Here is an 88924-nt window from a genome sequence, read left to right on the forward strand (position 1 = left end):
CCGCCGGCTTGAGCCGGGTCTGAACGGCCGTGCTCACCCGCGGTTCACATCGCCGTCGCCTTCCGAACGCTATCGCGTCGCGCAGGTCAGGCCGCCCGCACCTCTTCGTCGTCCTCGACCAGCGCGCGCAGCGCGGCCCGGCCGCCGCCGACCTGGTTCATGACCTGGGCGAGGGCTGCGAAATCGATCGGCTTGTTCAGATAGGCGTCCGCCCCGGCGTCGAGACCCGCCGCGTGATCCTCGGTGCGGGCCGAGGCCGACAGGACCACGATGGGCGTCTCCGCATTGGCGCCGCCTCCGGCCCGGATGCCGCGGGTCGCGGTCAGACCGTCCATGACGGGCATGTTCACGTCCATCACGATCAGGTCGAAGGGCTGGCCGGCCGCCATGTCCAGCGCGATCTGGCCGTTCTCCGCCGTCGAAGAGGTATGGCCGGCCGAACTCATCCACGCCTCCAGGATCATCCGGTTGACCGGATGGTCCTCGACGACGAGCACGTTCAGCGAGCGACCGTCCTCGATCTCGGCGTCGATCGGCGCGGCGGCCTCCTCGCGGGTCCACTGGACCACTTCGGCCTCGACACTGAAGGTGAAGGTCGAGCCTTCGCCGACGGTCGACACCACAGAGATGTCGCCGCCCATGATGTTGGCCATGCGCCGCGAGATGGTCAGGCCCAGCCCCGTGCCGCCGAAACGGCGCGTCGACGAGGCGTCGACCTGGGTGAACGGCTGGAACAGGCGCGCCAGATCCTCGGGCGAAATGCCGGCGCCGGAATCCTTCACGGCGAAGTCGAAGCGCACCCGGTCGTCGGCGACCCGCTCGGAGCGGACGGTGTAGGAGACCTCGCCCGAGTCGGTGAATTTGACGGCGTTGGAAAGCAGGTTGTGGATCACCTGGCAGACGCGCAGGGGGTCGCCGCGCACGACCGCGGGGGCCTCGCCCTCGAAACGGGCCGAGAAGGTCAGGCCCTTGGCCTCGGCCTGGGCCTGGAACGGGCCGGTGACGCGCTTGTGCAGTTCATCGACCGCCACGTCGACGATCTCGAACGTCATCTTGCCCGCCTCGATCTTGGTCATGTCGAGGATGTCGTTGAGCAGGCTCAGCAGGTTGTCGCCGGAGTTGCGGATGATAGACAGATACTCCCGCTGGGTCGGCTCGAGCCGGGTCGCGCCCAGCAGCTGGGCCGCGCCGAGCACGCCATTCATCGGGGTCCGCAGTTCGTGTGAGATGACGCCCAGGAAGCTGGACTTGGCCTCGCTGGCCGCATTGGCGCGGTCGCGGGCGGACTCCAGTTCCTCGATCAGATGGGCCTGGTGCTCCTGGAAGGCGCGAATCCGCTCCTCGCGAAGCATGGTCATCAGCACCAGCACGACCAGGCCGGCGGCCGTGAACGGCACCACCCCCATGAAGGCCCAGAACAGATCGGTGCCCCACAGCGAGGCGGCGATCACGGCGGCCGAAACCCCATAGGGCGACGAGATCACCACGGCCTGCTTCGGCGAGCTGCGCAACTGGGCGAACACCAGCACATAGCCCGAGACAAGCAGGGTCATGGCCAGCGGCTGCCCGAACGGGTGGCCCGAGAACCACGCCATCAGCGGCGCGGTGGCCCAGGCGGCGGTGGTGGCCGTGGCGACGGCCGGGAAGATCAGGCCCCAGCCGGCGCCGACCCGCTCGCTGATGCGCTTCTCCACCGCGCCGCGCAGGGCGCCGGCGGCGATCGTGCCGAAGAACCACAGGGCCGAGGCGACCGGCCCGACCACCGCCAGAAGGCCGACGGCCCAGCTCGAAATGATCAGATAGCGCAGATACTGGGTCTGCAGGATGGCGCGCAGGGCCTGGGCCGCTTCGCCGGAACCCGGTTCGCCGTTGGCTGGCTTGCTGATTCCGTCGGATTCGACCATTGCGCGCCCCAGCTTCCGAACATTCCCGCCGCGAACGCTATGGCCAACGTTCTAAGACGAGATGAACGCTGAGATTTCGCCCACAACCGATCGCTGAACGGAGTCAGGCCGCACCCGCCTCGTCCGGCGTCAGGGCCCGGATCGACAAGGCATGGACCGGCCCCGCCAATTCGTCGCGCAGCAGGTCGTTCACGGCCCGCTGGCGCTGCACACGGCCCTGCCCCGCAAAGGCGGCGGCCACCACCGTCACATTGAAGTGGCTCTCGCCGCCGGCGCGGCCGTCGACGCCGCCTTCGTGATGATGGCCGGCGTGCCGCCCGCTGTCGTCCTCGATTTCCAGACGGACCGGCGACAGCCCCGCCGTGAGTTTTTCGCGAATAATCGTCGCGATCGGGCCTTCCGGCATGCGCTTGTCCTTGTTGGTGACCAATTCGCCCCTACACTTCGTGCGATGTCATCCGCCTTTCAATACAAGCCGCGCTTCAAGGACATGCGGGTCAAGCCGCCCCGCCCCGAAGAGGAGGCGGCGGAGGCCGACGTCCTGCACCTGAAGCCGGGCGAGAAGCCGTGCCAGTGGCCGGACTGCCGCCAGGCCGCGACGGCGCGCGCGCCCAAGTCGCGCGAGCGGCTGAATGACTTTTACGACTTCTGCCAGCGACACGCCGGCGAGTACAACAAGGGCTGGAATTTCTACGCCGGCATGACCGAGGGCGAGGTTCGCGCGGCCCAGGAAAACGAGGCCATGACCGGCGGCCGCCCGACCTGGGAGATGAAGGCCGGCAAATTCACCCGCGAGGCCGCCGCCTTCGCCTCGAAGCTCGGCACGTCCAACACCACGGGCGCGGGCAGCTGGCGCGACAGCTTCGGCCTGTTCGGCCGGCGCACCAGGGAACAGGTCGGCCCCGACGGCCAGGACGACCTGCGCCTCGGCAAGCTGGAGCGGGCCGCGCTCGCCGACCTCGACCTCGGTGTCCGAACCGACAGGAAGGCCATCAAGGCCCGCTATCACGAGCTCCTGAAACGCTTCCACCCCGACCTCAACAAGGGGGATCGCGGCGCAGAGGCCAAGCTCCAGAACGTCATCAAGGCCTACAAGACGCTGAAGAAGGCCGGCCTGGCCTAGCTTCCGCGCCGGCGGCGCCTAGGTATGGCTCCCCTCGAAGGAGCCTTGCCATGGAAGTCCTCTACCGCGCCCACGCCACCGCCAGCGGAGGCGGCCGCGACGAAGGCCGCTCGGCCACCGACGACGGCAAGATCGACGTCCGCCTGTCCGTTCCCACCGAGATGGGCGGCAAGGGCGGCGACGGGACCAATCCCGAACAGCTGTTCGCCACCGGCTACGCGGCCTGCTACCTCGGCGCCCTGCGTCTGGTCAGCGGCAAGGCCGGAACGCCCGTCGGCCCCGACACCAGGGTCGCCGCCGGGATCGGCTTCGGCAAGAACACCCGCGGCGAGGGCTTCAACCTCGATGTCGAACTGACCGTCAGCGACCACGGCCTGGAAAGGTCGGTCATCGACGACCTGATCCAGAAGGCCCACCAGGTCTGCCCCTACTCCAACGCCACGCGCGGCAATGTGGATGTGAAGCTGACGGCGGTTTAGTCCAGCGTCGTCCGGTAGCGCAGCATCGCCAGCGCCCCGACGACCAGCACGAACAGGCCGAGCGCGAACAGGCTGGGCCCGGCGTTCTCCAGCCCCACGCCCTTGAGCAGCGATCCCCGCACCACCCGCAGGAAATGGGTGACGGGGATCGCCGTGCCGATGGCCTGGGCCCAGTCCGGCATGCCGCGGAACGGGAACATGAAGCCCGACAGCAGGATCGACGGCAGCATGTAGAAGAAGCTCATCTGCATGGCCTGCAGCTGGGTCTTCGCCACCGTCGAGATCAGGAAGCCCAGCGCCAGCGAGCCGACGATGAACAGCATCAGCCCGGCGCCCAGCGCGACCCAGCCGCCGCTCATGGGCACGTCGAACAGCACCCGGGCCATCACCAGGATGACCACCGCCTGCAGCACTCCGACCAGCACATAGGGCGCCAGCTTGCCGACCATGACCTCCAGCGGCCGCACCGGCGTCGACAGCAGGCTCTCCATCGTGCCCCGCTCGCGCTCCCGCGCCATGCCCAGCGAGGTCATCATCACCAGCGTCATCGACAGGATCACGCCCAGCAGGCCGGGCACGATATTCCAGGCGGTGATGGCCTCGGGATTGTAGCGCCGGTGCACCACCACCTCGAACGGCGCCGCGCCGGGCGCCCGCGCCGCCAGCGGTCCGGTCAGGTCCCGCGCCAGCGCCTGCGTCGGCAGGCTGGCCAGCGCCGCCACCGCGCCGGAGGTCGCCGACGGATCGGTCGCGTCCGCCTCGACCAGGATCTGGGCCGCATCGCCGCGCACCACCCGCCGGGTGAAGTCGGCCGGGATCACCACCGCGAACTGCACCTCGCCCCGCTCCAGCGCCCGGTCCAGCTCCCGCTGGCTGCGCGCCTGCACGCTGATGTCGAAATAGCCGCTGTTGTTCATCGCCGTCAGGAGCGAGCGCGAGAAGCCGCCGTTGTCCTGAACCAGCACCGCCGTCGGCAGGTGCCGCGGATCGTCGTTGATCGCATAGCCGAACAGCAGCAGCTGCACGATCGGCAACGCCAGGATCATGGCGTAGGTCAGCCGGTCGCGCGTCAGCTGCACGAACTCCTTGGCCATCACGGCCCAGGTCCGGGTCAGGGACAGCATCTCAGGCCGCCCTCCCCTTCCCGGCCTCGATGTCGTGGATCAGCTGGATGAACACATCCTCCAGCGTCGGCCGCGTCTCGGTCCATTTCAGCGGCGGCTTGCGGTAAGGCCGGATCGCCGCCTCCAGCGCCGCGCGGTCGCGACCCGACACGTGCAGCACCGTCCCGAACGGCGCCGCCATCTCCACGCCTGCCAGGCCGCGCAGCTCGCGCGCCAGCCGATCCGCGCCCGCGCCCTCCGCGTGGAAGGTGACCAGCCCGGAGGCGTCGATCACCTCGTCCGCCGTGCCGCGCGCCAGCGTCCGTCCGCCGGCGATATAGGCGATCTCGTGACAGCGCTCGGCCTCGTCCATGTAGTGGGTCGAGACCAGCACGGTCATGCCGTCCGCCGCCAGCGCGTGGATCTCGTCCCAGAAGGTGCGCCGCGCTTCCGGATCGACCCCGGCCGTCGGCTCGTCGAGCAGCAGCAGGTCCGGCCCGTGCAGGGTCGCCGCCGCCAGCGCCAGCCGCTGCTTCCAGCCGCCGGACAGATTGCCGGCCAGCTGCGCCCGCCGCGCCGTCAGCCCCAGCCGGTCCAGCGCCGCCTGCACCCGCTCGCGCCGCCGGTCCAGCTCGTGCACCCGCGCCGTGAACATCAGGTTCTGCTCGATCGACAGGTCTTCGTAGAGCGAGAATTTCTGCGTCATATAGCCGACGCGCCGCTTGATGGCCTGCGACTGGCGCATCACGTCAAAGCCCAGCACCGTGCCCTCGCCACTGTCCGGCGTCAGCAGGCCGCACAGCATCCGCAGCGTCGTGGTCTTGCCCGCCCCGTTCGGCCCCAGGAAGCCGCAGATGCGCCCCCGGTTCACGGTGATGCCGAAGTCCCTGACCGCATGCAGCGACCCGAACGACTTGTTCAGCCCGCGCACGTCGATGACCTTTTCTGAGCCCTCCCCCTCGAGGGGGGAGGGTTGGGAGGGGGTGGAGGCAGGATGCTTCTCGGCGAGTCCGGATGGGCCCAGGCCGTCCTTCGACGACGCCTCTCGCGCCCCCTCCTTCAACGGACTGCCGCCACCCCTACCCCCAACCCCTTCCCCCTCGAGGGGAAGGGGAGTCGATTTGCGCCCCCCACTCATGGGTTTGGTCCGATCGGATCCACATCCACCGGCAGGCCCGGGTTCAGCGTCGCCGCCCCCTCCGGCCGCGCCTCGACGCGATAGACCAGCCGGTCGCGGCTGCCCCGGCTGTACAGCACCGGCGGGGTGAACTCCGGCCGCGGGCTGACCCAGCTGATCCGCGCCCGCCCCGCTTCCGCGCAGCCGTCGCAGCGGAAGGTCACCGTCCGCCCCGGCCGGTAGCGCGCCATCTCCGCCTCGGGCACGAAGAACACCAGCTTGACCTCGCTGTCCGGCAGCAGGGCCAGCACCGGCGTATTGGCCGCCGCCCATTCGCCGGGCCGGTAGAATATCTCCTCGACCCGCGCCGCCGCGGGCGCCGTGGGCGCCAGCTGCCCCAGCCGCGCCTCGGCCTCGTTCAGCCCACCCGCCGCCTGCCGCGCCTGCTGTTCGGCCTGCGCCACCGCGTCCTGCCGGGCGCCCAGCGTCGCAACCTCGCGTCGCCGCCGCACCGCCGCCGTCTGGGCCCGGGCCGCGTCGCGCGCCGCCCTTGCCTGGTCCAGCCGCGCCGGGGCGTAGATGCCGCGCCGCACCAGCGGCTCGATCCGCCCGTACTCCGCCTCCGCCTCACGCTCGGCCGCCAGCGCAGCCTGCAGCTCGGCGTCGAACACCGACAGTTCCTCGGCCCGCTGGCCCTTTCTCAGGTCCTCGGCCCGGGCCTCGGCCGCCCCCACCGCCGCAGCCGCGCTGTCGGCCTGGGCGCGCTGCACCCGCGGGTCGATCAGAAAGGTCCGGCCGCCCGCCGCCACCCGCTGGCCCTCGCGCACATACAGCGCCGCCACCGCGCCCGAGACCGGCGCGGCCAGATAGACCCGCTCGCCTTCTACATAGCCGGTCAGGGTCCGCGCCTCGTCCCCGCGCAGGAACAGCTGCCAGCCCAGCAGCGCCAGCAGTGCGATGGCCCCGAGCGCCACGAACGGCCTGGGGCTCAGCTTCGGACGCGTCATGGCCTCATCCCCTTCAGGACCGTATCCAGATGCTGCCGGGCCAGCGCCGGCACGTCGATGGGCCGCGCGCCGACCGGCTCGAATGTCTCGCGCCACACCATCGACAGGACCATCGGGCCCATCAGGCCAAAGGCGAACAGGCGCGGATCACCCGCCCTCACCTCGCCCCGCGCCTGCGCCGCGGCGATCAGCCCGCTGATCAGCTCCACCCCCGGCTCGACCACCGTCTCGTGCCAGATGGTCGCCAGCTCGGGGTGGTTGCGGCTCTCGGCGATGACCAGCTTGACGACGCCGGTGATGCGCCGGTCCGTGACGACCTTGCCGGCCAGCATGCCCACGCCCGTCCGCACCGCCTCCTCGAACGGCACGGGGGCCGAGGCCAGCCCCTTCACATGCGCGATGTTCGGCGAGATGGCGTCCGTCACGACCGCCCGGAACAGGTCGGCCTTGGTCTCGAAATACAGGTACAGCGCGCCCTTCGACACGCCGGCCCGTTTCGCCACCTCCTCCAGCCGCGCCGCCTGGAAGCCGCGCTCGGCGAACACCTCCAGCGCGGCCGACAGGATTTCAGCCGGCCGGTCGGCTGGTCGGCGGCGGAATTTGGGCTGACCGGCGGGAAGCATCACATCTCTCTGACTGACCAGTCAGTTATTACGACGCCGAAGCCCGGCTGTAAAGCGCCGTTATTTCACCCGCGCCCTCGCCTCCGCTGGACCCCGCCTCGCTGGAATTCTAAGGGAGGCCCCATGACCTCCCCGCTCGACGCCACCCCCGATCCCCTGCTGACGCTGGAGCCGACCCGCCACGCCACCGTGCGCGAGGTCTTCGGCATCGACTCGGACATGACCGTGCCCCTGTTCGCCGGGCGCGACAGCCATGTCCCGGACATCGACGAGGCCTACCGCTTCGACCCGCAAACGACGCTGGCCATCTGCGCCGGCTTCGCCTTCGACCGCCGCGTCATGGTCCAGGGCTATCACGGCACCGGCAAGTCGACCCACATCGAGCAGGTCGCCGCCCGCCTCAATTGGCCGATGGTCCGCGTCAACCTAGACGCCCACGTCAGCCGCATCGATCTGGTCGGCAAGGACGCCATCGTCCTCAAGGACGGCAAACAGGTCACCGAATTCCGTGAGGGCATGCTGCCCTGGGCCATCCAGCGCCCCATCGCCCTCGTCTTCGACGAATACGACGCCGGCCGCCCCGACGTGATGTTCGTCATCCAGCGCGTGCTCGAGGCCCAGGGCCGCCTGACCCTGCTTGATCAGAACCGCGTCATCCGCCCGAACAAATTCTTCCGCCTGTTCGCCACCACCAACACCATCGGCCTCGGCGACACCTCGGGCCTCTATCACGGCACCCAGCAGATCAATCAGGGCCAGATGGACCGCTGGAACATCGTCACCACGCTCAACTACCTCGACCACGACGTCGAGGCCGAGATCGTCGCCGCCAAGGTGCCGGAGTGGTCCGACGCCGAGGGCAGGCGCCGCATCGCCGCCATGGTCCGCGTCGCCGACATGACGAGGAACGCCTTCATGAACGGCGACATCTCGACGGTGATGAGCCCGCGCACCGTGATCACCTGGGCCCAGAACGCGATCATCTTCGCGGGGGACGTCGGCCTGGCCTTCCGCCTGACCTTCCTGAACAAGTGCGACGAGTTGGAGCGCCCGACAATCGCGGAGTTCTACCAGCGCGCGTTCGGGGAGGATCTCCCCGAGGCGGCGACGCGGGTGAAGGTGGGTTAGAATACCAAATTCCGCTCATCCCGGCGAATGCCGGGACCCAGATCACAAATCGCATCCTTGGAAGCGGAACACGCAACCTTTACTTGTCCACGCCACTCGCGCCAGTTCATCTGGGTCCCGGCATTCGCCGGGATGAGCGGTGGAGGGGGCTGTGCGCGACGGGCCGACGGGGTTCTGGGTGTACATTATGGCCAACCGGCGCAACGGGGCCATCTACACAGGCCACACGGACAGCCTCGGTCGCCGTGTCGAGCAGCACCGGAACGGGACTTTCGGCGGCTTCACCAGCCAATATGGCTGCAAGACCTTGGTCTGGGCGGAATGGCACGAGACCCGCACCGGAGCCTTCCGTCGCGAGCGCCGCATCAAAGAATGGCGCCGATCCTGGAAACTGCTCCTGATCGAGGAGCGCAATCCGACCTGGCGGGACATGCTTGAGGACTACCTCCGCTGATCACCCCGCCCCATTCCGCCAAGCCCCCTCCGCCATCTCCCGCGCCGTCTCCCGCACTCCCTCCGGCCAGCCCTCCACCGCCGCGTCGAACGCCGTCCAGTCCCCCGCGAACAGCATCCGCGTCGCCTCCTCGTAGTTCGGCAGATCTCCCGCCATCGCCGTCATGAAGCGGTAGGCCCGCTCCTTCGCCCGGCGCGCCCGCTCCGGCCCCTCGCCGGCCTTCATCTGCGCCTCGACCAGTTTGCGCAGCGCCACCGAAATCCCGCCCGGCTGGGCCGCCAGCCAGTCCCAGTGGCGCGGCAGCAGGGTCACCTCGCGCGCCGTGACCCCAAGCTTCGGCCGCCCCGGCCCGCGCGTCTCGGTCGGGGCCAGCGCCGGACCCAGCCGGGCCCGCGCCTCCCCCACCCCGCCGCGCAGATCGAGGTCGACCACCCGCCCGTCGGCCAGGCTGAACACCAGCGGCCCCTTCCCCGCCGCGGCGGCGGCGTGGAGGGCCGGCAGCGCCCGGTGCAGCGGCCGGGGAGCGACGATCCGGTCCGCGCCGACGAAGGCGACCACGGGCAGGTCTGACGGAACGGACATGAAGAATAGCTCCAGGCGGCGATCATGCGACCGCGTTTGACGTAGCGGGCCTCCATACTCTCGCTCGCGAGATCGGGGGCGGAGATGGAGATGCGGAATTCAGGTGGACTCGATAGACTCTGCACACCGTGTTTTCCGGTTTCTACCCGGGTAGAACCCGTTGGATCCCGCAGACTCTGCAGACTCCGCCCACGGCATTTCCCGGGTTTTACCCGGGTAAAACCTGCCCGTCAATATTACCCGGGTAAAACTATCTGCGCGCCGCTGTCGCAGGCCCGGAACTCCCGTCACGGCCATGCGCTAAGCGGGCGACCCTCCCCCATCCGCATCGAAGGAGCTCCCCATGACCGACCAGCGTATCGAAGGCGCCGCAACCCGGGCCGAGGCCCAGGTCCAGAACGGCCTCGGCCGCATGACCGGGGACAGCAAGCTGCAGCTCGACGGCAAGCTGAACGAGGTGAAGGGCAAGGCACTGGACGCCTACGGCCGGGTCATCGACGGCCTCGACGGACTCGTCGCCAAGGCGCCGGCCCAGTACCAGGGCCGCGCCCGCCAGGGCCTCGACTTCGCCCGCCGCAAGCCGCTGCTGACCACCGGCATCGTCGCCGGCCTGGCCGTGCTGCTCAGCGGCATGGGTCGCCGCCGCCGCTAGGCCGCCCCCGACCTGGCAGGAAAAAGGCCCGGGCGTCCTCGCCCGGGCCTTCTTTCGTTTGCGCGAGACAGCGGCCGCTAGTCGACCACCTGGTCCTCCGCCCGCGCCGCCTTCACCTGGGCCCCGGTGGAAGGCGTGATGTCGAAGGCGATCTTCCCGTCCTTCAGCTCGACCTTCACATGCCCGCCGCGGGTCAGACGCCCGAACAGGATGTCGTCGGCCAGCGGCTTCTTGATGGTCTCCTGGATGACCCGGGCCAGAGGCCGCGCGCCATACAGTTCGTCGAAGCCGTTCTTGGCCAGCCAGTCGTTGGCCTCGTCGGTCAGCTCGATGGTGATGTTGCGGTCCGCCAGCTGGGCTTCCAGCTGCAGGATGAACTTGGTCACCACCGACCGGATCGTCTCGGCGTCCAGCGCCTTGAACGCCACGATGGCGTCGAGGCGGTTGCGGAACTCCGGCGCGAACAGCCGCTGGATGGCCTTTTCGTCCTCGCCCTCGACCTTGCCGCGGCCGAAGCCGATGGCCGCCCGCGCGTTGTCCGCCGCCCCGGCGTTGGTGGTCATGATCAGCACCACGTTGCGGAAGTCGACCTTCTTGCCGATGGCGTCGGTCAGCTGGCCGTTGTCCATCACCTGCAGCAGGATGTTGTAGACGTCCGGGTGGGCCTTCTCGATCTCGTCCAGCAGGACGACGGCGTGGGGGTGCTGGTCGACGGCGTCGGTCAGCAGGCCGCCCTGGTCATGGCCGACATAGCCCGGAGGCGCGCCGATCAGACGGCTGACGGTGTGCCGCTCCATGTATTCCGACATGTCGAAGCGCAGCATCTCGATACCCAGCGTGGACGCCAGCTGTTTGGCCACCTCCGTCTTGCCGACCCCGGTGGGGCCGCTGAACAGGAAGGCGCCGATCGGCTTCTGCGGATCGCGCAGACCGGCCCGGGCCAGCTTCATGGCCGCCGAGACTTGCTCGATCGCCGCCGACTGGCCGAACACGACCCGGTTCAGGTCGCGTTCCAGCTCGCGCAGCCCCTCGGTGTCGGACTTGGAGACCGACTTCGGCGGGATGCGGGCCATGCGGGCGATGACGGCCTCGACCTCCTTCTGGCCGATGACCTTCTTGCGCTTCGATTCCGGCAGCAGCATCTGCGACGCCCCCGCCTCGTCGATGACGTCGATGGCCTTGTCCGGCAGCTTGCGGTCCGTCATGTACCGCGCCGACAGTTCCACCGCCGTGCGGATCGCGGCGTCGGTGTAGCGCAGCTTGTGGTGGCCTTCGTAGGAGGTCTTCAGCCCCTTCAGGATCTTGATCGTGTCGTCGACCGTGGGTTCGTTGACGTCGATCTTCTGGAAGCGGCGGGCCAGCGCCCGGTCCTTCTCGAAATGCTGGCGGTACTCCTTGTAGGTCGTCGAGCCCATGCAGCGCAGGCTGCCCGAGGCCAGCGCCGGCTTCAGCAGGTTGGACGCATCCATGGCCCCGCCCGAGGTCGCCCCCGCCCCGATCACCGTATGGATCTCGTCGATGAACAGGATGGCGTTGTCGTGCGTCTCCAGTTCCTTGACGACCTGCTTCAGCCGCTCCTCGAAGTCGCCGCGATAGCGGGTGCCGGCCAGCAGCGCCCCCATGTCGAGGCTGTAGATGGTCGCGCCTTCCAGCACGTCCGGCACCTCGTGGTTGACGATCTTGCGGGCCAGGCCCTCGGCGATGGCGGTCTTGCCGACGCCCGGGTCGCCGACCAGCAGCGGATTGTTCTTCGTCCGCCGGCACAGGATCTGGATGGCGCGGTCGACCTCGGCCTGACGGCCGATCAGCGGGTCGATCTTGCCGTTGCGCGACTTCTCGTTGAGGTCGACGCAATAGGCCTCCAGCGCCTCGCCGCCGGTCTTGGCGGCGGCCGCGTCCTCGGCATCCTCCGGGCTGGCGCCGGCGCGGGCGGGTCGCGTCTCGCCGCCGGCCTTCTTGGCGATGCCGTGGGCGATGAAGTTGACCGCGTCGTAGCGGGTCATGTCCTGCTCCTGCAGGAAGTAGGCGGCGTGGCTCTCGCGCTCGCTGAAGATGGCGACCAGCACATTGGCGCCCGTGACCTCCTCGCGGCCCGAGCTCTGGACGTGGATGACCGCGCGCTGGATCACGCGCTGGAAGCCTGCCGTCGGCTTGGCGTCCTCGCCGTCGGAGGTGGCCAGGGCCGCCAGGTCGGTGTCGACATACAGGGTCAGCGCCGTCTTCAGGCTGACCAGGTCGACGTTGCAGGCGGTCATGACATTGGCCGCATCCGGGTCGTCGACCAGGGCGAGCAGCAGGTGTTCGAGAGTGGCGTACTCGTGCCGGCGCTCGTTCGCATAGTGGACGGCGCGGTGCAGTGTCTCTTCGAGAGGACGCGAAAATGAGGGCATTGGAAGGTTCCTCTCAGTCCTTTTCCATCGTGCATTGCAGCGGGTGCTGGTGACGGCGCGCCGTCTCGACCACCTGGGCGACCTTGGTTTCGGCCACTTCGTAGGTGAAGACGCCGCAGACCCCCACGCCATGCTGGTGCACATGCAGCATGATGCGGGTCGCGTCCTCGCGGCTCTTCTGGAAGAACCGCTCCAGCACGTAGACGACGAATTCCATCGGCGTGTAGTCGTCGTTCAGGATCAGCACCCGGTACAGCGAGGGCTTCTGAAGCTTCGGCTTTGTTTCGGTGACGGTGGCGGCCCCGAGGCCCCCTTCCTGATCACCGGCCTTACGTGACGGCGGCATTCGTTGTCCGTGTTTGGGGAGTCGATGGACAGATAGGGAATGATGGCCTGATTTGAAGCGGCGTCCAGTCACACGTTGCGTGACAGGCGCGCCTCACCTCGGGCGCGCCCGAAAGATGAAATGCGAAAAGGCCCCGGCGTTCCCGCCGGGGCCTTCGCAGGCTTACTGATACGCTTACTGAGGAGGCAGGTCGCCTTAGCGGGCGGCCTGGAACTTCTCGACCGAGGCGGTGACGCGCTCGTTGATCGGCTTGAAGCTGTCCTTGACCGAGGCGGTGAACACGTCGGTCATGCGGGTCACTTCGGCCAGATAGGCTTCGGCGGCCGACTTGGCCCAGTTGGTCTGCAGCTCGAGGGCTTCCTGGATCGAACGCGCCTGGGCCAGCGACTGGGCGGCGGCGACGCCGTCTTCCCAGGACTTCTTGCCGTAGGCGACGGTCTGGGCCGACAGGGCCTCGACGCCCTTCTGGGCGGCGGTGGCCGAGGCGACGACCGCCTCGAGGTTCTTCTTGCCCTCGGCGTTCAGCTCGGTCAGGCCGGCGACCGACTTGTCGGCGGCTTCACGGAAAGCCTGAGCGCCGGCGGCCTGGATCTTCTCGGCCTGGGCCTGGGCCTTCTCGGCCGAAGCCTTGACCTGGGCGGTGGCGGTTTCGACGGTCTTCTTGACGTTCACGGTTTCGGCGCTGTCGGCCATGGTATCTCTCCTGAACCTGTCGCGGCCCTGCCGCTTGTGATGATTTTCGCGGCAGGATCCCACCGCGATGGACAGCTATATGGTGCAACTGCGAACAAACGTCAAGAAGATTTTGTGCGCTGCACAATGGCAGCTCCGCGCCTCGCGTGCGCCTGACAGGAGAGGCCGCTTCACAATTCCGTTGACCGCTTGTTTACCCTCACGAAACCCCGATGACGCATGTTAGCCTTTCGTCAGCGTCGCGTGGTGGGGCCGCCGTCGCGCTTAATGTATGAGGCCTGCGCTTGCCGATCTTCGCCCTGATCCGCCGTGGTTTGCTGTCGCTGGTGCTGGTGGTTTCGCTGCTCGTGGTCCCCACCACGCCGCCAGCGGTCGCCCTGCCGGCCGACAATCCCCGCTACGCGGCCATCGTGGTCGATGCGGAAACCGGCGAGGTCCTGTTCGCCCGCCACGCCGACAGCCGGCGCTATCCGGCGTCGATCACCAAGGTGATGACGCTCTACCTTAGCTTCGAGGCGCTCGCCGAGGGCAAGGTGAAGCTGGACGACGTCATCACCGTCTCCCCCCGCGCCGCCAGCCAGCCGCCCTCCAAGCTGGGCCTTGCGGCGGGCCAGACCATCACGCTCGACGACGCGATGAAGGCCACCGCGGTGCGCAGCGCCAACGACATGGCCATGGCCATCGCCGAGCACGTCGGCGGTTCGCAGGACCGGTTCGCCGCCCAGATGACGCTGAAGGCCCGCGAACTGGGCATGACCCAGACCCGCTACGTCAACCCGAACGGCCTCCCCGACGCCCGCCAGATCACCTCGGCCCGAGACCTGGCCATCCTCGCCCGCGCCGTGATGCGGGATTACCCGCAGTACTACCGCTATTTCGGGCTGCACGACTGGACCTATCAGGGCCGTCTGTACCGGAACACCAACGGTCTGCTCGCCCAGGGCGGCGGCTACGACGGAATGAAGACCGGCTACATCCGGGCCTCGGGCTTCAATCTCATGGCCTCGGCGGTGCGCGACGGACGCCGGCTGATCACCATCGTCCTCGGCGGCCAGAAGGTGGCCAGCCGCAACGCCCACGTCGCCGAGCTGATGGACACCGGGTTTGAGGTCGAGCGCCTGCGCCGCTCCGGCCAGCCCATCCAGGTCGCCCAGACCTTCTTCGAGCAACGTGGCTTCGGCATCGGCTCGGACAACTCCGGCCCCGTGGAATACGCATCCGCCGCCGATGACAGTGACGAAGAGGGCGGGACCGCCGTCAGCTACGCCTCCCTGCCGGCGCCGCCTCCCCAGCCATCGCGGGTGACGCCGGCCCCGTCCGAAGGCCGCACCGTCGCTTCGCTCATGCGCGCCGAAGGGCCGTCGGACGTCACCGCCTCCCTCAACGGCGCCCCTACGGCGCGGACCGCGCCCTCCCGCCCGCCGGCGCGCGAGACCGCACGCGAGGCCGCGGGGCGCTGGGCCGTCCAGGTCGGCGCCTTCCGCGACGAGACCGTGGCCCGAAACTGGCTGACCGAGGTCAACCGCCGCTTCCGAAGCCAGTTCAGCTCGGCCGAACGCACGGTCCAGAACGCCGAAGGCTGGTACCGCTCGCGCTTCACCGGCATGAGCGAACAGGCCGCCCAGGCCGCCTGCGCCGCCCTCGCTGAACGCCGCGTCACGTGCATGGTCGTCAGGCCGCAGTAGACGTCGCCTTCCAGCCTTGCCCGCCGGCCCCTTTTCCCCTATACGCGCCGCCTTTCCAGGGCTTCGGTCCTGACGCGGAGTTCCAAAGGGTTCGGGAAGTCATTCCGGCCGCCGCTTCAGGATCCATCGTGGGAGAGGACTTACCCGGTCCCCTCGCGCCGACGCCCTACAAGGGAGAACACCGCATGGCTCTTTACGAGCACACGGTCATGTCGCGCCAGGACATCAGCGCGCAACAGGCCGAAGCGCTGAACGACACCATCAAGGGCTTGATCGAGCAAGGCGGCGGTTCCGTCGCCAAGATCGAGTACTGGGGTCTGCGCAACCTGACCTACCGGGTCAAGAAGAACCGCAAGGCGCACTATTCGCTGCTCGCCGTCGACTGCCCGCCCGCCGCCATGGCCGAGGTCGAGCGTCAGCTGTCGATCAACGAGGACGTGCTGCGCTGGCTGACCGTCCGCGTCGAGGAACTCGACCTGGAGCTGTCGCCGCTGCTGGCCCGCCGCGAGCGTGAACGCGAACGTGAGCGCGAGCGCACGCCGCGCGAAGACGCCGTCGAAGCCGAATAAGGAAACCGGAACATGACCGACACCACCGCTCCCTCGCCGGGCGCGCCGGCCGGCTCCGGCCCGGCCCGCCGTCCCTTCTATCGCCGCCGCAAGGTGTGCCCGTTCTCCGGCGCCAACGCCCCGAAGATCGACTACAAGGACGTCAAGCTCCTGCAGCGCTACATCTCCGAGCGCGGCAAGATCGTTCCTTCGCGCATCACGGCCGTCTCCCAGAAGAAGCAGCGTGAACTGGCCAAGGCCATCAAGCGCGCCCGCTATCTGGCCCTCCTGCCCTATGTGGTGAAGTAAGATGAAGGTCGTTCTGCTTGAACGCGTCGAGAATCTCGGCGCCATCGGCGACGTCGTGTCCGTCAAGGACGGCTTCGCCCGTAACTTCCTTCTGCCGCGCGACAAGGCCCGTCGGGCCACGTCGGCGAACCTGAAGGCCTTCGAACTCGACCGCGCCGCCATCGAGGCCCGCAACGAGAAGAACAAGGCCGAAGCGCAGAAGGTCGCCGACAAGATCGACGGCCAGACCTATGTCATGATCCGCCAGGCGGGTGAGACGGGTCAGCTGTACGGATCGGTCGCCGGTCGCGACGTCGCCGAGGCCGTCCAGGCCGAAGGCGGCAAGGTCGAGCGCTCGCAGGTCGTGCTCAACACCGCGATCAAGACCCTGGGTGTCCACGAAGTGCTGGTCCGCCTGCACGCCGAGGTCACCGCCACGGTCAAGATCAACGTGGCCCGTTCGGCCGACGAGGCCGAGCGCCAGGCCAAGGGCGAGGACGTGATCAAGTCCGCCTACGACCAGGACCGCGCGGAAGCGATGGAAGCGGCCCAGGACATGATCGCCGGCGGCGCCGGCCAGCAGGAAGGCCTCGGTTCGGAAGCCTGAACCCGGTCAGCTCGCTGAACAGCGATGAAGGGCGCGTCCTGCCGGGCGCGCCCTTTTTCCATTCCGGAGCGACGACCGTTGCCATGAGGCCGCTCCCGACCTAACTGGGCGCCGGAGGCCCATGACGATGATCCGATCCGCCCTCGCCCTTGCCCTGGTCATGGCGCTGAGCCCGATCGCCGCCTCCGCCCTGGCGCAGACCCGGCCCATGACCGTGCGTGAATTCCTCGCCACCGCCAACCAGCTGCCTCAGAACGCCACGGCCGTGCTCCGGCCCGAAGGCCGCCGCCTGGTCGATGAAGTCAGCCGGGCCGTACACGCGGTGCGGAACGAGCAGACCGCCGCAGTCGCCGCCGGTCGCCGCCCGGCCTACTGCATTCCGGCCCGCGGGACGGGCATCACCCCCGAGGGTCTGCTGGCCCGGTTCAAGGCGCTTCCGGCGCGCCGCCAGGACATCAGCGTGACCCAGGCGATCCGCGAGTGGATGGTCGAGCGACATCCCTGCCCCGCCTGATCCACCGCTGATCTGTCAGGCCTTTTCGGCCCATCCACAGGGGTGTCCCCGTTCATCTGACGGGCAGGCGACTTTTCCGTCCGATTCCGACGTATCGGGAGGTTATGCCTTCGCCGATGAACGCCCTCGCCCCCGTCTCCTTCCCCTCGCCGATGGACCCGTCGTCCATCCCGTCCCTGCCCCACAACCTCGAGGCGGAACAGGCGCTGCTGGGCAGCCTGATGTTCGACAATGCGGTGTTCGAGCGCCTGTCGGACCGGCTGCGCGGCAGCCATTTCTACGAGCCCTTCCACCAGCGCCTCTACGACGCCATCGAGGATCACGTCCGCCAGGGCCTGCTGGCCGAGCCGACCATCCTGATGGAGCGGTTCAAGCAGGATCCGGCCTTCCAGGAGTTCGGCGGCCTTCGCTACCTCGCCGACCTCGTCGACCGCGCCCCTCCCGGCGCCAACGCCCCCGACTACGCCCGCGTCGTCTATGACCTGGCCCTGCGCCGCGACCTGATCCGCATCGGCGGCGAGATCATCAAGGAGGCGCCACAGCCGGAAACGGCCGCCATCGACCAGATCGAGAGCGCCGAACAGCAGCTCTACAACCTGGCGGAAACCGGCAAGCCGTCGTCCGGCTTCGTCAGCTTCTCGACCGCCCTGTCCGGCGCCGTGCAGATGGCGGCCGAGGCCTATCAGCGCGACGGCAAGCTGGCCGGCCTGGCCACCAATCTGGACGACCTCGACCAGAAGCTTGGCGGCCTGCACCCGTCGGACCTCCTGATCCTCGCGGGCCGCCCCTCGATGGGCAAGACCGCGCTGGCCACCAACATCGCCTTCAACGTCGCCCGCAACTACCGCTGGGAGCCGACGCCCGAGGGCCGCAAGACCGTCTCCGGTGGCGTGGTCGCCTTCTACTCGCTGGAAATGTCGGCCGAGCAGCTGGCCATGCGTATCCTCGCCGACGCCTCGGGCGTCTCGTCGGACAAGCTGCGCAAGGGCGAGATCGACGCCGCCGACTTCGGCAAGATTCGCGACGCAGCCGTCGAGATCGGCGAGAGTCCGCTGTTCATCGACGCCACCGGCGGCCTGTCGATGTCCAAGCTGGCGGCCCGCGCCCGGCGGCTGAAGCGGATGGAACACGGCCTCGACCTGATCGTCGTCGACTACCTGCAGCTGATCACGACCGGAGAGTCCAACAGCCAGAAGAACCGCGTGCAGGAGGTGTCCGAGATCACCGGCGGGCTCAAGGCTCTGGCCAAGGAGCTCAGCGTGCCGATCATCGCCCTGTCGCAGCTCTCGCGTCAGGTCGAACAGCGCGAGGACAAACGGCCCCAGCTGTCCGATCTGCGGGAATCCGGCTCGATCGAGCAGGACGCCGACTGCGTCATGTTCGTCTACCGCGAGAGCTACTACCTCGGTCGCGCCGAACCGCGCGAGGGCACCGAAGAGCACCTCAAATGGCAGGAGGACATGGACCGCCTCAAACACCAGGCCGAGGTCGTCATCGGCAAGCAGCGCCACGGCCCGATCGGGATCGTCAAACTGTCCTTCGACGCCGACACGACCCGCTTCGGCAATCTGGCTCACGACGGGCGCTATCCCCAGTCATACGACTGAGGCCACACAGCGTCAGGTTGACTCTCCGGCCAATTCGGGCGGAATGAGCAGGGATCTGCCGCCCCGCCCGGGCGGCCGTTGGGGGGAATCCATGCGTAAAACTGCAATCTGCGCGCTCGCCGCGCTGTCTCTGGGCGCGTGCGTCTCGTACCAGCCGGTCCCGAACGCCCGGCCGCTGAACGCGCAGCACATCGAGGCCATGGGCCCGACCCCCGTCGTCCTGGCCGAGAACAACAGCGGCGTGATGAAGAGCTGGGTCCGGCAGGACTCCTCCGCTGCGGCGGCCTCGCAGGGAATACTGGGGGTGCTGGTCGGCGCCGCCATGGACGGCATCATGAACTACGCCCCGTCGCGCCGCGCCCGTCGCGCCGCCGACGAACTGGCCGAGGTGATGCCGGCCCGGACCCTGACCGATTCCCTGGTCCGGCATTTCAACGGCCAGCTCACCTCTGGCGAGCCTGGCGCCGGCGTGACCGTGTCGGAAGTCCGCACGGTCCAGAAGCTGACATCGCCCGGCGTCGCCGACGACGCCCTCGAGGTGGCGACCGCCTATCTGCTGTCCGAGGACGCCACCACCCTGCAGGTATCCGCGACCCTGACCTACCAGAACGCCGGCATCCCCTATGTCACGCCCTACACCTTCGAGGGCGAGCCGCCGGCGGGCGAGCTCACCGGGCCGCTGTACCGGAACAGCTTCACCTACAGCTCGCGCCAGCTGCCGGTGCCGGTGCTGACGCCCGAGCTGCGCCAGCGCCTGATCGCCTCCATCGAGGACAACCACCGCGACGAGGCGGGGGTCCTTCCCGCGGAAGGAACCGACGGCTTCAAGTCGATGACCCGCGAGTTGGCCGAGGCCCGGGACGACCGGCTGACCAAGGGCGAGATCGCGATCTTCCTGGCGCGCGAGTGGACCCGGGATGACGGCGCCCTGCTCCGCGCCGAGATCGACAACGCCCACGCCTTCATCGCCAAGTACGCGGTGCTCGACATCAACCGCACGGCGATCCCCAGCCTGACCGGCGTCGACGAATTAGTGGAGACCCTGCCCGACGGCCGCACGGTCCGCCGCGGCGGGCCCGGGATCACGGCCGGCTCCTATGTGTCCCTGCCCGGCGAGGTGTCGGACTTCGTCACCTACGGCAATGCGGCGGCGATCGCCGAGGTCAACGAGACCCGCACCCGGAACATCCAGGAAGCGGCGCGGGCCGCCGCCCGTAGCGGACGGTGAGACTCGCGCGCCTCAGCCTCGCCGCGCTCGGCCTGACGCTCCTCGCCGGATGCGTCAGCGACCCGGGCTACGCCCCCATCGATCCGGCGGCGAGGCGCTATTTCGGCTATGCCGACACGCCCAATGGCGCGGGCGGCTACACCATCCGCGTGGTGCTGCCCGAGGGCGTCGAGGATCCGAAATCGGCCTTCGCCCATTGGGAGCGGCGGGCGGCGGAGCTGTGCGGTCCCGCCGGCTATCGCAAGCAGCTGCACACCGCCAGGCGCAACATGATGATGATGCCCGGCTACACGCCGACCGGCTACAGCTACGAGGTGCTGGGCGACGCGTGGTGCAGCGATCCGGCGATGGCCCCGGCCGAACCCGCTGCGGTTCCGACCGCCCCGGCCGCATAGGCCTCGGCTAGCGCAACTCCACCCGGCGCGCGCCCGACGGGATCGCCAGCTCCGATCCGTTCCAGCGCGCGTCCCGTCCGTCGATCCGCACCCGCCCCGGCGGCGCCTCGCCCGCCGGCCACTGCAGCACGAAGCCGCCCGGCGGCGTCGCCCGCCCGTCCAGCGTCAGCACATAGCCGTCCCCGTCCCCGTCCGCGCGCAAATTGTAGGTCAGCGGCCCATAGGGCGTGCGCAGGTTCGTCACCCCGACCCCCTCGCCTTCCAGCCAGGTCAGCGGCGCCCCCGCCGCCAGCACCAGGGCATGGTCCCGGTCGCGTTCGTAGGCCAGCAGGTCCAGGGCCGAGCGGATGTAGTCCGAACTGACCCAGGCGTGGGGCATGTCGCCGATGAAGCGCGGCTCGCGCCTGTCGCGACCGACCACCTCGGCCCAGCCATTCCAGGCCCGCGGCCGCACGTCGGCGAAGTAGAAGTCGAGCGCCCGCAACGCCTCGTCGCGCCGCCCCAGCCGCACCAGCGCCCCGACGTTGCGCAGTTCGTAGGGCGTATAGTCCCGCCACGTCTGCCGGTTCTCCTGCCGGGCCGTGAAATTCTCCCACCATTTGTCGAAGGTGCCCTGCAGAAGGTCCGGCGGCAGGTCATCGGTCAGCCCGGCCGGTGACAGGCCGATGGTCGTGGAGGTGGCGTCGAAATCGCCCCGGTCCGCGGCGCCGGCGATCCAGTCGATGCCGTGCACCCGCGCCGTCGCCGCGATCGAGGCCATGACGTCGGCCTTGAACTCGGCCTCCGACGCCCGGAACCGCGCCGCCGCCGCCTCCTCGCCCAGGGTCTCGGCGATGAACACGGCGTCGCGGTAGCCCAGCAGCCCCCAGAAGTCGTCCCAGTAGGAGTAGGCGGGCCTGTCGGAATAGCCCTCGTGACTGATCGTCGGCGGCAGCAGGCCGAACAGGTGCCGTTTGTCCGACGCCTGGAACTCCGCCGTCCGGGTCGAGGCGCGCAGCTCGTCCATGTAGCGGATCGCGCCCTGCACCTGTGGCCAGACCTCGCGCAGCAGGGCCTCGTCGCCCGTGTACCGATACGTTTCCGCGGCGAGGAAGATGAACTCGCCGTGGCTGTCGTTCTCGGGCACCGGATCGGCGCCCCGGCCGTCAGCGCAGCACGGCACCTTGCCGTTGTCGAACACCAGCGGCGCGAACCAGCGCAGATAGTCCGCCGACAGGCCGGCGTGCCCCAGCCGGTTCAGCCCCTCGGCCATCATCGCGCCGTCGCGAATCCAGCTGCGGTTATAGCTGCGCGTGCCCGGCTGCAGGATCGGCCCCTGCCGCGACATCAGCATGTGCGCCAGCGAGCTGCGCATCACATCCTCGATCCGCTGCTGGCTATCGGGCAGTGTCAGGTCGAACCGGTCCAGCTTCTCTCGCCACGACAGCGCCACCGCCGACTGCACCTCGTCGAGCATGCCCTCGACGGTCCCGGCCTCCCCAGGCAGGGGAGCCAGGGCGCCGCTCATCGGCGCGACCCATGCGACCTGCCGCGTCTGTCCGGGCTGAAGCTCGATCTCGTAGATCAGCGCACCCGCCGCCAACCCGGCGTCGGACACGACGAGACGCTGGCCCGGCGGACGCCGACGCGCCGCATCCGCCAGCAGGCTGTGCGGGTCGGCGCCGGTCGCGAAGGTGGAGGCGGCCACGGCGTCCACAGGCATCAGGGAGCGGATGCGAATGGCGTCGTTGAGCACCAGCTCCTGTCCCGTCCAGTCGACCTGCCGGATCGGTCCCACCCCGCCGGGCGTCGTCAGGAACTGCACGGGCCCGTTGACCTGGAACGGCCGCGCCATCAGGCCCAGGGTGATGACCCTGCGCTCGCCGGTCAGATTGGTCAGGTAGTAGCGGCCGAACAGCCGCGGGTTCTCCGGCGTGCCCTCGGCGAAGGTCTCGATCTTCAGGCTCCAGCCATCGCCGGTCCAGGTGACCTCCGGCATCGGCAGGTCGTCGCCCAGCAGGCCCTGGGTGATGTTCACGTCCGCCCAGGTCACCACCCGCCCGTTGTCGACGACGAACGGTTCGACCGAGGGCCCGCCCCTGCGCAGCTCGATCGCGCCGTCCTCGCCCATCAGGGCGCTCTCGCCACCGCCGTCGACGCCGACCAGGGTCCAGTAGGGCTGCTCGCCGTGGAAGCCGCGCGGATACAGCCCGCGCCGGCTCTCGGCCGCCACCGCCAGCATGAAGCTGGTCGCCGTCTCGCCGAACGACAGGGGCTCGATCTCGAGGGCGTTCAGCGCATAGGCGTTCGCCGCCGCCTGTCCCAGCCGCTGCCCGGCCCCCGCCTGCCCGACCACGCCGCCCTCGTCGCGCGGGGTCAGCAGGTCCAGCCGCAGCCAGCGCGCCGAGGCCTCGGGCGTGCGCAGCCAGTCGACGCCGCCATTGCCCCCGCTCACCGCCGTCAGTTCGCGCCACTCCCGTCCATCCGGCGAGGCCATCAGCCGGTAGTCCGAAGCCGCCATCCGCTCTGCCCAGCGCAGCGTCACGCCGCCGAACTCGCGTTCGTAGCCGAGGTCCAGCGTCAGGCTCTGCGCGCCGCCGCCGGTCGTGCGCCATGCGGTCGCAGGATCGTCGTCGACCGCCCGGGCCGCGACGTTCAGCCCATCCTCGCTTGTCGCGCTCGCCAGCGGCCGGGGCGGCACGCCGGGTTCGGGGGGCAGAGCGCGCAGCTCCAGCTGGTCGACTTCGATCCAGCCCTTGCCGCCCTCCCCGGCCGTGACCACGAATTCGATCCGCTCCGCGCCGCGGAAGGTCCGGTCCGGATTCGGTCCCCACGCCCAGGCGATCTGGCGCTTCTTGATGGTGTAGCGAGTCCACTCCGCATTGGCCCTGAAGCCGCGGATCTGGCGCCAGTGGACGTTGTCGCCCGAGGCGTCGACGAATTTGATCTCCAGCGTGTTCGGCTGCATCTCGCCGCGCAGCCAGAAGCTGATCTCGTAGTTGTCGGGAACCTGCAGGTCGATCGCCCGCGTCGCGAAGGCGTAGCCGGAGACGCCGTTGAAGTCGTAGTCCAGCCGCATCGCCTTGCCCTCGCGGCCGGCCACGGAACTGATCTCCGACGACACGTCCGTCGACGCGTCGGCCGACCACGGCGCCAGCGTCTCGAACGGATCGAGCACGCGCGGTGCCTGGGCGTGAGCCGGGGCTCCGAACACCAGGACGGCGGCGGCTGCGAAGGCGGCGATGATGCGCCGGAGCGGGCTCATCCCTTCACACTGCCCGCGAGCATGCCGCGGATGTAGTAGCGCTGCAGGGCGAGGAAGAGGATCAGCACCGGCGCGACGGTGATCACCGCCCCGGCCATCATCATCTCGATGTCCTGCACGTGCTCGCGCGACAGCGCCGCCAGCGCCACCGGCAGCGTATAGTTCGACTGGTCGGTCAGGATGATCAGCGGCCACAGGAAGTCGTTCCAGCTGCCGAGGAAGACGAACAGCGCCAGGGTCACGATGATCGGCTGCAGCGTCGGCAGCACCACACGACGGAAGATCTGCCCCTCGCTTGCGCCGTCGATCCGCGCCGCCTCCAGCATCTCGTCCGGGATCGACAGCGAATACTGCCGGACCAGGAACAGGCCGAAGATCGAGGCCAGCCACGGCACCAGCGCCCCGGCATAGGTGTTCACCAGCCCCATGCCCTTCAGCATGAGGAACAGCGGCAGGGTGCCGATCTGCGCCGGCACCACCAGCGCCGCCACCAGCAGCTGGAACACCCGCTCCCGGCCCTTGAAGCGCAGCTTGGCGAAGGCGTAGCCCGCCGGAACGGTGAACAGCAGCGCCAGTCCCGTCGCCAGCGTCGCCAGGGCGAAGCTGTTCCACAGATACCGCCCCATGCCCTGGGTCACGAACAGGTCGCGGTAGTGCTCCAGCGTCCACGTCCTCGGCAGCAGTGGCGGCGGGAAGGTCGCCGCCTCCCCCGTCGACATGAAGCTGACCGACAGCATCCACAGCAGCGGGAACAGCACCACCAGCGCAATGAAGGCAACGGCGGCGTTCAGCAGCAGGGCGCGGATGCGGCGGGCGCTCATTCGTAGGCTCCCATCCGCTTCGCCACCGCTAGCTGCACCAGCGTCACCGCCAGGATGCAGACGAACAGGATGAAGGCCACGGCGCTGGCGGAGCCGAGATTCCACCATTTGAAGCCCTCTTCGTACATGAAGTAGAGCACCGTCACGGTCGACTGGGCCGGCCCGCCCTGGGTCATCACATAGGGCTCGGCGAACAGCTGGAAGAAGCCGGCGACCGAGATGATCGACACCAGCAGCAGGGTGGGCGCGATGGCCGGCAGGGTGACGTGCACGAACCGCTTCCACGCCCCCGCCCCGTCGATGCGCGCCGCCTCGTACAGGTCGTCCGGCACGGTCTGCAGGACGGCGAGGAAGATCAGCATGTTGTAGCCGAAGATCTTCCACACCACGAACATCAGAATGGCCGGTATCGAGGTCTCCGGCTGGCCCAGCCAGTCGACTGGCGGCAGGCCGACGCTGGAGATGGCCCAGTTGATCACGCCGTAGCGGGTGTGCAGCAGGTAGTTCCACAGCACCGCCGTGGCCACCAGCGTGGTCACATAGGGGGCGAAGAACATCACCCGCCACAGCGGCCGCCACTTCACCACCCGGGCGTTGAGGATCACCGCCGCCGCCAGCGATGCGGCGATCGACAGCGGCACGCCCAGCACGGCGAACAGGCCCGTGTTCTTCATCGCGCCCCAGAACAGCGGATTGGCGAACAGCCGCTCGTAGTTCTGCAGGCCGACGAAGCGGACGTTGCCGAGGTCGGCCAGGGCGTAGATATCGAAGTCGGTCAGGCTCAGCAGCAGGGCCGCGAACACCGGAATGGCGAAGAACACGCCGATGGCGATCAGCGCCGGCGCCACGAAGCCCCAGGCCGCCCGTTCGCGGGCGCGCGCACCCCCCGGACGACGGCGCGGCAGGGCGGCCGCCTCGGCCTCGGCCTTGGCCATGTTCAGCCGGACGTCGGTCATGCCCGGCCCCGTTCCATCATCCAGCGGCGCTTTTCCAGCAGCCGGTCGGCGCGGCGGTCGATTTCAGCGCCGGCGGCCTCGGGAGTGTATTCGCCGCGCACCATCCGCTCGGCGACGATCTGCATCTCGGTGACGATCCGCTCCCACTCCGGCACCTTGGGCACGGCCTCGGCGCGCGACAGCTGGCCCTTGAAGGCGGCGATGTACGGATCGTTGGCGACCGACGGCGTGGCCCAGGCGCTCTCCCGCGCCGGCAGGTCGCCGGTGATGACGTTGAACCGGGCCTGCACCGCCGGATCGGACAGGTAGCGGACCAGCTTCCACGCCGCCTCCTGGCGCGGCGACGAGCGATAGACCACCAGCGACGACCCGCCCGGCGCCGAGGCGCCCGGCCCGTTCGGCCCCGGCACGCCCGCGGTCATCCAGCGGGTCTCCGGCTTCAGCCGGTTCCTGAACTCGCCGATGGTCCACGGCCCGGAGAAATAGAAGCTGAACCAGCCGCGCTCGAACTCGGTCCAGACGTTGGAGATCTGCGCCGCCGACGCCACAGGCGCGAGGCCCTCGTCGAACAGGCTCTTGTAGAAGGCCAGGGCCGCGACGAACGACGGGCTGGAGAAATTGCCGCGCGTATCCTCTTCGCGCAGCAGCGGCGCCTCGCCCTGCAGGCCGAAGCTCAACAGCTGTTCGAACTCGTTGAGCGGCAGAAGCACCGCATATTTGTCCTCGCCCACGAGCCGCTTGACCGCATGCATGGCCTGTTTCCAGCCAGCCCAGGTCGGCGGCACGGCGCCGTAGCCTGCCCGCTCCAGCAGGTCCGAGCGGTAGAAGACCAGCCGGGTGTCGACATACCAGGGCGTGGCCACCGGCCTCCCGCCGATGCGGTTGGTCTCGAGCACCGCCGGAAATTGATCCGTCAGCAGCTCGGCCGCGAACGCCGGCAGCGGCGAGATGGCGCCGATGGCCGCCATCTCGGCCACCCAGGTATTGCCCACCTGACTGAGGTCCGGCAGCGAGTCCCCGGCGTAGGCGGTCAGCAGCTTCTGGTGCGCCGCCGTCCACGGCAGGGCCTGCACATCGACCTTGATCCCGGGGTTGAGGCGCTCGAACTCGGGCAGGATCTGCGGGACGTTGGTCGCCTCGTTGCCCATCGCCCAGAAGCTCAGTCGGGTGACCCCGTCCTCGCGCCGCCCGCAGCCGGCCAGAGCCCCTGCCGAACCCAGGGCCGCCGCCCCCGCCAGAAGGCCGAGCGCCGCCCGTCGATCCGGCTGCGGCTGCCTCATGCCCGGTCCAGCCAGCCGCCGGCGAATCCGGCCCGCTTCAGGCCGCGCACGAGATTGGGCTCTTCGCGCATCCGCCGCCACACGGAGTCGGACCGGGTGTTCTCGATCATGATCACGATCGGTCCCTGGTCGATGCCCAGATAGTCGCCGTCCACCCAGCCCACGCCCGGCACGATCCGCCCGTGCTGCAGCCGCCTCTGCCGCTCGACGAGCGTCGGGTTGAAGGAGTCGAGGAAGCCGAACTCCGTATAGATCCCTGACCCGTAGCGGGCCTTCATCGCCTTCAGGCAGGCGGTCACCTCGGCGGGCGCGAACGGCATCGAGCCCATGGCCGCCGTCGGCGCGATGGTGCCGTCGTCGCGGTCGCCTGGTCCCCGCGCCGAATAGCTGAAGAACTGGCGTTCCCGCCCGCCGATGGACTGCCTGAAGTCACCGGGACCGTCGCAGGCGGTCAGGCCCCAGACATCGGCCGAATAGCCTGCCCAGCCCATCGGATTGTCGATGGCGTATTTCCGCTGGGCCTCGACCGCGCGGACGCTGTTCTGGAAGTAGTCGAACGGCCCGATCTCGGCGGATCTGGCGCGCATGAACGGGTCGCGGATGCCGCGGAAGTCCACGAACATGTGGCTGTACTGGTGCCCGAACAGCGGGGCGAACGCCAGGTGCGCCGGCCCCCAGTGATCGGTCCAGCTCCGGTCATAGACGCTGCACCACTCGTCCCACACCGCGGCCGGAACCGGATGGGTCGGGCTTCCGATGGCCAGCAGCAGGACCAGCATGCCCTCGTTGTAGATGTGCCAGTCGGCCTCGATGAAGCCGGTCTCAGGATGCCAGCCCATCGAGATGCGGTTGGGCCGCACCACCGCCCAGTCCCACTCGACCCGCTCGTAGACCGCCTGGACCAGCCTCCGGATCTCCGCCTCGTCGGCATGGTCGCCATCGAACCACTGCGCCGCGAACAGCATGCCGCCCAGCAGCAGGGTGGTGTCGACGGTCGACAACTCGGTCCGGCCGAAACGGTGGCCGGTCTCCATGTCGAGGAAGTGGTAGAAGAAGCCCTTGTAGCCGGTCACGCCCGTCGCCTCGGGCCCCTGCGGCGCGTCGTGGAAGAAGCGCACTGTGTTCAGGGTGCGCGCGCGCGCCTCCTCCCGGCTCATCCAGCCGCGCTCGACCCCGATCGGCCAGCAGGTCAGGGCGAAGCCCACCGCCGCCACCGAACAGAAGGATTTGGTCGGCCACCGGTCCGGCGTCAGGCCCGTTTCGCGCGGCGTCACATGGGTGAACCAGTCGAAGGTCCGCTTCTGCAGTTCATCGATCTCGGGATCGATCCGCGGGGGCGGCGAACTCAGGTGGTTCCGGCCCTGTTTGATCGCGCAGCCAGACAGCCCCAGCGCCCCGACCCCGGCGACCGTGGAACCCATCAGAAACCGGCGGCGATCCATGGGCTCCATCCTCATACTCAATACGCGTACTCGTCAAAGAAATCGGCCGCCCCCGCGTGAGGCGGGAGGCGGCCGTCAGGGTCAGGAGATCAGAAGCTGTAGCGCACGCCCAGCTGGAAGGTCCGGGTCGGGAACAGCACCGTCGAGGGACGCTCGAAGTTCGGGTTCGGGTTCGTCGCCGAGCCCGTCCCGCCGTCGAAGCCGGAGAAGTTGTCGAAGTTGAAGACGTTGATGGCGTCGACGAACACCGACAGCTCCTGGCCGCCGAAGACCTCGAAATTCTTGGTCAGGCGGAGGTCCAGGTTCCGATAGGCGAACGAGTTCGGAAGGATGAAGTTGAACTGCTGCGGACGGCCATGGTTCGGGCGGTAGACGAAGTTCGGCCCACGCCCGTCGAACACGTCGAACGGCGTGCCCGATCCCAGCGTCAGGATGCCCGACAGCTGGAAGTCGAACGGCAGGTCGACGATGCCGTTGGCCACGATGCGGTGACGCTCGTCATTGCTGGTCGGGCGGACGGGCGAGCTTTCGATGCTGAAGCAGTCGAAGCAGAAGTTGTCATTGCCGCCGTTCTGTTCCGCCTGCGACCAGGTATAGGCCAGGTTGAAGCCCCAGCCCGAGTCGGCCGTGTAGTTCTTGTCCAGCTTGAGGTAGAGGGCCCGGAACTCGCGGCTCTTGTTGTGATCCGAAACCAGGTAGCTGCGGTAGGGGTTGGCGGCGCCCGGCGAGCAGAAGCCGCCGTTGTCGCCAAAGCCGCCGCCGTCGTTGCCGCGCGTGGGTTCGCGGCAGCGGTTCAGATAGGCCCAGGTGAACTCGTTTTCGGTCTTGCCGTAGGCGAGGGTGAGCTCGGTTTGCCAGTCGCCGAAGCGCTGACGGACGCCGAGGTTGACCTGGTCGGTCCGGGGCGGCTCGAAATCGTTGGCCAGCAGGAAGGCTTCACCCTTGCCCGGGATGGTCGCAAGGACCGGGTCCAGACCCGCGGCCGTGGCGTACGAGGGATCCCACAGGATCGGATCGCCGGCTTCGCCCGGCAGATCGACGCCCGGACCCGGATCGCGATCCTCGCCCACCGGCCGGCCGGTGGTGCTGAAGAAGGCGTTCTTGCGGATGTCGAACGGCTTGACGAGCTCGTCGTACGAGAAGTTGAAGTTGACCCGGTCGTAGTAGCGCCCGGCGCCGCCGAAGATCACCGTCCGGCGATCACCGAAGACATCGTACGAGAAGCCGATCCGGGGCTGGAAGGCGCCCGCGAACGGGTCGCGGTTGTCGCCCGTGGAGATGTAGTCGTCGCGGTCGAACCAGCTCGGCGCGTAACCGGCCGGCTTGCCGCCGTCGGTGGAGGCGATCCACTGGTCCAGGCCCGCGATGACGCTGGCCGGGGTCACGTAGTCGTTGTTGTTGGCGTTGGTCTCATAGTCCCAGCGGATGCCGAGGTTCAGCTCCAGCTGGTCCGTGATCTGCCAGTCGTCCTGCACGTACAGGCCGATGACGGTGTTATCGAGGTCGACCTCGGGGAAGGCCTGGCCCAGTTCGACGCGGTACGGCACCGTGGTGCTGCCGCTCAGCTCGGGCCGGCCGTCGACGTCGTAGTAGAAGTTCGGGTTGCGGCCGAACTGCTTGGTCACCTCATAGTTCTGGAGCGACACCTTGGCGCCCAGCTTGATGGTGTGGACCCCGTTCATCTCCCAGTCGTTGAAGGTCAGGTCGTCGCGGAAGGTGATGGCGTTGTCGTGGATGTCCTGGGTGCTGTCGCGACCGCCCAGATTGAGAATGGCCGCACCGCCGAAGTAGTCCGGCTGGAAGCCCGGCAGGCCCGGATTGGTGTCGTTCTCGAACAGGCGGTAGGTCGCGCCTGCGTCCGTGAAGTTCGCCGCGCCCGGATTGAAGTTGTAGTCGCGGTAGTCGACGGCGAAATCGTTCAGGAACAGGTCCGACTGCCACTGGTAGCGAAGGTTGCCCCTCAGGGTCGTCTGCTGAAGGTCGTTGGCGCGCTCGAACGAGTCGGCGCCGCCAAAGTCACGCAGTTCCGATTCGTCGCGGTAGGTGGCGCTCAACTCGATCAGATGACCCTCGGCCGGCTGCCAGCTGAGCTTGCCGAACATCAGGTCTTCCTCGAACGGCGAGGCGAAGGTGCCGATGTAGGGGGCGAACTGGGTGAGGAAGCGCGGCTCCTGACGGCCCAGGTTGACCACGCTGGCGCGGTTTTCCTGCTTGTGCTCGTAGGTGGCGAAGAAGTGCAGCGTGTCCTGGATGATCGGACCGCCGAGGGCGAAGCCGTATTGCTGGACCTCGAGCGGGACCTTCTCGTCGCCGCGCTGCTCGGCGAAGGTGTCCTGGGTGATGAAGTCCTGGTCGCGATAGACGCCGAACACCTCGCCGTGGAACTCGTTGGTGCCCGAACGGGTGACCGCGGTGATGATCGCCGACGAGGCCTGTTCGTACTCGGCCTTGAAGTTCTGGCTGACGACCCGGAACTCCTGGATGCCGGCCTGGGGGAACGGGTTCCCGCGGCTGTCGTCCTGGCCGATGATGCCGCCGGCGATGATGTTCGACTTCATGCTGGCGCCGTCGATGAAGGCGTTCACCGATTCCGCGCGCTGGCCGCCGGCGGTGATCTGCTGCTCCCTTTCGTCCAGCCCGACCCGCACCCCGGGCGCCAGGGCCGCGAAGTTGAGGAAGTTGCGGTTGATCTGCGGCAGGGTGTTGATCTGCTGCGTCGTGACGTTGGTGGCGTTCTCGGGCGTGCGGACCTCGGCGAGGCGACGGCCGGTGACGATCACGTCTCCCACATTGGTGACGGAGGTTTCGGACACGACGGTCCCGCCGACCGTCAGGTCGACCTCGCCGACCTGGCCGACGCCGATGGTGACGACGTCAGACGTGGTCTGGCCGCTGGCCGTGGTGACGGTGATCTCATAGGTGCCCGGGCGCAGGCCGGACAGCACATAGCCGCCGTCGGCATTGGCGGTGGTGCGGCTGGTGAAGCCTGAGGCCACGTCGCGCGCGACGATGACGGCGCCCGCTTCCGCCTGGGCGTTCTGGGTCACCGAACCACGGATCGTGGAGGTGGTGACCTGGGCGTATGCGCCACCGGCCGCGGCCAGCGAGATGGCGACGGCGAGGGCCGATGCGGCCCCCAGATAGTGCTTGGACTTGCGGGTCATTGTGGGTTCTCCCCCTCCAGAGGTGATGTGCTGACGGCTTCGCGGGCGCGATCGCCGGTGATGGTTCGGGTCTGTGTCGCCGGATTGCTTGATGGGCGAACGACCAGTTCGGGCCGCACGACCTCGCAAGCGGTGTCGGCGACAGCTTCGCCCGCTGCGTTGATCAGGCGGACGAGGCGCTCCAGCGCGCTCCGCCCGGTCTCTGCGATATTGATCCTCAGGGTGGTCAGGGCCGGACGCATGAGGCCGGCGATCGGCACGTCGTCGAAGCCGACCAGGGCCACGTCCTCGGGCACGGCGACGCCTGCCTCCTGCAGCGCCAGCATGGCGCCGACGGCCATCATGTCGTTGCCGGCGAAGATCGCGTCCGGCCGCTCGGCCCGCTCGGCCAGCTCGGCGCCGGCGCGATGTCCCGAGGCCTGGTCGAACGCGCCCTCGACCACCGTCGTCGGCAGGTGCGCCCGGGCCATGGCCTCGAGATAGCCGGCCAGTCGCGCCTCGGCCTCGAGGTTGCCGGTCGGGCCGGAGATGTGGGCGATGCGTCGCCGGCCGGTGGCGATCAGGTGCTCGACCGCCTGGACCGCGCCGCCGTGGTTGTCGACGACGACCGACGGCCGCCCCGCCCCCGCCCCGCCGTTCATCAGCAGGATCGGCAGCCGCCCGGCGAGGCTCGTGGCCAGGTTGGCCGCGTCGAGATGCGGCGACAGCACGATCAGGCCGTCGACCCGGCCGCGCATCGAGCGGATCGCGGCCGAGGCCTCCTCCGCATCGTCGTGCGAGCTCGAGACGATCAGATGATAGCCGAGGGCCCGCGCCCCGAGGTCCATGCCCCGGATCAGTTCGGAGAAGAACTCGCCATACAGGTCCGGCAGGATGACGCCGATCGTCTGCGTCTTGCTGGTCGACAGGCTGCGCGCACCGGAATGCGGCACATACTGCAGCGCCTCGACCGCCTCCATGACCTTCTTGCGGGTGGCTTCGGTCACGGGACCGGCGCCCGTCAGCACGCGGGAGACCGAGGCGACGGACACGTCCGCCCGTTCGGCCACGTCACGGATGGTGGCGGCCTTCATGCCGCCCGCTCCGCGCGGGTTTCCGGGATCGCTCCAGGCGCCAAAGTCGTCCTCCCTGACCGGTTCGCGATCCCGGCCCGCTTGGCGCGGGTCCGTCCGACAATTCCGTGTAACCGATTACATGACACACTAGCAATGAACCCCGCAAGTGCCCTAGTTTGGTCACAAGCAGGTTGTGTCCACGGCGCTACACGCGTACCGCGGGGCCGCTCCCGCCCTCTCAAGTTGATCCACTCGCGTCTTTACGAGCCTTACACATGACCACGGAAACCCCCGGCAAGTATCTGTTTCCCGACGGTTTCCTCTGGGGCGCGGCGACCGCCGCCTATCAGATCGAAGGCTCGTCCATGGCCGACGGGGCCGGCCCATCGATCTGGGACCGATTCAGCCACACGCCGGGCAATATGAAGGACGGCGACACCGGCGACGTAGCCTGCGACCACTACAACCGGTGGCGGGAAGACATCCAGTTGATGAAGCGGCTGAACCTGCAGGCCTACCGATTCTCGGTCAGCTGGAGCCGGGTCATGCCGGAGGGCCGCGGGGCCATCAACGACAAGGGCCTGGCCTTCTACGACCGTCTGGTCGACGGTCTGCTCGAAGCCGGGATCGAACCGCTTTGCACCCTTTACCACTGGGATCTGCCCGCGGCCCTCGATGACCGCGGCGGCTGGCTCAACCCCGACATCGCCGACTGGTTCGCCGACTACGGCCAGGTGCTGTTCGAAAAGTTCAAGGGCCGCATCAAGACCTGGGGCACCATCAACGAGCCGTGGGTCATCGTCGACGGCGGCTATCTGCACGGCGCCCTGGCGCCTGGCCACCGCTCGGCCTTCGAGGCCATGATCGCCGGCCATAACGTCCTGCGGGCCCATGGGGCCGCGGTGAAGCGTTTCCGCGAGGTCGGCGAGGGCCAGATCGGAATCGTCCTCAACATCGAGCCGAAATACCCGGCGTCGGACAAGCCCGAGGACGAAGCCGCGCGCAAACGCGCCGAGGCCCAGATGAACCGCTGGTTCCTCGACCCGCTGATGGGCCGCGGCTATCCGGAGGAACTGAAGGACGTCTACGGCGAGGCCTACCGCGAGTTCCCGCAGGAGGACTTCGACCTGATCGCCCAGCCGACCGACTGGATGGGGCTCAACTGGTACACCCGCTCGGTGCCCGAGAACGCGCCCGACGCCTGGCCCGTCCGCGCCCGGCCGGTGAAGCAGGTCCAGCACGCCCACACCGAGACCGGCTGGGAGGTCTATCCCCCCGCGCTGACCGACACCCTCGTCTGGCTGCACGAGCAGACCAACGGCCTGCCGCTGATGATCACCGAGAACGGCTCGGCCTGGTACGACCCGCCCCACGCCATCGAGGGCCGCATCCATGATCCGATGCGGGTCGACTATCTGAAGAACCACCTCAAGGCCCTGCACGACGCCATCGGCAAGGGCGTCGACGTGCGCGGCTACATGGCCTGGTCGCTGCTCGACAATCTCGAATGGTCGCTGGGCTACTCCAAGCGCTTCGGCATCACCCACGTCAACTTCCAGACCCAGGAGCGGACCATCAAGGACTCCGGCCTGCTCTACGCCGAGGTGATCAGGTCGAACGGCGGGGTGCTCTGAACCTCAGCGCACCCGCGCGTAATAGGCCTCGATCAGGTCCAGCCGGTCGCCGAACGGGACCGTCCTGGCCACCGGCCCGTCGTTGGTGAACTCCAGCAGTCGGTCCGGCTCGGCCCCGAACTCCGGCCACGCCGGCCGCTCGCCCCCGTTCGGATTTCCCTTTGCCGCGAAGGTCGTCCAGTAGGCGGCTATGGCGTCCGCCTGCCGCTGGTCCATCGCCGTCGTCGGCCACGGCGAAGCCGTAAGGTTGTCGAAGACGTACTGCCGCTCCGACGCATGGGTCGCTCCCGCGTGCGGCTCCGGCATCGCCGCCGAGACCACGTCGAACCGATACAGATACGTCGGATGGCCGTTGCCCGCGTGCAGCCGCGCCAGATGACGCGCCGGCTCGTTGAACACCAGGTCGCTGAGCACGAACTGGTCGTAACCCTCCTGCCCGCCATAGGCCGCGAGAAACGCCGCCCGCTCCGCCTCCGTCATCGCATCGTCGATGGCTCCGTACGGGCTCAGGTCGGACGGCTTCATCCACCAGAACTCCGCGCTGTTGGCGCCGATGATCAGCGGCACGGGCGCCTCCCGCCCGGCGGCGAAGGCGGCCTCGACATCATCGGCGACGTACAGTCCGTCCTTCACCAGCAGGTCGCCGCCGTAGAAATTCGGCGCCGGTTGGAGAAAGGTCTCCGCGGGAACGGCGCGCAGCTGCTCCGCCGTGGCGGCCCCGTGGGCGGCGGCGAAGGCCTCTCCCCTCGTCCGCATCGACGGTCCGCCGTCCCGTCGCGGGCCGTCCAGCGGCGTGCCCTCGTCGCGGCCGAGGCCCGACTGCACCACCGCCCGGTGAAACAGCCCCCGCCCGGCGTCCGAGATCATCAACCGCGTCACCAGCGCCCCGCCGGCCGACTCGCCGAAGACGGTGACATTGTCCGGATCGCCGCCAAACGCCGCCGCATTCTCCCGCACCCAGCGCAGGGCCGCGATGACATCCATCAGGCCATAGTTCGCCGCCGGCGCTCCCGGAGCCCGCTCCGCCGCCAGCGCCGGATGATCGAAGAACCCCAGCCGGCCGAGGCGGTAGTTGACCGTCACCACCACCACGCCGCGCTTCGCCAGCCGGGTCCCGTCGTACAGCGCCGCCGTGCCCGAGCCGTTGTTCAGCCCGCCGCCGTGAATCCAGAACATCACCGGGAGCGGACCCTCGCTCTGCGCCGGCGCCCAGACGTTCAGCGTCAGGCAGTCCTCGCTCATCGGCAGGGGGCCCACGCCATTGTCGCCGTTGCCGGGTGGCTGGACGCAGATGGGGCCGACCTGTCCCGCGTCCCGCTCCCCCCAAGGCCCCGCCGGCTGCGGCGGTCGCCAGCGCAGACCGCCGACCGGAGGCCGTGCATAAGGCACGCCCTTGAAGCTGCGCACCCCGTCCGCCTCGCGGCCGATCAGCGTCCCCTGCTCCACCGCCGCGCGGGGCATGGGGTCCGTGGGGCCAGCCAGTGAGATCATCAGAAGCGCCGCAGCCAGAAACGAAACCATCGACATGAGGTCAGACTAGCGGCGCCCGCCGTTCACACCCAAATGCAAATCGACATGGCGGCGATTTTGATGAAACCGATTTGCGCCCAATGCGTTACAGCGACCGGGCACGGTGGGGACGGGTTTGAAGGAACTGGTGAAATCGGGCGGCCTGACGGTCGATCTGGCGAGCGCGTTCGACGCCTCGCCCAATCCCTATGTGCTGCTCACGCCCGATCTCCGCATCGCCGGCGCCAACCAGGCCTATTTCGACGTCACCAACAGCACCCGCGACGCGATCATCGGCCGCCCCCTGTTCTCGGCCTTTGACTCCGGCCCCGGCTCCGAAGCGCCCGAGAACGTCCGCCAGGTCCAGGCCTCGCTGGAGCGCGCCCGCGACACCCGCCAGCGCGATCACCTGCCGCTGGTGAAATTCTCGATGGCGAAGCGGCTCGACGACGGCAGCCAGGCCTTCGAGGATCGCTACTGGAGCGCCACCCATACGCCGATGCTCGACGAGGCCGGAGAGGTCGTCTTCATCCTCCAGCACACCACCGACATCACCGAGCTGCAGAGGCTGAGGGAGGGCCGGGTCCTGTCCGAGCGGGCCAGCGCCCTCGACATCATGCTGGGCGGGGCGGTCCTCGGCCGCGCCGAACAGGTGCAGGAAGACAACCGCCGCCTCGAGGGTGAGCGCAACCGCCTGATCGACATGTTCATGCAGGCCCCCGGCTTCGTCGCCGTCCTCACCGGGCCGGACCATGTCTTTCAGATGCACAACGCCGCCTATGCGCAGCTGATCGGCCACCGCGACATCACCGGAAAACCGATCCGCGAAGCCCTGCCCGAGGTGGTCGGCCAGGGCTATTACGAGTTCCTGGACAGCGTCTACGCGACGGGCGAACCCCACGAGGGCCGGGCCAGCCTGGTCCAGCTGCAGCGCTCCCCCGGCGCCCTGCTGGAGACCGTCTATCTCAACTTCATCTACCAGCCGATCCGCGACGCCTCGGGCGCCGTCGTCGGCATCTTCGTCCAGGGTCACGACGTCACCGACGCCGTCCGCTCCACCGAGCGGCAGAAGCTGATGATCGACGAGCTGAACCATCGCGTGAAGAACACCCTGGCCACGGTCCAGTCGATCGCCATGCAGACGGCCCGGTCGCACGCCGATCCCCTGACCTTCGCCGAAGGCTTCCAGGCCCGGCTGCTGGCCCTGTCGCACACCCACGACCTGCTGACCCGCAGCCACTGGGAGGGCGCCGATCTGGGCGACATCCTGCAGCACGAGACCGAGGCGCACGGCAGCCATCGCGTTTCGGTCAACGGCCCGCGCGTCGGCCTCGCCCCGGCGGCCGCCCTGTCGCTGGGCATGATCTTCCACGAGCTGGCCACCAACGCCGCCAAATACGGAGCCCTCTCGGCCCCCGACGGCCGCGTCCTCGTCGACTGGAGCCTTGCCGACCAGACGCGTCCGCGGCTCCAGCTGGTCTGGCGCGAGATCGGCGGACCCGCCGTGAGCCAGCCCGTCCGAAAGGGATTCGGCAGCCGCCTGATCGAGCGCAGCGTGCGGCACGATCTGGCCGGAGAGGTCGAACTCCATTACGCAGGCGACGGATTCGCCGCGACATTCTCAATTCCGTTGGACAGGGAGCAGGGTTCATGAGCCAGGCGTTTGCGGGCCGCCGCGTGCTGATCGTCGAAGATGAATCCCTGGTGGCCATGCTGCTGGAGACCATACTCGAGGACATGGGTTGCATCCCGGTCGGGCCGGCCGCCACCGTCGACGAGGGTCTGCAGATGGCCAGCGGCGGCGAACCCGTCGACGCCGCCCTGCTCGACGTCAACGTCGCCGGCCGCCAGGTCTTCCCGGTCGCCCAGGCGCTGAAGGACCGCGGCGTCCCCTTCATCTTCTCGACCGGCTATGGCGAAGGCGGCCTGCCCGACGAATGGCGCGGGCAGCCGACCCTGCAGAAGCCCTTCACCGAAGCCGCCGTCCGCGACGCCCTGATGAAGGCCATGGGGCTGGCGGACGTCTGAAGGACAGGCAGTAGGGAATAGGCAGTAGGCAGTAGCGCGACCGCGCCCCCGTCGCGTCAGCCCACGAACCTTCCCCTCCCGCCTCCCGCCTACTGCCTACTGCCTACTGCCTACTGCCTGCCTTCCCAGATCCCTCACCACCGCCCTTGCCGCATTGTGACCCGGCGCGCCGGTCACCCCGCCGCCGGGGTGCGCCCCCGATCCGCACAGGTAGAGCCCCGGAACCGGCATCCGGTGATCCGCGTGCCCCAGGACGGGTCTCGCGCTGAACAACTGATCCAGCGTCAGCCTCCCGTGGAAGATGTCGCCGCCGACCAGGCCGAAGCGCCGCTCCAGGTCGCGCGGCCCCAGCGCCAGCCGCCCGACCACCGACGCCCTGAAGCCCGGCGCATGCGCCTCGACCGTCTCGATCATCAGGTCCGCCACCGTCTCGCGATGCTCGTCGCCCAGCGCCGGATCGACGTGCTGGCAGAACAGGCTGGCGACGTGCTGTCCCGGCGGCGCCAGGCTGTCGTCCAGGGTCGAGGGGATCAGCATCTCCACGATCGGCTTCGACGACCAGCCGTTCAGCCGCGCCTCGGCATGGGCCCGGTCCATATAGGCCAGCGACGGGGCCATGATGATGCCCGCCGTCAGGTGATCGCCCTGCCCCGGCAGGGCCGTGAAATTCGGCAGCTCAGACAGCGCCACGTTCATCCGGAAGGTGCCCGACCCCGACTGATAGTTCCCGATCCGCTCGCGGAAGTCGGCCGGCACGACCGCGTCGTCCACCAGCCTCTCGAACAGCAGCCGCGGATGCAGGTTGGACACCACCGCCCGGGCCCGCACCACGTCACCCGCCTCGGTCACCGCCCCCACGGCCCGGCCCTTCTCCGTCAGCACCTCGGCGACCGGCGCCTCCAGCCGCACCTCGACGCCCTGTTCCGCGCAGGCAGCGGCCATCGCCTGGGTGATCGCCCCCATGCCGCCCAGCGCGTGGCCCCAGACGCCCTTGCGCCCGTTCACCTCGCCGAACACATGGTGCAGCAGCACATAGGCCGAGCCGGGGGTGTACGGACTGGCGTAGTTGCCGACCACGCTGTCAAAGCCGAACAGGGCCTTGATCGGATCGCTCTCGAACCAGCCGTCCAGCCAGTCGCCCGCCGACTTGGCGAACAGATCAAGCAGGTCGCGCCGCCCCTGCGTATCCAGCCCCGCCGCCCGCCGCCCCAGCCCCCCGGCCTTCAGCAGCTCCGGCAGCATGGCCATCCAGCCGCCTTCGACCATGTTCGGCGGCGCCTTCAGGATCCAGTCGCGCAGCACCCCCGCCACCACCTCCAGCCGCCGCTCATACTCCGGCAGCCGCTCCGCATCCCGCGTCGAGAATTTCGCCACCTCGCCCCGCGTCCGTCCCTCGCCCGCCAGCAGATGGCGGCCATCGTCCAGCGGCAGGAAGTTGGAGACCTTGCGCTCGACTACCGTCAGCCCGTGCCGGGCCAGCGCCATGTCGGCGATCACCTTCGGATTCAGCAGGCTGACGGTGTAGCTGGCGGTCGAGTTGCGGAAGCCGGGATGGAACTCCTCCGTCACCGCCGCCCCGCCGACCACGTGCCGCCGCTCCAGCACGGTCACCTTCAGCCCGGCCCTCGCCAGATAGAAGGCGCAGACGAGCCCGTTATGGCCCCCGCCGAGGATGACGACGTCGGTCGTGGTGGTTGTCATGCGGCCCTCCGTGAATCCCCTCTAAGCTATCGTCATCCTCCGGCAAGGCGCTTCAGCGCCGCGACCGGGGGACCCAGCGGCGCGCGAGAGCGCGACACTGTCGATGCGTCGCTATTCACGACAGCCTGCCTGAACAGATCGCCTTCGGCGCCGCTGGATCCCCCGGTCTCGCTGCGCTCGCCGCAGGATGACGAAAACTATTGAGCTTGCGGCTCTTCCTCCGGCCGATGCACCAGCGATACCAGCACCACGCTGATCATCATCAGCAGGAACCAGCTGCCCAGCTTGGCGAGCGACACCGGCTCCCAGCCGTCGTCCTGCCCCGGATAGATCCATGCATTGGCCCAGGTCCCCAAATTCTCCGCGAACCAGATGAACAGCGCCACCAGCAGGAACCCCAACAGGAACGGCATCGAGCGCCGCCGCCGGTCCGGGGTGAAATAGAACCACCCCCGCCCGAACAGCACCGCCGTCAGGGCGAACAGCCCCAGCCGCACGTCCGGCAGCCAGTGATGGGCGAAGAAGTTCACATAGATGGCCGCCGCGAGCACCCAGGTCGTCCACAGCGGCGGATAGCAACGGAACCGGATGTCGAAGATGCGCCAGATGCGTGCGATGTAGCTGCCCACCGCCGCGTACATGAAGCCCGAGAACAGCGGCACCTCGCCGATCCTCAGCAGCGAAGGTTCGGGATAGATCCACGACCCGGCCGCCGTCTTGAACAGCTCCATGATCGTCCCGACCAGGTGGAAGACGAGGATCACCCTCGCCTCCTCCCAGCTCTCCAGCTTGAGCCCCAGCATCGCCGCCTGGATCGTCACCGCCCCCAGCACGAGAAAGTCGTAGCGCGCGATCGGCGCCTGCTCGGGGAACCAGAAATGGGTGCCCAGCAGCAGCGCCAGCATGGCTCCGCCGAACAGGCAGGCCCAGCCCTGCTTGATCCCGAACATCAGGAACTCGAATCCGAACCGGCTCCAGGCCCGCCGGTCCGACCACCTCTGCAGCCGCTCCAGCCAATGCCGGCCCCAGATCTCGAGTGGAAGTCGGCGCGGTTCGGTCATTCGGTCAGGCTAGCGCCGGGACCCGCGGCTGTCCTGAGCCGCTGGTGAGGAATCAGTGAGACCGCGACCAACAAGACGATCAGCGTTCCGTCGCCCGCATGTCGCGCGCGTCGATCACCCGGACTGGGCGCATCTGGCCGGGGCGATCGGGTGCGAGCGCGCAGACCAGCCAATCGCCGCTTACGTTTGTCGAGAACGCGTCTCCCCGGCTCTTCAGGGCCGCCATCGCCTCGGCTGGCAGAACGTCCGGCCCCTCGTCGCCAGACGGCGAGGTCACGCCCAGAACTCGCCCCGTCGCCAGAAAGATGCGCACCCCCGGTGAGCCGTTCGTCGCGGTCAGTCGCCCCCTCTGCCAGAAGCAGTCCGCGTTGTCCTCCGGGGCCGCGATCAGCCAGTCCAGGAACGCCCCGAACAGCGCCCTGTCCCGCGTCCAGCTCTCCTCGCTCGTCAACAGCCAGGCGGTATAGATGGCCTTGGGCGTATCGGCCTCCTCCTGGCCAACGCCATCCCATCGACCGGCCGCGGCCTCAACGTCGATCAGGATGCGGCCATCCGGCTCGCGGCTCACGCAGGCTCGGGACTCCAGCCCCCGGATTGCAAATGGCCGTCCGTCCGCGCCGCGATTGAACCGGTCGTCCTGCCGACACGACCGATCCGCCCCCCTGACGGCGTCCAGCGTCGGCTCGAACGCCGGGTTCCAGGACGCGCGAACGCCATAGGACGACCCCGCCGCTTCCACATGTTGGCCGAGACAGTCGAAGCGCTCGAGGCCGACGCGGGTAAAATAGCCCCGCACCGCATCGCCGCTGAACACAGGACAGACCCCGGCGCCGGCCGGGAAGGTCGCAACGATGCCGAAGTCCTCCTCGGTAAAGGCGGCGGCCGTCGCGATACGTCCCGCCTCGCCGCGACAGTCTTCGCTGTCTGGATCGCAGGCCGCGGCTCGGGTCGGCTCGCCACCCTCTGCGGGGGCATGAATCCGGTCGCAACCAGCAAGAAGGGCGGCGCCCAGCGCCAGGATGGCCGCCCCCCGCATGGCTTCTAACCCCGCCCGCGGTACGTCGGCACACCCTGGTCCGGCAGCCACAGCCCCTCGGGCGCCGGTCCGGTCTGCCAGAACACGTCGATCGGAATGCCCCCGCGCGGATACCAGTAGCCGCCGATGCGCAGCCATTTCGGCGCCAGCAGATCCACCAGCCGCTTGCCGATGGCCACGGTGCAATCCTCGTGGAAGGCGCCGTGGTTGCGGAAGCTGGTCAGGTACAGCTTCAGGCTCTTGCTCTCGACCAGCCACTCGCCCGGCGCATAGTCGATGACGATGTGGGCGAAGTCGGGCTGGCCGGTCACCGGGCACAGGCTCGTGAACTCCGGCGCCGTGAACCGGGTCAGGTACAGCGTCCCCGCGTGCGGGTTGGGCACCCGCTCCAGCACGGCGGTCTCCGGGCTGGTCGGCGCGGCGGTCATCTGGCCGAGCTGGTGCAGGCCGGAAGTGTCGGTAGTCATGACAGCTGTTTTCAACTTGCGGACGCGCGGGCGGCCGGGGCATGAATGGGATCGTAGAGGGGGACATACGGCGATGCGGAAGCCATTTCAAAGCCTGAGGCTCGCCCTCGGCGCTTCCGTCGCCGCCGCCGGCCTTGCCGGGGCCTTGCCGGCCGTGGCGCAGCAGGCGCCGCCGGTCGCGGTCCCGCCGCCCCTCCCCATCCCTCCTACGCAACGCGAGGACCGGATCGTGACCCGGCCGCCGGACATCATCGGCCCGCCGGTCGTCGTCCGGCCCGGTGGATCGCCGCCGCCACGCCCGTCGATGATCACCAATCCGGCCTGGGTGCGGTCGCCCGCTCCGGAATACCCCCGGCCGGCCATCGCCGCCGGCGTGGAGTCCGGGCGTGTCACCCTGTCCTGCATCGTCCTGCCGAATGGCCGCCTGAACGACTGCGTCGTCCGCAATGAATCGCCACCGGGCCTCGGCTTCGCGGAATCGGCCCTGGCCGCGACGATCCAGGCCCGCGTCTCGCCCCGCACCGTCGACGGCGCCGCCGAGAACGCCCGGGTGACCTTTACCGTCCGCTACATGCTGCCGCCCGAGCCCGAGCCTCTCCCCCCGCCGCCCCTGCCGCCCCCGCCGCCGCGGCGCTGAGTTCCATTTGCCTTCCGCCGCGACACCCCGCTATCCGTAGCGAAAGACAACGGGGAAGCATCTCATGGCCATTCCGGCATCGCTGCAAAAGGGACTGACGCTGCCGGTGATCGCCGCGCCGATGTTCCTCGTCTCCGGCCCGGATCTGGTGGTCGAGTGCTGCAATGCCGGCGTCATCGGCACCTTCCCGTCCCTGAACCAGCGCACCACCGAGGGCTATCGGGAGTGGCTGCACGACATCAAAGGCCGGCTGAACCCCGACGCCGCCGCCTTCGGCGTCAACCACATCGTCCACCCGACCAACCCGCGCCTGATGGCCGACATGATGGTCTCCGTGGAGGAGAAGGTGCCGCTGATCATCACCTCGCTCGGCGCCGTGCGCGACGTGGTCGAGGCGGTGCACGGCTACGGCGGCGTGGTCTTCCACGACATCGCCAACGTCCGCCACGCCCGCAAGGCGGCCCAGGCTGGAGTCGACGGCCTGATCCTCGTCGCCAACGGGGCCGGCGGTCACGCGGGCGTGGTCAATCCCTTCGCCCTGGTCGAGGAGGTGCGGACCTTCTTCGACGGGACCATCATCCTGTCCGGCTGCCTGTCGACCGGCCGCGACGTCGCCGCCGCGACCATGATGGGCGCCGACTTCGCCTATATGGGCACCCGCTTCATCGCCACGACCGAGAGCCAGGCCCAGACCCACTACAAGGAGATGATCGTAGAGGCCGGCTCGGCCGACATCACCTACACCCCGGCGGTCTCGGGCATCCCGGCCAACTTCCTCACCCCGTCGCTGGTCGAGAACGGCATCGACCCCAAGACCTTGCCCGAACACAAGCTCGACATGGCCGACGAGGCCAAGGCCTGGAAGACCGTCTGGTCGGCCGGTCAGGGCGCCGGGGCTGTCCACGATATCCTTCCGACGGCGGACCTTGTCCGCCGGCTGCGGGACGAATATGCGGAGGCCTGCGCCGTTTTCGACAAGAAGCGGTTCTAGACCCGCCCGACACCGGGCCCTGGCCAGATCGAAGCGACCACCGATGATCCGCACCCTGACGACCGCCGCCGTCCCTTCCCTGCTGGCCGGCGCCCTGCTGGCGTGCGCCGCGCCCGCCGCGGCCCAGGATGTTCCGGCCTCGGGCTCGTGGTCGTTCGTGGTCGGCGCCGCGACCGATAACCGCTCCAAGGACGCCTCCAAGTCCGACGGCGATCCCTTCGTCTGGGGCGAGGCGGAGTGGGAAAGCGCCTCCGGCCTGTTCTACGCCGGTCCGGCCTTCGAGACGGTCAGGAGCTCGACCGGCTCGGAACTGGAGCTGCAGGCGACCGCCGGCGTCCGCCCGGAACTCGCGGGCTTCGATTTCGACTTCAGCGCGGCGTACAAATACCAGGTCGACGCCGACCCCGGCGCCGACGAGGACGCCTGGGAGTTCACGGCCGACATGAAGCGGTCGATCGGCCCCGCCAGCGCCCGCCTCCGCCTGCAGTATTCGCCCGACACCATCGGCGCCGGCGAGGCCTGGACCTGGACCGAGGCGCAGGTCGGCTGGGACTTCACCGGCAAGCTCTACGCCTCCGCCGCCATTGGCCGGCGCGAGCAGGAAACCGGCGTCGACTACACCGGCTACAATATCGGCCTGAACTACGCCCTCACCCGCAATCTCGAGGCCGAGCTGCGCTGGTACGGTACGGACGCCGACGTTCCGGGCGAGCAATACGCCGATAGTCTGGTCGCCGGCCTCAGCTTCGCCTTCTGAGGCTCGCAATCGGCGCCCGTCGTGCCTACCTAGGGGCATGACTCACAGACCGACCACGCTCGAACGCGCCTATGAACTCGCCCGCGAGGGCCGCTGCCGCACCGTCAGCGATATCAAGCAGGCCCTTTCGGCCGAAGGCTTCGACCGCATCCAGGATTCCCTGTACGGCCCGACCCTGAGCGCGGCCCTGCGCAAGCTGTGTCAGGAACACTACGTCGCGCCGGCGGACCAGACGGTCGAGGACGAGACCGCCGGCTGAGCCTTCGCCTTGCTTTCGACGCGGGGACAGTCCACAAACGCCTCGTCGATCTCTTTCTGCGAAACGCCATCCCTCTGCTTTCGCACTGAGGTCTAGCCGCTCCTTTTAGACCCGACAGGCCTCCAGGGGCTCTTCCCTGAGGCCAACGCCAAACGGAGGTCTAAACATGGCTACCGGCACTGTGAAATGGTTCAACGGCACCAAGGGCTACGGCTTCATCCAGCCTGACGACGGCGGCAAGGACGTGTTCGTCCACATCTCGGCCGTCGAACAGGCGGGCCTGCGCGGCCTGGATGAAAACCAGAAGGTTTCCTACGAAATCGAGCGCGACAAGCGTTCGGGCAAGGAATCCGCTGGCCAGCTGAAGACCGAGGGCTGACTTCAGGCGCCAGTCTCCGGCGCATGATTTCGAACGGCGGCGGGTGCGAAAGCGTCCGCCGCCGTTCTGCTGTCCGGCGCGCGCCTACGCTCCGGAGACCCATCTGGATCGCGGGTGTGGCCAGTGGCCGCGGCGGTGATCCGCCGCCGCCGCTCCGTCGTCTTTCTCTCCGAGCCGCAACGACGGCCGCTCAGGAGAGACAACAATGACCTTCATCGCCACCCGCACCGCCCTTGTCGCCGGCGTCGCCGCCTGCGCCGTCCTCGCGGGCGCCTGTTCGCCAGCCGAAACCGAAGCCGCGCCGGCGCCCGCGCCCGCCGAAGCCGCGGCCCAGGATGTCCCGATGGTCGGCGGGGCTGCGATGTATCCGAACCGGACCATCGTCGAGAACGCCGCCAATTCCGCTGATCACACGACCCTGGTCGCCGCCGTGACGGCCGCCGGCCTGGGCGAGACCCTCTCGGGCCCCGGCCCGTTCACGGTCTTCGCCCCGACGAACGCCGCCTTCGCCAAACTGCCGGCCGGCACGGTCGAAAGCCTCGTCGAGCCGGCCAGCAAGGCGACCCTGACCAAGATCCTGACCTATCACGTCGTGCCGGGTCGGGTCGCCGCGGCCGACCTGATCCAGCAGATCCAGGACGGCGGCGGAAGCGCCCGCCTGACTACCGTGGAGGGTGGTGTCCTGACCGCCTCCCTGCGCGGAAACGCGGTCATCCTGACCGACGAAAAGGGTGGCGAGGCCACCGTCACCCAGGCCGACGTATTCCAGTCCAACGGCGTCATCCATGTCACCGACACGGTCTCCATGCCCGACTAGCGGAGACCGGCCCGGGCCGCTGTCCTCCTTCCCGGCGGCCCGGGCGTTTTCCATCGCCCTTGCTATTGGCGGGGAAAGGGCCCACCTGAGGCCTCGTCGATCTCTTGCGAAACGCTGCTGCCCCTTTGCATCGCGCACCGAGGTCCAAAGCCGATCCCATTCAGACCCGACAGGCCGACCCGGAACCTCTTCCGGCGGTCAACTGCTAGCGGAGGTCCTGAAAATGGCTACCGGCACTGTGAAATGGTACAATCCCACCAAGGGCTATGGCTTCATCGCCCCTGAAGACGGCGGCAAGGACGTGTTCGTCCACGCCTCGGCCGTCGAGGTCTCGGACCTGGGCTCGCTCAACGAAAACCAGAAGGTCTCCTACGAGATCGAGCGCGACTCGCGCTCGGGCAAGGAATCGGCCGGTCGCCTGAAGGCCGCCGAATAGTTTCCGACTGACGGAAGGGCCGGCCGCCGATTCCGGCGCCGGCCCGACCACCCTTTCCCGCCCTCAGGAGCCCGCCATGACCCCGCTCGCCGACATGATCCCCGCCATGAGCGATCCCGACCTCAAGGCCCTGCGCGCCAACGCGGCCCGGCTGTCGGAGACCGGCTCCGCGGTCCAGATGAACACCGCCGCCGAGATCCTCCCCCTGATCGACGCCGAGACCGCCCGCCGCGCCGCCGCGCCGGCCACCGCCGTCAAGAAGCCCCGCGCCCCGGCGAAGAAGAAGGTCGTCCCCGCCACCGGCCACCAGACGGCGCTGCCGAGCAAGGCGGCCTGAGCTCCGACCGCGCGCCCCGCGCAAGCGGGGACGCGCCGGTCCGCTGATCACCCCAGCGCCTGATCCAGGTCCGCGATCAGATCCTCCACATCCTCGACGCCCACCGACAGCCGGATCAGGCTGTCCGTCACCCCACCGGCCTCGCGCAGTTCCTTCGGCACCGAGGCGTGGGTCATGATGGCCGGGTGGTTGACCAGGCTTTCCACCCCGCCCAGCGACTCCGCCAGGGTGAAGACCTGCACCCGTTCCAGCACCTGTTTCGTGCGCGACAGGTCGCCGTCGATGAGGGCGGTGACCATGCCCCCGAAGCGGCCGTTCATCTGCCGCGCCGCCAGCTCGTGCTGCGGATGGGTGATCAGGCCCGGATAGATCACCCTGGCGATCCCCTTTCGCTCCTCCAGCCAGCGGGCCACCGCCAGGGCGTTTTCGTTGTGCGCCTTCATGCGCAGGCCCAGCGTCTTCAGGCCCCGGTTGGCCAGGAAGGCGTCGAACGGCCCCATCACCCCGCCCACGGAGTTCTGGAGAAACTTGATCTCCTTCGCCAGCTCCGGATCACCCGTCACCAGCGCCCCGCCGATGATGTCGGAGTGGCCGTTCAGGTATTTTGTCGCCGAGTGCATGACGATGTCGGCGCCCAGCTTCAACGGCTGCTGGCTCCACGGCGTGGCGAAGGTGTTGTCGACCACCAGCTTCAGCCCGTGCGCCTTCGCGATCTTCGACAGGCCCGCGATGTCGGCCAGCTTCATCAGCGGATTGGTCGGGGTCTCGGCCCAGATCATCCGCGTCTTCGGCGTGATCGCCGCCTCGACCGCCGCCAGATCGGCCATGTTCACATAGCTGAAGTCCAGCCCCATCGAGCGTCGCCGCACCCGCTCGAACAGCCGCCACGAACCGCCGTACAGATCGTCGCCCGTCACGATGTGCGAGCCGGCGTCCAGCAGTTCCAGCGCCGTCGCCGTCGCGGCCATGCCGCTGGCGAAGCCGAAGCCCTGGACCCCGCCCTCGAGATCGGCCAGGCAGGCCTCGAACGCCTCCCGCGTCGGGTTCTTGCCCCGGGCGTATTCATAGCCCTTGTTCACGCCCGGGCTTTCCTGGGCGTAGGTCGAGGTGGCGTAGATCGGCGTCATCACCGCGCCCGTCGTCGGGTCCGGCCTCTGGCCGGCGTGGATGGCGCGGGTCGAGAAACCCTGGCTGTTCTTCAGCGAACTCATGCGGTGTCCTGATCGATGCGGCCGATGTTGCCGGCGTAGAAGTCGGCCGAGCGCGCGAACACCTCGGCCCATTCGGGGGGTGTGAACAGATGGCCGGCGCCGGCGATCACTTCAACCCGCACATTGATGTCGTGCTCCCGCAGGAAGTCGACCCAGGCCGCCGTGTTGCGCGGCAGCACATGGGTGTCGTTCTCCGCCCGGATGACCAGGACCGGAATCCTCCGGCGGGGCGCGCGCGGCGTATAGACGTCGGTTCCGCCCGCCAGCCCGATGGCCGCCGCCGCCCGGCTGTTGCCCAGGGCTCCGTCCACCGCCACGTACGAACCCAGCGAATAGCCGAACATCGCCGTCCGCCGCCGGTCCACGCCCCCCTCGATGAACCAGTCGATGGCGTGCTCGCCGACGTCTCGCCAAGCCTCCATCATCCGTTCCGGCCGCACGCCGTCGTCCGGCCAGGCGTCGGTGTATAGCGGCGTCAACACCTGGTAGCCGTCCCCCGCGAACCGCATGGCCAGCTCATGCCACGGCCCCGAATTGCGGATGCGCCCGCCCGAGCCGTGCATCATCACGATCGCCGCCCGCCGGTCCTCGCCCCCCGGCCGGTAATGGATGGCCCGGATCGGCTTGCCGTGGCTCTGGAAGGTCAGGCCCTCGTAGCTCGGCCCGGGCGCCGCCTCCTGGGCCCGGACGGATCGGGCCAGCCCCGCCGCCGCCACGCCTCCGGCCAGCAGGCTACGCCGGTCCATCGCCCGTCTCCGCCCCTTCGAGGAACCGCCGCGTGCGGGCGAACACGTCGCACCATGTCGCCAGGTCGTACTGATGGCCGCTGAACGCCAGCTCCCCCACCTCCACCGCCGCCCCGGCGTCGCGCAGGTCACCGGCCAGCCGCAGCGTCGCCCGCACGGGAACCGCCTCGTCGCGCCGGGCATGCAGCAGAAGCACCGACAGGTCCGGCCCGGCCAGGGTCCCGTCGACCGACCCGGCGCCCGCCACCAGCACCGCCCGGCGCACCCCGCTCCCCTCGACCGTGCTGGCGTCGAGGCCCACCCCGGCCCCGCGCGAATAGCCCCAAAGCGCCACCCCCTCGGCCGGAACCCCCCGGCTCGTCAGCTGTCCTGCGGCGTCCAGCGCCGCCTGCCGCCACGCCCGCCCGGTCACCGTCGGCCGGCTCCGATCGGGCTCGGCGGCGTCGAAATAGGCCGGCAGGATCACCCGGTAGCCGCGCGAGGCCAGCTGGATGGCGTGGGCGTCGAACAGGATCGAGTTCCTCTCGAACCCGGTTCCCCCGTGCAGCAGCACGACCCCGAGGCCGTTGGCCTCACCCCGGGGGGTGTAGAGATGGGCCCGGATCAGCCGGCCCCGGCTCTCGAAGGTGACCGGCTCCCGCGACGCCCGAACCGGCACGTCGTCCGCGCAGCCGGGAACTCCCACCCGCGGCGGGACGCGCGGCGTCTGCGCCACGACGGCCCCGCCCGCCAGCATTGCGACCAGCCCGATCAGCGTCATGAATGCGAACCGGGCCGGTGGGCTCATCGATTGAGGCTCAGATGGTTGATCAGGTCGCTGCGGGTGATCAGGCCGACGAATTTCTCGCCGTCCAGGACGATGGCCACCCGGTCGCGGTCGAACAGGGGGATCAGCGCGTCCAGCGGCTCGCCCACCTGAACCGTGTCCAGATCGCGCGTCATGGCCGACGACACCGGCTTGGCGAAACGCTCCTGGCGGGTGATCTCGTCGGTGTTCATCACATGGACCAGGTCGCTCTCGTCGAGGATGCCGACCAGCCGCCCGTCCTGGATGATCGGCAGCTGCGACACGTCCGCCCCCTTCATCCGCTTGAAGGCCGTGTCCAGGGTGTCGTCGGGCCCGGCCACCACGACATCGCCCTTCTCGTATTTGCGGGTGATCAGGTCGGACAGGTCGCCGTGCAGTTCGCGCTCGCCCAGGCCCTGGTCGGCCAGCCAGGCGTCGTTGTAGACCTTGGACAGGTATTTGGCCCCGGTGTCGCAGACGAAGGTCACCACCCGTTTCGGCTCCGTCTGCTCGCGGCACCAGCGCAGGGCGGCGGCGATCAGCGTCCCCGACGACGATCCCGCCAGCACCCCCTCCTTCAGCAGCAGTTCGCGCACGGTGGCGATCGCCTCGGCGTCCGGGATCGAATAGGCGCGGTCGATCAGGGTGATGTCGGCGGTGTCCGGCACGAAATTCTGTCCGATGCCTTCGACGGTGTAGCTGCCCTCCGGCCCGGGCACGCCCTCGTTGACGATGCCGGCCAGGGTCGAGCCGACGGGGTCGGCGAGGATCACCTTCGCGTCCGAGCCGACGCTTTTCAGATAGCGGGCGATGCCCGTGATCGTCCCGCCCGAGCCTATCCCGGCGACGAAGGCGTCGACGTCGTGGTCCATCTGCTCCCAGATTTCCGGCCCGGTGGTCCGGAAGTGCGCTTCGGAATTGGCGTCGTTGGCGAACTGGTTGACGTAGAAGCCGCCCGGGATCTGCTGCGCCAGCCGCTCGGCCATGTCGGTGTAATATTCAGGATGCCCATGCGGCACGTCCGAACGCGTCAGGCGAACATCCGCGCCCATCGCTCTGAGATGCTGGATTTTTTCCTTCGACATCTTGTCCGGAATGACCAGCAGCACCTTATAGCCCTTGGCCTGACCCACCAGGGTCAGCGCCAGCCCCGTATTGCCGGCCGTCGCCTCGACGATGGTGCCGCCGGGCTTCAGGAAGCCCTCCCGCTCGGCCGCCGCGATCATCGACAGGGCGATGCGGTCCTTGATCGACCCGCCCGGGTTCTGCGACTCCAGTTTCAGGAACAGCCGGCAGGGCCCGGTATCGATCTTCGTCACCTCCACCATGGGCGTCTTGCCGATCAGGTCCAGCAGCGAACCGGTGGGACCGGTCAGGACCGGGGTGGGGGCGAGCGACATTCAACAACTCCGGGGGCTTCGCGCGGGAAGCTAGGCGCGGCGCGCCGACGGGACAACCCGGCTGGCGCAAGCCGCAATTTATGGCTATATTTCTGGCCAGAACAGGAGGGCGGCCGATGGCCACCTACGGCGTCGCGGAAGCGAAGAACAAATTCACCCACCTGCTCGACCGGGTCGAGAAGGGCGAGAGCATCACCATCACCCGTCACGGCAAGCCGGTCGCCGAGTTGCACGCCCCGGCGCGTCCGATCCCCAGGCACAAGGGCCCGGAATGGCAGGCATGGTACGACGAGTTCGTCAAACGACGCGACGCACGTCCGCCGCTCGGCATGTCCGCCGCGGAATTGGTACGGGCCATGCGTGACGGCGATCCCGAGTGATCTTCTACATCGACGCCAGCGCCGTCGTGGCGGTTGTCGGAAGCGAGGCGGCCAGCCCGGCCGTCGATCGAGTGATCCGCGACCCGGACTCCCTCGTCCTGATCAGCGATCTGGTTGTTGCGGAAAGTTCGGCCGCCCTGGCTCGCAATGGTCGCGTGAAGCGATTGACGCCTCCGGAGATGGAACAGGTGTTTCGTGAACTCGATGGCTGGGCCGCCGGCTCGGCGCAGGCGGCCAGGATCGCCTCGAGCGACATCACTGACGCCGACGCCTTCGTCCGCCTGCCTGGTCTCGCTCTGCGCGCGCCCGACGCCATCCATATCGCTGCGGCCCGCCGCCTCGACGCCGCCCTTCTCACGCTTGACCACGGCATGGCCCTCGCCGCCGCCCTGCTCGGCGTCTCCTGCATCAACCCCGCCGAGACTTCGGCGTTGTGAAAGACTGAATGACAAAATCCCCCAAGAGGCCGGCCGCCGGCCTCCCCGATAAAGACACCCTCCTCGCCTATCTCCGCGAAGCCGGATCGGCCGAGAAGACCGACATAGCGCGCCACTTCGGCCTCAAGGGCGGCGACCGCCGCGCCCTGCGCGAAATGATCCGCGAGCTCGAGGCCGAGGGCAAACTCGGCAAGCGTGGCCGCAAGGGCTTCACCGAAGCCGGCGCCCTGCCCCCGGTCGGCGTCGCCGACGTGGTCGAGCGCGACGTCGACGGCGAATTCTACGTCCGCCTCGTCGAGGCCTCGCCCGACGCGCCGCGCGCCATCCTCGTTCCTGACAACACCGGCAAGACCGGCGCCGCCCCGGGCCTCGGGGTCCGCGTCCTGGCCAAATTCTCGCGCGGCGAGGACGGCTGGGAAGCCCGCGTCATCAAGGTGCTCGACACCGACACCAACCGCGTCCTCGGCGTCATCCGCAAGTCCAACAGGGAGGTCCGGGTCGAACCCGTCGACCGCCGCTCGAAGGATGTCCTGCTGGTCCCACACGCCCAGGCCGGCGAGCTGCGCGACGGCGACCTCGTGCTCGCCGCCATCGAGAAGGGCGAGCAGCGCTACGGCCCCAAACGCGGCAAGATTCTCGAGACCATCGGCCGCGAGGACGATCCCCGGGCCGCCTCCCTGATCGCCATCGCCGCCCACAATGTTCCGATGGGCTTCTCGGACAAGGTCCTGCAGGAGGCCCGGGACCAGGAGCTGCCGTCCCTCAAGGGCCGCGAGGACCTGCGCGACCTTCCCCTCATCACCATCGACCCCGCCGACGCCCGCGACCACGACGACGCCGTCTTCGCCCAGCGCGACGGGGATCCGAAGAACGAGGGCGGCTGGATCGTCTGGGTCGCCATCGCCGACGTCGCCGCCTATGTCCGCCCCGGCACGGCCCTCGACCGCGAAGCGCGCGAGAAGGGCAACTCGACCTACTTCCCCGATCGCGTCGAGCCGATGCTGCCCGAGGTCCTGTCCAACGGCCTGTGCAGCCTCAAGCACGGCGAGAACCGCGCCTGCCTCGCCGTGCGCATGGTGTTCGACAAGGCCGGGCGGAAGATCGGGCACAAATTCGTCCGCGGCCTGATGCGCTCCCACGCCAGCCTCAGCTACGAACAGGCCCAGGCCGCCATCGACGGTCCGGAAGGCGGCGGCGGGACCGACGAGATCACCGGCCCGATCATGGAGGCCATCCTCTATCCGCTCTGGAACGCCTACCGCTGCATGCTCAAGGGCCGGGAGAAGCGCAGCCCGCTCGCCATCGAGAGCCCCGAACGCAAGGTGCTGATGGACCCCGGCGGCGGCATCGGCGCCATCATCCCCCGCAAGTCTCTGGAGGCGCACCGCCTGATCGAGGAGATGATGATCCAGGCCAACGTCTGCGCCGCCGAGACGCTGGAGCAGAAGCGCGTCCCCCTGCTCTACCGCGTCCACGACGCCCCCAGTCAGGAGAAGCTGTTCAACCTCGGCGACTTCCTCCAGACCATCGGCAAGCCGTGGAACAAGGGCGAGCCCGCCACCACCAGACGGTTCAACAAGCTGCTCGACGAGACCCGCGACAGCGAGCACGCCGAGGTCGTCAACGAGGTCGTCCTGCGCACCCAGATGCAGGCCATCTACAGCCCCGAGAACGTCGGCCATTTCGGCCTCAACCTCGACCGCTACGCCCACTTCACCTCGCCGATCCGGCGCTATTCCGACCTGATCGTCCACCGCGGCCTGATCCGCGGCCTCGGCCTCGGCAAGGACGGCCTCACCGACCGCGAGATCGCCGAACTGCCGGCCATCGCCGAACAGGTGACCATGACCGAGCGCCGCTCCATGGCCGCCGAGCGCGCCGCCATGGACCGCTACATGGCCTCCTTCCTCGCCGAACGGGTCGGCGCGACCTTCTCCGGCCGCATCACCGGCGTGACCCGCTTCGGCCTGTTCATCCGGCTCGACGAGACCGGCGCCGACGGCCTCGTGCCCGTCTCCTCGCTGGGCGGCGAGTATTTCCACCACGACGACCGCACCCACGCCCTCGTCGGCGAGCGCTCGGGACAGCGCTGGACGCTGGGCCGCACCGTCGAGGTCCGGCTGGTCGAGGCCACCCCCGTCACCGGCGGCCTCGTCTTCGAGATGCTCTCCGACCCCGCCCCGCGCGACCCCAACGCCCCCTCGCCCCGTCTCGGAGTCCGCAGTCGCGGCGGCGACGGCTTCCCCAAGCGCGGCGGCGGCCGACCGGGCGGCCCCAAACCCCCGCGCGGCGGCAAACCCTCCGGCGGCCTGAAAGGGGTCCGCAAGGGCAGGCGGCGGTGAGCCAACCATTCGACGCCGCCCGGGACCTCGCCGACGCGCCGCGCACCGGCGGCCGCCAGCGCCCCAGGGACGCCGCCACCCTGATCCTGACGCGTCTCCGCAAGGGCGCGCCCGAGGTGCTGATGGGCCGCCGCGCGCCCGGCCACGTCTTCATGGCCTCCAAATGGGTCTTCCCCGGCGGCCGGGTCGAGCGGTCCGACCCCTCCGCCGCCTTCGCCACCGACCTCGCGCACGCCGACGCCATCCGCCTCGCCCGCGAGGTGCCCCCCCGCCGCGCCCGCGCCCTCGCCCTGGCCGCCGTGCGCGAGACCTTCGAGGAGACCGGCCTGCTCCTCGCCGAACCCGCCCCGCCCGCCTCCGTCGCCGGGCCATGGCGCGAGTTCCGCGCCGCCGGCGCCCTGCCCGACCTCGCCACCCTCAGCTACGTCGCCCGCGCCATCACCCCGCCGGGCCGCACCCGCCGCTTCGACGCGCGCTTCTTCATGGCCGACGCCGCCGCCCTGCTGCATCCCGAGCCCACCGCCGGCTCCGGCGAGCTGGACGAGATCGCCTGGCTGCCGCTCGATGACGCCCGCGCCGTCGACCTCCCGGCCATCACCCGTTTCGTCCTCGCCGAGGTGTCCGAGCGGCTGTCACATCCGAACCGCCCCCTGCCCTTCGTGCGCATGGTCCGCGGCCGCCACGTCGTCGAGCATCAGGACTGAGACCCCGCGCCCGCCGCCCACCGCAGCGCCGGATGGAGCTCCACGGCCCGGACACGGGTCATCGACGCCCTCGCTCCGGCGCCCCGGCTGAATGCGTCTCCGGCGTGGTTGACTTCCGGACGCGCCTGAGTATGTTCCGCGCCTCTCATTTCAGCGGCTTCCGCCGTCCGCAAGGGTAATTGTCCGATGGCCAAGCCGGCTTCCATCAAGATCCGCCTGAACTCGACCGCCGACACCGGCTTCTTCTACGTCACCAAGAAGAACGCCCGCACCATGACCGAGAAGATGGTCGTCAAGAAATACGACCCGGTCGTGCGCAAGCACGTCGAGTTCAAGGAAGGCAAGATCAAGTAAGGCTCGCGCCTGCTGCGATTTCAGGGCGCCCGGTCAGCGATGGCCGGGCGTTTTTCGTTGCCCGGAAGGGTGGCGAGGGTCACGCCGCCCGCTGACGGTCCGCATCCTCGACCGCGGCCGTCAGCCGCTCCAGCAGAACCCTGGCGGCTTCCACCGTATAGGCGGCGTTGACCAGGCTGCCGCTGATCACGACCTCGCCGCCACAGGCGGTGACCGAGGGAGCTTCGTCGAAGGCGTCGAGGGGGGATCTGTCTGTAGCCATGCAGTTCAATACGGCGTCTCGCCTGAACTGGATGCCCCGCCTCCGTTTAGCTCCTGTTCAGAAGTCCTGGGCCGTGCGCGCCGGAGGTGACTTCAGGCGATACCCCACCTCTGACAGGAGGCTTTCACCGTCATAGACGCGGGCGCAGGTGAAGGTCTGGCTCTGCGACAGCCGGCTGGCCGCGAGGGCCGAAGCCTCGCGCGCGTCCGGGGCCGCCATCTGTTCTGTTCTCAGGGGCGTCGCGCCCTCGGCGTACAGGCGAACGGTGAAGATCTTCATCATACTCTCCTGCGAGAGCAATACGGGCGCCCGCGGCAGGGTTCCTGTGTCGGCAAGCCCACACGGGGCCGCTCCCGCCGCCCCCTCAGGCCGCCCGCGAAATCACCTGGTTCCGGCCGCGGCTCTTCGCCTCGTACACCCCCTCGTCGCCCCGCTTGAGCAGGGCTTCGGGCGTATCCCCCGGCACGCTGGACGCCACGCCGATCGAGACGGTGATGGTCAGGCCTTCCGACCCGCCCATGATCGGAAACGGCTGGGCCTCGATGTCGCGGCGGATGCGGTCGGCCACCCGGGCGGCGTCCTCCAGGCTCGCGCCCGGCATCACCACCACGAACTCCTCGCCGCCCAGACGGCACGGCAGGTCGATGGCGCGCACATTGGTCGCCAGCCGGACCGCGAACTCACGCAGCACCTCGTCGCCGGCGTCGTGGCCGAAGCCGTCGTTGACCGCCTTGAAGTGGTCGATGTCCATGACCAGCACCGCGACCGGATCGCCGCCCTGGGCCGCCCGCCCCACCATCGCCTGCAGCTGGCCGGCCATGTAGCGCCGGTTGTGCAGTCCGGTCAGGGCGTCGGTGACCGCCATCTCCAGGCTGTAGTCCAGCTTTTCCTTGAGGAAGTCGGCGTAGCGCTTGCGCTTTATCTGGGTCCGCGCCCGCGCCATCAGCTCCTCGGAATCGACCGGGCGCGGCAGGATGTCGTTGACCCCCAGTTCCAGCGCCTTGAGCAGCCGCGGCCGGTCCGCCGGGTCCACCACCGCCAGGATCGGCGTCCGCCGCGAGGCCTCGCTGGACCGCACCTGGGCCACGAACCGCAGGCCGTCGAAGCCGCTGCTCGCCACATTGACGATCATCAGGTCGATCGGGCCTCGCGCCGCGATCAGGGCCGCCGCCGGGTCGGGCTCGGCCACCGGCCGGTGCTCCCGGGCCAGGTGGGTGACCATCTTCTCGCGCTGGAGTTCGTTGTCGTCGACGATCAGCACACGGCCGCCCGAGCCGCGCAGCCGCCCTGCCCCGTCGGTGTCGACCCCCATGCGCCGACCGCTCTCCTCGCGTTCGCGCAGCTCGTCCATCACCGCCTTCAGCCGCACCAGCGACTTGACGCGGGCGAACAGGACGACGTCGTCGATCGGCTTGGTGACGAAGTCGTCGGCCCCGACCTCCAGCCCCTTGATCTTGTCCTCGCGTCCGTCCAGCGCGGTGACCAGCACCACCGGGATGTGCCGCGTCACCGGATCGGCCTTCAGCCGCCTGCAGGTCTCGAACCCGTCCATGCCGGGCATCATCACGTCCAGCAGGATGATGTCGGGCCGCTCGGCCGCCGCGATCTCCAGCGCCGTGGCGCCGTCCATCGCGGTCAGCACCTCATAGTATTCGATCGTCAGCTTGGCCTCGAGCAGGCGGACGTTCGGCTCGACGTCATCGACGACCAGGATACGCGCGGTCATGGGACGAGCGCCTCCACCGGCCCCAGGTGCTTGCGCACCACGTCGAGGAAATGCACCACCGAGATCGGCTTGGAGATATAGGCCTCGCAGCCGCCCTGGCGGATCCGCTCCTCGTCGCCCTTCATGGCGAAGGCCGTGACGGCGACGACCGGGATGTGGCTCAGCTCCTCGTCGTCCTTCAGCCATTTGGTGACTTCCAGGCCGCTGATTTCGGGCAGCTGGATATCCATCAGGATCAGGTCGGGCCGGTGCTGGCGCGCCAGGGCGAGCGCCTGCAGCCCCTCGCGGGTCTGCAGGGTGCGGTAGCCCTGGGACTCGAGCAGATCATGAAAGAGCTTCATGTTCAGCTCGTTATCCTCGACGATGAGGACCGTCTTCGACATCATCACCCGGCCTGTATCGCTTCCGTGGAAGCGCGGTTGCACGGAGGCTTGTGCGCCTTCTTCCGGGGCAGTTGTGCGCCTCTTCTCTTAAGTTGGCGTGAAGCCACCCTCGCCCCCTCTCCCGATGGGAGAGGGCTTGAGCGCACGAGAGCGCAGCGATCGTCCTTGCGCGAAAGGGTGTGGGTCGACCGTCCCGGGGCGGCTTCGCCGCTTCCGCAAGCCGACCCACATCCGACGGGGCTCCGCCCCACCTTCTCCCATCGGGAGAAGGAAACGCTCCCCAGCGCCCCCGCCGTCAGGCACACTCCACCCCGATGAAATCCATCTGCCGCGACTGCCTCCGCACCGACGACCGCAAGGTCGAGCGCTGCCCCGCGTGCGATTCGCGCCGCATCGTCGCTCACGACGAACTCGCGACCCTCTCCATCGCCCACCTCGACTGCGACGCCTTCTACGCTTCGGTCGAAAAGCGCGACCGGCCCGAGTTGCGCGACGTCCCGGTTATCGTCGGCGGCGGCAAGCGCGGCGTGGTCACCACCGCCTGCTACATCGCGCGCCTGTACGGCGTCGGCTCCGCCCAGCCGATGTTCAAGGCGCTCAAGGCCTGCCCCGACGCCGTGGTCATCAAGCCCGACTTCGCCAAATACAAGGCCGCCAGCGCCCAGATCTTCGGGGCGGTGCGCGAGCTGACGCCGCTGGTCCAGACCCTCTCGCTCGACGAGGCGTGGATCGACCTCGCCGGCACCGAACGTCTCAACGGCGGTCCCCCCGCCTTCCAGCTGGTCCGTCTGCAGAAGCGCATAGAGGAGGAGACCGGCCTGACCGTCTCCATCGGCCTGGCGTCGAACCGCTTCCTCGCCAAGATCGCCTCCGAGCTCGACAAGCCCCGCGGCTTCTCCGTCATCGGCTCCGAGGCCCAGGCCCTGCTGGCTCCGAAACCCGTCGGCGTCCTGCCCGGCGTCGGCCCGGTGTTCCGCAAGACCTTGCAGAGCGACGGCTACGCCACCGTCGGCGACCTCGCCGCCGCCGACCCGCGCGACCTGATCAAACGCTACGGCGAGACCGGCCTGCGCCTGCACGACCTCGCCCACGGCCGCGACGCCCGCAGGGTCAATCCCGAGGCCGACCGCAAGGGCATGAGCGCCGAAACCACCTTCAACGAGGACCTGACCCGCGCCGAAGACCTCGAGGCCGAGCTCTGGCCCCTGTGCGAGAAGCTGGCCTCCAAGGCCCGCCGCGACGGCGTCGCCAGCCGCGTCATCGTGCTCAAGCTGCGCCGCACCGACTTCAGAATCGTCACCCGCCGGGTCACCGTGCCCGAGCCGGTCCAGACCGCCCGCGCCCTGTTCGCCGCCGCCCGCGAGCTGATGGCCCCCGAGCTCGGCCGCCCCTATCGGCTGATCGGCATCGGCATGGGCGATGTCCAGGACGCCGTCGAAGGCCCCTCCGCCCTGTTCGACACCCCCGAGACCAAGGCCCTCAAGACCGAGACCGCCATCGACCGGCTCAGGGCCAAATTCGGCGCCGGGGCGGTGGTCGCGGGGAGAGCGCTGAAATAACCCTCTCCCACTGGGAGAGGGCTTGAGCGCACGACGGCGTCTGCCGTCGTCCTTGCGCGAAAGGGTGTGGGTCGCCTTCGGCATTCGGCGCAAGCCGCGTCGCCGTCCGGAGCGGCAGCTCACGCCGCCTGACACACCCGACCCACATCCGACGGGGCTCCGCCCCGCCACCTTCTCCTATCGGGAGAAGGACGCATCTGATCCATGACGCTGTGCTGGCAATCCGCGAAAATATAGTCGGATTGTGGAGACGTTCCGTCGCCTTTTCAGCCGCTTGGCCGAAACCAAAACCGATCTTCCATCCGGATAGGCCGGCGGGCGCATAATGCGTCTTTCAGCTCGCCGGTCTTTGACAATCGAACCCACGCCGCGCCGTCCAGGCGCGCAGCCAGTCCTTCCCGACCCCGATCTGGACTCTGCCGACTCTGCCACCCCGTATTTCCCGAATGCCGACTCTGCCGACTCCGCCCCCCGTGTTTTTCAGTCGGCCCGCACAACGCCGGGCCGCATCGACGCCGCCCTTCCGCCGCGCTAAACCGCCCCCAATTCCCAATCAGGAGCTTGCCATGACTGTCGCCGCCCGCCTCGCCGAACTCGGCATCCAGCTGCCGGAACCCGCCAGCGCGGTGGCCAACTACGTGCCCTTCGTCCAGACCGGGAACCTGCTCCACATCTCCGGCCAGCTCTCCAACGACGCCTCGGGCGGCATCAAGGGCACCGTCGGCGCCGATGTCTCTCCCGAGCAGGCGAAGGACGCCGCCCGCCTGTGCGGGATCAACCTGCTGGCCCAGATGTCGGCCGCGCTGGGCGGCGACCTCGAGCGCGTCGTCCGCGTCGTCAAACTGGGCGGCTTCGTCCAGGCCGCCGGGGATTTCGAGGCCATCCCCGCCGTCATCAACGGCTGCTCCGACCTGATGGTCGAGGCCTTCGGCGACAAGGGCCGCCACGCCCGCTCCGCCGTCGGCGTCTACAAACTCCCCCTCGGCTTCGCCGTCGAGGTCGACGCCATCGTCGAGGTGCGGTGACCTTCACCCTCCGCGTTCACGACCGGGTCGCCGACATCGGCCGAGAGGCCTGGGACGCCTGCGCGTCTCCTGCCGGCGACCCGTTCGTCTCCTTCGACTTCCTCGACGCCTGCGAGGCCTCCGGCAGCGCCGTCCCGCGCGAAGGCTGGGCCGGCCGCCACCTGTCCCTTCAGGACGAGACCGGCCGCGTCCTCGGCGTCATGCCCCTCTGGCTCAAGGGCCACAGCCAGGGCGAATACGTCTTCGACCACAGCTGGGCCGACGCGTATGAGCGGGCCGGCGGCCGCTACTATCCCAAGCTGCTGGGCGCGGTCCCCTTTACCCCGGTCAGCGGCCCCCGCTTCCTCGCCCACCCCGACGCCGACGCCGCGACGGTGCGGGAGGCCCTGCTGCAGGGCGCCCTGGCTCTGACCGAACGGCTCGGCGTCTCCTCCCTGCACGTCAACTTCCCCACCCGCGACGACTGGAAGGCCATGGGCGAGGCCGGCCTGCTCCGGCGTCAGGACATGCAGTACGTCTGGCGCAACGGCGGCTACCGCACCTTCGACGATTTCCTCGCCGCCCTGTCCTCGAACCGCCGCAAGACCATCCGCCGCGAACGCCGCGAGGCCCAGGCCGGCCTCGACATCCGCACCCTCACCGGCGCCGCCATCGAGGAGACCCACTGGGACGCCTTCTTCGCCTTCTACATGGACACCGGTTCGCGCAAATGGGGCCGGCCCTATCTGACCCGCGACTTCTTCAGCCGCCTCGGCGCGACCATGGCCGACCGCACCGCCCTGGTCATGGCCTTCCGCGACGGCGTCCCGATCGCCGGGGCCCTGAACCTGATCGGCCGCGACGCCCTCTACGGCCGCCAGTGGGGCGCGCTGGAGGAGGTCCCCTTCCTCCATTTCGAGCTCTGCTACTACCGGGCCATCGACTTCGCCATCGAGCGCGGCCTGTCCCGCGTCGAGGCCGGGGCCCAGGGCGAGCACAAGATCGCCCGCGGCTACCTGCCCTCGCCGGTCTACTCGGCCCACTGGATCGCCGACCCGGCCCTGCGTGCGCCGGTGGCGGACTACCTCGCGCGCGAACGCCCCGCCGTCGAGGCCGAAATCGGCGCGATGACGGAAGAACTGTCGCCCTTCCGCAAGGACCTGTCGTGACTCAGTCGGCGCGGCGCTCGCCGCCGATGAACCAGCCGGCGATCCAGCTGACCACGCCGGTCACGATGGCCGCCCCGATCCCGGCCCAGAGGCCGTCGACCACGAACCCGCCCAGCAGGGCCGCGACCAGACCGATCGTCGCCGCATTCACCACCAGCAGGAACAGGCCGAAGGTGAGGATCGTCAGCGGGAAGGTCAGGAAGGTCAGCACCGGCCGCACGATGGCGTTGGCGATCCCCAGCAGCACCGCCGCCAGCAGCAGGGTCGGCGTGTCGCTGAACGCCACCCCGGGAACGATCTGCGCCGCCAGCCACAGGGCCAGGCAGGTGACGAGAAACTGGACGATGAACCGCAGCATGGCCGACTCCTTCTGGACCTTGACCATAACACCCCAACGCCGCCGGGGCTCCCCTCGTCCCGCGGCCGTTGCTAGCCTCGCCTGCACCAGCCGGAGCGCGCCATGACCCTTCAAGCCCCCTACGATCCCGACAACATCTTCGCCAGGATCCTGCGCGGCGAGATTCCGGCCGTGAAGGTCTGGGAGGACGACCACGTCCTCGCCTTCATGGACGTCTTCCCCCAGTCCGAGGGCCACGTCCTGATCGTGTCGAAGACCTCCACGGCCCGCACCCTGCTCGACATCGAGCCCGAGGCGCTGGCCCGGCTGATAGAAGCGACCCGGCGAACCGCCCGCGCCGTGGTCAAGGCGCTCGCCCCCGAAGGCTTCCAGATCATGCAGTTCAACGGCGAGGCGGGCGGCCAGACCGTCTTCCATCTGCATTTCCACATCGTCCCGCGCTGGTCCGGTCGGCCGGTGAAGGGGCATGGCCACGCCCCGATGGCGGAGCCGGAAACGCTCCGCGCCCTCGCCGACCGGATCGCCGCCGCCCTCGATTGACCAAGGCCCGGTCGCCCAGCATAAGGGCCGCCGTCACCACGGACGCCGGTTTAGCTCAGCTGGTAGAGCAGCGGTTTTGTAAACCGAAGGTCGCGGGTTCGATTCCTGCAACCGGCACCAGTCCCCCGTCAGCCCCCGCCCAGCGCGACGGCGATCCGGTAGGTGACCAGCGCCGCCAGATAGGCGAGGCCGAACATGTAGGCCACCATGATCCACATCCACTTCCAGGAGTTCGTCTCGCGCTTGACCACGCCGAGCGTCGCCACGCACTGCGGCGCGAAGATGTACCAGGCAAGGAAGGCCAGGCCCGTCGCCAGCGACCATTGCCCGGCCAAGGTGGTCGCCAGCACGGCGGTGGCGCTTTCGGGATCGGCCACGGCATAGACCGTGCCGAGGGCGGCCACCGCCACCTCCCGGGCCGCCATGCCCGGGATCAGGGCGATCACCATCTGCCAGTTGAAGCCGATGGGTGCGAAGATCGGCTCCAGCGCCTTCCCGATCATCCCGGCGAAGCTGTAGTCGATGGCCGGCTGGGTCGCCCCCTCCGGCGGATAGGGGAAGGTCGAAAGCGCCCAGATCAGCACCATCAGCGGCAGGATGATCCGCCCCGCCCGCTCCAGGAAGATCCTCGCCCGGAGCCACAGGTTGAACGCCACGCTGCGCAGATCCGGCGTCTTGTAGGCTGGCAGTTCCATCATGAAGGGCTCGACCGCCCCGCGCCAGAAGATGCGCCGGATCACGAACGACACCGCCAGCGCGCTGAGAATTCCCGTGGCGTAGAGGCCGAACATCACCAGTCCCTGCTGGTTGGCGAAGCCCCATACCGTCCGGTTCGGGATGAAGGCGGCGATGATCAGGGTGTAGACCGGGATGCGCGCCGAACAGGTCATCAGCGGCGCCACCATGATGGTGGTCAGCCGGTCCCGCTTCGAGTCGATCACCCGGGCGGCCATGATCCCCGGAATGGCGCAGGCGAAGCTGGACAGCAGGGGAATGAAGGCGCGGCCGTGCAGCCCCGCCCCGCCCATGACCCGGTCCATCAGGAAGGCGGCCCGGGCCATGTAGCCGAAGTCCTCGAGCACGATGATGAACAGGAACAGGATCAGGATTTGCGGCAGGAAGACCAGCACGCTGCCGACGCCGGAGATGAGGCCGTCGACGATCAGGCTCTGGAAGACGCCGTCGGGGATGACCGTCGCCGCCCAGGCGCCCACGACGCCGAGCACGCCCTCGATGCCGTCCATCAGCGGCGTGGCCCAGGTGAAGACGGCCTGGAACATGACGAACAGCAGGGCCAGCAGGATCACCAGGCCGCCGACCGGATGCAGCAGGACGGAGTCGACCCGCGCCGTCAGCGTGTCCGGGCGCTCGGGCGGCTGAACGCAGGCCTTCATGATCCGCTCGGCCTCCCGGGCCGCGCCTCGCAGGGCCGCCGCGTCCGGCGCGGTCCAGCTCATCTCGGCCCCGGGCGACCAGCGCGCCGCCGCGGCCTCGATGGCGACAACCAGATCGTCGATACCCCGCCGCCGGGTGGCCACGGTGGTCACGATCGGCAGCCCCAGTTCCGCCGACAGCTTCTCCAGATCGATCCTCAGGCCCTGGCGCTGCGCGATGTCGTACATGTTCAGGGCCAGCACCATCGGCCGCCCGACCGCCTTCAGCTCCAGCACCAGCCGCAGCACCAGCCGCAGGTTTGTGGCGTCGGCCACGCAGACGATGACGTCCGGCGGCGTCTCGCCGGCCAGCCGCCCCAGCACCGCGTCGCGGGTCACTTCCTCGTCCGGACTGCGGGCGCGCAGCGAATAGGTGCCGGGCAGGTCCAGCACGGACAGGGCCCGCCCGTCGCCGCCGCGAACGAAGCCTTCCTTGCGCTCGACGGTGACGCCGGCGTAGTTCGCCACCTTCTGGTGCGCGCCGGTCAGGGCGTTGAACAGCGCCGTCTTGCCGCTATTGGGATTGCCGACGAGCGCGACCCGCGCGCTTCGAACCGCCATGTCCATCAGGCGGTAACCCGTACCGCCATGGCGGGCGCCACGGCCGTGGCGGTCGCCGACTCCATGCGGACGGTCAGCCCGGCGGCCTCGTGCCGGCGCAGCGCAACACGCATATCGTCCACCTTCATGGCGATGGGGTCGCGGCCCAGCAATCCTTCGTGCAGCAGTTCAACCCGCGCACCCTCGACGAAGCCCAGCTCCAGCAGACGGCGCTCGAGCTCCAGCGCATGCTCGTCATGGTGACAATGGTCGCCGACCTGAACGATGACGCCGCGATCCCCGCGGCGGGCCTGGCTGAGTCGGATGGTGTCGGACATGACGCTCACGCAACGGCGCGACCAATGCGCCTGTTTGACAGTGATTATCAGGTGCGAGAGCAATCCGTCCACCCTGTCGAAGCGTCGCAGGCGTTGTTGTCCGCCCATGTTGCGCTATTCACTGAGCCTGTACGGAGAGCCCCGATGAATCGTTCAGCCCTGATCGTCCTCGCCGCCCTGGGCCTCGCATCCTGCGGCCAGGGCGAGGAGAGCGGCGCCGCCGCCTCGACCGCGCCGCCGCGTCCGGCTCCCACACCGGCGGAGAAAGCAGCGCTGCTGGCGGCCCTGCCCGCGCCATACGATCAGGCGGACCTCGACAACGGCCGGCGCGTCTTCGCCCGCTGCCGGTCGTGCCACACCATCACCGAGGGCGGGCCGAACATGACCGGTCCCAACCTCCACGGCGTCTTCGGCCGGCAGGCCGGCACGCTGCCGGGCTACAACTATTCGACCGCCGTCAAAGAAGCCGGCTTCGTCTGGGACGCCGGGCGGCTTGATCATTGGCTGGAGAACCCGCGCACCTTCCTGAAGGGCACGAAGATGAGCTTCGCCGGCATCCCCGACCCCACCGACCGCCGCGACGTCATAGCCTTCCTCAAGGTCGAGACGGGCTATACGCCGCCCGCCCGTCCCTGACCTATTCGGCGGCGGCGGGCACGGCGTCGTTGGCCGTCGTCTCCTGGGCTTCCCACTCCTCGATCTTGCGGGCGGTGTACTCCGGAGACCTGGTGAAGCGCGCCAGCACGCCATAGATCACCGGCACCACGAACAGGGTCAGCAGGGTCGCGAACATGGCCCCGGCGAAGATGACCACGCCGATGGTCTGACGGCTGCCCGCCCCTGCCCCCTGCCACAGCACCAGCGGCAGGGCGCCGAAGGCGGTGGCGATCGAGGTCATGATGATCGGGCGCAGTCGCAGGGTCGACGACTCGATGATGGCCTCGTGGATCGATCGTCCCTGGTCGCGCAGCTGATTGGCGAATTCGACGATGAGGATGCCGTTCTTGGCCGCCACGCCGATCAGGATGATCAGGCCGATCTGGCTGTAGATGTTCAGGCTCGAGCCCGCCATCACCAGTCCGAACAGCCCGCCGGCCGCCGCCAGCGGAACCGTCAGCATGATCACCGCCGGTGTGATCCAGCTTTCGAACTGCGCCGCCAGCACCAGGAAGACCAGCAACAGGGCCAGGCCAAAGGCCGCCGCCACCGCGCCGCCCGCCTCCTTCTGGTCCCGCGCCGCGCCGCCCCACTGGGTCGTGACCACGCCCTGGGGCTGCTCGTTGGCCACCCGGGTCAGGAAGTCGGTCGCGTCGACGAGGGTCATTCCCGGGTTCAGGTCGGCGCTGAGGGAGATGGCCCGCTGCCGGTCGAGCCGGCGGCGGTCGGGCGTGTCGCCGGAGGTCTGGGTCGTGACGACCGCCGACAGGGGCACGAGTTGGCCCGATCCGGTCTCGACATACAGGGCCTCCAGATCGCCGACGTTGCGCCGGTTGGCCCGTTCGGTCTGCAGGATGACGTCGTATTCCTGACCGCCGCGCAGGTAGGTGGTGGCCCGCCGGGAGCCGAACATGGTCTCCAGGGTCCGCCCGATGGCCTGCGACGACACGCCCAGCGCCGCCGCCTTCTCGGGATCGACGTCGACCAGCAGGCGCGGAGCGTTCGGCTCGTAGTTCAGCCGGGGACGCGAGAAGCCGGGGTTCTCCAGCGAGGCGGCCAGCACGGGCTGCAGCCACTGATAGATGTCCTCGTACTCGGCCCCCGTGACGACCATCTCGACCGAGTTGGAGTTGCCGCCGCCGCGCTGGAAGGCGCCCGGCACGGAAGCGTTGACCTGTGCATCGGTCTGGCTGCGTAGCTTGCCGTTCAGGTCCTGGGCGATCTCGTCGGCCGACCGGTCGCGTTCCGACCAGTCCTTGAGCGTCAGGACGGCATTGCCCGAGTTGAAGCTGCCGCCGCCGAAGCCGGGAGCCGAGATCAGATAGCTGTCGACTTCGCCCGCCTGCCGGTAGTCCTCGAGGATCGGCTCGAGACCCAGCATGATCTTGCGCGTGTAGTCGAAGCCGGCGCCTTCGGGCCCCTGCACTCTGACCGTGACTCGCCCGCGGTCCTCGTCGGGCACCAATTCGTTGGGCAGGGTCATGAACATCACCGCCGCGCCGCCGGCCACGAACAGGATCAGGGCGCCCACGCCAATGACGGCGCTCCGCCGCCCGAGCATCGCCTGAAGCGAGTTCCTGTACGAGTTCTTCAGCGCCTCCATGGCCGCGTCGACCTTGCGCGCCACCCAGCCGCCGCCGGAGGCCGGCCGCAGGATCTTGGACGCGAGCATGGGCGACAGGGTCAGGGCGAGGAAGGCCGAGAAGGCCACGGCCGCTGCGATCGCCGCCGCCAATTCCACGAAAAGCCGCCCGACATAGCCGGGCAGGAACAGCAAGGGTGCGAATACGGACAGCAGCACCACCGTCGTCGCCACCACCGCGAAGAACACCTGACGGGCGCCTCGCTCGGCCGCCACCAGCGGCGGTTCGCCATGATCGAGGCGGCGCTGGATGTTCTCGGTCACCACGATGGCGTCGTCGACGACCAGGCCGATGGCGAGCACCAGGGCCAGCAGCGTCAGCAGGTTCAGCGAAAATCCGAGCGGAGCCAGCACGATGAAGGTCGACAGCAGGCAGATCGGAGCCACGATCGACGGGATGAAGGCCGCCCTCAGCGTGCCGAGGAAGACGAAATTCACCAGCGCCACCAGCGCAAGCGAGATGCCGATGGTGATCCACACCTCGTCGATGGCATGGGCGGTGAAGACAGAGTTGTCCGAACCGACGACCAATTCCACGCCGGGCGGCAGGCTGGGCCGGATGTTCTCCAGCATGTCGGTGACGCCGTCGGAGATGGCGAGGTCGTTCGACTGGGCCTGGCGCGTGATGGCGAGGCCGATCTGATCGAGGCCGTTGCCGCGGAACAGCCGGCGATCCTCCTGCGGCGCCTCCTCGACCCGGGCGATGTCGCCCAGCCGGGTGACATAGGCGGCCGCGCCCTGGATGGCGCCCGTCGCGCCGCTCGGCAGCGCCGTCGCGCTCGACGACTGGCCGGATCCCGTGGTCGCCGAGGCGGAGCCGCCCGTGCCGATCGGCAGCTGGCGGAAATCCTCGGCCCGCGCATAGGTGCGCGCCACCCGGACCGTATAGTCCTTCTGTCCCGACTCCAGCGTGCCCGCCGGGAGTTCGACATTCTGGCTGGTCAGGGCGCTCTCGACGTCGCTGACGGTCAGGCCGCGCGCGGCCAGCGACGCCGGGTCGAGCCAGATGCGCATCGAGTAGCGCTGTTCGCCATAGATCTGCACCTGCGCCACGCCCGGCACGGTGGCCAGACGGTCGATCAGATAACGGTCGGCGTAGTCCGTCAGCGCCAGTCGATCCATCGACCTGGAGCGAAGGAACAGGATCATGATCGGCTGGCTGTCGGTGTCGGCCTTCGCCACCGTCGGCGGATCCGCCTGGTCCGGCAGACGGCCGACGACCCGTGACACACGATCCCTCACGTCGTTGGCGGCGGCGTCGATGTCGCGGTCCAGCGAAAACTCGATCGACACGTTGGAGCGGCCGTCACGGCTGGTCGAGTTGATCCGTTCGACGCCCTGGATGCCGGCGATCTGCTGCTCGATCGGCTCGGTGATCCGGCTCTCGATGACCTCGGCCGACGCGCCCGCGTAGGAGGTGCTGATCGACACGATCGGGGGGTCGACGTCGGGAAGCTCCCGCACCGGCAGGAAGAAGAAGGCGGCCGCCCCGATCACGCACAGCACGATCGCCGCCACCGCCGCGAAGACGGGGCGCCGGACGGCGACGTCGGACAGCATCATGACCGCGCGCCCTTGGCCGGAGCGACTGCCCGCGCGCCGGCGACGCTCACCGGCGCTCCGGGCTGGATGCGATTCAGGCCGGAGCCGACCACGCGATCGCCCGCCTCGAGGCCTGACAGGATTTCGACGAAGCCGCCTTCGACGGCGCCGGTCTCGACCTCGACGCGCTGGGCCGTCGTGCCGCGCTCGCCGCGCGCGATCCGGTACACGAAGGCGCCGTCGCCTTCGTACTGGACGGCCGCTTCCGGCACCGCCGGCGCGGTGCGCACGCCCTGCTGGACAGCGACCCGAACCAGCATGCCCGGGCGGATGCGGCCTCCCGGGTTGGGGATTTCAGCCCGCGCCGTGGCGGAGCGGGTCTGCTCGTTGACCCGGGTGTCGATCAGGGCGATGCGCCCGCCGAAGCCTTGTTCGCCAAACGCGTCGGCCGTGGCGGTGATCGGCGTTCCCTGGCGCAGCACCCCGAGATAGCGTTCCGGCACGGGGAAATCGACGCGGATCACATCGATGTCGTCCAGGGTGGCGATCACGGCGCCCGGATTGACCAGCGTCCCGGCTGTCACCGTGCTCAGGCCCAGCACGCCCGCGAAGGGCGCCCGGATGACCCGGTCGCCGCGCCGGGCCTGCGCCGCCGTCAACGATGCGCGGGCGGTCTGCAGCTCAGACAGGTATTGCTCGGCCGTGGCGCGGGGCGCGATGCCGCGATCGGCCAGTTCCTTGTAGCGGTCGTACTGGCGCTCGGCCTGGTCCACGCGGGCCCGGGCCTCGATGATGCCGGCATCCTCCTCGCGCGCCTGCAACTCGACCAGCGGCGTGCCCGCGGCGACCCGCTGTCCGTCGGTGAACAGGACGCGGGTGATCAACTCCGTGGTCGAGGAGGTGATGTTGACCGAGCGCCGGCCCCGCGCCACGCCGAGGACCCGGATCTCGTCGCTGAATTGACGCGGCGTGGCCACGGCCTCGGAGACGGTCTGGCCCCGCCCCCCGCCGGGTCCGCCGCGGCCGCCCGGGCCGCCGCCCTTCTCCTCGCCGGCGAAGGCGATACGCATGATCACGGCCACGACCATCAGGCCGAGCAAGACGGCGGCGGCGGCGAGGAAGAAGTGGCGTTTGATCACGCGGCGCAGGCTCCGGGCGAGGGACGAGCCGACTTAGCGGCTCCCGCCGTCGACGCAACTAAAGTCTCTGCAACGTCCGGTGTTTCGAAATCCGTCGGCGCCGCCGCGCATGAAAATCCGCCGCACGAACGAAATGGGCCCCGCCGTCGCCGGCGGGGCCCTGCAGGGTCGGAAGCCCGACTTCAGTGCATGCCGCGGCCGACGGGCGCCAGCAGCGCCACCGGCACCTGCACGACCAGCTCGGCGTTGGACGGCGAGTCGCAGTTCTTGCCGTTGTAGATCGTCATCAGATGTTCGCGGCGGCGTTCGGCGATCTCCATGGCGTCGCGGGCCGAGAAATAGTTGCCCACGGCGGCGGGCCAGAAGAACAGGACGGCGCCGACGTTGGCGGCGTTCACGCCCTGGTCGCTCTGACCATCGCGGCGGATTTCATCCAGCTTGACGAACTGCTCACGCAGCTGGGTGCAGGTCATCGCCTGGTCGCCCGGCTGCGTAACGCTGACGCGCTCCGTCGTGGTGCAGGCGCCAAGCGCCACCGTCGCGGCAAGCGCGATTGCGATCTTCTTCATAGGAAATCTCCCCCGCGCCCCTCCGGCGCACGGACGGGATAGCGGAAAAATTCAACCGCCGTCTAGACCACGCCAAATTTTCCCGGTGCGCTAGAACCGCTTCCAGAGGGCGAGGGTCACGCCGCTGGATTGCGGCGTTTCCCGCCCGGCGATCGCCTGTCGCCAGCCGGCCTGCACGCTCCAGTCGCCGAAATTGCGTACGACCGAAGTTTCCACCGACAGCCAGCGAGGGCCTCCCTCGTCCGCCACTCCGCCAAAGGCCTGGTTCAATAGCAGCCAGTCTTCGCCCAGATGAACGCCGTGGGTGAAATCGATGCGGGTCTCGTCTGGCAGGCCCTGCCGCATTCGCCGGGCCGCCTGCAGTTCGATGAAGGTCCGCCGGCGCCCCTGGATCGTCCCGTCGGAGAAGCTGCGGCCGATCGAGGCCCGCACCTCCCAGTCCTGCTCGCCCTCGCCCGGAGGGGCGTAGCCGGCGTTGCGGCCCTCGCCGCCGAGGGCATAGCCCGCGTAGAGACTGACGGCGGTCGTGTCGTTCCTCCACGCCTGCCAGGTGACGCCGACCTCGATCGGCCCCCGGCCCTCGAAGTCGACGAAGGCGTCCTCGCCCGACTGCCAGTCGCCCTTGAACTGTAGCGTCAGCCGCTCGGTCAGGCCGTATTCCGCGAACACGCCAAGCGTCGTGTCCCGCCGCTCCGCCGGCAGGTCGGCCAGGGCGCCGTCGGGGTCGAAGCCTCGGTCGGCCTCCATGTGCTCGAATTTGAGGATGACCTGGGCCTTGCCCTTGGCCTTGGTCCAGGCGCCGGCGGCGGCCGGCGTGGCGAGGGCCGCGACCGCCAGTCCGATCAGCAGCCCCCCGGCGCGGTTCACACGTCGTAGCCCGGCGACCTTCGATCCAGCATTCGCAGCGCCCCCGGCCACGCCAGCGCCGAAACGAACGCTATGCCCTTGCCCTGTTCGCGCGTCTCGGCCTGGGCTGCTTCGGGAGCCATCAGCGCGTGCTCGCGCCCGCCCGACAGAGCGGCGACCTGCTGGGCGCATGCCCGTTCAAGGAAGAACATGCCGATCCATGCCGCAGCCGCCGTCTGACCAACCGCCAGCGTGCCGTGGTTACGCAGCAGCATCAGCGGCTTGTCGCCGAGGTCCGCCACCAGCCGCTCACGCTCGTCATGGTTCAGCGCGAGCCCCTCGTAGCCATGATAGGCCACCTGGTGCTGCAGCAGGCAGGCGTTCTGGCCGAGTGGCAGCAGCCCCTCCTGCTGCGCCGCCACGCCGACGCCGGCGACGGTGTGCAGGTGGATGACGAAATGAGCGTCCTCGCGCGCCGCATGGATCGCCGAATGGATGGTGAAGCCCGCCGGATTGATGAAACTGGTCGTCTCCTGAACGATGTTGCCGTCCAGATCGACCTTCACCAGGCACGAGGCGGTCATCTCCTCGAAGTAGTACCCGTACGGATTGATCAGGAAATGCTTCTCCGGCCCCGGCACACGCGCCGAGATATGGGTGAAGATCATGTCGTCCCAGCCGTGCAACGCCACCAGGCGGTACAGCGCTGCCAGTTCGACACGGGCGTTCCACTCGGCCTCAGAGACGCGCGATTTCAGGGAGGCGGTCGTTCCGTCGGCCATGGTCCGGGTCCTCATGGTTGTGTGCGGCGGCGCACGCTCGCGCCGTGCCGGCCCGCCGTCAAGATTCAGTTTCCGTTAACCCTGCCTTAGCGGCCTGACGCTACGCTTTCATGAGCCGAATCGTCGGCGCGCCGGAGACGCCCTTGACCGTCGCTCAGTTCCGCTCTCCTCCCATGAGCTCGCCGCCCGCCTATCCGGACCTGCTGGCCCTGGCGCGCAGTTCGAGCCCGGACTCGCGCGAGCGGCTTCTACTCGGCGTGGTGGCCCTGTGCGATGCCCGTCCGCCGACCGGCGAACTGTCGCCGGTTCTGGGCGAAATCTTCCTGACGCTGGCACGGCAGGCCGAGCGCGACGTCCGCAAGGTCCTGTCCGAACGGCTGGCCCGGGCCGACTGGGCTCCTCCCGCGCTGATCAACGTTCTGGCCCTAGACGAGATCGAGATCGCGCGCCCCATCCTCGCGGCGAGCCCGATCCTCCAGGACGACGACCTGCTACGCGTCCTGGTCGAGGCCACTCTCGAACATCAGATCGAGATCGCGCGTCGGCCCCAACTCGGCGGCCGGGTCGCTGACGCCATCATCGAACGCGGCGAGCCGGCGACCCTGACCGCCCTCGCCTTCAACCGGACGGCCGAAATCAGCCTCGAGGGCATTCGCCGGCTGGTCGAGCATTCGCGCAGGGTGGCCGCCCTCCGCGGCCCGTTGACCCGTCACCCGCGGTTGACGGCGCAATTGGCCGAACAGATGTACGAATGGGTGGGCGAAGCCCTGCGCCAGTCGATCAGCGCCCGTTTCGAGATCGACGAGCGAAAGCTGGCCCCCGTCATCCAGCAGGCGGTTTACGACGCCCGTTCACAGACCTTGGTCCCGGCGCCCGCCGACGATCCGGATCGGGACGAGATGGAGCGAAGGCTCGTCGCCAAGCTGCAGGCGGCCGGACAACTGCGGGCGGGCTATCTGATACGGGCGGTGCGGGAGCGCCGCCTGGGTCTGTTCGTGCACGCCCTCGCCACCCTCGGTGGTTTCACTATCGCGGAGATTCGCGAGGCGATGGCCGCCAGAAGCCCTGAGGCGCTGTTCTACGCCTGCGCCTCGGTGGGGGTGGACCGCGCGGTCTATCCGGCCCTGCTGACCGAAATCCGCCTGCTCAATGACGGCTTTCCCGGCGACGCGGGCGAGCGGGTCTGGCTGCGCGGCGCTCTCTCGACCACCTCGGCGGCCCGATCCTTCCGGGCGCTGGTGAAGGGTGAAGTGGCGACCGTTTGACTTCGCTTTCCCGCTCGGCTTGCGTAGGCGCGTGACCCAGCCCCCGCTTCGCATCGCCTTCGCCGCTTCGGACCGCCCCGAGGCCATGGCCGCACGCGAGCGGCTGGTGAGCCTGTACGGATCGGCGGATCCGGCGTCGGCGGACGTGATCGTCGCCCTTGGCGGCGACGGCTTCATGCTCGAGACCCTGCACGCCAATCTGCAGCGCCGCACTCCCGTCTTCGGCATGAACCGGGGCTCCGTCGGCTTCCTGATGAACGACTACAATGAAGAGGGCTTGCCGGAACGGCTCGCGACAGCCGGCCGGGCAGTCATTCACCCGCTTGAAATGGAGGCCTGGACAGCGGCGGGAGCCGTACGGAACGGGCTGGCGATCAATGAGGTCTCCCTGCTGCGCCAGACGCGGCAGAGCGCCAAGCTGCGGATCACCGTCGATGACCGCGTCCGGCTGGAGGAGTTATCCTGCGACGGCTGCCTGGTCGCGACGGCCGCCGGATCGACCGCCTACAACCTGTCGGCGCACGGCCCGATCATTCCGCTCGACGCCCGGGTTCTGGCCCTGACGCCGATCAGCGCCTTCCGGCCGCGGCGCTGGCGCGGGGCCCTGCTGCCTCATACGGCCAAGGTCTGTTTCGAGGTGCTCGAGCCCGACAAGCGGCCGGTCAGCGCCACCGCCGACAGCTTCGAGGTGCGGGAAGTCACCCGGGTCGAGGTCCGCGAGCGGCGCGACATCGCCCTCACCATGCTGTTCGACGCCGGCCGGTCGTTCGAGGAACGCGTCCTGGCCGAGCAGTTCGCCTCCTGAAGAACGTGCACCGGTTCTTAAGTGTGTCCCGTCACCATAGGGGCGGTTCGTCTTCAGGAGCTCGCCCGTGAGCAATTCCGCCCAGGTCATCCGCCCGCCCAACACGCTGCGTCTCAAGGTCGGCGGCGCCTTTGGCGGCATCGACGCGAGCGCCATCGCCAAGGCCGAAGAGGCCCTGAAGGCCATGTCCTCCCAGTTCGGCCAATGGCTTCAGGACGAGATCGTCAAGCTGGACAAGGCCCAGGCGGACATCCGCAACCAGGGCTATGACGCCCAGACGGCCGAGGCCCTGTATTTCCGCGCCCACGACCTGAAGGGTCTGGGCGCGACCTACCAATATCCGCTGGTCACCCGCCTCGCCGGGTCGCTGTGCAAGATGATGGACGATCCCGCCAAGCGGATGGCCGCACCGCGGGTGCTGATCGACGCCCATGTCGACGCCATCAAGGCCGTGGTCCGCGACCAGATCCAGACCGACGAGCATCCGATCGGCCGCGCCCTCGCCGAGAGCCTCGAAGCCGGCGTGGCCGACCACCTGGGCTGAAGCAAACGCCAGACCCACCGAAACGCCCGCCCCAAGGCGGGCGTTTCAAATTGCCTCAGGCCGCCGCGCCGATCGCCGCGCGGGCGGGCGCGGGCTCCTGATCCAGTCGTTCCATCAGATAGGCGAGGTCTTCACGCGGCGCGTTTGGCCGCTGGGTCAGGAACCGCTGCAGCATCTGCTGGCGGAACGCGTCGCCGGCGGTGTCCACGCCCTCGGCCTGCAAGGTGCGCCAGGTGTCGACGCCGGCCCTGAACGCCTGGAACAGGCGCGGCGGCAGGCCGGCGCGGTCATAGATCGCCTTCAGCCCCAAGGGGCCGGCGTCGTGAATCATCAGCCACGCGCGCGGATGGGGCGTGCCGGCCAGTTCGGCGAGGCCGTATTCGAATAGCGCCATCTGCCCCCTCGCGAGAGCCCTCAGCAGGAGCGAGCCGGTGAGGGCGCGGCGGGCGTTGAGACCAGCCGTGAAGGCGGCCAGGTCGGCGTGGCCAGACGCCTGATCGACCAGATCGACCGTCGCCCGCTCACGGGCGAAGGCGGCCAGGCGAATGGCCGTCTCGGGGGCCACAGCGTGGCGGGTGACCAGATGCTCGCGCACCGCGTCCGAGGCCAGTTCGACCAGCCGCTCCGTCACCGAAAGCGGCAGCACCTGGCGGTAGGCGATGGCGGCGACGACCTCCGGCGACGCGCCGAAGCGGTCGACGCATCGACCCAGCGCAGCCTCGGCTATGTCGGCGTTGTCGTTGGCGGCCAGCGTCCGGACCGCCTGCTCGCAGCCGAGTTCCGCCACAGCGGTGGCCACGTCGCGCCCGACCGTCGGTCGGCCGGCGACGGCGACCTGACGCAGCGCCGATCCCGCCTGGACGATCTCGATCAGGTCCTCGTCGGTGAAGGCGGGCGAGAAATTGATCAGCGGCAGGGCCACGCTGTCGACGTCGGCGGCCAGTCGACGCGCCACGTCCCGGGGGATCAGGTCGGACGTCTTCAGCGTCACGGCCATCGCCCGCCGCACCAGCTCGGCCGCGTCATGAGCCAGCATCCGCAGTATCTTCTGCGCCGCCTCGCGCTCCTCGCCGGTCAGCTCCGCCTTTTCCATGTTGCGGCACAGCTTGTGCGCGGCCGCGGCGCGCTCGTCCTCGTCCGTCGCCTTGATCAGGCGGCGGATGTCGGTCTCGGTCAGACGGGCGCGGTAGGCGGTCATGGTCGGGCGCTCTGGATCAGGCTTTGCCGCTCAGCTTTGAACGGTCATCCCTAACGGGCCGTTTACCATCGCCGGATTCGCGATCAGACGCCCGAACTGCCTTCCGGAGCGAAGGCGCCGCCGAATCCGCCGCCCTTTCCGTCTCCGTCCTGTCCGAGCAGGAGCGCGAGCAGGCTTTGATCCTGCTTCAGTCGGTCCAGACGGGCGGCCAGCATCTGGTCGCGCTCCGAAAGTGCGGGAGCTGTGGGAACGGAGCCGGCTGTAGCCGCCGGCGCGCCCGCGCCCGCCGTGCGTTGCAGGTTGGCATGCACCTCCGCCACCGTCGCCGGCCGGCCGTCTCGGAAGAAGATCGAACGATTGGCCGACGCCGCTTCCGGAAAGATTGAGGCCGCGCTCATGCCCGGTCTCCGTTCCATGGCGTCCATCAGCTTCGCCGCGCCGGCAGGGCCGAGGAAATGCGCCGCATAAAGATCCCCCGCCCCTGGCTCCCGGCCGGTGCGGCCCCGCAGATAGGCGGCATTCGAGGCTGTCAGCTCCGCCGCCATGGTCGAGGCGGCCTGGGCGTCGAAACGCAGGTCCAGCACGACGTTACGCGCCGAGCCGTCGACCCGCCACCGGCCATCCGAGCCCCGATGGATCAGGTCCGCGTACTGGCCGTAGCCATGCTTGGCTCCATGGGCTTTGACGGTGCCAAGCCAGGTTTGTTCGATGAACTGGAACAGGCCGGCGGCCGAGGATGTCCGCGCCCGGGCCGACGGGTTCAAGGCGCTTTCGCGCCGCGCCGTCTTGAGCAGAAAGTCCGCGTCCACGCCCGTCGCGTTCGAGGCGCGCCGGATGGCCGCCTCGACTCCGCCAGACGATGGAATCGCTCCGATGGTCATGCTCATGAGGCTGCGGGTTCGTGGTTAATCAAATCCTAACGTCGGCGGCGCTGTCCACAGACCCTTAACCTTTGCCGCAGGCGGTACGGGCGTGTCGGTTTCATGGCGACGCTCGCCCAAAACTTGCCCCAAGGGAAGCGCTCAACTTGGCCGTGGGACGCTGCGGGGGCGGCGAACGACAGGGATGGACGGCCATGATGATCAGAACCGCGGGCGGACCCGGACTGGTGAGCCCCTTCGACTACAACGAGCGCAAGACGCCGCGTTTCACCCGAACCACATGGATCGCCGTGGCGGTGGTGGCGGCCGGTCACGTGGGCCTCGGCGCTGCAATGTACTATCAGCGGTTCGAGTTGGCCCCTCCGGTTCAGGACGAGGGCCCGATCACGATCCTCGAGATGGTCAGGCCGATCCCCAAGCCGCCTGAGCCCGTGGTGGCGCCCGAGCGGCCACAACCGCCGAACACCAAGGTCAATGAGTTGCCTGCGAAGCCGGCAACGCCCGACGTCGTGGCGGTGACACAGGGGCAGACGGTCAACCCGGGCACGACGATCACCCTCGATCACGATGTGCCGAAGCCAGTCGAGAATACCCCGCCGGCGGTCGCGACCCCGGAACCCCCGGCCGTGATCACCAGCCCTCGCTGGGTGCGTCAGCCCTCGGCCGAGCAGTTGATGCGGGCCTATCCGGACCGCGCCCTGAGGGCCGAGGTCGGCGGGCTGGTGACGCTGAACTGCCTGGTCCAGCCCAACGGACGCGTCGCCGACTGCAACGTGGCCGGCGAAACGCCGGGGAACTACGGCTTCGGGCGGGCGGCGGAAGGCCTGACGCGGTATTTCCAGATCGCGCCGCGCACCGTCAACGGGGCGGCGGAGGGATCGCGCGTCAATATCGCCATCCGCTTCAACCCTCCGGCGGACTGATCAGGCGAACCTGAGCGGATCGAGGGCGGCGGCGTCAGGCCCGGGCGCCCTGCCCTCGATACCGTCCGCGACGATGGCGGCGACGAGCGGGCCCAGCAGCCAGCCGTTGCGGAACGGCGCGAGCGCAAGGTGCAGGCCCGGCTCCTCGGCGGCGCCGGCCAAGGGAAGGCCGTCCGGCGTCGCCCCCCGAATGCCAACACGCGGCGGCCCGGCCTCGCCTTCGGCGCCGAGCAGGGCCAGGCCGGCCGCGACGCGGGCGGCGGCCTCCTCCATATCCGGCACGATGTCGCGGCGGCCCCGTTCCATGGTGGCGCCCATGACGACACCGCCCGCCGCCGGCACGACATAGAGGCCGGACGTACGCAGGGCGCGCGGCGGCGGGGGGGCGCTGACAGGGCTGAGCTGACCGCGCCACGGCTCGATCGCGCCGACCACGGCCGCGACCCGGTCCGGCAGCCCGGAAATCGGGGCGGCGACGCCGGTGGCGAGCACGACCGAGGCCGCGAACCATGTGCGTCCGTCCGAGCTCTCGACCCGCCACCGGCGAGCGTCGGCGGAAAGGCGCGCCACCGAAGAGCGGATGACGGTCACCCCGGGAGCCCGGGCGAGCGCCTTGAGGCCGGCCGCCACCTCGACACGCCAATCTTCCGGCGAGGTCAGGCCTGCACGTGTCGCTCTGGCCTCGAATCCCATGGCGGCGAGGCGAGCGATGGCCGCCGGGATGTCGGAGCCGCGCCAGTCGACGCCGTCGCGATGCAGGGTCAGGCCGTGGGCCTCGGCGAAGGTCGGCCACAGATCGCGGGCGCGCTTCAGCAAGGCGGCCCGCTCGGGGGTGGAGTCGTCCGAGAGGCACTCCAGCGCCGGCGCCAGCATGCCGGCGGCGGCCGAGCTGGCGTTCGGTCCGCCGGGGTCGATCACGGTCACCGCGTGCCCCCGGCCCGCCAGTTCGGCGGCGGAGCACAGGCCGAGCACGCCGGCGCCGATGACGATCACATCCGGGGAAGAGGTCACGGGCGATCAGATCGACCGCCCGGGGCTCTTTTGCAAGCGCGCTCTCGCTACTCCGCGGCGATGGCGGCGGCGCGGCTCTCCTCGATCCGGGCGGTCAGGGCGGCGTGCTGTTCCCAGAGAGCCTGGGGCAGGCGGTCGCCGAACATGCGGTAGAAGTCCGGGATCAGGGCCGCCTCCTCGGCCCAGATGGCGGCGTCGACGTCCAGCAGGGTCGAAAGGTCGGCATCGGACAGGTTCAGGCCGGACAGGTCGAGCGACTCCGGCGTCGGGACACGACCGACGGGCGTGTCGATCGCTCCGGCCTCACCATCGAGGCGTTCGGCGATCCACTTGAGGACGCGGGCGTTGTCGCCGAACCCGGGCCAGACGAACTTGCCGTCCTCGTTCTTGCGGAACCAGTTGACGAAGTAGAGGCGCGGCAGTTGCCCGGCGTCGGTCCGGTCCTTCATCGACAGCCAGTGGGCGAAATAGTCGCCCATGTTGTAGCCGCAGAACGGCAGCATGGCGAAGGGATCGCGGCGCAGCTCGCCGACCTTGTTCTCGGCCGCGGCGGTGCCTTCCGAGGCCACCGACGAGCCCATGAAGACGCCGTGCTCCCAGTCGAAGGCTTCGGTGACCAGCGGAACGGCCGAGGCGCGGCGGCCGCCGAACAGGATGGCGTCGATCGGCACGCCCCTGGGGTCTTCCCACTCGGGCGCGATGGCCGGGCACTGGCCGGCCGGGGCGGCGAAGCGGGCGTTCGGATGGGCGGCGGGCTCGCCCGAGGCGGGATCGTGCGGCTGGCCCTTCCAGTTGGTCAGACCTTCGGGCGCTTCCTTCGTCAGACCTTCCCACCAGACGTCGCCATCGGCGGTCAGGGCCGTGTTGGTGAAGACGGTGTTGGTGGCGAGCGTGGCGAGGGCGTTGCCGTTGGTGTTGCGGCTGGTGCCCGGGGCGACGCCGAAGAAGCCGGCTTCCGGGTTGACGGCGTAGAGGCGGCCGTCGTCTCCGAGGCGCATCCAGGCGATGTCGTCGCCGATGGTCTCGGCCTTCCAGCCAGGCAGGCTGGGTTGAAGCATGGCCAGGTTGGTCTTGCCGCAGGCCGAGGGGAAGGCCGCGGCGACGTATTTGGCGCGGCCCTTCGGATCGGTCAGCTTGAGGATCAGCATGTGCTCGGCCAGCCAGCCCTCGTCGCGGGCCATGACCGAGGCGATGCGCAGGGCGTAGCATTTCTTGCCCAGCAGGGCGTTGCCGCCGTAGCCAGAGCCGTAGGACCAGATCTCGCGCGTCTCGGGGAAATGGACGATCCACTTCTCCTCATTACAGGGCCACGGCACGTCGGCCTGGCCCTCGGCCAGGGGCGCGCCCAGGGTGTGGACGGCGGGCACGAAGACGCCGTCGGAGCCGAGCACATCCAGCGCCGGCTTGCCCATGCGGGTCATGATTCCCATCGACACGGCGACGTAGCCGCTGTCGGTGATCTCGACGCCAAGGGCGCTGATCTTCGAGCCGAGCGGGCCCATCGAGAAGGGCACGACATACATGGTGCGGCCGGCCATGCAGCCGTCGAACAGGTTGTCCAGGCGGGTCCGCATCTCCACCGGATCGGCCCAGTTGTTGGTCGGTCCGGCGTCGGCCTCGTCGGCCGGGCAGATGAAGGTCCGGCTCTCGACGCGGGCCACGTCCCTGGGGTCCGAGGCTGCGTAGTAGCAGCCGGGGCGCTTCGTCTGATCCAGTTCCTTGAGCGTGCCCTTGCCGATCAGGTCCGCGACGATAGCCGACCTCTCGGCCTCGGATCCGTCGCACCAGTGGACGCGCGCCGGCTTCGTCAGGGCGGCGATCTGCTCGACCCAGGCGACGAGGCCTGCGTGATCGGTCGGGGCCGGATGAAGGCCGGGGATGGCGGATGCGGTCACGCGAACTCTCCTGAACGTCTGCCCGGCGATCTGACGCCGCCGTGGCGCTCCCATGCGTGGATCACGCAATGTTTCAGCCGAGATGGCATTGAAGGCGACGCAAGGTCAACCGCTGCAAGTTTCAACCTCTTGCGAGCGGCGCCCGACCTCCGGGCTGCATAATTCCGGTCGCGGCGGACGGCGGGGCGGGGTATCGGAGCCGCCATGCAGACCATGGACGCGATCAGCGCGACTCCCGCGGGCGCCCTCGCCTCCCCCGCGGCGGCCCGGAACGCGGGGCCGATTCTGGAGGTGCTGAAGGCGCATCTGCCGGCGCGCGGCGCGGTGCTGGAGATCGCGGCCGGCTCGGGCGAGCACGCCGTGGCTTTCGCGGCCGCCCTGCCGGGGCTCGAGTGGACGCCGAGCGATCCGTCGGCGGAGGCGCGGGCGAGCATCGTGGTGTGGGCGGAGGCGGCGGGGCTGCCCAACCTGCGCTCGCCGGCGGCGCTGGACGTCACGGAGGAAGCCAGCTGGCCGGAGGGGCCTTTCAATGCGGTGGTCTGCATCAACATGATCCACATCAGCCCGTGGGCGGCGACCGAGGGGCTGATGCGGCTGGCCCGGCGGGTGCTGCCGGTCGGAGGGCTGCTGGCGACCTATGGGCCATATCGCGAGGCTGGCGTCCCGCTGGCGCCCTCGAACGCGGCCTTCGACGAGAGCCTCAAGGCGCGCGATCCGGCCTGGGGGCTGCGCGACCGGGACGCGGTGGCGGCGGCGGCGAAGGCCGAGGGGCTGGCGCTGACGCGGCGGGTCGAGATGCCGGCCAACAACCTGATGCTGCTGTTCCGGCGCGTCGCATGAGCCTGTCCCGGACCTACAACGGCGACGAACCCGTCCGGCTGAACAAGTTCATGGGCCAGTCGGGCATCTGCTCGCGGCGGGAGGCCGACGCCCTGATCGCGGAGGGGCTGGTCTCGGTCGACGGCGAGGTGGTCACCGACGCGGGGCGCAAGCTCCAGCCGGGGCAGACGCTGACCCTCAACGAGCGGGCGACGGCGGCCCTGGCGGAGGGCGTCACCATCGTGATGCACAAGCCGATGGGCTTCGTCTCGGGCCAGCCGGAGCCAGGCAAAATCCCGGCGGTGCGGCTGCTGACCGAGGCCAATCGCGTCGGCGAGGGCGCCGTCCCGTCGGCGGACGCCTCCCTGCCCCCGATCGGGCGGCTGGACGAGGATTCGCGCGGCCTGCTGCTGCTGTCGTCGGACGGGGTGGTGGCCAAGGCGGTGATCGGGCCGGAGTCGGACCTCGACAAGGAGTATCTGGTCCGGGTGACCGGCGACGTCACCGAGAAGAAGCTGAAGATCCTGCGCCACGGCCTGATGCTGGACGGCCGCCAATTGCGCCCGGCCTATGTCAGCCGGATGGAGTCCTTCCGGCTCAAATTCATCCTGCGCGAGGGCCGCAACCGGCAGATCCGGCGGATGTGCGAAATGGTCGATCTGGAGGTCGTCGACCTGATCCGGGTGCGCATCGGGCCGCTGAAGCTGGACAATCTGCCGGAGGGGAAGTGGCGGCTGCTGACGGCGGAGGAGCGGGCGGCGCTGGTCGGGGGCGCCGACTCAAAAAATTGAGGGGGCAGAGTCGGCAGAGTCGGCAGGGCTGGCTCGAAAATCGGGGGGCAGAGTCGGCAGAGTCGGCAGGAGCCCCTTCGGCGGACGTGAGATTCGAATGTCAAAGACCAGACGGCGCACCGTAGCAGGCCGGTGCGTCAGAATCGGTCGTATGGGCAATCCATGCCGTCAGGCGGGCACATAGGTCAGCCGGATCGCCTCCCCGCCGATCCGGTCATGGGCGACGAGGCGCAGCGGCGGCGTCGGGCCGGGGAAGAACGGAGCGCCCTGCCCCAGCACGACCGGGTGGACGTACAGACGATACTCGTCGATCAGGCCGGCTTCGGTCAGGCCCTGGGCCAGGGCCGGGCCGCCGACGTGGATTTCGCCGTCCAGGTCAGCCTTCAGCCGGCGGATCATGCCCTCCATATCGCTCGAGACCAGGGCGGCGTTGGGACCGACCTCGGTCAGGGAGCGCGACACCACCCATTTGCGTTCGGCCCGCCACGCCGCCGCGAACTCGCGCAGATCGGAGGTCCAGTCGGGGTCGTCCTCCTCCCAGTAGCGCATGATCTCGTACAGGCGGCGGCCGTAGACGCTGCCGGTCGCGCCGCGCACCTGCTCGATCCAGTGACGAAAGAGCACCGGATCGGGCGCGAACCTGTCGTGGTCGACGTAGCCGTCGAGCGAGACGTTCATTGCGAAGACGAGCCGGGCCATGCCGCAAACCTCCAGTCCAGGGACGTCAGGCGACCCGACCCGCGGCCAGTTCCGGACGCGCCGCCTCCGCCGCCCTGAACGGCTTCATCTGATCCGCGAGCGCCCGCTTGAAGGCCGGGCGGGCCTCGGCGCGGGCGACATAGTCGGCGAGCGCCGGAAAGTCGGCGAGGATGGCCGTGTGGCGCAGGTCGCGCAGCACATGGGTCATCAGGATGTCGGCGGCGCTGAAGCGGTCGCCGGCGAACCAGTTGCGGTCGCCCAGCGCCGTCTGCAGATCGGCGAGCCGCTTGCGCAGAAACGCCTCGACCTCTGGCCGGCGCTGCTTCGCCCATTCCTTGTCAGCGTTGAACAGGTCGATGGTCGCCAGTTCGGCGACGAAGGGCTCGACGCTGTTCATGGCCGCGAACAGCCAGGTCATGACCATGGCGCGGCCGGCGTCATCGGCCGGCATCAGGGCGTCGGAGTTCTGGGCGATCCACAAAACGATGGCGCCGCTTTCGAACATCTCCACTTCGCCGTCGCGATAGGCCGGCACCTGGCCGAACGGCTGCAGGGCGCGGTATTCGGGCGTCGCCTGGTCCTCGAACCCGATCAGGCGGTCGTCGTAGCCGAGACCGGCTTCTTCGAGAGCCCAGCGGACGCGGATGTCGCGGACGGAGCCCTGGGCGAAGGGCGGCACCCATTTGAAGGCGGTGACCTGAATCATCGGCAGTCTCCTGATCGCGGCTTTCGGGCGCCGTCCGCGGCCCTGTCGTTGACGAAAAGGTTGATATCAACGTATCACAGGGCATGTCAAACGTCCCGGCCGCGTTCGCCGCCACCATGCACATCCGCGATCACTGCCTGTGCCTGCACGCCCAGCGGGCGGCGCGGGCGCTGTCGCGGCGGTTCGACGTGGCGTTCCGGCCGCTGGGGATCACCAGCGGCCAGTTCTCGCTGCTCAACGCCCTGAACCGGCCGAAGCCGCCGACCATCGGCGCCGTCGCCGAGGTGCTGGCCATGGACCGGACCACCGTGACGGCCAATCTGAAGCCGCTGGAGCGGATGGGCGCGGTGACGGTGTCGGTGGACCCGGAGGACCGGCGCGGCCGCCGCGCCGCCCTCACCGACGCCGGACGGGCCCTGCTGGCGCGGGCGACGCCGGTGTGGATCGAGGAGCACGCCCGCGTCGAGGCGGGCCTGGACAGCGCCGCCGACGCGCTGCGGGCGGGGCTGCGCAGCATCGCCTAGACTCACGCCCGCCCTCACCCGTGCGGCGGCCCGAGATCGCGCATGTCAGCGTCGGCATTGCCGCCGAAGCGGGGGTCGAGGCGTTCGGCCCAGCTCAGCGGCCAGGCCTCGGTGACCGGCCCGTCGCCGCGCGCGTCCCACTCCAGATAGACCACCCAGACTTCGCCCTCGACCGGCAAGGGGAGGACTCGGGGGCATTCGGTCCGCTCCTCGTGCCACAGCCGCAGCCGCCCGCCCTGCGGATAGCCGTCGACGACCCGGTCAACGCGGAATTCAGCGGTGAAGGCGCGGTTGGGCCGCTCGGCAGCCTGCGACTCCACGGCCACGACCGTGGCCGTGGCGACGGTGATCCAGCGCCCTTCCGTCATCCGCTCGCCCGGCCCGGCGATCGGCCGCATGCAGGCATGAGCGGCGGGGGCGGCGAGCGACAAGGCAATGGCGACGAGCAAGGGGCGGAACATGGCGAGGTCTCCCGGGCCCAGGAGACCACGACCGCGGCGCCGGCGCAGCCCCTCCGGCGCCGATCATCAGACAACGTCAGTGCATGGCCACCATCCACACGGCCATGGCGATCATCATCAGGTTCTCGGTCAGGGAAACGAAGCCGAGCGGCACATTCGACGAGCCGCCGACGCAGGCGCATTTCAGTTCGCGTTTGTCGACGTAGACGGCCTTGAACACCGACACCGCGCCGACGCCGCCGATGAACAGGGCCACCGGGGCCGACAGCCAGGTCAGGGCCCCGGCCAGCATCAGCACGCCCGCGCCCAGTTCGGCGAAGGGGTAGATGTAGCCATAGGCCGGCCAGCGCCGGGCCAGCAGGTCGTAGTTGAGGAACATGGTCGAGAATTTCTCGACGTCCTGCAGCTTCAGCATCGCCAGCAGACACATGGCCACGGCGATGAAATTGGGCAGGACCATGGTGGTGATCGCGCCCATCGCCAGCCAGTCGATGGCCAAGGCGATCAGGGCGGCGACGGCGAACACGGCCAGCACCGGGGTGTAGCTGGTCGAGCCGGGCTCGGGGACCTTCTCGCCGAAGAAGCGGCGCAGGTCGTCGTGGCCGCCGATGCGGACGCCGTCGATGAAGGTCTGGGGCGTGGTCCTGACGCCGTGCAGGGCCTTGAAGGCGTCGGTCTCCTCGCGGGTCTTCAGGTGATGGTCCTGGACGACATAGCCCTTGCGGCGCAGCAGCCACAGCGACTTGCGGCCATAGGGGCAGACGTGGTCGGGCATGACCATGCGGTGCAGAACGGCGGTCTTTTGAGGTGCGGACATTGGGGGCTTTCTCCTGTTGCCGATAACGGTCCGCGCCCCATGTAGGGTCCGTAGCATGGTACGGAGTCAAGAGATGGTCGGGATGACGATCGCACGGCTGGCGGCGGCGGGCGGCGTGGGCGTGGAGACGGTGCGCTACTACCAGCGGCGCGGGCTGCTGGAGACGCCGACGCGGCCCGAGGGATCGGGGCTGGGCGGCGGGGTGCGGCGCTACGGGGCGGAGGACGTGCGGCGGCTGAAATTCATCCGCTCGGCCCAGGCGGCGGGGTTCACCCTCGAGCAGATCGGCGAACTGCTGGCGCTGGACGCGGGCGAGGACCGGTCGCGGGCCCTCGCGCTGGCCGAGGGGCGGCTGGTCGAGCTGGACGCGCGGATCGCCGAGCTGGAGACGGCCCGGGCGGCGCTGCGGCGGCTGGCGGGGGCGTGCGCGGGGGGCGGGAAAGGCCCGTGCCCGATCCTGGAGGCGTTCGAGGGGTGAGCCCTTCTCCCCTTGCGTGAGAAGGACGGGCTAGGCGATGTCGCCGATGTCCACGCCCATCCGTTCGGCGGTCAGTTCGCGCGCCCTTCGCCGGGCCGGACGGGCGAAGGCGCGAGCGTAGAAGGCGCGGACGTTGGGATAGCCGTCCATCAGATCGGTCTCGCGAATCTCGCGCAGAATGTCCGCCAGGGTGATGTCGGCGATGGTGAAATCGTCACCCGTGATCCAGTCACGCCCCTCCAGCTGGCGCTCGAGACCGGCCAGCCAGCGCGTGGCGATGCCGACGAGGAACTCGCGCGCCGCGGGGTCCTTGCCCATGAAGCCGGCGTCGACCATGGCGATCATCGACAGCGGCGGCGCGACGGTGGCGACGGCCGCGAAACACCACTGGATCACCCTGAGGCGGCCGGCCTCGTCGGCGGGCATCAGACGGCCCGACTTTTCGGCCAGATGGATCAGGATGGCGCAGGACTCGGCGATGACCAGACCATCGTCCTCCAGCACCGGGATCTGGTTGAACGGGCTGATCGCGGAGAACCCGGGGCTCTCGGCCTCGCCGCCGAGATAGTCGAGGGCCTTGACCTCGTACGGCAGCCCCATCTCCTCCAGGGCCCACTGGATGCGGATGTCCTTGGTCTCGCCGATCCCGCCGGGGAACATGTTGGCGAAGGCGTGGAGGGTGATCATGAGGCGTCTCCGGCGCTAGTCGATCGCCGTGCGGTCGGCGCCCAGCCGTTCGGCGTACAGGTCGAGGGTGCGCCGCCACGCCGGTCGGGCCATGGCGCGATCGTAGAAGGCCTTCACGTTGGGATAGCCGTCCATCAGCTCGGTGTGGCGCAGCTGGCGCAGGACCGCGGCGAGCAGCAGGTCGGCGATGGTGAAGTCGTCGGTGGCGATCCAGTCGCGGCCCTCGAGCTTGCGGTTCACCCCGCCGAGCACGCGGTGGGTCCAGCCGGTCAGGAAGTCACGTACGTCCCCCGGTTCGCCCATGGCCCCCATGTCCATCAGCTTGAGCGGCTGGATCGGGCCTTCGACGGTGGACAGGGCGGCGAGGGTCCACTGGATGACGTGGGCGCGGTCCTCGGCGTCGGCGGGGATCAGCTGGCCGGATGTCTCCGCCAGATGGATCAGGATGGCGCCGGTCTCGGACAGCGTCAGATCGCCGTCGGTCAGGACGGGAATCTGGTTGAACGGGCTGATGGCCGAGAACTCGGGACCGGTGGTCTCGCCGCCGGTGTGGTCCCAGCCGCGCACCGTGTAGGGCAGCCCCATCTCCTCCAGCGCCCACTGGACGCGCAGGTCGCGGGTCTCGCCATGGACGAAGGGATGGACGCGGCCGAAGGCGTGGAGGGTGATCATGGGGGCAGCCTATTCCCTTCAACCGCCGAGTGAGAAGACCTCCTTGTCATCCCGGCCGGAGCGAAGCGGAGAGCCGGGACGGGAGGTGAACGCACAAGTCCCTCCCGGACGGCCCGTCAGGGTCGATCCGGGAGACCGCCGGACGCAAGCAGGTCGCCATACAGGTCGGCCCAACGAGGATTGCACTCCTCGATCAGCGCAAATTTCCACGGCCGGAGCCAGCGCTTGATGCGCTTTTCGCGCAGGATCGCCTGATCGACGTACAGGTGCGGTTCGTACCAGACCAACTGGTCGGTTCCACGTTCGCGGCTGTAGCCGTCGATCTGCCCATGCTTGTGCTCGTCTATGCGCCGGATGAGGTCGTTGGTCATGCCGACGTAGAGCCAGCCGCAGGGTCCGCTGGCGACGATGTAGACCCAGTAGTGGTGGTCGCGCATGGCGATCCCTCCAGCCCCTCGTTCTGGAACATACCGGGAACGTCTATTCTTGTCATCCCCGACGACACGAAGCGGAGATCGGGGACGGTGACGCGACGAACATTTCCTCCCGGACAGCCCGCCGGGCTGAGCCGGGAGGCGGCCTGCCGGTGCCGGGACGATGAAGTCTAAGGCCGCAGGGGCGCTCGGCCCGTGTCCCGGATAACCGCTACGCGCTTTCCGGGAGGAAGCGATTTGGGCCCGCCCCGTCCCGGCTCTTCGCTTCGCTTCGGCCGGGATGACAATGCGGGCCGTCTACTTAGAGTGGGGAAGATGCGGCCCCACCTTCTTCTCCAGCAAGGCCACCAGCTCGGGCTGCATGCGTCGGGGATATCGAGGCTGACGACGCGCTTGCCCTTCAGGTGTTTGCCGAAACGGCGCTGGAGTTTGGCGCGGTGGGCGCGCTCCATGACGAAGATCAGGTCGGCCTGGTCGAGGTGGTCGGGCGTGACCGGCTCCTCCGCATCGGGCGCCAGGCCGGCGGATGCGGTCTCGACGCCGGGGCGCGAGGCGAAGACCCGCTCGGCCGTGGGGGAGCGGAGGCGGTTGCGGGCGCAGAGGAAGAGGAGGTGGGTCAGCCGGATCCTACAGCGGAATATTATCGTGCTTCTTCCACGGGTTCTCGGCCTGCTTGTTCTTCAGCGTCCGTAGCGCCCGGATCAGGCGGCGGCGGGTGCCGTGGGGCATGATCACGTCGTCGATGTAGCCCAGCCCGGCGGCCACGAACGGGTTGGCGAAGCGGGCCTTGTATTCGGCCTCGCGGGCGGCGAGGGCTTCCGGGTCGCCGGCCTCCTTGCGGAAGATGATCTCGACCGCGCCCTTGGCCCCCATGACGGCGATCTCGGCGGAGGGCCAGGCGTAGTTGACGTCGCCGCGCAGGTGTTTGGAGCTCATCACGTCATAGGCGCCGCCGTAGGCCTTGCGGGTGATGACGGTTAGCTTGGGCACGGTGGCCTCGGCATAGGCGAACAGCAGCTTGGCGCCGTGCTTGATCAGGCCGCCGTACTCCTGACGGGTGCCGGGCATGAAGCCGGGCACGTCGACGAAGGTGACCAGCGGGATGTCGAAGGCGTCGCAGAAGCGCACGAAGCGGGCGGCCTTGCGGCTGGAGTCGATGTCGAGGACGCCGGCGAGGACCTGGGGCTGGTTGGCGACGACGCCGACGGTCTGGCCGTCGAGGCGGCCGAAGCCGGTGACGATATTCTTCGCGAAGTCGGGGCCGATCTCGAAGAATTCGGCCTCGTCGACCGTCTTCAGGATCAGCTCCTTGATGTCGTAGGGCTGGTTCGGATTGGCCGGGACCAGGGTGTCGAGGCTGGGCTCATCGCGCTCGGGGTCGTCGTAGGAGTCGCGGACCGGCGGCTTCTCGCGGTTCGACAGGGGCAGGAAGCCGATCAGGCGGCGGACCTCGCTGAGGGCCTCCAGATCGTTCTCGAAGGCGCCGTCGGCGACTCCTGACTTGCCGGCGTGGACCCGGGCGCCGCCGAGGTCCTCGTGGGTGACCACCTCGTTGGTGACGGTCTTCACCACGTCGGGGCCGGTGACGTACATGTAGGAGGTGTCCTTCACCATGAAGATGAAGTCGGTCATGGCGGGGGAGTAGACGTCGCCCCCGGCGCAGGGTCCCATGATTACGCTGATCTGCGGGATGACGCCGGAGGCGAGCACGTTCCTCTGGAAGACTTCGGCATAGCCGGCGAGGCTGGCGACGCCTTCCTGGATGCGGGCGCCTCCGCTGTCGTTGAGGCCGATGAGCGGTGCGCCGACCTTCATCGCCATGTCCATGACCTTGCAGATCTTCTGCGCGTGGCGCTCGGACAGCGAGCCGCCGAACACGGTGAAATCCTGCGCGAAGACGTAGACGAGGCGGCCGTTGATCGTCCCGGATCCGGTGACGACGCCGTCTCCGGGGATGCGCTGCGCCTCCATTCCGAAGTC

The 88924-nt window shown here is 69.1% G+C and carries 92 protein-coding genes and 1 tRNA gene; 43 read left to right on the forward strand and 50 right to left on the reverse strand.

The genetic code is table 11. The annotated features are described in order from the left end of the window. Positions 1-86: 86 nt before the first annotated feature. Both VEA62_RS05465 and VEA62_RS05470 read right to left on the reverse strand, forming a co-directional pair. Complete coding sequence (locus tag VEA62_RS05465; protein ID WP_324819425.1) at positions 87-1904, reverse strand: ATP-binding protein; 1818 nt, start codon at positions 1902-1904, stop codon at positions 87-89. Positions 1905-2007: 103 nt separating this feature from the next. Next, the gene (locus VEA62_RS05470; RefSeq protein WP_324819590.1) at positions 2008-2310 is read right to left on the reverse strand and encodes a BolA family protein; all 303 of its coding nucleotides are present in this window, start codon (positions 2308-2310) and stop codon (positions 2008-2010) included. A 45-nt stretch (positions 2311-2355) separates the two neighbouring features. On the opposite strand from VEA62_RS05470, the gene VEA62_RS05475 reads away from it, so the two are divergent. Next, positions 2356-3027, forward strand: coding sequence for a J domain-containing protein (locus VEA62_RS05475; RefSeq protein ID WP_324819427.1), 672 nt, complete (start codon positions 2356-2358; stop codon positions 3025-3027). 50 nt (positions 3028-3077) lie between these two features. Further along, complete coding sequence (locus tag VEA62_RS05480; protein ID WP_324819429.1) at positions 3078-3506, forward strand: organic hydroperoxide resistance protein; 429 nt, start codon at positions 3078-3080, stop codon at positions 3504-3506. Here VEA62_RS05480 and VEA62_RS05485 read toward each other — a convergent pair. The 4 genes from VEA62_RS05485 to VEA62_RS05500 all read right to left on the reverse strand — a co-directional run bounded on the left by VEA62_RS05485 (position 3503) and on the right by VEA62_RS05500 (position 7356). Continuing rightward, positions 3503-4630 carry an ABC transporter permease gene (locus tag VEA62_RS05485; RefSeq protein WP_324819431.1) on the reverse strand — a complete coding sequence of 376 codons (1128 nt, stop codon included), beginning with the start codon at positions 4628-4630 and terminating at the stop codon, positions 3503-3505. The genes VEA62_RS05480 and VEA62_RS05485 overlap by 4 nt on opposite strands. A 1-nt stretch (position 4631) precedes the next feature. Then, positions 4632-5546, reverse strand: a complete 915-nt coding sequence (locus tag VEA62_RS05490; RefSeq protein WP_324819592.1) for an ABC transporter ATP-binding protein — start codon at positions 5544-5546, stop codon at positions 4632-4634. Positions 5547-5743: 197 nt separating this feature from the next. Further along, positions 5744-6733 carry an HlyD family secretion protein gene (locus VEA62_RS05495; RefSeq protein ID WP_324819433.1) on the reverse strand — a complete coding sequence of 330 codons (990 nt, stop codon included), beginning with the start codon at positions 6731-6733 and terminating at the stop codon, positions 5744-5746. After that, complete coding sequence (locus VEA62_RS05500) at positions 6730-7356, reverse strand: TetR/AcrR family transcriptional regulator (RefSeq protein ID WP_324819435.1); 627 nt, start codon at positions 7354-7356, stop codon at positions 6730-6732. The genes VEA62_RS05495 and VEA62_RS05500 overlap by 4 nt, the downstream gene beginning before the upstream one ends. 123 nt (positions 7357-7479) lie before the next feature. Here VEA62_RS05500 and cobS point away from each other — a divergent pair, with 123 nt between their 5' ends. After that, complete coding sequence (gene cobS, locus VEA62_RS05505; RefSeq protein WP_324819437.1) at positions 7480-8484, forward strand: cobaltochelatase subunit CobS; 1005 nt, start codon at positions 7480-7482, stop codon at positions 8482-8484. Between the two features lie 151 nt (positions 8485-8635). Further along, entirely contained in the window at positions 8636-8938 is a 303-nt protein-coding gene (locus VEA62_RS05510) for a GIY-YIG nuclease family protein (protein ID WP_324819439.1), read from the forward strand. Here VEA62_RS05510 and VEA62_RS05515 read toward each other — a convergent pair whose 3' ends face one another. Then, positions 8939-9520 (reverse strand): DUF2239 family protein, encoded by a 582-nt coding sequence (locus tag VEA62_RS05515; RefSeq protein WP_324819441.1) that lies wholly within the window; start codon positions 9518-9520, stop codon positions 8939-8941. Between the two features lie 343 nt (positions 9521-9863). Here VEA62_RS05515 and VEA62_RS05520 point away from each other — a divergent pair, with 343 nt between their 5' ends. Next, positions 9864-10172 carry a CsbD family protein gene (locus tag VEA62_RS05520; RefSeq protein WP_324819443.1) on the forward strand — a complete coding sequence of 103 codons (309 nt, stop codon included), beginning with the start codon at positions 9864-9866 and terminating at the stop codon, positions 10170-10172. Between the two features lie 77 nt (positions 10173-10249). Here the strand turns inward: VEA62_RS05520 and clpA are convergent, their stop codons facing one another. The 3 genes from clpA to VEA62_RS05535 all read right to left on the reverse strand — a co-directional run bounded on the left by clpA (position 10250) and on the right by VEA62_RS05535 (position 13601). Beyond that, positions 10250-12562, reverse strand: a complete 2313-nt coding sequence (gene clpA / locus VEA62_RS05525) for an ATP-dependent Clp protease ATP-binding subunit ClpA (protein WP_324819445.1) — start codon at positions 12560-12562, stop codon at positions 10250-10252. Between the two features lie 13 nt (positions 12563-12575). Beyond that, positions 12576-12908, reverse strand: a complete 333-nt coding sequence (gene clpS, locus VEA62_RS05530) for an ATP-dependent Clp protease adapter ClpS (protein ID WP_324797296.1) — start codon at positions 12906-12908, stop codon at positions 12576-12578. A 195-nt stretch (positions 12909-13103) separates the two neighbouring features. Continuing rightward, entirely contained in the window at positions 13104-13601 is a 498-nt protein-coding gene (locus tag VEA62_RS05535; RefSeq protein ID WP_324819447.1) for a TIGR01841 family phasin, read from the reverse strand. 284 nt (positions 13602-13885) lie between these two features. Between VEA62_RS05535 and VEA62_RS05540 the strand changes: the two genes are divergently transcribed. From VEA62_RS05540 to VEA62_RS05575, 8 genes are all read left to right on the forward strand, one after another. Continuing rightward, entirely contained in the window at positions 13886-15286 is a 1401-nt protein-coding gene (locus tag VEA62_RS05540; RefSeq protein ID WP_324819449.1) for a D-alanyl-D-alanine carboxypeptidase, read from the forward strand. Between the two features lie 185 nt (positions 15287-15471). Then, the gene (gene rpsF, locus VEA62_RS05545) at positions 15472-15855 is read left to right on the forward strand and encodes a 30S ribosomal protein S6 (protein WP_324797287.1); all 384 of its coding nucleotides are present in this window, start codon (positions 15472-15474) and stop codon (positions 15853-15855) included. A gap of 12 nt (positions 15856-15867) precedes the next feature. After that, positions 15868-16143: a 30S ribosomal protein S18 gene (rpsR, locus tag VEA62_RS05550; protein ID WP_168048961.1), complete on the forward strand. Its 276-nt coding sequence runs from the start codon at positions 15868-15870 to the stop codon at positions 16141-16143. A gap of 1 nt (position 16144) precedes the next feature. After that, on the forward strand, positions 16145-16729 hold the full coding sequence (rplI, locus tag VEA62_RS05555; protein WP_324819451.1) for a 50S ribosomal protein L9: 585 nt from the start codon (positions 16145-16147) through the stop codon (positions 16727-16729). 127 nt (positions 16730-16856) lie between these two features. Then, the gene (locus tag VEA62_RS05560) at positions 16857-17243 is read left to right on the forward strand and encodes a hypothetical protein (protein ID WP_324819453.1); all 387 of its coding nucleotides are present in this window, start codon (positions 16857-16859) and stop codon (positions 17241-17243) included. 116 nt (positions 17244-17359) lie between these two features. Next, a complete protein-coding gene (locus tag VEA62_RS05565) occupies positions 17360-18850 on the forward strand; it encodes a replicative DNA helicase (protein ID WP_324819455.1) in 1491 nt (496 codons plus the stop codon). 91 nt (positions 18851-18941) lie between these two features. Further along, positions 18942-20078, forward strand: a complete 1137-nt coding sequence (locus tag VEA62_RS05570) for a hypothetical protein (RefSeq protein WP_324819457.1) — start codon at positions 18942-18944, stop codon at positions 20076-20078. Next, positions 20075-20473, forward strand: coding sequence for a hypothetical protein (locus VEA62_RS05575; protein WP_324819459.1), 399 nt, complete (start codon positions 20075-20077; stop codon positions 20471-20473). The genes VEA62_RS05570 and VEA62_RS05575 overlap by 4 nt, the downstream gene beginning before the upstream one ends. Positions 20474-20480: 7 nt before the next feature. Here the strand turns inward: VEA62_RS05575 and VEA62_RS05580 are convergent, their stop codons facing one another. The 7 genes from VEA62_RS05580 to VEA62_RS05610 all read right to left on the reverse strand — a co-directional run bounded on the left by VEA62_RS05580 (position 20481) and on the right by VEA62_RS05610 (position 32453). Then, on the reverse strand, positions 20481-23717 hold the full coding sequence (locus VEA62_RS05580) for a discoidin domain-containing protein (RefSeq protein WP_324819461.1): 3237 nt from the start codon (positions 23715-23717) through the stop codon (positions 20481-20483). Continuing rightward, a complete protein-coding gene (locus VEA62_RS05585) occupies positions 23714-24538 on the reverse strand; it encodes a carbohydrate ABC transporter permease (RefSeq protein ID WP_324819463.1) in 825 nt (274 codons plus the stop codon). Before VEA62_RS05585 ends, VEA62_RS05580 begins: the two co-directional genes overlap by 4 nt. Then, positions 24535-25494 carry a sugar ABC transporter permease gene (locus VEA62_RS05590; RefSeq protein ID WP_324819465.1) on the reverse strand — a complete coding sequence of 320 codons (960 nt, stop codon included), beginning with the start codon at positions 25492-25494 and terminating at the stop codon, positions 24535-24537. The genes VEA62_RS05585 and VEA62_RS05590 overlap by 4 nt, the downstream gene beginning before the upstream one ends. Continuing rightward, complete coding sequence (locus VEA62_RS05595; RefSeq protein ID WP_324819467.1) at positions 25491-26774, reverse strand: sugar ABC transporter substrate-binding protein; 1284 nt, start codon at positions 26772-26774, stop codon at positions 25491-25493. Before VEA62_RS05595 ends, VEA62_RS05590 begins: the two co-directional genes overlap by 4 nt. Beyond that, positions 26771-28216, reverse strand: a complete 1446-nt coding sequence (locus VEA62_RS05600; protein WP_324819469.1) for a glucoamylase family protein — start codon at positions 28214-28216, stop codon at positions 26771-26773. The genes VEA62_RS05595 and VEA62_RS05600 overlap by 4 nt, the downstream gene beginning before the upstream one ends. Positions 28217-28305: 89 nt before the next feature. Next, on the reverse strand, positions 28306-31380 hold the full coding sequence (locus VEA62_RS05605) for a TonB-dependent receptor (protein ID WP_324819471.1): 3075 nt from the start codon (positions 31378-31380) through the stop codon (positions 28306-28308). Continuing rightward, entirely contained in the window at positions 31377-32453 is a 1077-nt protein-coding gene (locus VEA62_RS05610; protein WP_324819473.1) for a LacI family DNA-binding transcriptional regulator, read from the reverse strand. Before VEA62_RS05610 ends, VEA62_RS05605 begins: the two co-directional genes overlap by 4 nt. Before the next feature lie 257 nt (positions 32454-32710). Between VEA62_RS05610 and VEA62_RS05615 the strand changes: the two genes are divergently transcribed. After that, positions 32711-34069 (forward strand): GH1 family beta-glucosidase, encoded by a 1359-nt coding sequence (locus tag VEA62_RS05615; protein WP_324819475.1) that lies wholly within the window; start codon positions 32711-32713, stop codon positions 34067-34069. Positions 34070-34072: 3 nt separating this feature from the next. Here VEA62_RS05615 and VEA62_RS05620 read toward each other — a convergent pair whose 3' ends face one another. After that, complete coding sequence (locus VEA62_RS05620) at positions 34073-35596, reverse strand: carboxylesterase/lipase family protein (protein WP_324819477.1); 1524 nt, start codon at positions 35594-35596, stop codon at positions 34073-34075. 130 nt (positions 35597-35726) lie between these two features. Here VEA62_RS05620 and VEA62_RS05625 point away from each other — a divergent pair, with 130 nt between their 5' ends. Beyond that, positions 35727-37232 (forward strand): HWE histidine kinase domain-containing protein, encoded by a 1506-nt coding sequence (locus tag VEA62_RS05625; RefSeq protein ID WP_324819479.1) that lies wholly within the window; start codon positions 35727-35729, stop codon positions 37230-37232. Next, on the forward strand, positions 37229-37606 hold the full coding sequence (locus VEA62_RS05630) for a response regulator (RefSeq protein ID WP_324819481.1): 378 nt from the start codon (positions 37229-37231) through the stop codon (positions 37604-37606). Before VEA62_RS05625 ends, VEA62_RS05630 begins: the two co-directional genes overlap by 4 nt. 96 nt (positions 37607-37702) lie before the next feature. On the opposite strand, the gene VEA62_RS05635 is transcribed toward VEA62_RS05630, so the two are convergent. The 4 genes from VEA62_RS05635 to queF all read right to left on the reverse strand — a co-directional run bounded on the left by VEA62_RS05635 (position 37703) and on the right by queF (position 41871). Next, entirely contained in the window at positions 37703-39307 is a 1605-nt protein-coding gene (locus tag VEA62_RS05635) for an NAD(P)/FAD-dependent oxidoreductase (RefSeq protein ID WP_324819483.1), read from the reverse strand. A gap of 197 nt (positions 39308-39504) precedes the next feature. Next, entirely contained in the window at positions 39505-40368 is an 864-nt protein-coding gene (locus VEA62_RS05640) for a DUF817 domain-containing protein (protein ID WP_324819485.1), read from the reverse strand. A 79-nt stretch (positions 40369-40447) separates the two neighbouring features. Continuing rightward, a complete protein-coding gene (locus tag VEA62_RS05645; protein WP_324819487.1) occupies positions 40448-41404 on the reverse strand; it encodes a hypothetical protein in 957 nt (318 codons plus the stop codon). A gap of 5 nt (positions 41405-41409) precedes the next feature. Continuing rightward, a complete protein-coding gene (queF, locus tag VEA62_RS05650) occupies positions 41410-41871 on the reverse strand; it encodes a preQ(1) synthase (protein ID WP_324819489.1) in 462 nt (153 codons plus the stop codon). Positions 41872-41944: 73 nt separating this feature from the next. Here queF and VEA62_RS05655 point away from each other — a divergent pair, with 73 nt between their 5' ends. The 8 genes from VEA62_RS05655 (at position 41945) to VEA62_RS05690 (ending at position 46484) form a co-directional block, all read left to right on the forward strand. Then, complete coding sequence (locus tag VEA62_RS05655; RefSeq protein ID WP_324819491.1) at positions 41945-42508, forward strand: energy transducer TonB; 564 nt, start codon at positions 41945-41947, stop codon at positions 42506-42508. A gap of 64 nt (positions 42509-42572) precedes the next feature. Continuing rightward, a complete protein-coding gene (locus VEA62_RS05660; RefSeq protein ID WP_324819493.1) occupies positions 42573-43499 on the forward strand; it encodes a nitronate monooxygenase family protein in 927 nt (308 codons plus the stop codon). 43 nt (positions 43500-43542) lie between these two features. Next, positions 43543-44256 (forward strand): TorF family putative porin, encoded by a 714-nt coding sequence (locus VEA62_RS05665; protein ID WP_324819495.1) that lies wholly within the window; start codon positions 43543-43545, stop codon positions 44254-44256. Positions 44257-44293: 37 nt separating this feature from the next. Then, positions 44294-44515: a hypothetical protein gene (locus VEA62_RS05670; RefSeq protein WP_324819497.1), complete on the forward strand. Its 222-nt coding sequence runs from the start codon at positions 44294-44296 to the stop codon at positions 44513-44515. Between the two features lie 166 nt (positions 44516-44681). Then, the gene (locus VEA62_RS05675) at positions 44682-44894 is read left to right on the forward strand and encodes a cold-shock protein (protein ID WP_168049003.1); all 213 of its coding nucleotides are present in this window, start codon (positions 44682-44684) and stop codon (positions 44892-44894) included. Positions 44895-45099: 205 nt separating this feature from the next. Continuing rightward, positions 45100-45711, forward strand: coding sequence for a fasciclin domain-containing protein (locus VEA62_RS05680; protein WP_324819499.1), 612 nt, complete (start codon positions 45100-45102; stop codon positions 45709-45711). Between the two features lie 223 nt (positions 45712-45934). After that, positions 45935-46147, forward strand: a complete 213-nt coding sequence (locus VEA62_RS05685) for a cold-shock protein (protein WP_324819501.1) — start codon at positions 45935-45937, stop codon at positions 46145-46147. 76 nt (positions 46148-46223) lie between these two features. Then, positions 46224-46484 (forward strand): hypothetical protein, encoded by a 261-nt coding sequence (locus tag VEA62_RS05690; RefSeq protein ID WP_324819503.1) that lies wholly within the window; start codon positions 46224-46226, stop codon positions 46482-46484. A 47-nt stretch (positions 46485-46531) separates the two neighbouring features. Here the strand turns inward: VEA62_RS05690 and VEA62_RS05695 are convergent, their stop codons facing one another. From VEA62_RS05695 to VEA62_RS05710, 4 genes are read right to left on the reverse strand one after another with little or no spacing between them, the layout of a single operon-like run. Further along, positions 46532-47695: a cystathionine gamma-synthase gene (locus VEA62_RS05695; RefSeq protein ID WP_324819505.1), complete on the reverse strand. Its 1164-nt coding sequence runs from the start codon at positions 47693-47695 to the stop codon at positions 46532-46534. Beyond that, complete coding sequence (locus VEA62_RS05700; RefSeq protein ID WP_324819507.1) at positions 47692-48441, reverse strand: alpha/beta hydrolase family protein; 750 nt, start codon at positions 48439-48441, stop codon at positions 47692-47694. Before VEA62_RS05700 ends, VEA62_RS05695 begins: the two co-directional genes overlap by 4 nt. Further along, positions 48428-49228: a dienelactone hydrolase family protein gene (locus VEA62_RS05705; RefSeq protein WP_324819509.1), complete on the reverse strand. Its 801-nt coding sequence runs from the start codon at positions 49226-49228 to the stop codon at positions 48428-48430. The genes VEA62_RS05700 and VEA62_RS05705 overlap by 14 nt, the downstream gene beginning before the upstream one ends. Then, positions 49225-50628, reverse strand: coding sequence for a cystathionine beta-synthase (locus VEA62_RS05710; RefSeq protein WP_324819511.1), 1404 nt, complete (start codon positions 50626-50628; stop codon positions 49225-49227). Before VEA62_RS05710 ends, VEA62_RS05705 begins: the two co-directional genes overlap by 4 nt. A 116-nt stretch (positions 50629-50744) precedes the next feature. On the opposite strand from VEA62_RS05710, the gene VEA62_RS05715 reads away from it, so the two are divergent. The 5 genes from VEA62_RS05715 to rpmG all read left to right on the forward strand — a co-directional run bounded on the left by VEA62_RS05715 (position 50745) and on the right by rpmG (position 54845). Next, on the forward strand, positions 50745-51008 hold the full coding sequence (locus VEA62_RS05715; protein ID WP_324819513.1) for a type II toxin-antitoxin system prevent-host-death family antitoxin: 264 nt from the start codon (positions 50745-50747) through the stop codon (positions 51006-51008). Further along, the gene (locus VEA62_RS05720; protein WP_324819515.1) at positions 51005-51445 is read left to right on the forward strand and encodes a type II toxin-antitoxin system VapC family toxin; all 441 of its coding nucleotides are present in this window, start codon (positions 51005-51007) and stop codon (positions 51443-51445) included. The genes VEA62_RS05715 and VEA62_RS05720 overlap by 4 nt, the downstream gene beginning before the upstream one ends. An 8-nt stretch (positions 51446-51453) precedes the next feature. Further along, the gene (gene rnr / locus VEA62_RS05725) at positions 51454-53787 is read left to right on the forward strand and encodes a ribonuclease R (protein WP_324819517.1); all 2334 of its coding nucleotides are present in this window, start codon (positions 51454-51456) and stop codon (positions 53785-53787) included. Next, complete coding sequence (locus tag VEA62_RS05730; RefSeq protein ID WP_324819519.1) at positions 53784-54491, forward strand: NUDIX hydrolase; 708 nt, start codon at positions 53784-53786, stop codon at positions 54489-54491. Before rnr ends, VEA62_RS05730 begins: the two co-directional genes overlap by 4 nt. A gap of 186 nt (positions 54492-54677) precedes the next feature. Then, positions 54678-54845, forward strand: coding sequence for a 50S ribosomal protein L33 (gene rpmG / locus VEA62_RS05735; protein WP_003164451.1), 168 nt, complete (start codon positions 54678-54680; stop codon positions 54843-54845). 79 nt (positions 54846-54924) lie between these two features. Here the strand turns inward: rpmG and VEA62_RS05740 are convergent, their stop codons facing one another. From VEA62_RS05740 to VEA62_RS05755, 4 genes are all read right to left on the reverse strand, one after another. Beyond that, a complete protein-coding gene (locus tag VEA62_RS05740; protein WP_324819521.1) occupies positions 54925-55107 on the reverse strand; it encodes a hypothetical protein in 183 nt (60 codons plus the stop codon). Between the two features lie 57 nt (positions 55108-55164). Continuing rightward, entirely contained in the window at positions 55165-55386 is a 222-nt protein-coding gene (locus VEA62_RS05745) for a hypothetical protein (RefSeq protein ID WP_324819522.1), read from the reverse strand. Between the two features lie 85 nt (positions 55387-55471). Continuing rightward, a complete protein-coding gene (locus tag VEA62_RS05750; protein ID WP_324819524.1) occupies positions 55472-56833 on the reverse strand; it encodes a PleD family two-component system response regulator in 1362 nt (453 codons plus the stop codon). Next, the gene (locus VEA62_RS05755; RefSeq protein ID WP_324819525.1) at positions 56830-57216 is read right to left on the reverse strand and encodes a response regulator; all 387 of its coding nucleotides are present in this window, start codon (positions 57214-57216) and stop codon (positions 56830-56832) included. The genes VEA62_RS05750 and VEA62_RS05755 overlap by 4 nt, the downstream gene beginning before the upstream one ends. A gap of 314 nt (positions 57217-57530) precedes the next feature. On the opposite strand from VEA62_RS05755, the gene VEA62_RS05760 reads away from it, so the two are divergent. From VEA62_RS05760 to VEA62_RS05770, 3 genes are all read left to right on the forward strand, one after another. Beyond that, positions 57531-58775 (forward strand): DNA polymerase IV, encoded by a 1245-nt coding sequence (locus VEA62_RS05760; RefSeq protein WP_324819527.1) that lies wholly within the window; start codon positions 57531-57533, stop codon positions 58773-58775. A gap of 566 nt (positions 58776-59341) precedes the next feature. Further along, a complete protein-coding gene (locus VEA62_RS05765; protein WP_324819529.1) occupies positions 59342-59800 on the forward strand; it encodes a RidA family protein in 459 nt (152 codons plus the stop codon). Continuing rightward, a complete protein-coding gene (locus tag VEA62_RS05770; RefSeq protein ID WP_324819531.1) occupies positions 59797-60948 on the forward strand; it encodes a GNAT family N-acetyltransferase in 1152 nt (383 codons plus the stop codon). The genes VEA62_RS05765 and VEA62_RS05770 overlap by 4 nt, the downstream gene beginning before the upstream one ends. A gap of 1 nt (position 60949) precedes the next feature. On the opposite strand, the gene VEA62_RS05775 is transcribed toward VEA62_RS05770, so the two are convergent. Beyond that, positions 60950-61306 carry a phage holin family protein gene (locus VEA62_RS05775; RefSeq protein WP_324819533.1) on the reverse strand — a complete coding sequence of 119 codons (357 nt, stop codon included), beginning with the start codon at positions 61304-61306 and terminating at the stop codon, positions 60950-60952. A 102-nt stretch (positions 61307-61408) separates the two neighbouring features. Here VEA62_RS05775 and VEA62_RS05780 point away from each other — a divergent pair, with 102 nt between their 5' ends. Together VEA62_RS05780 and VEA62_RS05785 are read left to right on the forward strand one after the other, a co-directional pair. Beyond that, positions 61409-61846 (forward strand): HIT family protein, encoded by a 438-nt coding sequence (locus VEA62_RS05780; RefSeq protein ID WP_324819535.1) that lies wholly within the window; start codon positions 61409-61411, stop codon positions 61844-61846. A gap of 44 nt (positions 61847-61890) precedes the next feature. Beyond that, positions 61891-61966 (forward strand) — tRNA-Thr (locus VEA62_RS05785). Between the two features lie 8 nt (positions 61967-61974). Here the strand turns inward: VEA62_RS05785 and feoB are convergent. Further along, a complete protein-coding gene (gene feoB, locus VEA62_RS05790; RefSeq protein WP_324819537.1) occupies positions 61975-63846 on the reverse strand; it encodes a ferrous iron transporter B in 1872 nt (623 codons plus the stop codon). Further along, a complete protein-coding gene (locus VEA62_RS05795; protein WP_324819539.1) occupies positions 63846-64157 on the reverse strand; it encodes a FeoA family protein in 312 nt (103 codons plus the stop codon). The genes feoB and VEA62_RS05795 overlap by 1 nt, the downstream gene beginning before the upstream one ends. 144 nt (positions 64158-64301) lie before the next feature. Between VEA62_RS05795 and VEA62_RS05800 the strand changes: the two genes are divergently transcribed. Then, a complete protein-coding gene (locus tag VEA62_RS05800) occupies positions 64302-64793 on the forward strand; it encodes a cytochrome c family protein (protein ID WP_324819541.1) in 492 nt (163 codons plus the stop codon). A gap of 1 nt (position 64794) precedes the next feature. Here VEA62_RS05800 and VEA62_RS05805 read toward each other — a convergent pair whose 3' ends face one another. From VEA62_RS05805 to VEA62_RS05825, 5 genes are all read right to left on the reverse strand, one after another. Further along, positions 64795-68016: an efflux RND transporter permease subunit gene (locus VEA62_RS05805; RefSeq protein ID WP_324819594.1), complete on the reverse strand. Its 3222-nt coding sequence runs from the start codon at positions 68014-68016 to the stop codon at positions 64795-64797. Then, positions 68016-69137 carry an efflux RND transporter periplasmic adaptor subunit gene (locus VEA62_RS05810; protein ID WP_324819543.1) on the reverse strand — a complete coding sequence of 374 codons (1122 nt, stop codon included), beginning with the start codon at positions 69135-69137 and terminating at the stop codon, positions 68016-68018. The genes VEA62_RS05805 and VEA62_RS05810 overlap by 1 nt, the downstream gene beginning before the upstream one ends. A 182-nt stretch (positions 69138-69319) precedes the next feature. Further along, on the reverse strand, positions 69320-69706 hold the full coding sequence (locus tag VEA62_RS05815; protein WP_324819545.1) for a hypothetical protein: 387 nt from the start codon (positions 69704-69706) through the stop codon (positions 69320-69322). A 90-nt stretch (positions 69707-69796) separates the two neighbouring features. Continuing rightward, positions 69797-70573 carry a hypothetical protein gene (locus VEA62_RS05820; RefSeq protein WP_324819547.1) on the reverse strand — a complete coding sequence of 259 codons (777 nt, stop codon included), beginning with the start codon at positions 70571-70573 and terminating at the stop codon, positions 69797-69799. Then, on the reverse strand, positions 70570-71334 hold the full coding sequence (locus VEA62_RS05825) for a class II aldolase/adducin family protein (RefSeq protein ID WP_324819549.1): 765 nt from the start codon (positions 71332-71334) through the stop codon (positions 70570-70572). Before VEA62_RS05825 ends, VEA62_RS05820 begins: the two co-directional genes overlap by 4 nt. A 173-nt stretch (positions 71335-71507) precedes the next feature. Between VEA62_RS05825 and VEA62_RS05830 the strand changes: the two genes are divergently transcribed. From VEA62_RS05830 to VEA62_RS05840, 3 genes are all read left to right on the forward strand, one after another. Beyond that, on the forward strand, positions 71508-72599 hold the full coding sequence (locus VEA62_RS05830; RefSeq protein ID WP_324819551.1) for a DUF2336 domain-containing protein: 1092 nt from the start codon (positions 71508-71510) through the stop codon (positions 72597-72599). Positions 72600-72630: 31 nt separating this feature from the next. Continuing rightward, on the forward strand, positions 72631-73404 hold the full coding sequence (locus tag VEA62_RS05835; protein WP_324819553.1) for an NAD kinase: 774 nt from the start codon (positions 72631-72633) through the stop codon (positions 73402-73404). Positions 73405-73471: 67 nt separating this feature from the next. Further along, positions 73472-73948 (forward strand): Hpt domain-containing protein, encoded by a 477-nt coding sequence (locus VEA62_RS05840; protein ID WP_324819555.1) that lies wholly within the window; start codon positions 73472-73474, stop codon positions 73946-73948. Positions 73949-74003: 55 nt separating this feature from the next. On the opposite strand, the gene VEA62_RS05845 is transcribed toward VEA62_RS05840, so the two are convergent. Together VEA62_RS05845 and VEA62_RS05850 are read right to left on the reverse strand one after the other, a co-directional pair. Next, a complete protein-coding gene (locus tag VEA62_RS05845) occupies positions 74004-75146 on the reverse strand; it encodes a DUF2336 domain-containing protein (RefSeq protein ID WP_324819558.1) in 1143 nt (380 codons plus the stop codon). Positions 75147-75229: 83 nt separating this feature from the next. After that, the gene (locus VEA62_RS05850) at positions 75230-76033 is read right to left on the reverse strand and encodes a transglycosylase SLT domain-containing protein (protein ID WP_324819560.1); all 804 of its coding nucleotides are present in this window, start codon (positions 76031-76033) and stop codon (positions 75230-75232) included. 188 nt (positions 76034-76221) lie between these two features. Between VEA62_RS05850 and VEA62_RS05855 the strand changes: the two genes are divergently transcribed. After that, the gene (locus VEA62_RS05855; RefSeq protein WP_324819562.1) at positions 76222-76950 is read left to right on the forward strand and encodes a TonB family protein; all 729 of its coding nucleotides are present in this window, start codon (positions 76222-76224) and stop codon (positions 76948-76950) included. On the opposite strand, the gene VEA62_RS05860 is transcribed toward VEA62_RS05855, so the two are convergent. Next, a complete protein-coding gene (locus tag VEA62_RS05860; protein ID WP_324819564.1) occupies positions 76951-77961 on the reverse strand; it encodes an FAD-dependent oxidoreductase in 1011 nt (336 codons plus the stop codon). It abuts the gene before it with no gap. Positions 77962-78008: 47 nt separating this feature from the next. Then, positions 78009-79856: a phosphoenolpyruvate carboxykinase (GTP) gene (locus VEA62_RS05865; RefSeq protein WP_324819566.1), complete on the reverse strand. Its 1848-nt coding sequence runs from the start codon at positions 79854-79856 to the stop codon at positions 78009-78011. A gap of 204 nt (positions 79857-80060) precedes the next feature. On the opposite strand from VEA62_RS05865, the gene VEA62_RS05870 reads away from it, so the two are divergent. Continuing rightward, positions 80061-80696 carry a DUF938 domain-containing protein gene (locus tag VEA62_RS05870; RefSeq protein ID WP_324819568.1) on the forward strand — a complete coding sequence of 212 codons (636 nt, stop codon included), beginning with the start codon at positions 80061-80063 and terminating at the stop codon, positions 80694-80696. Further along, positions 80693-81466, forward strand: coding sequence for a pseudouridine synthase (locus VEA62_RS05875; RefSeq protein WP_324819570.1), 774 nt, complete (start codon positions 80693-80695; stop codon positions 81464-81466). The genes VEA62_RS05870 and VEA62_RS05875 overlap by 4 nt, the downstream gene beginning before the upstream one ends. A 168-nt stretch (positions 81467-81634) precedes the next feature. Here the strand turns inward: VEA62_RS05875 and VEA62_RS05880 are convergent, their stop codons facing one another. Beyond that, on the reverse strand, positions 81635-82165 hold the full coding sequence (locus VEA62_RS05880) for a dihydrofolate reductase family protein (RefSeq protein WP_324819572.1): 531 nt from the start codon (positions 82163-82165) through the stop codon (positions 81635-81637). A 25-nt stretch (positions 82166-82190) separates the two neighbouring features. Further along, entirely contained in the window at positions 82191-82871 is a 681-nt protein-coding gene (locus VEA62_RS05885; RefSeq protein WP_324819574.1) for a glutathione S-transferase family protein, read from the reverse strand. A gap of 83 nt (positions 82872-82954) precedes the next feature. Between VEA62_RS05885 and VEA62_RS05890 the strand changes: the two genes are divergently transcribed. Beyond that, positions 82955-83395, forward strand: coding sequence for a MarR family winged helix-turn-helix transcriptional regulator (locus tag VEA62_RS05890; protein WP_324819576.1), 441 nt, complete (start codon positions 82955-82957; stop codon positions 83393-83395). A 14-nt stretch (positions 83396-83409) separates the two neighbouring features. Here the strand turns inward: VEA62_RS05890 and VEA62_RS05895 are convergent, their stop codons facing one another. Both VEA62_RS05895 and VEA62_RS05900 read right to left on the reverse strand, forming a co-directional pair. Next, positions 83410-83856 carry a hypothetical protein gene (locus VEA62_RS05895; protein ID WP_324819577.1) on the reverse strand — a complete coding sequence of 149 codons (447 nt, stop codon included), beginning with the start codon at positions 83854-83856 and terminating at the stop codon, positions 83410-83412. A gap of 76 nt (positions 83857-83932) precedes the next feature. After that, entirely contained in the window at positions 83933-84673 is a 741-nt protein-coding gene (locus tag VEA62_RS05900; RefSeq protein ID WP_324819578.1) for a glutaredoxin, read from the reverse strand. Positions 84674-84755: 82 nt separating this feature from the next. Between VEA62_RS05900 and VEA62_RS05905 the strand changes: the two genes are divergently transcribed. Beyond that, positions 84756-85151: a MerR family DNA-binding protein gene (locus VEA62_RS05905; RefSeq protein WP_324819579.1), complete on the forward strand. Its 396-nt coding sequence runs from the start codon at positions 84756-84758 to the stop codon at positions 85149-85151. A 30-nt stretch (positions 85152-85181) separates the two neighbouring features. Here VEA62_RS05905 and VEA62_RS05910 read toward each other — a convergent pair whose 3' ends face one another. The 4 genes from VEA62_RS05910 to VEA62_RS05925 all read right to left on the reverse strand — a co-directional run. After that, positions 85182-85838, reverse strand: a complete 657-nt coding sequence (locus tag VEA62_RS05910; RefSeq protein ID WP_324819580.1) for a glutathione S-transferase family protein — start codon at positions 85836-85838, stop codon at positions 85182-85184. A 15-nt stretch (positions 85839-85853) separates the two neighbouring features. After that, positions 85854-86510, reverse strand: a complete 657-nt coding sequence (locus tag VEA62_RS05915; RefSeq protein ID WP_324819582.1) for a glutathione S-transferase family protein — start codon at positions 86508-86510, stop codon at positions 85854-85856. 116 nt (positions 86511-86626) lie between these two features. Then, positions 86627-86947, reverse strand: a complete 321-nt coding sequence (locus VEA62_RS05920) for a GIY-YIG nuclease family protein (RefSeq protein ID WP_324819584.1) — start codon at positions 86945-86947, stop codon at positions 86627-86629. Between the two features lie 624 nt (positions 86948-87571). Then, a partial coding sequence (locus VEA62_RS05925) for an acyl-CoA carboxylase subunit beta (RefSeq protein WP_324819586.1) occupies positions 87572-88924 on the reverse strand: 1353 nt, incomplete at its 5' end.

The organism is Brevundimonas sp. (genome assembly GCF_035627475.1).
Lineage (GTDB): Bacteria > Pseudomonadota > Alphaproteobacteria > Caulobacterales > Caulobacteraceae > Brevundimonas.

Coding starts and splice junctions, on each gene's coding strand:
- VEA62_RS05465 (WP_324819425.1), bottom strand. CDS start 1,904: ATGGTCGAATCCGACGGAATCAGCAAGCCAGCCAACGGCGAACCGGGT.
- VEA62_RS05470 (WP_324819590.1), bottom strand. CDS start 2,310: ATGCCGGAAGGCCCGATCGCGACGATTATTCGCGAAAAACTCACGGCG.
- VEA62_RS05475 (WP_324819427.1), top strand. CDS start 2,356: ATGTCATCCGCCTTTCAATACAAGCCGCGCTTCAAGGACATGCGGGTC.
- VEA62_RS05480 (WP_324819429.1), top strand. CDS start 3,078: ATGGAAGTCCTCTACCGCGCCCACGCCACCGCCAGCGGAGGCGGCCGC.
- VEA62_RS05485 (WP_324819431.1), bottom strand. CDS start 4,630: ATGCTGTCCCTGACCCGGACCTGGGCCGTGATGGCCAAGGAGTTCGTG.
- VEA62_RS05495 (WP_324819433.1), bottom strand. CDS start 6,733: ATGACGCGTCCGAAGCTGAGCCCCAGGCCGTTCGTGGCGCTCGGGGCC.
- VEA62_RS05500 (WP_324819435.1), bottom strand. CDS start 7,356: ATGCTTCCCGCCGGTCAGCCCAAATTCCGCCGCCGACCAGCCGACCGG.
- cobS (WP_324819437.1), top strand. CDS start 7,480: ATGACCTCCCCGCTCGACGCCACCCCCGATCCCCTGCTGACGCTGGAG.
- VEA62_RS05515 (WP_324819441.1), bottom strand. CDS start 9,520: ATGTCCGTTCCGTCAGACCTGCCCGTGGTCGCCTTCGTCGGCGCGGAC.
- VEA62_RS05520 (WP_324819443.1), top strand. CDS start 9,864: ATGACCGACCAGCGTATCGAAGGCGCCGCAACCCGGGCCGAGGCCCAG.
- clpA (WP_324819445.1), bottom strand. CDS start 12,562: ATGCCCTCATTTTCGCGTCCTCTCGAAGAGACACTGCACCGCGCCGTC.
- clpS (WP_324797296.1), bottom strand. CDS start 12,908: ATGCCGCCGTCACGTAAGGCCGGTGATCAGGAAGGGGGCCTCGGGGCC.
- VEA62_RS05535 (WP_324819447.1), bottom strand. CDS start 13,601: ATGGCCGACAGCGCCGAAACCGTGAACGTCAAGAAGACCGTCGAAACC.
- rpsF (WP_324797287.1), top strand. CDS start 15,472: ATGGCTCTTTACGAGCACACGGTCATGTCGCGCCAGGACATCAGCGCG.
- rpsR (WP_168048961.1), top strand. CDS start 15,868: ATGACCGACACCACCGCTCCCTCGCCGGGCGCGCCGGCCGGCTCCGGC.
- rplI (WP_324819451.1), top strand. CDS start 16,145: ATGAAGGTCGTTCTGCTTGAACGCGTCGAGAATCTCGGCGCCATCGGC.
- VEA62_RS05560 (WP_324819453.1), top strand. CDS start 16,857: ATGATCCGATCCGCCCTCGCCCTTGCCCTGGTCATGGCGCTGAGCCCG.
- VEA62_RS05565 (WP_324819455.1), top strand. CDS start 17,360: ATGAACGCCCTCGCCCCCGTCTCCTTCCCCTCGCCGATGGACCCGTCG.
- VEA62_RS05570 (WP_324819457.1), top strand. CDS start 18,942: ATGCGTAAAACTGCAATCTGCGCGCTCGCCGCGCTGTCTCTGGGCGCG.
- VEA62_RS05580 (WP_324819461.1), bottom strand. CDS start 23,717: ATGAGCCCGCTCCGGCGCATCATCGCCGCCTTCGCAGCCGCCGCCGTC.
- VEA62_RS05585 (WP_324819463.1), bottom strand. CDS start 24,538: ATGAGCGCCCGCCGCATCCGCGCCCTGCTGCTGAACGCCGCCGTTGCC.
- VEA62_RS05590 (WP_324819465.1), bottom strand. CDS start 25,494: ATGACCGACGTCCGGCTGAACATGGCCAAGGCCGAGGCCGAGGCGGCC.
- VEA62_RS05595 (WP_324819467.1), bottom strand. CDS start 26,774: ATGAGGCAGCCGCAGCCGGATCGACGGGCGGCGCTCGGCCTTCTGGCG.
- VEA62_RS05600 (WP_324819469.1), bottom strand. CDS start 28,216: ATGGATCGCCGCCGGTTTCTGATGGGTTCCACGGTCGCCGGGGTCGGG.
- VEA62_RS05605 (WP_324819471.1), bottom strand. CDS start 31,380: ATGACCCGCAAGTCCAAGCACTATCTGGGGGCCGCATCGGCCCTCGCC.
- VEA62_RS05610 (WP_324819473.1), bottom strand. CDS start 32,453: ATGAAGGCCGCCACCATCCGTGACGTGGCCGAACGGGCGGACGTGTCC.
- VEA62_RS05615 (WP_324819475.1), top strand. CDS start 32,711: ATGACCACGGAAACCCCCGGCAAGTATCTGTTTCCCGACGGTTTCCTC.
- VEA62_RS05620 (WP_324819477.1), bottom strand. CDS start 35,596: ATGTCGATGGTTTCGTTTCTGGCTGCGGCGCTTCTGATGATCTCACTG.
- VEA62_RS05630 (WP_324819481.1), top strand. CDS start 37,229: ATGAGCCAGGCGTTTGCGGGCCGCCGCGTGCTGATCGTCGAAGATGAA.
- VEA62_RS05635 (WP_324819483.1), bottom strand. CDS start 39,307: ATGACAACCACCACGACCGACGTCGTCATCCTCGGCGGGGGCCATAAC.
- VEA62_RS05640 (WP_324819485.1), bottom strand. CDS start 40,368: ATGACCGAACCGCGCCGACTTCCACTCGAGATCTGGGGCCGGCATTGG.
- VEA62_RS05645 (WP_324819487.1), bottom strand. CDS start 41,404: ATGCGGGGGGCGGCCATCCTGGCGCTGGGCGCCGCCCTTCTTGCTGGT.
- queF (WP_324819489.1), bottom strand. CDS start 41,871: ATGACTACCGACACTTCCGGCCTGCACCAGCTCGGCCAGATGACCGCC.
- VEA62_RS05655 (WP_324819491.1), top strand. CDS start 41,945: ATGCGGAAGCCATTTCAAAGCCTGAGGCTCGCCCTCGGCGCTTCCGTC.
- VEA62_RS05660 (WP_324819493.1), top strand. CDS start 42,573: ATGGCCATTCCGGCATCGCTGCAAAAGGGACTGACGCTGCCGGTGATC.
- VEA62_RS05665 (WP_324819495.1), top strand. CDS start 43,543: ATGATCCGCACCCTGACGACCGCCGCCGTCCCTTCCCTGCTGGCCGGC.
- VEA62_RS05670 (WP_324819497.1), top strand. CDS start 44,294: ATGACTCACAGACCGACCACGCTCGAACGCGCCTATGAACTCGCCCGC.
- VEA62_RS05675 (WP_168049003.1), top strand. CDS start 44,682: ATGGCTACCGGCACTGTGAAATGGTTCAACGGCACCAAGGGCTACGGC.
- VEA62_RS05680 (WP_324819499.1), top strand. CDS start 45,100: ATGACCTTCATCGCCACCCGCACCGCCCTTGTCGCCGGCGTCGCCGCC.
- VEA62_RS05685 (WP_324819501.1), top strand. CDS start 45,935: ATGGCTACCGGCACTGTGAAATGGTACAATCCCACCAAGGGCTATGGC.
- VEA62_RS05690 (WP_324819503.1), top strand. CDS start 46,224: ATGACCCCGCTCGCCGACATGATCCCCGCCATGAGCGATCCCGACCTC.
- VEA62_RS05695 (WP_324819505.1), bottom strand. CDS start 47,695: ATGAGTTCGCTGAAGAACAGCCAGGGTTTCTCGACCCGCGCCATCCAC.
- VEA62_RS05700 (WP_324819507.1), bottom strand. CDS start 48,441: ATGGACCGGCGTAGCCTGCTGGCCGGAGGCGTGGCGGCGGCGGGGCTG.
- VEA62_RS05705 (WP_324819509.1), bottom strand. CDS start 49,228: ATGAGCCCACCGGCCCGGTTCGCATTCATGACGCTGATCGGGCTGGTC.
- VEA62_RS05710 (WP_324819511.1), bottom strand. CDS start 50,628: ATGTCGCTCGCCCCCACCCCGGTCCTGACCGGTCCCACCGGTTCGCTG.
- VEA62_RS05715 (WP_324819513.1), top strand. CDS start 50,745: ATGGCCACCTACGGCGTCGCGGAAGCGAAGAACAAATTCACCCACCTG.
- rnr (WP_324819517.1), top strand. CDS start 51,454: ATGACAAAATCCCCCAAGAGGCCGGCCGCCGGCCTCCCCGATAAAGAC.
- rpmG (WP_003164451.1), top strand. CDS start 54,678: ATGGCCAAGCCGGCTTCCATCAAGATCCGCCTGAACTCGACCGCCGAC.
- VEA62_RS05740 (WP_324819521.1), bottom strand. CDS start 55,107: ATGGCTACAGACAGATCCCCCCTCGACGCCTTCGACGAAGCTCCCTCG.
- VEA62_RS05745 (WP_324819522.1), bottom strand. CDS start 55,386: ATGAAGATCTTCACCGTTCGCCTGTACGCCGAGGGCGCGACGCCCCTG.
- VEA62_RS05750 (WP_324819524.1), bottom strand. CDS start 56,833: ATGACCGCGCGTATCCTGGTCGTCGATGACGTCGAGCCGAACGTCCGC.
- VEA62_RS05755 (WP_324819525.1), bottom strand. CDS start 57,216: ATGTCGAAGACGGTCCTCATCGTCGAGGATAACGAGCTGAACATGAAG.
- VEA62_RS05760 (WP_324819527.1), top strand. CDS start 57,531: ATGAAATCCATCTGCCGCGACTGCCTCCGCACCGACGACCGCAAGGTC.
- VEA62_RS05765 (WP_324819529.1), top strand. CDS start 59,342: ATGACTGTCGCCGCCCGCCTCGCCGAACTCGGCATCCAGCTGCCGGAA.
- VEA62_RS05775 (WP_324819533.1), bottom strand. CDS start 61,306: ATGCTGCGGTTCATCGTCCAGTTTCTCGTCACCTGCCTGGCCCTGTGG.
- VEA62_RS05780 (WP_324819535.1), top strand. CDS start 61,409: ATGACCCTTCAAGCCCCCTACGATCCCGACAACATCTTCGCCAGGATC.
- feoB (WP_324819537.1), bottom strand. CDS start 63,846: ATGGACATGGCGGTTCGAAGCGCGCGGGTCGCGCTCGTCGGCAATCCC.
- VEA62_RS05795 (WP_324819539.1), bottom strand. CDS start 64,157: ATGTCCGACACCATCCGACTCAGCCAGGCCCGCCGCGGGGATCGCGGC.
- VEA62_RS05800 (WP_324819541.1), top strand. CDS start 64,302: ATGAATCGTTCAGCCCTGATCGTCCTCGCCGCCCTGGGCCTCGCATCC.
- VEA62_RS05805 (WP_324819594.1), bottom strand. CDS start 68,016: ATGCTGTCCGACGTCGCCGTCCGGCGCCCCGTCTTCGCGGCGGTGGCG.
- VEA62_RS05815 (WP_324819545.1), bottom strand. CDS start 69,706: ATGAAGAAGATCGCAATCGCGCTTGCCGCGACGGTGGCGCTTGGCGCC.
- VEA62_RS05825 (WP_324819549.1), bottom strand. CDS start 71,334: ATGGCCGACGGAACGACCGCCTCCCTGAAATCGCGCGTCTCTGAGGCC.
- VEA62_RS05830 (WP_324819551.1), top strand. CDS start 71,508: ATGAGCTCGCCGCCCGCCTATCCGGACCTGCTGGCCCTGGCGCGCAGT.
- VEA62_RS05845 (WP_324819558.1), bottom strand. CDS start 75,146: ATGACCGCCTACCGCGCCCGTCTGACCGAGACCGACATCCGCCGCCTG.
- VEA62_RS05850 (WP_324819560.1), bottom strand. CDS start 76,033: ATGAGCATGACCATCGGAGCGATTCCATCGTCTGGCGGAGTCGAGGCG.
- VEA62_RS05855 (WP_324819562.1), top strand. CDS start 76,222: ATGATGATCAGAACCGCGGGCGGACCCGGACTGGTGAGCCCCTTCGAC.
- VEA62_RS05870 (WP_324819568.1), top strand. CDS start 80,061: ATGCAGACCATGGACGCGATCAGCGCGACTCCCGCGGGCGCCCTCGCC.
- VEA62_RS05875 (WP_324819570.1), top strand. CDS start 80,693: ATGAGCCTGTCCCGGACCTACAACGGCGACGAACCCGTCCGGCTGAAC.
- VEA62_RS05880 (WP_324819572.1), bottom strand. CDS start 82,165: ATGGCCCGGCTCGTCTTCGCAATGAACGTCTCGCTCGACGGCTACGTC.
- VEA62_RS05885 (WP_324819574.1), bottom strand. CDS start 82,871: ATGATTCAGGTCACCGCCTTCAAATGGGTGCCGCCCTTCGCCCAGGGC.
- VEA62_RS05890 (WP_324819576.1), top strand. CDS start 82,955: ATGTCAAACGTCCCGGCCGCGTTCGCCGCCACCATGCACATCCGCGAT.
- VEA62_RS05895 (WP_324819577.1), bottom strand. CDS start 83,856: ATGTTCCGCCCCTTGCTCGTCGCCATTGCCTTGTCGCTCGCCGCCCCC.
- VEA62_RS05900 (WP_324819578.1), bottom strand. CDS start 84,673: ATGTCCGCACCTCAAAAGACCGCCGTTCTGCACCGCATGGTCATGCCC.
- VEA62_RS05905 (WP_324819579.1), top strand. CDS start 84,756: ATGACGATCGCACGGCTGGCGGCGGCGGGCGGCGTGGGCGTGGAGACG.
- VEA62_RS05910 (WP_324819580.1), bottom strand. CDS start 85,838: ATGATCACCCTCCACGCCTTCGCCAACATGTTCCCCGGCGGGATCGGC.
- VEA62_RS05915 (WP_324819582.1), bottom strand. CDS start 86,510: ATGATCACCCTCCACGCCTTCGGCCGCGTCCATCCCTTCGTCCATGGC.
- VEA62_RS05920 (WP_324819584.1), bottom strand. CDS start 86,947: ATGCGCGACCACCACTACTGGGTCTACATCGTCGCCAGCGGACCCTGC.